Origin of the sequence: Sorangium sp. So ce176, assembly GCF_051519835.1 — a bacterium.
Classification (GTDB): domain Bacteria; phylum Myxococcota_A; class Polyangia; order Polyangiales; family Polyangiaceae; genus Sorangium; species Sorangium cellulosum_G.
On the sequence record NZ_CP150371.1, the window covers coordinates 1610136 to 1725478 of the forward strand.

Consider the following 115343-nt stretch of genomic DNA (forward strand, 5'->3'; position numbering starts at 1 on the left):
CGCGGCCGGGCGCGTCCTCGAACATGACCTCGTTGTAGCCCGACCCGCCGATCGTCTGGCTCCTCCACCCGCTCTGGGTCTTCATCGCGGGGAGCGAGTAAGGCACCTTCTGCAGGTTGGTGTAGACGCGGCCCACGACGACCGGCCTGTCGGGGTCGCCGCCCAGGAAGTCGATGATCACCTCCTGGCCCACGCGCGGGAGGTTCACGTGGCCGAAGCCGCCGCCCGCACCCGTCTGGGAGACGGGGATCCAGCACGAGGAGGCGTCGTCCATCGACCCCTCCAGGTCCCAGTGGAACTGCGCGCGCACGCGCCCGAACTCGTCCACGTGGAGCGTCTCGCCGGGCGGCCCGACGACGGTGGCCGTCTCGACGCCCTGGGTCCTGGGCTTGGGCGTGGAGAGCGGCGGGTAGTACGGCATGTCCGCGCTGACCGCCCTGCAGGCGTGCGACCACTCCCCGCCGTACGTGCCCGAGATCTCCGCCGAGGTGACGAGGAGCCGCTTGCCGGTCGAGACCTCGCTCTTCGGGTGATCGAGGAAGGTGACGATCACGCCCGGCGCGACGTCGAGGCAGTTCGTCTCGAACTGGACGGTCCGCGCCGTCACGCGCTTGGCGTCGAGCCGCCGCTGCGCGAGCTCCGTCCCGATCTTCTCGTCCGTGCGGTATTTCCCCTTGTCGTCGGCGGCCGGCGTATCGTCCCCCTTCGCGCTCTCGAACAGGAACGCGCCGGGCACATAATGGTATCGCTCGAGCCCTTGCTCCGGCGCGGTGCCGCCGGTCCCGGACTGCATCAGACGGTACGTCGACGGTCTGCGGTAATCCTGGTCGCGCAGCGTGTATTTGCCCGGTCGGACCTTGCGGCCGACGCGCACCGCGGTGACGTGCTCCACGTCGCGGCCTCCCGGCGCGTCGATGAACCGGATCGGCCGGCGCGTCTCGTTGCCCTGGGGGGCGTCGCAGAGCACCAGCTTGCTGTCGCCGGAGGCGGCGTCGAAGTAGAAGCTGATGCCCGCGTCCTCGAGCATCCGCGAGATGAAGACGAAATCGCTCTCCCCGTACTGAACGCGGTACTTGCGCTTCCTGTGCTCGAGCGAGGTGCGGCTGTCGAACGGGATGCTCCATTCGTCCAGGAGCTTCTCCACGATCCCGAGCTCGGAGAGGTGCTGGAAGACGCGGTTGCGCCGGCGCTGCGTCAGGAACCAGAGGGACGGCGCGATGTCGATCTGGTAGGTGGAGACGCCGTCCGGCTCGACGGCGACCTGCTGCAGCGACGTGCAGACGCCGGCCCATGTCCGCGAGGCAGGCATCTCCACGCCGAAGTGCGCGGTGAACGACGCGGGATAACCCACGATCGCCTCGAAATCGATGTCCGGGTCGGGGCTGTGCGCGAGGATGGACACCGAGAACAGCCTCGAGATCTGCTCGGTGATCTGGAACTGCCGCACATCGAGCGGGTCGCCGGAGGCGACCTGGACCGACAAGAGGTGTGAAGAGGGGGTGGTCATGACCTCATCTCATCCTGGTTTTCGCCGGGGCCGCCGACGCATGACGGACAGGGGCGCGATGCTACGGGAGCGTGGTTACGGCCGCAAGCGCGCGAGCGCGCGCGGAATGCCCGGACGCGCCCGTGCGCGCGGGCTCCGGCTCACCCCGCTCGCGCTCTCGTCACCGCCTTGCGCACCTCGTCGCCGAGCGCCGCGTCGCGGGCGATCCTGGCGATCCACGTCCGCTGGACGCGAATCGCGCTCTCTTCTGGCAGCGCGACGTCGCGCAGCGCCGCCGCGAGATCGCCGCGCTCCGCGCCCACGGTGATGCGCGCGAGCTCATCGGCGGAGATGGGCCCGCGCTCTCTCTCGAGCTGCGCTACATAGGCCGCGTCGTAGGCGCGGAGCAGCTCGTTCCGGCCTCGCCGCAGCGCGCGCTTGATCTCCGCCGCCCAGGCGGCGCGGAGCCGCGCCCAGGCGGGCTCATCGAGCCGGCCTTCTCTCAGGATGCGATCCTTCTCGTGCGGGCGCAGCGCCAGCGAGGCGTCGAGCGCGGCGCACGCCTCGACGGAGACCTCCTCGATCGTCGGCTCGCGCAGGTCCGCTGGCGGCGCCGGCGCCGGCATCTGCGTGGGGGGCGCGGGCTCCTGCGGCTCCTGCGGCTCCTGCGGCTCCGGGGCCGGAGGCGTGCCGAGCGCTGCCAGCGGGCCGAGCCCGAGCCGCGGCGGCTCGACGAGGGGGGGAGGCGCGCTCGGCGCGCCGGTCTCGGCGCGCGACGGCTCGCGCGGGATGGGCTCCGCCGAGAAGGGGGATGACGGTGCGCGCGGCGCGCCGAGCTCGGGTCGTGGCGGCGAAGGGGGCGGCATCTCCGGGGGCCCCGCGAACGGGAGCACCGCGCGCGACGGCGTGGCGTGCGGCACGGGGGGCACGGGGGTCGGGCTCCCCGTGGTCCCCGCGAACGGGAGCACCTCGCGCGCCGGCGTGGCGTGCGGCGCGAGGGGCGGGATCTCCGTGGTCCCCGCGAACGGCAGCGCCTCGTGCGGTTGCAGCGCGAGCGACGCGGGGAGCGTACCGGCGACGTCGAGCGCGCTGGCCGCCGCGGCGATCACCGGCCCTCGCGGCTCCTCCGCGAGCGTGATCTCCACCCGGCCCGCCTGCTGCGGGTGGTCCAGGAGGACATATCCCCGCCACGTCAGCGAGCAGGTCCCCCGGTCGGTGTCGATGCACAGCGTGTCGCACCGGAGCTTCCTCTCCTGCGCCGCGGCGCCGCCCCGCTCCACGACGGCGCGCGGCGCCACGGCCCGGAGCCTCGTGACCAGCCGCGCGTGCGCGGGGTGCAGGTTCTCCAGCACGATCCGCTCGTCGGGGCAGAGCTCGTCCATCTGCTGATCGGGCGGCGCCGCGTTGAAATAGCCCGCGTCGATGTCATCGGGCAGCGGCTGCTCGCTCCAGCGCGCGTGGCTCCACGTCGCCGCGTGCCAGCCCAGCTTGTGCGCCCTGCCTGGCCAGCTCGGGGCGATCGGCCCGAAGCCCACCGGCTCGATGACGTCGCGGCGGCCGGCGACGTGAGCGCCCGGCACCTCGAGGTTGGGCGCGGGCGTTATTCCCCGCCTGTCGGACGGCACGCCCACGGGGTTCGCGGTGCCGGCCCCGCCGGCGGCGCGCTCCCATCGGAGTGACATCTTCACGAACGGCACGGGCTCGCTCAGCGCGCCATCCTGGGTGAACACGCGATCTCCGAACACAGCGATCGACTTGTCGATCGCGCCCACCGCGAGCCGCGCGAGCAGCGACGTGACCGGGCGCCGGCCGGGGGCGTGGGCGTGCCCCACGACGAGCACGTCGGCGCGCCGCTTGAAAGGGGCCAGATCACTGCCGAGGACCAGGCTGCGGTGGTCGTCGTCCTGCCAGTAGACATCCACGCTGGTGGGCTCGTCCTGCTCCGGCGCGAGCCGCGACTCGCCCGGCGCGAGCGTGTAGGTCGCCTTGCAGACGATCGTGAGCGCCCACGCGCCGGCCCGCGGCTGCCAGAGGCTCGACGCGACGCGGAGAGGACAGGCCGAGACGACATCCATGCAGGGCGAGTCTAGCGTGGGCCCGCCGTCGACCGATGATGAAAGCCGAGCCGCGACGACAGGCGCTCAGCGTGGCGGCCGACTCCGGGTGAGATAGAGGGCGAGGGCGACTCCCGCGATCGCGCCGCCGCCGCCGCCGACAGCGAGGGACCACGTCTCGATCGGATCGCTCGTGCTGAGCAGGCCCAGCGCGACGCCCGCGAGCCCGAAGATCCCGAGGCCGGCGAGCGCGCCGACGGTCATGCCGGCCCACGCCACCGCGATGCGCGTCCCGATCGGCGTCCTTGTGAGCGGCAGCGACGCGAGCTGCTCCTCGACGCCGTGGCGCTCTCGCTCGATCCCGAGGAGCTCCCGCAGCTCGGCGGCCGCGCGCAGGTGCACGGCCTGGCCAGGGAAGGCGGCCTCGGTGAGCGGGCGCGCCGCGCCGGAGCGATCGACGAGGACGATGCGCCCGGCCGGCGAGGGCGCCTCTCCCTTGCCGAGCCACATCTCGCCGAGCGTCCCGCCCTCGACGCGGACGTCGGCGACGCCCTCGAGGGAGACCTCGTGGGACGAGACAGGGATCGCGAGGACGAACCGCCGGGCGCGGAGCGCGGCGCCGCCGCGCGTGATCTCGAGGTGGAACCGCCCGAGGCCCTTGGTGGACGAGTACGCCATCGTGAGCCCCATCGCGAGCATCCCGATCGCGAGCGGGAAGATCCACCACGGTCCGCGCAGCGTGACGTCGATCCGCTGCTCGCCCGCGATGCCCGCGCGGACGATCGCCGCTACCTCGGCGGCCCGCTCGGGGCTCACCTTCTGCAAGGAGAGCTGGTGACCGCCGTCCAGGACGAGGACGACGGCGCCCTGGCTGCCTCCCTTCGACCCCCGCGTGATGTCGACGCGCGCGTCGCGCAGCGCGGACATGGGAAACCCTGTCGTCCTGGAGGGCGTCGCGCGCGTCAGGACGCACCGCGCGCCGGGCGTGCAGGCGAGGTGATCCTTCGAGAGCGCGATGATCGAGACGATGATCGCGCCGAAGAGCAGCAGGAGGGAGAAGAGGAGGCGCGCGGCGCGGATGGGGAACGGGCCGTAGCCGACGCTGCCCGAGGCGCGGTGGAGGGCGGGCTGGCGGAAGACCATCGGGTGAAGTCTACCCCGGCTTCACCGCCGCGCGCCGTCCTGCGCCACGCCGGCATCGTCCCGGACGCGCGCGTAGAGAAGGACGTCGCCCACCCGCCCGTCCTTCACCACGTGGCGCCGCATCCGCCCCTCGAACGTATAACCGGCCTTCTCGAGCACGCGCGCGGACGCGCCGTTCCAGCCGTAGACCCCGGCCTGGATGCGCTCGAGGCCGAGGTGCTCGAAGCCATACAGCGTCATCGCGATCACCGCCTCGGTGGCCAGGCCGCGGCCCCAGTAGGGCGCGCCGAGCCAGTAGCCGATCTCCGCGGTGTTCCTGTGCACGTCGTCGAAGCGCTCGAGGCCGATCCCGCCGGCCACCTCGCCGTCCACCACGACGGCCAGGCCCGCGCCGGGCGGCGCCTGCCCGGCGCAGAACGCGATCCAGCCCTCGGCGTCGGCGCGCGTGTAAGGGTGCGGGAAGCGATCCCGGAGGTTCGCCCAGACGCGGCGATCGTCCGCGTTCTTCACGAGCGCGTCGGCGTCGGCCGGAGCCCAGGGGCGGAGCGTGAGCGAGGGCGTCTCGAGGATCATGGCGTCTCTTTCTCCGGGCGAGCCTCGCCGGCCTGCGGCGTCGATCGATCGTAGAGCTTCACGAGCATCTCGGTCCCGAGGCCGGTCGCGATCATCCGCTCGCGGCGGTTCGAGAGCAGCGCGCCGAGCCACGGCACCGCGCCGCCGTCGCCGAGCGGGAGCTCGAGGCCGTCGTCCCGGCGCACGACGAGCTGGATGAACGGCCCGGCGTAGTAGCCGAGCCCCTGCAGCCGCGCGAGGTCGTGGACGACCTCGACCTCGGGCCGCGCGCGCGCGAGCGGCTCGGCCACCTCGGCGACCCAGCGCTCGGCCCGCGCGACGAGCTCCGGGCCGAGGCCGAGCGACAGCGCCGCGCCCGCGGGATCCGCCGCCGCGCGCGGCAGATCGACAGACGCCTCGCGCAGGGCCGCCTCGGTCGAGCCGGGCTCGTGCGCCTTCGCCCGCAGCGCCATCGCGTCCGCGTCGACGCCGCGCGCGCCGAGGCACGCCCGCACCAGGGCCGTGTCGGAGAGGACCACGCGCAGCCCCGCCGCGCGGAAGCCGGCGCCCGGCAGCGCGCGGACCAGGTCGGCCCAGACGACGAGCTGCTCGAGAAGGGCCCGCCGCTCGCACGCGTCGTCCTCGCCCCGGGCCGGCGAGCGGACGGCCGTCACGAGCGCGAACAGGCGGAAGTGCGGGCTGAAGCCCGGGTGCTTCGTGGGCTGCATGCGCAGCACGCGCTGGCTCGCGCACAGCCGCAGCGGCTCGCCGCGCCCGGCCTCGCGCCGGCGCCGCGCGGCGTGCAGCGCGAGCCCGGTCGTGGGATCCGCGGCGACCTCGGCGAAGCGGACCGTCGCGAGCACGTTGTTCGGCTCGACACCCGCGCACGCGGCGGCGCCGAGCGGCTCGACAGGCGCGAGATCCACCGCCTCGAAGCCCGCCGCCGCGGCGAACGCCGCCGCGTCGAAGGCGTGGATCCGCCGGGCGTCCGCGGCCGATGCGTGCGTCATCGGCGCGCGCTCCGCGTGCTCGAGGACGTCGGCGAAGCTCCTCCGAAGGGCGCGCTGGCGCAGGCAGTGGAGGAGCAGCGTGGTGAGGTCGTTGCCCGGGAGGTCCTCCGCGAGCAGCCGGTCGAGCGGTCGCCCGGCGTGCGCCTCGGCGGCGCGGCGCGCGATGCGCGACGACAGCTCGCCCGTCTTGCCGTCGGAGAACGCCCGCCGCTCCCGGGCGGTGGTCGAGCTCCTGGGATCGTCCGTGGTGGCCATGGCCGTCTCCTCGTCGACACAGTGACCCGGATCTGGCACCCTGGAAAGTGCCACCGCGGCGGGTTTCGATGGTGCCAGCGCGACGCGCCTCCCCGGGCTCCTCCGGCCCTCAGGGGCTCCAGGCCCCCCACGCCTTCCTCCGCCTCGAGCGCGGCGCGCCGGCGACGCTGGCCGCGCAGCTCGTCGAGCAGCTCCGCCGCGCCGTGCTCGAGGGCGTCCTCCAGCCGGATCGCGAGCTCCCGTCGTCCCGCGAGCTCGCGCGGGTGCTCGGCGTGTCGCGCAACACCGCCGTGGCGGCGTACGAGGCGCTGGCCGCCGACGGCACCATCGTGGTCCGCCCCCGCCGGGCGCCGGTCGTCGCCCAGGTGCCGGCGCGCGCCGGGGGGCAGGGCGCCGCCCGCGCCCAGCCCGCCGCGGCCGCGCCGCGCACCTCGAAGAGCGCGCGGCGCGTCGCGGCGGTGGTGCCGGCCGACAAGCTCGACGCGCTGCTCGAGACGCGCGCCCGCTCGCGGCCGTTCGGGGTCGGCCTGCCGGACCTCGAGCTCCTGCCGTGGCGCATCCTCGAAAGGTGCCTCGCGCGCCGCTTCCGCGCGATGTCGGCCGCCGACGCGCTGCTCGACGAGCCGCGGGGCGCGCCGCTGCTCCGGCGCGCCGTGCTCCACCACGTCGCGGTGGCCCGCGGCGTGCGCGCGACGGTCGACCAGGTCTTCATCACGGAGGGCTCCCAGGGCGCGATCGACCTCTGCTGCCGCGCCCTGCTCGACCCGGGCGACGCCGTCTGGATCGAGGACCCGGGGCCGCTCGCCCTCCGCGCGGCCGTGCGCATGGCGGGCGCGCGGCCCGTCCCGATCCCGGTCGACGAGGAGGGGCTCTGCGTCCACGTCGGCGCGCATCGACGTCGGGGCGCGCCGCGCGCGCGGGTCGCGTTCGTGTCGCCGGCCTACGCGTTCCCCTCCGGGGCGCGGCTCACGCTCCCGCGGCGTGTCGAGCTCCTCTCATGGGCCGCCAAGGCGGGGGCCGTCGTCGTCGAGATCGACTACGAGGGCGAGCTGCGGTTCGACGGCTCGCCGCTGCCATCGCTGCTCGCCCTCGACATCGAGGGCGTGAGGGACCGCGTGATCCACGTGGGGACCTTCAGCCGCGCGCTGTTCCCGGGGCTGCGCCTCGGCTTCATGATCGTGCCGCCCGCGCTGGTGCGCCCCATGGCCGCGATGCGCGCGGCGTCGACGCGCTCGCCGCCCCACCTGCTCCAGGCCGCGCTCGCCGATTTCATCGACGAGGGCCACTTCGCGCGCCACCTCCGGAAGCTGAAGCAGGCGACGCGGCGCCGCCGCGACCTCCTGCTCGCGGAGCTCGGGCGCCTCTTGCCGCCCGCGGTGCGGGCGCGCGCCCCGGCGGGGGGCTCGGTGCTGACGCTCGACCTGCCCGCGGGCGCGGACGACGTCGCCGTCGTCCAGGCGCTCGCGGCGCGGGGCGTGGACGCGCTGCCGCTCTCGCGCAGCACCGCGGCGCGCCCACGCTCCGCGCCGCGGGCGCCGGGGCTCATCCTGGGGTTCGGCGCGCACGCGGAGCCCGCGCTCCTGGAGGCGGCGCGGACGCTCGCGGCCGTCGTGGCCGAGGCGATCGGGGCGGACGCGCGGCGATGAGGCGGCGGCGAGGGCGCGGCGCGGCTCAGCGGCCGCCGGCGACGTCCAGGAGGGAGCCGGTGCAGTAGGAGGACTCGCTCGACGCGAGCCACAGGATGGCGCGCGCGACCTCCTCGGGGCTGCCGGCGCGGCCGAGGGGGAGGCCCGCGCCGAGCCGCGCGGCGCGCCCCGGGTCGCCGCCGCTCGCGTGGATGTCCGTGTCGATGATCCCGGGCCGCACGGCGTTGACCCGGATGCCCTCGGCGGCGACCTCCTTCGCGAGGCCGATCGTGAGCGTGTCGACCGCGGCCTTCGAGGCGGCGTAGTCGATGTACTCGCCGGGAGAGCCGAGCTGCGACGCCCTCGACGAGACGTTCACGATGGCGCCTCCCGCGCCGCCGCGGAGCGTCGACATGCGCCGGACCGCCTCGCGCGCGCACAGGAAGCTGCCGAGGACGTTGGTGCCAAGGGTGCGCTGCACGCGCGCCGCGGTCATGTCAGCGAGGCGCGCCTGGCGCTCGAGCGCGCCGGCGTTGTTCACGAGCGCCGCGACCGGGCCCAGGGCGCCGTCGACGGTCTGGAACAGGCGCACGACGTCGTCCTCGACGCTCACGTCGGCCGCGACCGCGACCGCGACGCCGCCGCGCGCGCGGATCGCGTCGACCACCCTCGCCGCGGCGCCCTCGTCGCGCCGGTAGCTCAGCGCGACAGCGTAGCCCCGCTCCGCGGCGAGCGACGCCGTGGCGGCGCCGATCCCGCGGCTGCCGCCCGTGATGATCATGACCTCGGCCATGCCGCTGGAGCATACTCGACGCCTCCATGGTTCCGTCGCCGGCGCGCTAGACTCGCGCCCGGTCGCCGCGCCCGGTGCGCCGCGTCCGCTGTCCCCGATGGCCCAGATCCGCCCGTGCGCCGCCGCCCTCCTCGCCGTCCTCTCGGCCGCGTGCGCCGGCCAGTCCGCGAGCGCGCCTCCTGCCGACTCGGCCGCTCCGCGGGTCGACTCGGCCCCTCCGCCGGCCGGAGCCGCCGCTCCTCCGGAGCGCGCGTCCATGGCAGCGCCCCCGCCGCGCGCCGGCGCCGCCGCGCCGGCGAGCGCCGATCCTGCATGGGTGCCGCCGATCGTGCACAGCCTGGCTGTGTTCACGGTGACGCGCAGCGTGGAAGCGGTGCTGTGGCCCGAGCCGTTCGCCGACTTCCGCCTGGAGCGCTGGGGATACCACTACGGCGAGGCGCTCACGAAGCCACCGCTCTTCGACGCCTCCCAGCCCGCCTTCCGGTGGGATCACGACCCCTGGCCGATCAACGTGATCGGTCACGGCCTGCTCGGGAGCGAGATCTACTTCAGGGCGCGGCGCTGCCGCTTCGGCGTCCCGGCGGCGGTCGCGTTCGCCATCGCCGGCACCCACCTCTGGGAGTACGGCTACGAGGCCAACGGCGTCCGCCCCTCGGCGCTCGATCTCGTCTACACGCCGCTCGCCGGGGCTCTCCTGGGCGAGCTCCGCCACGTCACCTGGCGCGCGGCGGGCGGCATCGAGAGCGCGCCGGCGCGCCTGCTCGTGCGCGCGCTCGTGGACCCGTTCGGCGAGCTCGAGCGGGGCGCCGGGGTGTTCGACTGCTAGGTCCGGCGCGGGAGGCGTCCTCGCCGGGGCTCGCACCTCGGGGCTGGCCTCTTCGAAGCGCGACGTCCTGCCGACAGGCGCTTAGCGCGCCGGGTCTCGGCATCCCGAGCTGCTCGAAGCGCGCGTCCCAGATGCTCCGGAAGCGCTCGATCCACGCGTTGAGCTCTCGCAGCCGCCGCGCGCGCAGCCCGTAGATGCGCTGCTGCGCGCGCGGCTGGACGTCGACGAGGCCGGCGTCCCTCAGCACGCGCAGGTGCTTCGACACCTGAGGCTGCGGCAGGGGAAGACGATCACAGATCTCGCCCACCGGCCGGGGCCCGGCGCGAAGCAGCTCGACGATGCGCAGGCGGGTTGGATCGGCGAGCGCCGCGAACATCTCGACCATCGCGAGTGAATATACCGTACGGGGTATATTCCTGTCAGGGCATATACGACGCGCTGATCCGCGCCGGCCCGTCGCCAGCTCACCCCGCGGCGCTGTCCGGCGCACGAGGACCGGACGCGCCACGAGGCTCATCCCATGCTCTGGCGAGCGCGGCGGTTCGCATCGCGTCGCGCCCGGTCCTCGGTGCGCCGGACAGCGCAGGTTCCGCTCGGCGGTCCTCGCGATGGCGTGACGCGCCGCGATGACGTGACGCGCTGTGGGTAAGATGGATGCCCCTCTTTCCTTCTTCACCCATCGCGTTGGCCCTGCTAACAGCGCGGCGGCCCTGCTTCCTTGATGCCCTTCCTTGACTCCCTTTGCTCGATGCCAGGCGCACCGGGCGAGCGCTTCACTCGGAGAACACGATGAGCCACGACGTGACGACGGGGTTGTTTATCGGGCCGCGATGGACGCGCGGTCTTCTGCATCTCGCGCTGCCGGCCATGATGGTGCTCGGGTGCGAGGGCACCGCGGGGGATTCGGCATCGGGAGGCGGCGACTCGGCGTCGACGACGACGGTGTCCTCCGGGAGCAGCAGCTCGGCGTCGACGACGACGTCGGCCTCCTCGGGCGGCGAGGGCGGCAGCGGCGGCGACGGCGGCGCGGGCGGCAGCGGCGGCGCGGGCGGCGTGGGCGGCAGCGGCGGCGCGGGCGGCGTGGGCGGCAGCGGCGGCGCGGGCGGCGTGGGCGGCAGCGGCGGCGCGGGCGGCGTGGGCGGCAGCGGCGGCGCGGGCGGCGGCGGAGACGCAGCGACGTCGACCGTTGCGGCCACCACGACAGGCGCAGCCGGCAGCGGCGGCGCAGGCGGCGGTGACGCGTCGACGTCGACCGTGGCGTCCACCACGAGCGGCGCGGGCGGCAGCGGCGGCGACGCCTCGACGTCGAGCGTGACGACCACCACGAGCGGCAGCGGCGGCGCAGGCGGCGGCGACGCGTCGACGTCGGCCGTGTCGACGTCGGCCGTGACGACCACAACGACCGGCGTGGGGGGCAGCGGCGGCGCGGGCGGCAGCGGCGGCGCAGGCGGCGGCGACGCGTCGACCTCGAGCGTGACCACCGCCGTGAGCGCCACGAGCTCGACGACGTCGACCGGGACGGGCCCGGTCACGGGCACGCCGGTGGAGCGGCATGGCAGCCTCCAGGTGATGGGCAACCGTGTCGTCGACGCGTACGGGGCAGAGCTCCAGCTCAAGGGCATGAGCCTGTTCTGGAGCGTCTGGGAAGGAGAGAAGTTCTACAACGCCGCCGCCGTCAACACGCTCGTGGACGGCTGGGACGTGAGCGTCGTCCGCGCCGCGATGACGGTCAGCGTGGAGGGGCGGTACGGCTACCTCCACAACCCGGACGCGGAGAAGCGCAAGGTCAAGACGATCGTCGACGCCGCCATCGCCAGGGGCATCTACGTGATCATCGACTGGCACGATCACGACGCGGCCCTGACGAGCCACAAGGACGCAGCGAAGCGCTTCTTCCGGGAGATGGCGACGGAGTACGGCGACGAGCCCGGCGTGATCTTCGAGGTCTACAACGAGCCGGACAACGAGACCTGGGCCCAGGTGAAGTCGTACGCAGAAGAGGTGATCGGCGAGATCCGCGGCGCCGGCTCCGACAACCTCGTCATCGTCGGGACGCCGACCTGGTCGCAGGACGTGGACGTGGCCGCCAGGAGCCCGATCACGCGCTACAGCAACATCGCCTACACGCTGCATTTCTATGCCGCCACGCACAAGGACTACCTGCGCACCAAGGCGAGCAACGCGATGAGCGCGGGCCTCCCGCTGTTCGTGACCGAGTGGGGCACCTGCAGCGCCAGCGGGGACGGCGCGCTCGACCTCGGCGAGTCGCAGACATGGCTCGACTTCCTGCGCACCAACAAGATCAGCTGGCTCAACTGGTCGATCGTCGACAAGGCCGAGGCGTGCGCCGCGCTCCGGTCCGGCGCTGGCGCGAGCGGCCCCTGGTCCGACGGCCAGCTCACCGACTCCGGACGGTGGGTGAAGGCGAAGATCCAGGCGCCCTGACCCGCCCTGCCGCCCTCTCTCCGCGCCGCCGCCCGCCGGCCGTCGCAGGGGAGCGCGCGCGGCGCACGCAGAGAGCGACGGACCCTCTCGACGATCCGGCCCGCGGGGGGCAAGAAGGACGCGTGGGAGGACCGGTGCATGAACGAGCTGCCGACCTGCGTGCATGAGCTCGCCGAGCTCACGGACTCGGTGCTTCAGCGGACAGAGCAGTCGCACGACCCGCTGGCCGTGCTCTTCCGGACCGCCTTGAAGGAACAGAAGGCGGCGCTGGAGCGGCTGACGCCGGAGATGCGCGACGACGATCTCGCGATGGAGGCGATCAAGACCGATCTCAGCATCGTCTACCACGACCATGAGATCGCAGAGGTCAACATCCGCTCCTGGGTCCGCCACCTGGGGTGGGCGGGCGATCCGCGGCTCCAGCTCGCGCGCGAGATGGCGGCGCTCTCCGCGGAGATGAAGAAGCGGCTGGAGCGGATCGCCGCGCTGCTGGAGGAACGGTTCCGTCACGACGAGCTGAAGTACGTGATCCCGTCGTTCTACGACAAAGTCATGCGGTAGGAGGTGGTGCCATGGCCTGGGAGGGGGAGCGGGTCGACAGCAACGTCTATACGCAGGGCGATGTGGATCGGTGGGTGTACAGCACCTGCAACATCTGCTCTGTCGGCTGCGGCTGCTACGTGGCGGTCAAGGACGGCCGGATCGTCGGCGTCAAGGGCAACGCGAAGCACCCGACCAACCGGGGCAGGCTCGGCCCCAAGGGCGAGAACCAGTGGTACGCCAACGGCAGCCCCGACCGGCTGCGCACCCCGCTCATCCGGCGAGGAGACGGCGAGCTCCGCCCGGCGAGCTGGGAAGAGGCGATGGCGCTCGTCGTGGCCCACGCGAAGCGATCGCTGGACGAGCGCGGGCGCAACAGCGTCGCCATCTACTCGACCGGGCAGGCCTTCCTGGAAGACTACTATACAATCGCCAAGATCGGCCGCGCGGGGCTGCAGACCCACCTGCTCGACGCCAACACGCGCCTGTGCACGGCGACGACCGAGTTCTGTCTGCTGCAGTCGTTCGGCGCCGACGGCACGCCGGCGTCGTTCGACGACGTGGACGAGACAGACACGCTGATGCTGTTCGGCCACAACCTGGCGGAGACAGGCACCGTCCTGTTCGAGCGGGTCATGGCGCGGAAACGGCGGACCGGCAAGCCGTACCTCATCGTCGTGGATCCGCGGCGGACCGTGACGGCGGAGGCGGCCGATCTCCACCTCCAGCTCTACCCTGGCACCAACGTGCCCCTCCTCAACGGCATCGTCCGCCATGTGCTGGAGATCGGCGCCACGGACGAGCGCTTCATCCAGGAGCACACCGTGGGGTACGAGAAGATGGCCGCCGCGCTGGAGACGTGGACGCTCGAGCGAACAGCGCAGGTCACCGGCGTCCCCGGAGACGTGATCCGGGAGGCCGCGGAGCGGCTGGGCAGGACAAGCAGCCTCGTGACGACCACGCTTCAGGGCACCTACCAGAGCGCAGACGCCACCACCGCGTGCGTGGCGATCAACAACCTGCACCTCGTCCGGGGGCTGATCGGCAAGCCCGGGTGCGGCCCGCTCCACATGGCAGGGCAGCCCAGCTCCTCGGCGAACCGCACGGCGGGCGGGGTCGGCACGTATCCAGCGCAGCGCAACTCCAACAACCCGAAGCACCTCCAGGAGATGGCGAGGCTGTGGAAGGTGGATGAGCACGCGCTGCCCGCCGGGCCCGAGAAGGGCATCGAGGAGATCCTCGCGATGATCGAGGACGGCAAGATCGGCCTGTTCTGGAACATCGGGACGAATCCGATGGTGTCGCTCCCGAACCGGGGGCGGGCGCGGAAGGCGCTCGAGAGCACGTTCGTCGTCGTCCAGGATCCGTTCCTGACCGAGACCTCGGTCGTCGCCGATGTCGTCCTTCCGGCCGCGCTCTGGGGAGAGAAGGAAGGGACGATGGAGAACGCGGATCGCACGATCAACCTGCTGCGCAAGGCGGTGGAGCCGCCCGAGGGCGTGCGGTCCGATCTCGAGATCTTGCTCGATTTCGCGGCGCGGATGGACTTCCGCGACAGGGAGGGCAATCCGCTCATCGCCTACAGGACACCCGAGGAGTGCTTCGAGGAGTGGAAGGAGATCTCGCGGGGGCGCCCGTGCGACATGACCGGCATCACGTACGCGAAGCTGGAGGAGCACAACGGGCTGCGCTGGCCCGTGAACGACAGGGCGCCGCTCGGGACGCCGCGGCTCTATGCGGATCACGTGTTCCCGACCTCCCCCGGCGTGGCGCAGAGCTACACCAAGGACCAGCTCACCGGCCGGGCGCTCACGCAGGAGGAGTTCGAGGCGATCGGCGCCGGCGGGCGTGCGATCCTCCACCCGACGTGTTACTTGCCGCCCGTGGAGCAGCCGGACGATCGGTATCCGATGTGGCTGACGACGGGCCGCCTTGTGTGGCACTGGCACACGCGCACGAAGACAGCGCGCTCGCCGCATTTGCAGGTCGCCGCGCCGCACGCCTACGTGGAGATCCACGAGGACGACGCGGCCGCGCTGGGCATCCAGCCGGGCGACGTCGTGCGGATCACGTCGCCGCGGGGCTGGATCGAGGTGCCGGCCCGCCCGGGCAGGACCGTCCAGAAAGGGCTCGTGTTCGTGCCTTTCCACTACGGAAGCTGGGAGGGGCACGAGTCCGCCAACGACCTGACGGCCGATTTCACCGATCCGCTGTCCAAGCAGCCGACGTTCAAACAATCGGCCTGCAGGATCGAGAAGACAGGGCGGAGCATCGGGAAAGGTCCCATCGGCAGCCTGCCCCCGGACGCGGCCGGCGCGGTCTCCTCCGAGCACAACGTGCCGCTTCCGCCGGACATGCCGTGATCGGCGACCGATGAGCACCCTCCACCGCGCCATCTGGGGGCGAGGTCACGTGATCGTCCTCGCCGGGACCCAGGGGCACGTGCTGCGCTCGGAGGACGGCGGCCAGCGGTGGAGGCGGACGCAGACGCCCCTTCGCCAGGACCTGAGCGCGCTCGCCGGCGCCGGCCCGGCGCCGGCCCGGCGCTGATCGCCGCCGGACAGCGGGGGACCCTGCTGTCGTCGATCGACGAAGGGCGGCGCTGGTCCGACGTGAGCTGCGGCCCGGGGGCCGACCTGCGCGGCGTCGCCCTGCGGGACGACGGCGAGGCGCTCTGCGCGCGAGGCGGGCTCGTGGCCGTGGGCGACGGCGATGGCCGTGTCCATACGAGCCGGGATGGGGGCGCCTCCTGGGAATCGCACCCCACCGGGAGCGGGAATGCCATCAACGCGCTCTGGCTCGGCGCCGCTGGCCTTGTCATCGCGGCAGGCGACGGCGGCCTCCTCGCGGTCAGCGAGGATGAGGGGCGCACATGGAAGCGCCCTCCGCTCAGGTCGGAACAGCCCCTGTATGGCGTGTGGAGCGATGATCACGGCGCGATCTGGTGCATCGGGAGCGGGCCTGCTTTCCGGTCCACCGATGGCGGCAAGAGCTTCGCCAAGGTGCCAGTGCAGGCAGGGGATGCGCCGCTCGAGGGCCCGTGGGTGAAGGTGCCTGTCCGGGGGAAGTTCCGAGGCCTCTGGGTCGCGGGGCCGGGTCGGGTCGTGCTGGTGGGCGACGGTGGAAGCATCGCGCAGACCCACGATGGCGGCCAGACATGGGCGAGGAGCAACGAGGAGGGCGCCGGCTCGCTGATCGCCGTGTGGGGCAGCGGCGAGAGGATCCTGGTTGTCGGCGGGGGCTCCGCGCAGATCCGGTCGGACGACGGCGGACATCGCTGGATCGAGGTGACCGGCAGGCCCGAGGGGGCCTCGGTGCATGGCGAGGGGGCAAAGAGAGCGTTCGCCATCCTCGATGGCGTTGTCTGCCGCCTCGGCGCGGACGGCCTCCGGTGGATCGAGCTGGGAGCCCCGCGCGAGCCGCGCCTCCGCGCTGTCTGGGCAGGGCCGGGGCAGCTCGCCGTGGCGGTGGGCCGCGGCGGTACCATCGTCCGCACGGTGGACGGCGGCGACGCGTGGGAGGCTGTCGCGAGCGGCTGCGCGCGCGATCTGGAGGCGATCTGGGGCAGGGGGGACGAGCTCTTCGCTGTCGGCGGGCTGGGCCTCAGCGACGTGCTGCGCTCCCGGGACGGCGGCGCGACATGGGAGGTGCTGGCCGAGGTCTCCGGCGGCCTCCGGAGCATCTGGGGAGACGAGGCCGGGGCGCTCTGGGCCTGCGGCCGGGAAGGGGTGCTCCTGCGCTCGACCGACGGCGGCGAGACCTTGGCGGGGCGAGGCGTCGGGCACCTGGGGCACCCTGTTCGACGTGCGCGGGGACGGCGCCGAGATGTGGGCGCTGGGAGAGAGCATCCTGCTGCGCCGGGGGTTGTCCGAGAACACCTGCTGATTCCCGTTCGTCCTGAACCCCTGTCCCGGCCGGCGCTCTCCCCGTCCCGGCGGATCAGCTCGCTATTCCTGGGGGCGCGCCGGGGCCCTCGGCTGCTAGAACCCGGCGCATGAGCCCTCCGCCGCGCGATCGCCTCCGCGAGCTCTTTGCCAAGGTCGACGCGTTCTTCGCGCACGCGAGCGCCCGCCACGGCGCGCGGATGGCCTGCCGCACCGGGTGCAGCGACTGCTGCCGGCGGCGGTTCTCCGTGACGTCGATCGAGGCCGATGCCCTCCGCGAGGCGCTCGCGGCGCTCCCCGAGCCCGACCGGGCGGCGCTCGCGGCGCGCGCGAGGGCGGGCGACCCGGGCGTGTGCCCGGCGCTCGACGGGGAGGGGAGGTGCGCGGTCTACGCGGCGCGGCCGCTCATCTGCCGCACCCACGGCCTGCCGATCCGCTTCGCGCCCGCGCCGGAGACGCGCGCGCTGCCAGTCATCGACGCGTGCCCGAAGAACTTCGTGGGAGAGGACCTCCGCGCCCTCGAGGCGTCGTCGGTCCTGGACCAGGCGACGCTCTCGACGGTGCTGGCCGCCCTCGACATGGCCCACGCCGACGCGGCCGGGCGCCCGCGCGGGGAGCGCGTCGCGATCGCCGCGGTGCTCTCGGGCGAGGGGTGACGCGCGCTCCGGACGCGGAAAGACCCCCTGGCAGGCGGCTCGTGGGCACTGGTTTCGCGCGTCAGAAATCCCGCCAGGAATTCCCGGGCGGAGAGGAGCGGTCGCCGGAAACGGTAGCGATTTCCATCGCGTCCGCCTGCTTTGCCGCCGAGGGCGGCTCCGGCGTGGCCCAACGGGGCGCCCTGCGCCGCCGCATCGCCTGCGGTGAAGGGCCCGCGGCATCACCGATCGGGGTCGGCGACTGGCCTGGCGGCGCAGCGCCGAGGGATTCTCCTTCGCTTCGCCGCCCTGTTGCCGGGCCGTTCGATGCGCTGCCGCCTGTTTCGGGATCGTGCCTGCGTCCCCGCACTCTTCCGGCCCTACGACTGGAGTTATGGGGTGTAGAGCGTCAGTAAAAGTTGCTGTCGGTTGACAACCGTTTCCGCTACCGGCTCACCCTTCGCCGCGCCGCTTTCCTTGGCACCTTCGCCGACTCCTCGCTCTGTCGCCGCTGGCGCGGAGAGCGATGTGTCGCCAAAGATCGCCGAGGGAGTGGAGGTCGGCTTCAACATCATCACGGTTCACCACTGGGATCGGCTCTTCGGTGGGGTGTTGCTCGCGAAGTCAAGGCGCGGATCAGTGGATCGAGCTTTTCCTCCTCCAGATCCGGCCGGAGCCCATCGAAAACCTCGCCGGTTGGACCGAAACCCCCGCCCTTCAGCGGCTCGGCGCGCGGAGCTACGACGGGGAGACGGCGAACGAGACCGACGACCCGCCGCTCACGCGACGCGCGTGGCTCCAGGCGAGCGCGGCGCTCGGCGCCGCCCTGACCGTCCCGGGCTGCGCATCGGGTTGCGGAGCTTCGCGACCGGCCTTCTCTGCAAGGAAATCCAACATGTCATACGACGTCGTCATCGTGGGAGGCGGCCCGGCCGGCCTCTCCGCTGCTCTGGCCCTCGGCCGCGCGCGCAAGCGTGTCCTGCTCTGCGACGCGGGGGCTCGCAGGAACGCGGCCGCGGAGCACATCCACAACTTCGTCACACGGGACGGGACGCCGCCGCAGGAGTTCCGGGAGATCGGCCGCCGGCAGCTCGCGGCGTACCCGAGCGTGGAGGCGCGCGACCTCCGGGTAGAGGCGATCGCGGGGACACGAGGAGCATTCCAGGTCACCTCGGCGGCGGGCACCGTCGAGGCCCGGCGGATCCTCCTCTGCACTGGGCTGATCGACGAGCCGCTCGCCATCCAGGGGTTTCGCGAGCTGTGGGGGCGTTCAATCTACCAATGCCCCTACTGCCACGGATGGGAGGTCCAGGACCGGAGGTGGGGCTACCTGGCGCGAGGGGTGCAATTCCTCGAGTTCCCGCTCCTGCTGCGTGGATGGACTCGAGACGTCGTGGTCTTCACGAGCGGAGCGTTCGACGTCCAAGCGGACATCCGCGCCCGCCTCGGCGCCGCGGGGATCCACGTCGAGGCGCGACCCGTCGCGCGCCTCATCGCGCGCGACGATCGACTGGAGGGCATCCAGCTCTCGGACGGCGCGACGATCCGCTGCGAGGTGCTGTTCGCCCATCCGCCGCAACGCCAGGTGGACCTGGTCCGTACGCTGGGCGTCGCCCTCGACGACGACGGTTTCGTGCAGGTCGACCCGATGCGCCGCGAGACGTCCGTGCCCGGTATTTATGCCGGCGGGGATCTGGTCTCGCGAATGCAAGGGGCGATCCTCGCGGCAGCGTCCGCGATGCAGGCCGCGGCGATGCTCAACCACGAGCTCACGGCTGAGCTGGTCGCCGGCGGCGGGGCCGGAGGACCGGAATGAAGATCTTCCTCACGGGAGCAACGGGGTACATCGGCGGATCCGTCGCCAAGCACCTCTCCGAGCAGGGACACTCGGTTCGGGGCCTGGTCCGGCGCCGCGAACAGATGGCATCGCTCGAGGCGCAGGGCACCAGCGCGGTGCTGGGAGACCTGAGCGATCATGGGCTGCTCGAGGCCGAGGCGCGCCGAGCGGACGCCGTGGTCAACGCCGCAGACAGCCTCCGCGGCGACGTCGTGACCGCTCTTGTGCGCGGACTGGAAGGGTCTGGTAAGGCGCTGATCCACAGCAGCGGCATCGGCCTCGTGTCCGAGGACGCGTGCGGCGACGTCGCCAGCGAGCGACTCTCCAGCGATGACGAGCCGATCGTCGAGGGGGGGCATCCCATGCAGAAGGCCCTGCGTGAGGTGGAGGTCCAGGTCCTCCAGGCAGCACGGGTTGGAGTGCGGGGCATCGTCCTGTCCAACGCTATGGTCTACGGCGTCGGCCTCGGCCTGCGCGCGGAGAGCATCCAGGTCCCGATGCTCGCCAGGACGGCCCGCGAGGTCGGGGCGGTGTGCGTCGTCGGCAAGGGTGCCAATCGATGGTCGAACGTCCACGTACGCGACATGTCGTCGCTCTATGCGCTGGCGCTCCGCAAAGCTCCCGCCGGCGCGTTCTACTTCGTCGAGGCGGGCGAAGCGTCTTTCGAGGAGATCGCACGAGCCATCGCTGCGCGCTTGCGCCTCGGCCGGATCCGGAACTGCAGCCTCCAGGAAGCGACGGCGCTTTGGGGCGAGATCCCGGCGCGTTACCTCTTGGGCTCCAACAGTCGTGTTCAGGCCGTTCGCGCCCGTCGTGAGCTCGGATGGACCCCGCGATGCCCGTCGCTCACGGCGTGGATCGCGGCCGAGCTGGCGGCGTAGGCCTCCCGCGGTCCGGCCCCTCCATGCATCCATCCTCGTGTTGGCCCTCCAGGTGGAGCCGACCTGCGGAGATACACCGACGGTCTACGACCTGCGCTCGTTCATCGAGTCCAGGGAGAAGCTCTTGACGAGCGCGCTCCTGGCGCACGCGCGCGACGAAGCGCGGCGACGCGGGTACCGCGTCCTCGTGATCCAGGGCGATCCGAACGCCGGGCGGTTCTACGAGGCCTGCGGCGCGCGGCGCGTGAGCGAGAACGGCTCTGCCAGCATCCCTGGCCTTTCTCTCCCATCCGGTGCTGGCACCAGGCCGAGCAGCCGACCGATCGCCTCGTGAACGATCCGCGCCGCCTCCTCATCCCCAAGGGCGATGGCGCGGTTCAGGGTGCCGGCGAGCGAGGCAACCACGACAGCCCGAGGCGACGCGTCGGCCGACGCGAGCCTCCCAGGATCGAGGCTCGCCCATTGGGCCCGGGTTGGGCCCACCTCCACCGACGGGCTGCGATCCGTCGTCACGCATCCCTGAAATCCCGGGCACAGCACCGGATCGCGACGGTTCGCCCCCGCGGAACAGTCCCGCCAGGAACACCGGTCGATACCGAGAAGTCGCCTGAAACAGCAGCGATTTCCATGGTTTCCGCCCATCTACCCGCCCAGGGCGGCTCCGATGTGGCCCAGCGGGGCTCCCTCCGTCGCCGCGTCGTCAAAGGGGCCGCGTTCGCTCCACAGTCTGCGGCGGCAGGAACAGGCTGGGCCGCCGGTGCCGGCGCTCGATCAGCGCGCAGCTTCGCTCCGCTCGATGCTCAGCTCAGGATGGTTCGCCTGGATCCATATGAGCGCCTGCTCGATCACCGCAGGTTCGTCCGCGTAGAGGATACAGGGGGACACGCAGAACTCGAGGCAGGCGAGCGTCGACCAGATCACCAGGTCGTCGCTCGTCCAGAACGACTGCGTCCGGTCGCTGAGCTCGGGCGCGCGCGGACGCCAAGGGCCTGCGCCAGCGCCTTGTCCACGTCCTCGGAGAGGCTCGCGCAGTGGCGGGCCGGCCACCCCGGGATCACGTCCGGAGCCTCGTGCCCCAGGGCGAACCGCTCCAGAAAGATGGGCCACGAATCCGCGAAGAAGAAGCGCTCCCCCACGCCGTCGTCGGCGAGGATCGCGCCGTCGGAGGCCATGAAGTACAGGACCCTGGAGAAGGCGCCGATCGGCACCAACCCGTCGCGGGGCAGGACGCCGCCCTCGATCCCGAGCGCGGGGCCCACCCGCGCTCTCAGCGCGTGAAGTTCTGGACGGCCCAGACTTTGCCGCTGCTCGTCGTGTAGAAGCCGCAGGCGACTTGGGTGACCGAGTCGTCGGTCATGTTGATGAAGTGGCCGTACGTTTCGTAGCAGTCGCCGGTGCAGTCTGCGGTGGGTGGCGGGCCTTCGTCCCACATCTGTTGCATGCACAGGCCGATGACTTGCTTGTTGGAGGAGTAGCCAGGGCAGGAGTTTTGCGAGCCGCCGGGCTCACAGATCTTTGCTTGGATGCCGGCGTGAGCCATGTTGTGATCGGCGTCGTATTTCGCCATCTCGTTGGCGCAGGCTTCGCCGTCTTTGCGGCGCTTGAGCGCAGGCAGGCAAGCGCACTGCGTGAGGAACTGGTTGATGCGATCGACGCAGTCTTGCGCGAGGTCGCCGGTGCTCGGCGGTGGGTCCAGCTTGCAGGCGAGGTTCTTGACGCAGGCACCGCCGCCGCCGGTTCCGCCGCTCGCTCCGCCGGCTCCGCCGCTCGTCCCGCCGGCTCCGCCGCTCGCCCCGCCGGCTCCGCCATTCGCTCCGCCAGTTCCTGCCGACGCTCCGCCGCTCGCCGTGCCCGCGCTTTCCGAGGAGCCGCCGGCTGGCTCGCCGCCCGTCGACGCTCCGCCCATCGCGGCTCCTCCTGTCGTTGCGCCGCCATTCGTCGCATTGCCGCCGGGGCTCGTCGCGCCTCCGTTTGGTTGGGTGACGCCGCCGGTGCCGCTCGTGCCCGGGGCGCCCGCGGCGGCGCCCCCTGCGCCTCCCGAGCCGCCGGGCTCGTCTGGCGAGCTGGAGCAGGCGAATGCGAACGCGAGCACGCTGAAGGAAGCGATACGCATACCTGCAACTGTGGAGCTGTTGTGACTAACCGATCAAGTAAAAAGAAGGATGATGCGATGTGTTCGAAAATTCCGCTGCGTTTGGACGAGGTTCGCTTCCAACCGCTCGCTTCGTTACGGACAGCTCTTGATGTCGACGGACGCCGCGTGGATTTCTTTAGCGGCTCCCGCTCCCCGCCAGCAGCGCGCGAGAGTTCGTGAGCGGAGAGTCGGTCCTTTATCTCGGGCGGCAGTTCCGGCTCCGCTTGCTCCCCGAGCAGGACCGGCGCCCGCTGGCCCTCCGCGGCGGATGGCTAGAGCTGCCGCTCTCTCGGGGGCTCGCGCCCGAGCACCACGGCGCGTACGGGCCCGCCTGGGAGAGCTCGGTCTCAGACGACGGCAGAGATCCCTACCGCGACCGAGGCCGGCTCGATCGAGATGGTGCTCGGCCTCCCCGGCGTCGGGCCGCAGCGCGTAGGCAAATCAAGCCGGATCGCCGCGCGAGGTAGTGTAGCGCGGCAGAGCGAAAGGGTGGGACCGCGAGCGTCGTCATGGCTCGGTCCTGGGTCGAAAGAGCGTGGTCCGGGCGGCGCCGCGCGCGCTACGGGGCGCATCGGCGTGCCGTGGGCACACGTGTCCGTCCGGGCGTCGGTCTGCATCGCCGCATCACGTGCCCGTTCCAACATCGGAGCGCGCGAGCGCGCCCGAGCGAGCACTCCCGTTCGAGTCGATGATCTCGCGTCCCGGCTCCGGGACGGCAAACACGCCGCCGGAGGCTGCGCCGGTCCGCGCCGGGACGAGTGATCATCGAGCATTCCGCTGCGCCGAGCGGAGATGCTTCACGGCGCTCAGGGCGTGGTGACGGTTGGCGTGTAGTTTGTGCCGGTCTTGTTCGCGCAGAAGCCGAACGAGGTCGTGGCTCCGGGCGCGAGGTTCGCATTCCAACTCAGCGGAGTGATCTGATACTGACCGGCGGAAGTCGCCTGAAAGCTCCCGCTGTGGCTGCTCGTCAGCGTGGATTGATTCATCGCGAGCGACACGGACCAAGTGGAGATCGCAGTCGTGCCGCCGTTGTGAACCGCGACATCCGCGCAATAGCCCGTGTTCCAGTTGCTGGTCAAGGTGAGCGTCGCGGTCCACGGCGTCGTGCTCGCGCCGCACGGGATCTGGCTCGTCGACCAGGACGTGTTCGGATCGATGAAACACAGGTGCCAAGTCGAAGGCGGGCCGTTGAAGTCCGTCTCGCTCGGCGGCAAAAGGCTCGTCACGCCGTCGTGAACGAGGCTCGTGTCGATGAAGCCGAGCTGCGGGAACGGCTGATCCTCGAGCGGAGAAAAGTTTTCGACGATCGGGCCCCACCAGCCGCAACCGGTCACGCTGCAGTCTTGTTGCGGACCCGTGAACGCGTGCACGTACTCGAGATCCCACTGACTCGTGCAATAATTCCAGAACAAAACGCGGTTCTCCCAGCCGCTCGCGGTGGAGACGGTGGCATTGGCGTAGTACAGCGTCTCGTGGTTCACGCCGGCGCCGTCCGCCATTTGCGTGAGCTGGCAGGTGTTGTCGCTGAATGGTCGCGTCCAGATCCAGGAGGGCACTGTCTGACCGCCCGCGCACGGATCGGTCGCCGAGCACGACCAGTCGAAAATGCCGATGTGATGCACGCTGGCCTCGCGGTACCAGCCGACGACCTCGACGGTTTTCTCCGTGCGATTCGTGGCCGTCGTGAACAAGTCCGCCGGCACGTCGAAGCCGAGACCCTCCGGATACACGATCATGTGTGTGTAGAGCGTCGATGATTCGGTTACGGGCAGCGCGCCGCTCTTGTAACTCACGCCCGCGCCGAGCCCGCCCGGCACGTGGTCGGGGATGCTCACGCGCGAGCGCGCCGCCCGCGCCTCGGCGCGCGGCGGCGCGCCGTCCGCCGTGCCGCGCAACGCCTTGAGATTCGGCGGCAGCCGCTCCGGCCTGCGCGCGGCGGCGCGCTGCGCTTCAGCGCGGCGATCGGCGATCGGCGCGCACTGCTGCGTCTCCGGATTCTGCAGCAAACCGGCTGCGCAATGCCCGCCGCCTGCGAGCGCATGCGCCTCCGAGACGACGTCCGCCTCGCCGGATGCGTCCGCACCGCACGCGAGGAGAACCAGTGGTGCCGCGAGGTACAATGAAGAAGAAAAGGCCGACATCACCGAAACCGTGACTCGTTGCATCGTCGCTCCTACTTCGGTCGACACACACTTTTGGTGAGCTCACGCGCAGTGAGCAGGTCGACCGAACCCGGGTTGTTCGTTTCAGACTCTCAGCGCCATTAGAGTCTCGACGCGTGGGCAAACCAAGCCGGATCGCAGCGCGAGGAAGTGTAGCGCAGCAAGCCGAAAGGGTGGGACCGCGAGCGGCTCGTATGCTAGACATTCATGGATCGACGGAGGGCGTGATTCCAATGAATTGGTATCATAAACCCCATGCAATAGATTCATCTCGCCGTGAGCGACCCGGAACGTGCCGCGGCGGCGCGCCCCCGGCGCGCCAGAGGGGCCGCGTGCCTCCCGGCGCCTCCGGTCAGGCCGGGACGCCGGGGTCGAGGCGGCCCTGCGCGAGCGGCTGGCCGAAGCGCCCTCCTTCGTCGCCTTCGAGGGCTACGACACGGTCGCCGTCCTCTCCGATGTGCTGCGTTCTCACGGCGCGGACCGGGCGCGCACCGCCGAATCCTGGGCGCGCGTCGCAGTCGAAGGCACCCGCGGGCAGATCCAGCTCTACCGCACGCGAGGCATCAGCGTTTGGAATGGGCTTGGCCGCCAGCGCCGCTCACGGTATGGAGACGGAAGCGCAGGTAGCGGCAGGTGACGGGGGCTTCGCCGGGATTGTGGATGATGATCGTGAAATGCCCCCTGAGCGAGCCGTCGGCCTGCTGGCTCACCGAGCCCATGAAGCTGGCATAGCCGCGCACGCCCCATCCGGAGAGCGTCGGCAGCGGTCCGGCCGCCGCAGGGGGAAGGCATCATGGGAACGTGGATGCGCCGTGATAAACCGGCACGGAGGCGGGGTTGCGAGAGACCTACGTCGAAGGGCCCCTCAGTCGATCGCGAAGTTCGACAGGCGGGCGGCTCCACGGAACACGAGGTAGACGTCGTGTCGCCCGTAAGCGCTGTCGAGCTCGGCGGCCACGGTGGTGTATGCGTACACGTCGCCCGTGCTCGGCACGACGGCGGTCCCAACCACCTTGCCGCGGACCGGATCGTCGAGCCGGATCTCGACGAGCGCGTCGCCCGCCTCGGCGCGGGCGAACCCGCCGCTGAAGTGGCTGGCACCGCTGCCCAGCTCCACATCGGAGAAGCGGAGCCAGTCGCCCGCGGTGGCGCCCACGGCGTCGCCCCACTCCATGCTCTCGTCGACCAGCTCGATGCCCGCGTAGTCGTCGAAGTCGAGCGCTCGCGTCTCGCGGGCGAGGTCGCGCGCCGGGATGCGCTCGCCGCGCACGCGCACGACCGCGCTCCGGCGGACGTCGGCCGAGGAGGAGCCGACCATCAGCTCGACGCCAGTCGCCTCGAGGACCCAGCGGCCCCGGGTCACGTCCCAGTGGGCAAGATCGGAGGCGGCGAAAGCGAGCTCGACCGTCCGCTTCTCGCCCGGCGCGAGGTGGATCCGCCGAAACGCCCGCAGCTGCTTGACGGGCTGCGGATCGCGCGACGATGGCTGGCGGCTGTAGAGCTGAACGACCTCGTCGCCGGCCCGCAGGCTCGTGTTCGTGACGTCGACGCGCACCGAGATCTGGTCGCCGGCCTGGACCGACGGGGCGCTCAGCTGGAGGTTGTCGTACCCAAAGGTCGAGTACGACAGCCCGTATCCGAACGGATAGAGCGGATCACCGTCGAAGTAGAGATAGGTCCGCCGGGCCTTGATGATGTCGTACTCGAGGACATCCGGCAGGTCGCCCGCCGAGCGGTACCAGGTCTGGGTCAGTCGCCCGGCAGGATTGTGGTCGCCGAAAAGGACGTCGGAGATGGCATTGCCGGTTTCCTGGCCCGCATGGGTGGTCCACAGGATGGCGGGGACGCGGAGCTTCTCCCACGGGATGGTCATCGGATAGCTCGTCTCGAGCACGAGGATGGTGCGCGGATTGGCGGCGAGCACCGCCCGTACCAGGGCGGACTGCCGCTCGGCCAGCGCCATCGACGTGCGGTCGTGATCCTCCCGCCCGTTGATGAACGGCATACTGCCAACGACGACCACGGCGGCGTCGGCGCCTGTCGCCGCGCGCACGGCCTCGTCGACGCCGCTCCGGACCACGTCGACCGCGAAGTGAGCCGCGTTGGACGCCTCGGTCGCGGTCAGGGCGAGCGCGCCGTCCGCGGCGATGGTCAGGTAGACCTCGGGTCCGGCCCAGTCGAACGCCTTCTCGTAGCCGGCGTAGCGGATGACGTGCGTGCCGTCGCCCTGCGGCTCGAGGGCGAACTGCTGCTGGACGAACCAGCCGTACGGCTGGGCGGCGCTGTTCGCGAAGTTGGCGCCGAAGTTGAAGCGGTCGACCACCTTGCCGTTGGCCGCGCTGCGCAGCGTGACGATGCCCTGCCCCCAGTCGAATACGTCGAACTCCTCGGTGGGACCCGCGCTGGCCGCGCTGACGCGCAGGACGTCCCCGTCCTCGTCCGCGCCGGCGGTCACGTAGCGGCCGCTCGCTACGTCGCGCAGCACGATCCGGTCGACGCCCTCGCTGGAGAGGACGGTGGCGCCGCCGAGCCGCTCGCGGATGCCGGAGAGGGGCGTGACCCGGTACGGGAGCGCCCCGGAATACCAGTCCGTATAGAGCGTGTCCGAGAGCGGCCCGACGACCGCGATCCGCCGCGTGGCCGACGGATTCAGCGGCAGGAGGCGACGCCTGTTCTCGAGCAGCACCACGGCCTCATCGGCGGCCTGGCGGGCAAGCTGGCGGTGCTCCGGGCTGTCGATGACCTCGGGCCCGATGCCGGCATAGGGACCCCCGTCCGGGTCGAAGTCGCCGAGCCGCAGGCGGACGGAGAGGACGTGCTCGACGGAGGCGTCGATGTCCTCCTCGGTGAGGAGCCCTTGCGCGAGCGCCGACTGGAGGATCTCGATGGTGGGCGCGCTGTTGGCGTCGTCGACGGTGAAGCTGTCCACGCCGGCCAGGAGCGTGGCCGCGAAGGCCTCCTCGTTCGTGGCGAAGTACCGCTGCGAGCCGGTCAAATTGTAGGGGGCCCAGGCGTCGGACACGTTGTAGAGCGTCTTCTGCGTCCAGCTCCGCACGACCTCGCCGACATCCGGGTTGACGGTGGCCGGCCTGCCGTTGACCAGGTTGTAAGACGTCATGACGCCGGTCACGGCGTCGGCGGCGATCGGCATCTTGAAGGCCAGCTCGTCATACTCGTGCTTCACGCGGGGGCGCAGGTTCGACGACGTTGTATCGCGGTGGATCTCGTTGTTGTTGGCGAGATAGTGCTTGATGACCGGCGCGGTCTTCAGATAGAGCGGGTCGTCCCCTTCGAGGCCGCGCCCGTAGGCGGTGGCGATCACGCCGGAGAGGAGCGGGTCCTCGGAGTAGCCCTCCTCGTTGCGCCCCCAGCGCGGGTCGCGCAGCAGGTTGACCACGGGCGCCCATACCTGCAGACCCCAGACGCGCGGGGCGAGCGCGTGATAGCCGCGAACCTCGTCTCCGACAGCCTCGCCGACCTGCCGGATGAGATCCGGGTTCCAGGTCGTCGCCAGGCCGATCGCCTGCGGGAACACCGTGCCGGTCGCCGTCACGACGGCGCCGCCGTTGTCGCGATCCGTCGACCAGGCCACCCCGTGCAGCGCCTCGGTGCCGGCCTTGAAGTCCGGAATGCCGAGCCGCGGAATGGGAGGCTGGAACTGGTGCAGGAGCGACAGCTTCTCGTCCAGCGTGAGCCGGCCGAGGAGATCGCTGACGCGGACCTCGATCGGCAGACCGGGATCCTGGAACGGCAGCGTCTCACCCGCGCTCGAGCTCGAGGGGTGAAACACCAGCGCGAGGACGAGCGGAACGGAAGCAGCGATTGAGCGATATCTTTTCATCGGTAGTCTCCTTTGGGGCCGGGCGCCGTGGTCGAGCCCTCCCCCTCCAGCGTGATGACCAGCTCGCCGCCGGTCGCCCTGACCAGCGCTCCCCGCGGGTGCTCCGCGCTCTCCCCGCCTTTGACGGCCGCGACGCGGCGGTTGACGAGGAGAACGCTCCAGGCACCCGGGGCGCCCGCGGCCTCCACCCGCACCACCGGGCCGGTCCGGGACGTGGTGAACGTCGTGACCGCGTCCCCGTCCGCGCCCGGGATCACGGTGGTGACGCGGGCGCCGTCCGCCGGCTCGTACACGCGCAGCGTCACACCGTCCGCGTGGTCGTAATCGGGACGGTCCTCCACCGCGCCCTCGGGGATCACCGCCCCCGGCCGGACGAGCAGCGGCACGCTGTCGAACCCGTGGCGCTCGCGCACCCAGCGGCCGCCCTCGACGCGCTCCCCGGTGAGGTAGTGCGTCCAGACGCCGCGCGGCACATAGTAGGAGAGCTCCCCGTCGGCGGAGAAGACAGGCGCCACGAGCAGGTCGTCGCCCAGCATGTACTGCCGCTCCAGATGCGTGCAGGCCGGGTCGTCCGGGAACTCGACGACCATCGCGCGCATCATCGGCAGGCCCTCGCCGTACGCCTGCCGCGCGGCCCCGGCCAGGTAGGGCATCAGCCGCATCTTCAGCCGGCTGAAGCGCCGCAGGACCTCCACCGACTCCTCATCGAACAGCCATGGCACCCGGTAGGAGCGGCTTCCGTGCAGCCGGCTGTGCGACGATAGCAGCCCGAACGCGATCCATCGTTTGAACAGCGCCGGGTCGGGGGTACCCTCGAATCCGCCGATGTCGTGGCTCCAGAAGCCGAAACCCGACATGCCCAGCGACAGGCCGCCCCGCAGGCTCTCCCCCATGCCCTCGAACGTCGACTCGCAGTCGCCGCCCCAGTGCACCGGGAACTGCTGCCCGCCCGCCGTGGCCGAGCGGGCGAACACGATCGCCTCGCCCTCGCCGCGCCGCTTGCGCAAGAGCTCGAACACCGTCTGGTTGTAGAGGTAGGCGTAGTAGTTGTGCGCGCGTTCCGGGTCGGACCCGTCGTGGTAGACGACGTCGGTGGGGATGCGCTCGCCGAAGTCGGTCTTGAAGCAGTCGACGCCCATGTCGAGCAACGCGTCGAGCTTGGCGGCGTACCACGCGCGGGCCTCGGGGTTGGTGAAGTCGACCACGGCCAGGCCCGGCTGCCACAGGTCCCACTGCCACACATCGCCGTTCGGGCGGCGCAGCAGGTAGCCGCGCGCCCTGCCCTCCTCGAACAGCGGCGAGCGCTGCCCGATGTAGGGGTTGATCCAGACGCAGATGCGCAGGCCGCGCTCCCTGAGCCGGCGCAGCATCCCGGGCGGGTCGGGGAACACGCGCGGATCCCACTCGAAATCGCACCACCGGAACTCGCGCATCCAGAAGCAGTCGAAGTGGAACACGCTGAGCGGCAGGCCCCGCTCGGCCATCCCGTCGATGAACGAGGTGACGGTCGCCTCGTCGTAATCGGTGGTGAACGAGGTGGACAGCCACAGCCCGTACGACCAGCCCGGCACCCGCGCGGGCCGCCCGGTGAGCGCGGTGTACTTGCGCAGGATCTCCCTCGGCGTCGGCCCGTAGATGAGGAAGTAGCGCATCGACTGGCCCTCGACGCTGAACTGCGTCCGCGCCATCGCCTCGGAGGCCACCTCGAACGACGCGCGCCCGGGATGGTCGACGAACACGCCGTAGCCCGCGTTGGTGAGGAAGAACGGCGCGTTCTTGTACGCCTGCTCGCTGGACGTGCCGCCGTCGGCGTTCCAGATGTCCACGGCCTGGCCGTTCTTGACCAGCGGCCCGAACCGCTCGCCGAGCCCGTACACGAAGTGGTCCACGCCGAGGTCGAGCTGCTCGCGCACGTAGTGGCGGCCGTCGTCGGTGTCGATGATCGCCATCGCCTTCTGCGCGCTGCCGGTGAGGCGGCGGCCCCGGGCCAGGAAGTCCAGCCTCCACCCCTCGCCGCGCCCGACCCGCACCGACAGCGCGCCGGAGGTCAGCGTGGCCGCCTCCTCGTCCAACGTCACTTCCCCGGTCGGGTCGGTGGCCAGCTCGAACGCCGGGCCGCGGGGCCGCTCGCCCGCGAAGTGCGTGATGGTGACACCGATGACGTCCGGTATCGGGGACGCGCAGGTGACGGTCACCATCGGGCCCTTGAGCAGGTCGCCGCGGTGCCGTATCCGCTGGACGGGCGCGTGCACGACGAACGACGCCGGCCCGGCGTCGATGTCGAGTACCTCCATCGGGTGGACAGCGCGCACGCCCTTGCGCATCATCCAGTAACCGTCGCTGAACTTCATTCCTTGATCGCTCCTGCTGTGAGTCCGCGCGATAGCGTGCGCTGGAAGATGAGGAAGAAGACGATGGTCGGCAGCAGGCCGAGCAGCGCGGCGGCGCTGGACATGGTGGCGTCCATCAGCCGCTGCCCCTGCAGCACGCCGAGCGCGACCGACACCGTCTGGTTGTCGTTGGAGATGAGGAAGACGAGGGGGATCAGGAACTCGTTCCACGTCCAGATGAAGAAGAAGACGAGCATCACCGCCAGCGTGGGCCGCACGACCGGCACGACCACCCGCCACAGGATCTGCCACCGGCTGGCGCCGTCGATCCGCGCCGCATCCAGCAGCGGCCGGGGGAACGCGGACATCACCGACGACAGCAGGTAGGTGCCGAACGCGCTCTGGACGACGGCGAACACGATGATCACGCTGATCCGGGTGTCGTAGAGCCCGAGTTTGTTGGCCAGGTAGTACAGCGGGTAGACCAGCGACTCCTGCGGCAGCGTGTTGGCCATCAGCAGCAGGACCAGCACCCACATCCGTCCCTTGATCCGGCCGATGCCCAGCGCGTAGGCGTTCAGCACCGACAGCACGACCGCCAGCACGGCCACCGAGCCGCTGATGAGCACGCTGTTGAACAGGACGTGACCGAAGCCGACGCGCTCCCAGAAGACCCTGATCCCATCGAGATGGAATCCCTCCGGCGGGGCGAGCGGGCCGTTGGCGGTGTACTCCTCCGGCGTCTTCAGCGCGTTGAAGACCACCACAGCGAAGGGGATCAGCATGATCCCGGCCAGCGCGGTCAGCGCCGCCAGCACCGCGTAGGCCGACGGACCCCGGCGGCGCCGCCGCGGCCGGCTCCGCGCTGGTGCGCTCACCGGGCTCTCGGCCAGCGTCACGGTCACCGCTCCTCCCCCAGCTCACGGCCCTGCAGCCGCAGGAAGGCGATGGTGAGCGCGATGATGATCAGCGTCAGCACGGTGGCGATCGCGGAGCCGTAGCCGACGTCGGTCTTCTCGAAGAAATTGACGTAGGAGTAGTAGGACGGCACGCTTGTCGCGCCCCCCGGGCCGCCCCTGGTGAGCACGAAGATGTGCGGGAACGCCTTGAGCGCGGCGATCGTCGTCCACAGCAGCACCACGAAGATCTCGGGCCTGATCTGCGGGATCGCGACGTGCCAGAAGCGCTGCGCCCACGAGGCCCCGTCGATCTCGGCCGCCTCGTACAGCGAGGGGTCCACGCGCTGCAGCCCGGACATGAAGATCACGAGGGGGAATCCGATCTGGATCCAGACCATGACCCCCATGACGCTCCACAGCGCGGTGGCGGGATCGCCGAGCCAGTCGTGCGCGAGCGAGCCGAGCCCGATCGCGTCCAGCAGGTCGTTGACCGCGCCGTTCTCGGGGGCGAGCAGCCAGCTCCAGACGATGCCCGCGATGACGATTGGCAGGACCTGCGGCAGGTAGATGCAGGCGCGCAGGGCGCTGGCGGTGCGCGGCCCGAAGTGCCGGTCGATCAGGTCGGTCAGGGCGGAGGCCAGCACGAGCCCGATCATCGTCGGGATGATCGCCATCCCGACGATGACCAGGGCGTTGTGCCGGAACGACGCCCAGAACTCGCCGTCCGTCGCCAGCTCCCGGTAGTTGTCCAGCCCCACCCACGTCGGGGTGCCGACGCCGGCCCACTCGGTGAAGCTGGTCGCGAGGTTCATCAGGAACGGCGCCCCGATGACCCCGGCGAACAGCAGCAGCCCGGGGATCAGGTAGGGCAGGTAGGCGAGCCGATCACGCCCCGTCAAGCTGCGTGTCGTCACTTGGGCAGGCCGCTGTCGTAGGATCTCTGGATTCCGCTGAGCACCGACTGCGGCGAATCGCCGTTCATGAGCTTCTGGGTATGCGAGACCCACTGATCGTAGAAGCCCGCGACCGGCCAGTCCGGGTAGTACGCCAGGCCGCTCGACTGCGCGAGGGTGTTGAAATCGTCGTTGAGCTTCTTGGCCCTGGGCTCGGTGATGGACGAGCTGTCGGCCGCCACCGGCACCGCGCCCGCGTTGCCGAGAATGTTCTGGATCTTCTTCTTCAGCGTGATGTCGATGAAGTCGTAGGCGAGCTGCTTGTTCTTCGATCCTGCCGGCACGACCCACAGATTTCCGCCCGATCCGAGGGTCATCTTGGCGCCGGGCCACACGGAGGTACCCCAGTCGAATTTGGCCTCCTTGGCCACGCGGCCGAACCACCAGCTCCCGGAGAACATCATCGGGAACTTGCCGCTCATGAACGCCACCCCGGCATCCTCGGCCTTGGCGCTGACCGAGTTCTTGGCGATGTAGCCCTTCGTCACCCAGTCGGCGAACGTGGTCGCCCCGTGCGTCCATGCCGGGTCGGTGAAGTCGACCTTGCCGGTGTAGCGCTGGAACGAGCTCACCCACGGCTGGTCGGCCTTGTCCAGCGCGAGCTGGTAGACGTACTGCTGCGCCATGTACTCGGCGCCGGCGTTCGCCAGCGGCGTGACGCCCTTGGCGACGAACGCGTCCATCGCCTTGGTGAATTCGTCGAACGTGGTCGGGACCTTGACGTCGTACTTCTTGAACAGGTCCTTGTTGTAGTAGACCTGTGTGTACTCGGCGTAGTTGGGGACCCCGTACCACTTGCCGCCGCCCATGATGCCCTTTTCGTCGTACCTGGCGACGGCCTGCACGTTCGAGCTGATCAGCTTGTCCCAGCCGCGCTTGGTGACCTCGGGCGTGAGGTCCTCGAGCAGGCCCTGCCTGGACAGCAGCCCGGCGGTCGCGTTGCCCTTGTTGTACTCCATGACGTCGGGGGCGCTCTTGGAGTTCATGATCATGGGCGCGGTCTTCTGGATCTGCTCGAAGCCCTTCTCCTCGAGCTTGACCTTCACGCCCGGATGAGTGGCCTCGAACTCCTTGATGGCCTCGTTCCAGGCCACGCCCATGGCGCTCTCGGGAGCCTCGTAGTGCCAGATGCGCAGCTCCTTGCCGCCGGACTCGCCGTCGTCGCTGCGGCCGCACGCAGCCAGCGTCAGGGACCCTGCGGCGAGCACGGCGAGCAGCGCTGCGCCGGCGACTCTTTTGATCATAATTTTCCTCCGGGGTGAGAAAGGGGCATCGGCCTTCCTTTTCGAAGCGCTTCGAGTGCCGAGATGATAAACCGCATGTGAACGTTCACACAACAGGGAAACCGAACAAAATGCTGGTCATGCGTTCACCGGGGAGAGTGTGGGCGACGTCGCCATCAGGCGCACATGGAGGCAGCGGCCATGCGGCTCGCGTCCATCATGCTCGACAGCGCACAGGGCCCCGCGCCTGGCCGCTTGACTCGGATCCCGATCCTGCTCTTGCCCAGGTATTCGCGGCAGGTTCTTCGGATACGAGGTTCCTGAACAACACCAGCTACCCCAGGAGGTCACTCCGCTGGCTGCGGAGCCCTCCGTGCCCATGTGCCTGAAATGCCGACCCTCACTTCGCGTACTGTCGGAGGGCGAGCCCGGAGCGTTTGTTGAAAGAAGAGCAGCCCTCTCAGCAGACGATCCAGGCGCATTGTGCGCTCCGCGCGCGATTCTCCGTGCGATGCGCAGCCACGCCCGGATCCGGCGGCCGCGCGCACTGGCGTGCGGCGGAGGCAGGCGCCTTCATGAAAGGGGGTTTGCCAGGCGGATCGGTTGTGCCGAAGATGGCATCACGCTGCGCCGTGGGGTGAGGCCCACGTCGCGTCACGACAGCTCTCTCTCTTGCGTTGGAGCAGGTGGATGAACGTACGACTCGTTGCAGGTCTTTTCGTGCTGGCGCTGTCGGCTGCCGCGGGCTGCGGAGACGATGACGGCCAGGGCGGCGCCGGCGGCAATGGCGGCTCCGGCGGCGCTGGCGGTGGCGGCGGCGTCGACGCCACGAGCACCGCAACTGGCACCGGCGGTGGCGGCGGCGCCGAGCCTACCGGCACCGGCGGCGGCGGCGGCGCCGAGCCCACCGGCACCGGCGGCGGCGGCGGCGGCGGCGCCGAGCCAACCGGCGGTGGCGGCGGCGCCGAGCCCACCGGCACCGGCGGCGGCGGCGGCGGCGGCGCCGAGCCAACCGGCGGTGGCGGTGCTGGCGGCACCGAGCCCACCGGCGGAGGCGGCGGCGCCGAGCCCACCGGCACCGGCGGCGGCGGCGGCGGCGGCGCCGAGCCAACCGGCGGTGGCGGTGCTGGCGGCGCCGAGCCCACCGGCGGAGGAGGCGGCGCCGAGCCCACCGGCTCCGGCGGCGGCGGAGGCGGCGGCGGCGCCGAGCCAACCGGCACCGGCGGCGGCGGCGGCGGCGGGCCGGCGGGCGCGCTGTACGAGGCCTGCGCGACGGACGATGAGTGCACCGGGGACATCTGCCTCTCCGAGGAGGAACTTGGATACCCGTCCGGGCTCTGCTCGGACCTGTGTGAGCCCTCGGCCGAGCCAACGCCGGGCGGAGAGTGCGACGGCGGGGTCTGTCTTGATCTCTTCGATGGCGTGGGCGCGTGCCTGGCGCTCTGCAGCGCGTCGTCGGAGTGCCGCGACGGTTATGCCTGCGAGGACATCGGCGGCGGCATCCGGGCCTGCGTCCCGAGGTGCACATCGAACGCGCAGTGCCCCTCGCTCGGCGTGTGCGACGCCCTGAGCGGCGTCTGCACGCCAGGCGAGACGGACTGCGCGAACCACGAGGACGACGACGGGGACAGGTCCTACGACTGCGCGGACACCGACTGCGCCGCGACCTGCGCCCCGATCGCCGAGGCCGCCTGCGCGAGCGCGACACCGATCGTCTCGACGACGATCCACGGCGACACGTCGGGGGGCACGAGCGGGCTGGAAGGGACCTGCTACCTCGGCAACGCGGGGCACGGACCGGAAGAGATCCACCTGTTCACGCCGCCCGCCGGGCAGTCGGGCACGCTCGTGGTCGAGATCGAGTCGCCGACCGATCATGGTGTCTACGCCCGTAGCTCGTGCGCGGACATGCTCTCCGAGATCGACTGCTCCGACGAGAACTATCCTTCCGATGGCTTGCCCGACGAAGAGCGGATCGTGATCTACGTGAGCGACGGCCAGACCGTGCCGATCGTCGTCGACTCCTATGAGCCGGGGGAGGCCGGTCCCTACACGCTGAACGTCAGCTTCACGCCGATCGTCTGCGGCGACGGCACCGTCGGCTCGGCCGAGCAGTGCGACGACGGCAACACCATGAGCGGCGATGGCTGCTCCGCCACGTGCACCTACGAGCCCGACGTGCTGTGCGAGAACGCGGTCGAGCTCGTGATCGGCGAGAACACGGGCAACACGGCGACCGGCACCTCGGCGTTCGAGGGCAGCTGCCTCGGATGGGACGTGCCGGAGACGATCCACAGGTTCACGCCGCCGAGCGACGGCACGCTCACGCTGACGCTGTCCGCCGCGACCGACCTGGGCCTCTACCTGCGCGAGAGCTGCGCGGACTTCGGCTCCGAGCTCGCGTGCGTCGACGACGGAGGCCGCGGTCATGACGAGACGCTCGTGATCGATGTCACCGGCGGCGAGCCCCTGTTCGTCATCGTCGACACCTACACGTCGATCAACAGCGGCCCCTACACGCTCACCGTCGCCTTCACCCCCGCTCCCTGAGGTCGACGCTGCCCTCGCGGGCGCTCACCGTGGGACCCGATCGGCAGGAGTTCAGGCTGCCTTTTCGTGCGGGTGGTGTTCGCGAGCGCGGGGTTCGACGTTCGGCCTGAGCTCGGTCACCCCTCCGGTGCCACCGGCAGCCCGAGCAGCCGACCGATCGCCTCGTGAACGACCCGGGCCGCCGCCTCGTCCCCGAGGGCGACGGCGCGGCTCAGGGGGCTGGCGAGCGAGGCGATCACCCCGGCCCGACGCGACGTCTCGATCACGGCGAGCACGCACGAAGCCGATCGAGGCGACCGCTACGACGACAGATCCCCCGCGCGCTCGGTCGAGAGCGGCAGCTCGACGCAGAAGGTCGAGCCCCGGCCGACCTCGCTCGACACGCGGATCCGGCCGCCGTGCGCCTCGACGATGGTGCGGGCGATGTAGAGGCCGAGCCCGAGTCCCCCGAAATGCCTCGACGAGACGCCGCGGCGAAATCGTTCGAAGAGCTGCGCCTGCACTTCGGCCGGGATCCCGATCCCACGGTCGGTCACCGAGAGCCGCGCGACCCGATCTTCCCGGGTGATGGCGATGTCGATCGGCCGGCGTTCCCCGAACTTGATCGCGTTGGTGAGGAGGTTGGTCACGACCTCCTCCAGGCGGTGCGGGTCCCACCGGCCGATGACCGGCTGCTCCGCGCGCACGGCGACCGCGCTGCCTGACTGCGCGATCTGATGGCCGAGGAGGGCGACGACCTCGTCCACGAGCGCGCGCAGATCGACGGGCGCTGTGTACAGCTCGAGCCTCCCCGCCTGGATCCGGGAGACGTCGAGGAGCATATCGATGAGGTCGGTGAGGCGCTTGACCTGGCGGTCAGAGAGGGCGACCGCGGATCGCACGCGCTCGACGTCCATGCCCCGCGCGAGCCTTTGCCCCAGCGATTGAATGGCGAGCTGCAGGCTGGTGAGCGGGGTGCGGAGCTCGTGCGAGGCGATGGAAAGGAACTCGTCCCGCAGGTGCACGGCCTCCTCCGCTGCCGTGCGCGCCCGCCGCTCGTCCAGGAGGAGCTGATCGCGCTGCTGCTCGGCGCGTACGCGCGCGGTGATGTCGCGGAAGCTCCAGACCCGCCCGACCACGCGCCCGCCGATGCGCTGGGGCTGCGAATAACGCTCGAAGACGCGCCCGTCCGCGAACGGGATGGTATCGAACCTGGACTCCTCGGGCGAGGCATAGAGAGCGCGGATCGATTGCAGGAACGCCTCGGGATCGAGGACCTGATCGCAGACGAACGTACTGAACGTGTCGCCCGACCCGGTGGAGAGGATCTCGTCCGGGATGCGCCACATCGCCGCGAACCTGTGATTTTGACGCACGACGCGCTGCTCGTCGTCGACGACGAGGATGCCGTCCGCCGTCGATTCGAGCGTGGCCTCGAGGAGCGAGTAGGAATGGCGGAGCACCTCCTCGGCGCGCCGTCGCTCCGCGTTCTCCTGCTGCAGATCCGCATAGAGGCGCGCATTCTCGATGGAGCTGGCCGCCTGGGCCGAAAGGAGCCGGATCACCTCGACGCGATCGGGGGTGAAGGCAGAGCGGGTGAGGTCGTTTTCGAGATAGATCACGCCGGCGAGGCGGCCCTTGTAGACGATGGGCGCGGCGAGCGAGGAGCGCGGCGCACCGCCGGCGAAGCAGGGATCGCGCCCGAACGGCCCGTCGCTCGCGAGGTCGCCGAGCAGGACGGTCTCGCGCGTCCGCGCCACGTACGTGACGACGCTGGCCGGCAGGTCCTTGCGGCCCTCGAGGGGCGCCGCGCCGAGCACGTGGACCGACGCATCCCGGATGTGGTGCTCGGCCTCGACGACGAGCCGTCCGTCACGCAGGAGCAGCAGGACGCCGCGTCGCGCGCCGGCGTTCTCGACCATGATGCGCATGAACGCGTCGAGCAGGCGGTCGAGGACGATCTCGCCCGAGATGGCCTGGGAGGCTTTGAGCACCGAGCCGAGGTCGAGCGCGGCGCCGGCCTGCGGGCTCCTCTCGCCGCCGGGGCTCTCGCCCGGGACGAGGTCGGGGTACGCGCGCTCGAGGCGCCGCATCGCCTCCGTCGCGCCCCAGCGGCCGTACGCCCTGTGCGCCTTGGTCAGGTAGGCGCCGGCGATGGTCTCCTTGCCGAGCGCGCGGAAGCAGCGGCCCGCGAGCTCGTTGCCGAGCGCCTCGTCGTGGAGATAGCCGCCGCGCTGCGCGAGCGCGATCGCCTCGTCGTAGCGGTCCCCGGCGGCGCGCGCGTCGCCGCGGGCGCGCTCGAGCTCGGCGAGGAGGAGGGCGCGGCGGTGCGCCAGGTTCTCCGGGCAGAGGTCCGCCCAGCGCGAGAGTTTTTCCGCGAAGACCTCGGCGCGGGCGAGGAAGAGCGCGCGCTCCTCGGGGGAGACGACGTCCGCCGCCTGCGTGAACGCGATGCCTGCGTAGCAATGGAACGCGGGGTTGCCATGCCAGGCCGCCACGGCCGGGATCTCGATGTTCGGCAAGAGCGCAGCGCGCGCCGCTTCCTCGAACGCCCCCTGGAAGACGCAGAGGACGACGATGTAGAAGTGGGCGAAGAAGAACGAGGCCTGGTTGTCGATGCGGCGGGACTCCTCGATCACCTCGTCGATATCGATCCACGCCCCCTTGAGCGTGGCGGGGCGCTCGGTCTCGACCGAGAGCTGGTGCGCGATCTGTCCGACCGCGCCGACCATCCAGGTGATGGCGTTGAACTCGTCGAGCTTGCGCATCGGCTGGTAGCTCTGCGCCTCGGCGAGGAGGTCGGAGAGCGGGATGCCGCGCAGGAGGCTGTTCGTGATGCCATTGACCGTGTTGTAGAACGACCAGATGTACTGGCCCGTTTCGAGCCCGGCGTGCACCCCGGCGACCAGCGACGCCTTGCAGGTGGCGTAGCCCTCTCGCCAATGCTGCACGAAGGCGCCCCACATGTTGCGGAGCATCGCCTCGGACTTCTTGTCCGTGTAGCAGTCCGCGAGGTCGACGGCGGCGCGGCCGAAGCGGTAGCCGAGCGCGATGTCGCCGCGGGCGCAGAGGAGCATCCCGAAGTTCATGCAGCCGAAGATCGAGTTCTTCGAGAGCCCGTGGCGCAGCGTGTTCTCGAGGATCTGTGCGACCGTGATGCCGAGGTTGTTCGTGGCCAGGAAGTAGCAGGGGAGAAAGAGCTCCTGGAGCACGTCCTGCATGGCGAGGATCTCCGGGTCCGCGAGCGGCGGCAGGCCTGGCAGCGCCTCGATCGTCCTCTCCCTGACGAGATCCATCGTCGCCCGCACCTGGGCGTCGAGCATGACGTCGTCCGGGAAGGGAGGCAGGTCGATCCCGAAGGGGCGCAGGGCCTCGAGCCCCTCCGCGAGCGCGGCTGGCAGGTCGTTCTTGAGCACCTGCACGTTCATCTTGAGCCGCAGCACCTCGGTGCGATCGAGCCGGTTCGCGGCCCGCTCCAGGCCATCGGAGAGGATCCCGAGGGCGTCGTCATGCCGGCCGCAGAGCGAGAGCATCAGGGCGGTTCTCTTCGCGTACTCGAGGCGGAGCGGGTACTGTGACGCCCAGGCGTCCTCCGGAAGGCGCAGGAGGCCGAACTGCAGGTAGCGCAGCGCGGCGCCGAAGGCGGCCGAGTCCTCGGCGCGGCATGCGGCCTCGAGGCTCATGCGGGCGAGGTGCAGGCGCTCCGCCGGGTCCGACACGAGGTCGCCTGCGCTGTTCAGGTGGCCGACGACGTCGAAGAGGCTCTGGCTCTCCGAGAGGTCTAGCTTGCCCGCGAGCAGCCGGCCGATCCGGAGGTGGAAGGCGGGGCGGTCCGCCTCCGGGATCATCGCGTAGGCGCCCTCCTGGACCTTGTCATGGGCGAAGCGGTAGCCGCCGCGCCCGGCGATCACGAGCCCCTCGCTCACGGCGAGATCGAGGCGGGCGTACGCGTCTTCCGGCGAGCACTCGCTCACCACGGCGAGCGCGTCGAGGTCGAACCGGTTGCCGATCGCCGCGGCGAGGTTGAGCACCTTCACCGTCGCCGGCGGCAGGCGCGCGATGGTGCGCACCATGAGGTCTGCGACGTTGTCCGTGTACCGGAGCGCGTCGATCGCGGCGAGGTCCCAGCGCCAGCCTGTTCCGGCTGCGTACGCGAGGACGCCGTGGTCGTGCAGCGACCGGACGAACTCCTTGACGAAGAACGGGTTGCCGCCGGTCTTCTTCTGCACCGCATCGGCGAGCGGCCCACAGCCGCTGCGCTTGAGGCTATCCGAGAGCATCTCGATCAGGTGCGGGCGCGCGAGCGGGGCGAGGACGATGTGGCGCACGACGAGCCCGGCTTGCTCGAGTTCCTCGATCGCCAGGACGAACGGGTGCCCGGGCGATACCTCGTTGTCACGGTAAGCGCCGCAGAAAAAGAGCGCATCGAGCGAGTCGTCGGCGAGCAGCGCGCGGAGCAGCACGAGGCTCGCGGGGTCGATCCACTGAAGATCGTCGAGGAACAGGACGAGCGGGTGCGTGCGCCGCGCGCACACCGAGACGAACAGCAAGAAGCACCGGTTCAGGCGGTTTTGCGCCTCGATCGGGCCGAGCGCCGTGACGGGCGGCTGCGGGCCGATCACGTGGGAGAGCGATGGGATGACGTCGCAGACGACCTGCGCGTTCGGCCCGAGCGCCTCGAGGAGCGCGCTCCGAAAGCCGAGGATGCGCGCATCGCTCTCGGCGAGGATCTGCCGCACGAGGCCGTCGAACGCCTGGATCACCGCGCTGTAGGGGGCGCCGCGGTTGTATTGGTCGTATTTGCCGCTCGTGAAATAGCCCTTCTGCCGCGCGAGTGGCTTCAAGATCTCGTGCACGAGCGAGGACTTCCCGATCCCCGAGTAGCCGGAGACGATGACGATCTCACGGCTGCCCTCGAGCGCGCGCTCGAACGCGGCGGTGAGCGCCTCGATGTCATGCTCGCGGCCGTAGAGCTTCTGGTGGAGCCGGAAGAGGTCCTGACGATCGCGCTGGCCCGCGACGAAGGGCTCGATCGTCCCCGTGCCTCGCAGGGCCTTGCGGCAGCGCTCAAGGTCGGCGAGCAGGCCCTCGGCGCTCTGGTAACGCTCCTCGGCGTTCTTCTCGAGCAGCTTGAGCACGACGTTGGAAACGGCTTCGGGGATGGTCGGATCGACGCGGGACGGCGGCGCGGGCGCGAGGGCGAGGTGCGCGTGAATGAGCTCCATCGGGTCCAGGGCCTCGAAGGGGCGCTGACCCGTGAGCATCTGGTACAGGATGACGCCGAGCGCGTAGAGGTCGGTCCGGTAGTCGACGCCGCGGTTCATGCGGCCTGTCTGCTCTGGGGAGACGTAGGGCAGCACCTCGGCGATGACCGCCGGCGCGTAGAGCCGTTCGTGCGCGCGGGTGATCTCGGCGTCGACGCCCAAGCCATTGATCTTGACCGCGCCGCGCGCGCCGACGAGCACGTTCTGTGGGCGCAGATCGCGGTGGACGAGCCCGGCCGCGTGCACCGCGGCGAGGCCTTCTGCGAGCGCGGCCGCGAGATCGAGCGCCTCGCCGACCGGCATCCTGCGTGACGGGCGCGCGGCGAGGATCCGCGCGAGATCGCGGCCCGGGAAGTCCTCGAGGACGACGATCAAGGAGCCGGCGAGCGCCTCGACGCCGCGCAGCGCGACGAGGCGGGGCGAGGCGAGGCGCGCGACGCGCTCGTACTGGTGCTTGAAGCGCGCGATCTCGGCGCCTGTCGACCTATCCGCGCGCAGGATTTTCAGCAAGACCGGGACGCTGTCGCCCTCGCGGCATGCGCGGTACAGGGTGAAATCGGCGGTTTCCTCGATCTTCTCGCGGAGCAGGTAGCCTCTCTCGACGATCATCGCAAACCTTGCTCGCTCGCCCGTTGAGGCGACGCACTGCGGCCAGCTAATTTTATATCTCAAAGGGTGTGACTTGGCACCGGGGGAGTTTGGACCACGCCCAGCTCGTGCGACTCCTCGGTGTGCAGGCGCGTGTGCAGGCGCGTGAGGTCGTCAGGACACTCCGAACGCCGCCCTGGAGTCCGTGCGCTCGGCGCACCCCTCGGCGGCCAGCGAACAGCAACAGGGCGTCGAGGAAGTCGAGGATGAGGTCGCGATCGAAGTCTGTAACCGAGAGCGCGCATGGCTCACGCCTCGTCCGTTCGGCAACGTCGCGCACGAGTAGCCGCAATGCGTCCTGGTAGCTCGTGACGGTCGCAGGACTGGCATTGCGTTGCTCTACGAGTCGGCGCCGGAAGGAAGAAGGACTCCAGGAGCTGCGCGAGCGTCCGCAGGGGGCGCCGTCGCGTCGAGCTTCCTGCGGAAGAACGGCCGGGGCGGGGCTCAGCCGGCCCGGCGGACGCCCATCTCGACCAGGCGGGGCAGGACCTCGTCCCTGAAGTACGGGAGCTCGCCGGCGAAGTCGATGAAGCTGATGGCCAGCCCGCGGACGCCCAGGTCGCGGATGCGCCGGAGCTCCTCGGCGACGTCGCCCGGATCGCCGACGACCGGGTAGTGCCCGTACCCGCTGGCGAACCGGCCCCGGAACGCGGCGTAGAACTCCGGGGTGAAGGAGTGGCAATTCACCCCGAGCTGCCGCATGGCGTTGTCGATCGCGACCTCGTCCGCCATCTCGCGCGACACGTGCTCGTGGTACTCCACGGCTTCCTTGCGGGTCGGACGGCAGACGATGAACGCCCCGGTGTAGACGTCCACGTGGCGATCCGCGTTCCAGGCGGCCTCCTTCACCTTCGCCACCTCGTCCCGGCACGCCTCCGGCGCGGTGAGGATGGTGAACAGCAGATCGCAGTGGCCGATCGCGAAGCTCCGGCCCGCGCGCGAGGCGCCCGCGCTCATCAGGGTGACCTTGCCGCCGCGCGGCTTCGGATCCCCGACCACGCCGCGCAGGTTGAAGAACCTGCCCTCGTGGTGGAACGGCCTGTCCTGGGACCATACCTCGAGCATCACCTCGAGCCACTCCTTCGTGTACTCGTAACGCTCGTCGTGCTCGCGCTGCGCGATGCCGAACATGTCGGCCTCTTCGCGGTGCCAGCCGCTGACGATGTTGAGGCCCACGCGCCCCTCCCCGATCTGGTCCATCGTGGCGAGCTGCTTCGCCGCGACCAGCGGGTGCGTGAAGGGCGTGTGCACCGTGGTGAACAGCTTGATCCGCCTCGTGATCGCGAGCAGGCTCGCGGTCCAGGCGATCGCATCGAAGGTGACGCCCAGGGGGTCGGACTCGCCTCCGTGCCCCCTCCAGCGCGCCAGAGGGATGTGGAAGTCCAGGCCCGCCGCCTCGGCCGCGAGCACCAGATCACGGTTGTTCTCCCAGGTTGGATGCCACCTGCCGGGCACCTTCGACATCGACGTGCCCGTGCTGTTGGCGCCGAATAGACCGAGCTCCAGATGACCGCTTCGACCCGCCGCGCTGGTTGTCTGTTGCATGTCCATCACCTCGGAGACCATGGTCTCACGGTGTGTCATGGCATAAATCAAAACCAGCTCTTCGTTCGCGGGTGTCAGCGATGATGAATAATTCTATCCGGAGGGACCGAGTGCACTGATGTGTGCTTCGCTGGACGGTGTCAGCGATGATGAACAATTCTGCCTGGAGAGGCCGAGCGCGCTGGCCAGCTCCGGAGAGGCGACGTCCTCAGCCTGCAAGATTCCACGACGTCCGCCTCTCGAAGACGACGAGACCCCCGCGCCGCACGAACCCGAGCTCCTCGTTCAGCGCGAGCATCCCCGGGTTGTTCGACTCGACAGCCGTCGCGATCCGCGAATACCCCCGCCGCCGCGCGAGATCGATCGTGGCCAGCTTGAGCGCCCTCGCCACCCCGCGGCCGCGGCTCGCCGCCGCCACCCCGGTGAACAGGTGGTCGAGGCGCGCGGGGTCGTCCTCGCTCCAGTGCAGGATGCAGAGCCCGACGTACCTGTCGCCGTCCCGCGCGACGAAGCACGCCTCGGGCAGCGACGTCGGCGACCGCTCCAGGTACGCCGCGAACGCGTCCGCCGGGAGCTCCGGGTCGAGGTGGTTCGGCAGCGGCACCTCCCGGTTCACGGCGAGGTAGAGCGCGTGCAGCTCCGCGAGCCACCCGGGCCGGCGCGCCCGCTCCTCGGAGAGCGGCGCGATCGCGACGCCCGGCGCCGCGCGTCCCCCGGGGCGCCCCGCGCCCGGCCGCGCGAGGTCGAGCTCGAAATCCCAGCTCCGGAACAGCTCCTGGAAGCCGAGCCGCGCGGCGAGCGCGAGCATCTCCGGCTGCGTCTCGCGCGCCATGGCGCGGAGCTCCCGGGCGCCGAGGCGCGCGAGGTCGCGCTCCATCGCCGCGAACAGCCGCGCGCCGATGCCGCGGCGGCGGTGGCCCGGAGCGCACCGCGCCGCGCACCAGAACCGCGCGGGGTGGTGCTCCCACGGGACGTGGAAGCCGTGCGCATACCCCACGATCTCCCCCGTCGCGACGACCTCGGCCACATGGCGGCAGAGGGCGTGGCCGCGCCGCGCGAGCAGCTCGTCGAGCTCGCGCAGCGCGCCCGCCGAGCGCGGCTCGATGTCGTGCCGCTCCTCGCGCGGGACCGCGGCGTTGATGCGCGCCACCGCCTCCCGGTCAGCGTCGGTCGGCCGGGCCGCGCGGATCTGGACGGCGGGCGTCATCCGTCGAGGATAGCGACCGTCGGCCTCGACAGGAGGGGATTCTGCCGGCCGCGCCGCCGGAGCGAGGCGGCCCTGTCGCCTGCCCGGAACCGCCGGATCACTTGCCCAGCGCGGCGATCCTCTCGTTCACCCAGTCGTCGCCCACGAGCGGGTGCACGCCGGCGCCGTCCTGCGCGAGGTCGATGCCCACCGACAGGGGCCCGCTCGTCACGAGGAACGCGCCCCGGGGGTCCCGTCCGTCGGACTTCGTGAGCCGCCCGCGGATCGCGAGGTTGCCCCCCTGCGCCTCCAGCAGCCTGAAATCGACGTCGCTCGCCTTGCGGCTGACCGTCGCGGACGCCTTGAGCCCCTCCATGGTGAGGAGCCCCGTGGCCCACCCGGGGATGGCGTCCTCCGCGTCGAGCAGCTCCACGGCCGGCCGCGCGTCCTTGCACTCGAGCCGGATCGCCGCCTCCATCAGGCCTCGTCCCACCTTCGCCTTGTCGATGTCGATGCGCGCCCACCAGTCCGGCCACGCCTCGCCCTTGTGCTCGACAGCGAGGTCCTTGATCTCGATACGGCTCTTGCGGAACGTGGCCGCCGGGTTCAGGACGCTGGCCGCGTCGAGCGCGATGCGCGCCTCCGCGTCGCCCTTCACTGTCGTCTCCTTCCACCGCAGCGCCCCCTGCTTCATCAGGAGGCTCAGCACGCCCGACCCGCGCCCCAGCGGGTCGACCTCGAGGCTGCTCCGCATGAACGCGGCGCCGCCCGTGAACCGCGGCGCGTCCGGCGCGGCGCCGTCCGCGTTGAGCCAGCGCAGGTCCGGGATCGCCGCGGCGACGACATCCACCTTCGACGAGAACCCCGGCGGGAGCCTCATGAGGTGGAGCTCCGGCGCGTCGAAGACGGCGCTCGCCCGCTCCACCACGATGGGCGGCAGCCCCTTGCCGGGGCGCTCGAGCGTCGCGCGGGGCACCTGCACCTCGAGGCGCGCCTCGCCGCGCTCGCCGACGCGGAGGTCCACGCCCGCCTCGACGGCCGCGCGCAGCGACGAGGCCGCGGCCACGAGGTGGCTCGTCGCGTACGAGGCGGAGCTGCCCGGCTCGACCTTCCCCCGGTTGATGACGAGGTTCGTCCGGAGCTCTCCGCTCCCGTCCTCCACCCGCGGCTCGGCGTCCTCGCCCGTGAGGAAGCGGATGAAATCGAGCCCGGGGAGGGCGACGTCGAGGCGGACGCGCGCCCAGGTGGTGTCGGAGATGTCGAGCCCTTCGATCTCCCGCGGATCGAAGGTGCTCATGGTCACGTCGAGGTCGCCGTCGACCCGCGCGACAACGCGATCGGCGAGGTGGACGTCGCCCGAGCGGAGCTCCATCGCGAGCGGCCCGACACGGACGGAGCGGAGCGGCTTGTAATAGAATCCTCCCCGGACGCGGCCGCCGCCGGCATAACGAACTTGCTGGATCCAGACCTCCTTGAGCGTCGTGTCCACGCCCTCGAGGTGGACCGTCCAGAGGTTGTACCCCTCGTCCGAGTTCTCGAGATCCCGCTGCGGCGGCAGCGCCGGCTTGAGCGGCGGGTTCGCGAAATTCGGGATGGGGGGCAGCGCCTCGATGTGCGGCGCTTCGAGATCGCGCTCGCTCGTCGGATCCACGAGCAGCCGCATCCGGAACACGAAGCCCTCGGCGCGGATGTCCTCGGCGGTGAACTTCTTCCGGAGCAGATCGGTCAGGTGGATGTCCGCGTCCACCTCGTCGAGCAGCACCGCCCACTGCAGCAAGCTGTCCGACCCGCTGAGCTGGAGATCCTCGACGTGCACGACACCAGGCCAGAGGCTCCAGGCCGACTCGTACTGCAGCGACGCGTCGATCGGGTTGTAGCTGATGAGCCGCGCCATCAGCTTCGTGCTCAGCATGACATTGATGATCACGACGTAGCCGAGCCAGAGCGCGACAGGCAGGATCAACAGCACCTTCAGCGCCTTGCTTGCCCGTGGCCCGAGCCATCCCCTGATGCCGGGCGATGACTTCAGCGCTCTTGCTACGTGCATGATCGCGTGGAACGCACGCGGCGTGCCGCCGAGCTGACCCGTGGCGAGCGCCGCTGTACCGGGGGCCGCCGTAGCGATCTGCCTCGCTTGTGGCGAAGCTCGCCAGGCGCGCGGCGCGCGACACGACGAGGAGCGCGCGGTGCTCCGCGATCTGCCCGGGATCGGGTGGGGGAGCCGCGCCGTCGGGGGCGGCCGCCGCCGCGGCGCCCGGCGGGCACCCCCCTTGCTAACCCTGGCGACCGCTGCGCTGCCGAGCCTGTCGCACAGCAGCCCCCGCTGGATGCTTGTCCCAGCGATCACCCGAGGTCATCCATGAAGCACACTGTCCATCACGACCTGAACGACGAAGAAGCGAAGACGGCAGTCCTGCGGGCGCTGGCGCGGTATCGTGACCGGTACGTGGAGTACTCCCCCTCCATGCTCTGGAGCGACGATCGGAGCGCGGATCTCGGGTTCTCCTTCAAGGGGTACAAGGTGACGGGGCGCCTCGAGCTCCGTCCCAGCGCCGTCGATCTCGACGTCGACGTGCCGCTCGCGCTGCGCATGTTCAAGCGGATGGCGATCGCGGCGATCGACGAGGAGGTGCGGCGGTACCTCGGCGAGGCGCACCGCCAGCGCGCGCTGAGCGCCCCGGCTGCGGTCGCGGAGGACGCCGTCTGAGCTCGTGACGTCATGCAGAGCTCCAGCGCCACAACCCCCCGATCCAGGCGCCGCTCGCGGAGCGCTCCGCGGCGCGAGCGGCGCTCCGCGCCGAGCGGCGTCGTCCGCCGGCGCCGCGTGACCCTGGCGATCGACGCCGTCGAGACGGTCGACTACCCGCGCGCGGTCGACGACCCGCGCGCGGTCGCCGCGGCGGCGCCGCTCACCCCGTCGCCGATCGAGTCGGCCAGGTCGGCGGGCCTCCGGTACGTCAACGACGATGAGCCGGGCATCTCCAGGCGCAAGGCGGGCAAGGGCTTCAAGTACCTCGACGCCGAGGGGCGCCCCGTGAAGGACGAGGAGACGCTCGCGCGCGTCCGCCGCCTCGCGATCCCGCCCGCGTGGACCGAGGTGTGGATCTGCCAGAACGAGCGCGGGCACATCCAGGCCACCGGCCGGGACGCGCGTGGCCGGAAGCAGTACCGGTATCACCCGCGCTGGCGCGAGGTCCGCGACGAGACGAAATACGACCGGATGCTCGCGTTCGGCGCGGCGCTCCCGGCGATCCGCGCGGCGACGGAGCGCGACCTCGCGCTGCCGGGGCTGCCGCGCGAGAAGGTGCTGGCGACCGTGGTGCGCCTGCTCGACGAGACCTCGATCCGCATCGGGAACGACGAGTATGCGCGCGACAACAACTCGTATGGTCTCACAACGCTCCACGACGAGCACGTCGAGATCCAGGGCGATCGCATCAGGTTCCACTTCCGGGGCAAGAGCGGCAAGGAGCACGAGATGACGGTGCGCGACAGGCGGCTCGCGCGCGTCGTGAAGCGCTGCCAGGACGTGCCCGGTCACGAGCTGTTCCAGTACATCGACGACGACGGCTGTCGGCAGCGGATCCACTCCGACGACGTGAACGAGTACCTGCGCGCGATCGCGGGGCAGGAGTTCACGGCGAAGGATTTCCGCACGTGGACCGGCACGGTGCTGTGCGCGTCCTTCTTCTGCGAGATGGAGGTCGCGACAACGGCCCGCCAGATGAAGAAGTGCGTGGCGCAGGTGATCGACATGGTGTCCGCCCGCCTCGGGAACACGCGCGCCGTGTGCCAGCGCTGCTATGTCCACCCCGCTGTGATCCGCGCCTACACCGAGGGCGCCCTGCAGGCCTTGCTCGAGGCGGAGCAGGCCGTCATGGACGAAGCGCTCGCGGCGCTCCGGCCCGAGGAGGCCACGATGCTGCGGATCGTCCGCGGCTTCAGCGAGCGCGACGCGGTGCCGCTCGCGAGCCAGCTCCGCGAGAGCGTGCGGGCCGCCGCCAAGGCGCGGCGCGCCGGCGGTGCGCGGCGCGGCGTGAAGAGCGCCGAGCGGTCCAGCAAAGCGCGGCGCGCCGCGGCCTGAGCCGCCGCGCCGGAATCCCTGCCACACCCTGCGCTCTGGCCGTCCCCGGCGTACGACGCTGCCGTCCCCAGGTCCTGACGAGATCGACGTGTCTCTCCGTCACAGCGCGCCCATGGCGCTGTGGCGTTGTGCCCCGGACGCGGCAGGGCCGTCGTGGGTTCGCGAACAGTTTCGCAGACTTGCGCGAAGGTCGCGCCCGGTACGCTTCGTGTTCTTCGGGATCTCCGAAGAGCGGCGCGAACCCTCAGCCAAGGAGATCTGCATGGCGAGCCAGAGGTTGATCACCGGGATGGTGCGTACACGTGTCGAGGCCGAGGACGCCATCCGGCGGATCCTGGACAGCGGGCACGCGCGCCGAGACATCTGCCTCATCGTGAGCGAGGCGGCCAGGCGCCAGCATTTCTCGCGCTCGCGCGTCCAGGGCGCGGCCGTTCACGGCCAGGCGCTCAGCTCGATCCTTGGCGCGGCGGGCGCTGGTCTCGTGGTCCCCGGCCTGCGGCTCGCGGTGGCGGGCCCCCTCGCCGTGCAGCTCGCGGACGCGAGCTCGGCGAGCACGATGGCCAGCCTGAGCAGCGTGCTCATCGACGCCGGCATCCCCGAGCAGCGCGCCCCGGAGGCCGAGCGCCGCCTCAAGGAGGGCGCGATGCTCATCGGCGTGCTGGCGCGCGACGACGCCGACGCCGCGGCGCTGCAAGCCATCCTGCGCGACGTCGGCAGCGGAGAGTCCTGCGGGACCAGCAAGGGCGCGCGCGTCTTCGCCTCCCTCGTCTAGGACATCGAACAGGTCGAAACCCCGAGAAAATGAACCACAGAGGCGCAGAGGGCAAACACAAGAAAAACTCTGTGCCCTCCATGTCTATATGGTTCAAATTTCTTCATTTCGGGGTGTTTCGAGCTGATCGGCGTCCTGGACCGGCGCGCCGCGCCTCGGACGGAGACGCTACGCTCCTGACGTATCTGAAACGCTGATCGGGCGGAATCTGCTTCGACAGCGCCAGATGAGCCCGCTCGGGATTTACGGAGGTTCCGGATGGGTGGAACGGGGCTTGAATGATATCCATGGAGATCAGCCGAGGCTGACTCGGCGTGTGGCAAGGTTGTACCCCTGAGGCAAGAGGGTCGTGCGATCTCCGCTGTGAGGCGATGGTTGGCGCTTTCGCTCACAGGTTGGCGTGGACGGCCCGCGCGGAGGCCGCTGCTCGGGAGGTAAGGAGGAAGGGAACGGCGTTCACAGACACCTCAGGAGGGTCCCCATGGAACCGATCGCATTCGCAGACGAGAGCGTGGGCCTGGACGGTTTGATCGACGACGATTCGATCGAGCAGCTCAAATCGTTCTGCCGCGGCGAGATCTCCGCGGTCGAGACCTACCGTCACGCCATCGCCGCCGCGGGCGGCGGGTGGGTGGCCGAGCACCTCCGGCTCAACCTGGCGTCGCACGAGGCGCGGGTGAAGCTGCTGCGCCGCCGGATCGAGGAGCTCGGGGGCGATCCGCCGGAGAGCTCGGGCCCGTGGGGCGCGTTCGCCAAGGCGGTCGAGCGGGCTGCGGTGGCGCTCGGCTACAAGACGGCGCTCTCGGTGCTGGCGGAGGGAGAGGGCCATGGCCTCAAGGACTACCGGAACGACATCGAGGAGCTCGACACCGAGTCGCACGTCCTGGTGCGGGACGTGATCCTGCCGCAGCAGGTGTCGACGCTCCGGTGGATGACGAACATCAAGCGGCAGATCCCGTGACGCGGGGTGGTCCAGGCGGATTGTTCCTGCGGGCGCCGCGTGCGATACTACCGGACGTATGGCCAAGGCCGCGCTGGACATCACCCGACTGAGCCGGGACGAGCAGCTCGATCTTCTCGATGAGCTATGGGCGAGCCTCGGGCGCGATCCCGATGCGCTGCCCCTCAGCGACCCGCAAAGGGCCGAGCTCGATCGGCGCCTCGATGAGCTCGAGGCCGAGGGGCCGGTAGGACTCACCTGGGATGAGGTCGTCGCCCAGGCGCGCGCTCGATCCCGGTGAGACGGTATCTCGTTCGGCCCGCTGCCGCGGCCGACATCGCGCGGGCATACGCCTGGTACGAGCGGGAGCGCGAGGGGCTGGGGGAGGAGTTCCTGACGGAGGTTCGCGCCGCAATGCAGGCGGTCGTCGAAGTCCCCACGGCCTATGCCGTCCTGCACCGCCAGACACGCCGGGCGCTCGTCCGTCGCTTTCCCTACGGGCTGTTCTTCCGCCTGATGGATGACATGGTCATCTTCGTCGCGTGCTTTCACACGCGTCGAAGACCCGAGTCATGGAAGGGGAGACGCTGAGGGCAGCGCGGTCGCTGCCCCGCCTCGGATACCCCCGCTCACCCCTTCACATCGTACTCCGCCTGGAGGAGCTTCGCGATCGTCGAGAGCTGCATGTTCGACGTCCCCTCGTAGATCTTCCCGATCTTCGCGTCGCGGTAGAGCTTCTCGACCGGATAATCCCTGGTGAAGCCGACGCCGCCCATGAACTCGATCGACAGCGACGCCGTCCGCTCGGCCACCTCGGACGCGAACAGCTTCGCCATCGCGGCCTCCTTCACGAACGGCTGGCCCGCGTCCTTGAGCCGCGCGGCGTTGTAGACAAGGAGCCGCGCGGCCTCGATCTCCATCGCCACGCGCGCATACTGGAACTGCACGCCCTGGAAGCTCGCGATCGACTGGCCGAACTGCTTCCGCTCGCCCATGTAGCGCATCGCGTGCTCGAACGCGCCGGCCGCCAGGCCGAGCATCTGCGCGCCGATGCCGATCCGACCCTCGTTGAGCGTCTCGATCGCGATCTTGTAGCCCTTGCCGACCTCGCCGAGCACGTTGCCCTCCGGCACCTCGCAGTCCTCCAGGACGAGCTCGCACGTGCTGGAGGCGCGGATCCCGAGCTTGTTCTCCTTCTTGCCCACCGAGAACCCGGGGAAAGAGCGCTCGACAACGAACGCCGTGATGCCCTTGTAGCCCTTCGACGGATCGATGTTCGCGAACACAAGGAACAGCGAGCTCTCGTTCGCGTTCGTGATCCAGAGCTTGCGGCCGTTCAAGACCCAGCGGTCGCCCTTGCGCTCGGCCCGGGCCGCGAGCGCGAACGCGTCCGAGCCGGAGCCCGCCTCGCTCAGCGCATACGAGCCGACCCACTCCCGGCTCAGCCGCGGAAGGTAGCTCTCCTTCTGCGCCTCGCTGCCCCAGCGGAGGAGCGCATTGGCCACCAGGGTGTTCTGCACGTCGATGAGCACGCTGACGCTCGGGTCGACAACGGCGAGCGCCTCGACCGCGAGGATCGCGTTGAAGAAGCTCGCGCCCGAGCCCCCGTACGCCTCCGGGATCTCGATGCCCATCAGGCCGAGATCGAAGAGCGGGGGCAGCAGATCGCGGTCGAGCGCGCCCTGCTCGTCCATCGCCGCCGCGCGCGGCGCGACGCGCTTCCGGGCGAAATCAAGCACCGAGTCGCGGAAGAGGCGCTCCTCGTCGGAGAGCTGGGTGAGCGGAGGCTGGGACACGATGGTTTCTCCTTGTGGGCCCATGGCGCGGCGCGCCGTCGGGGAGCCCCACTATGCACCGCGAGGACCGCAGGCGGAAGGCGTTCAAGCACGCCCGCGCGCCGCGCGCCGCGCGCGGGCCGCCTCAGCCGCCGACGTCGCGCCTGCGGCAGCGGAGCAGCGTGTGGGCGAGGCCGAGGTTGTCGATCTCCGCGTCGATGGTGAGCCCGGCCTCGTCGATGCAGCGCTTGATGTCGGCGGCGCTGTACATGCGGCTGTTCCCGTTCGCGAGGCACGTGAAATACAGGGAAGAGCCGTGCAGGCAGTGGACCGCCACCTCGTTGGCCTGCCGATCCCAGAACGTGTCCAGGATCCAGAGCACCGTCCCGTCCCCCATGGCGGCGCGGGCCCGCCGGAGGATCTGGACGATGTCCGCCTCGGAGAAGCACACGAGGAACTGGCTCATCCAGATGGCGTCGAAGCCCGTCGGGAACGCCCGGCCGTGATCCAGGAAGTCGATCGGCGTGCCCATGATCCGGCCGAGCAGCCCGTGCTGCTCCACGTTGACCCGGGCGTCCTCGAGCTGGCCGGGCAGGTCGAGGAGGGTGACCCGCACGTCGGGGTCGTGCGTACAGCACTGGATCGCCCAGCGCCCCGTGTTGCCGCCGATGTCGAGCAGCGTCCTCGGCCGCCGCTCGAACACCGCGGGCAGCGCCTCGGGGAACGCCGAGTCGGAGTAGAGGTGATCGAAGGCAAACCAGCTCTCCCTCACCTGCGGCGGGAGCGCGGGGAGCGCCTCGTAGACCGTCGGCCACTCGCCAAAGACCTTCAGTCCCGCCGGCTTGCCCTCGTCGATCGCCTCGTCGAGATGGCGCATGCCCTCGTAACAAACGTCATGGATGAAATCCATGTTGATACGGGTCATCCGGTCGTTCTCGACGATGAGCCCGACCCGCGTGATCGTGTAGCGCTCTCCGCGCGCGCCGGCGCACTCCACCAGGCCGAAGCTCAGGCTCGCCTCCAGCAAGGTCTTGGCCGCATACGCGGAGAGGCCCGTGTCCTGGGCCACCTCGGCCGGGGTCCTGCCGCTCCTGCCGGCGCGCTGCAGCGCCTTGAGGACGCCGCGGTTCCGCATGACCCGCGCCACCTGGAACATGACAGGCGCAAACGCGATGCGCTGGGCAGCGAGCATGGCGTCGAGGGTGGGATTCGGGGCGGGATCGTTCTTCATCGAGCTCCGGTCGTCGGGGGGTGTTGTGGAGGCTAGCGAGCGCCCTCGCGCTGGAGGAGCAGGGCGAAGCCGCCCAGGCCCGCGAGCAGCGCGCACTCTGCCCGACCCTCCTCGGCCAGCGAAAGCCCCATCACGCCGCAGAGCAGGCCGAACGCGAGGGTCGCCACGCCGAGCCTGCGCTCGTCGGTCGGCCGGGCGGGCGGGCGGGGCGGTCTCGTGCGGTAGGGGCTCGCCACCGCGGAATCATACCACCGGCGCCGCGATCACAAGGACGCCGCCGCGATCTCGGTGAGCTCGTCGTCGGTGAGCGGCAGCGGGTTCGCCTTCATGCTGCTCGCCGCCCTGGCCTTCGCGACGAGCGCCGGGAGGTCGGCCTCGCTCGCGCCGTAGCGGCGGAGCCCGGGGACCGCGAGGTCGCGGCAGAGCTCGCGCACCCAGGCGATGCCCTCCTCGGGGGCGGCCCCGGCGCGGCCGGTCACGAGTGCGGCGATCTCGTCGAAGCGCGGCAGCGCGGGGTGATCGGGGCCGCGCGCGCGCAGCGCCCGCAGGTTGACCTCGAGGACGGCCGGGAGGAGCGCGGCGCACACGGCGCCGTGGGGCGCGTCGAACATGCCCCCGACAGGCGCGGCGAAGCCGTGGACCGCCCCGAGGCCGGCGTTCGCCAGGCAGAGGCCGCCGAGCAGGCTGGCCGCCGCGAGGTCGTCGCGCGCGGGCGCGTCGGGGCCCTCGAGGACCGCGCGGCGGAGCGAGCGCGCCGAGCGGCGGATGCCCTCGCGCGCGAGGCCGTCGGTGAGCGGGTTGCTCCGGATCGAGAGGAGCGGCTCGATGAGCTGCGAGAGCGCGTCGAGCCCGCTCGAGGCGAGCACCTCGGGCGGCGCGCCAGCGAGCAGGTCGGGGTCGACCACCGCGAGGCGCGGCAGCATGTGCGGGCTGCGCAGGCTCGCCTTCACGCGGGCCTCCTTCGAGGCGAGCACCGCGTTGCGCGTCACCTCCGAGCCGGTGCCCGCTGTCGTGGGGATCGCGACGAACGGCACCGACGGCAGGGAAAGCGCTTTCCCGAGGCCGACCACCTCGAGGTAGTCGAGCGGGTCGCCGCCGTTCGCGAGGAGCGCGGCGATCGCCTTGCCGGCGTCGATCGCGCTGCCGCCCCCGAGGGCCACCACGACGTCGCACCGCTCGGCGGCGCCCCGGGCCGTGCCCTCGCGCGCGAGCTCGACCGTGGGCTCGCCCGCGACGGCGAAGGTCACCGCGCCGACGTCCGCCGCCGCGAGCGCGGCGAGGAGCGGCGCGGCGCGGCCCTGGCGCTGCCCGGTGACGACGAGCGCGCGCGTCCCGCCGAGGCCCTTCACGGCCGCGGGCACCTCGGAGAGCTTGCCGGCGCCGAAGACGATGCGCGTCGCGGTGGCGAACTCGAAGGCGAGCGCGTGGAGCGCGTTGACAGGCGGCGCCACGTCAATACCCCGCGTCGTCGGGGGAGACATTGACGTATTTCCGGCTGGTCCGCGGCTCGGCCATCATGTCTGCGACGGTGTCCCGCCACCGCTTGTAATGCTCCGTTTCCTTGTGCGCGGCCGGCGCCTCCTTGTTCCTGTAGACCTCGACGAGCACGAAGCGCGTGGGGTCGTCGAGGTCCTGGCCGACGTCGAACCGGGCGATTCCGGGCTCCTTGACGCTCTCGCGCGCGTTCTCGATCGTCGCCTGGCGGAACGCGTCGACGCGCTCGGGTTTGACATGCACGTGGACATGCACGATGAGCAGGCTGTTGGGCATGGGCGCAAGCTAGCGCGGTCGCGCGGCGGCCGGAACCCGGGACGTGACCGGCGCCTGTCCGCGCGAGGGCCGGTCGCGCGCCGCGGACGCGCCCTCCGGCGGGGCGCCTCCTCCCCTGCGACGACTCCCGACTTGGCCCGGCCGGCTCCGACGTTACGATCCCCGTGAATCGGCGGGGGGGCTCGGCGGGGGCCGAGTCCATGAGCGCCGGGAGCGAGGAAGGTCGATATGGCGGATCCGACCACGGAGAGCCCGCAGCCCGAAGCTGCGCCCGATGCGGCGCAGTCCATCGCGCTGCATTCCATCGAGTTCAGGTCCGATCACGGTCTCCTGAAGGACTGCAAAGGGGAGAGCGGCTGGAGGAACGCGGGCGACCCGTGCCCGCGGCCCGAGTGGACGTCGAAGGTCGCAGCGCCGGTGTCGATCTCGATGGGCAGGAGCCTCGTCATCCGCGTCGGCCTGGAGTCGAGGGGCGGCGCGTCCAGCGCGGGGCCGACCTCGATCCGCGCCGTCGGGCCGGCGGGGCTCACGTTCGAGAGCCGCAGCCTCGCGCCGGGCGGGGGGCCGCTCGATCTCGTCTCGTCGCGGAAGCTCGCGAGGCGGATCCAGAAGTTCACCCTGAACCTGTCCTGGTCGGCGGGCGGGGGAGCCCCGGTGTCGCCCTCCCGGACATCGAACCTTGTCTATGTCACGATGGGGAGGCCCCAGACCGACAAACAGCACATCTGGCAGGAAGACGGGGTGACCCTGAAGCGGATGGACAGGGCGGTATCGTGGATCGAGCCGCTCAACACGCTGGATCCCCACGAGATCGTGAACGGGCTGCTCGCTAGATTCCCGATCTACACGCTCCAGCCGAGCCCCAGGGTGCCCCGGCAATACCACCACCCGACGTACCTGAACAGCGAGGGAGGGGCCTGGGCGATGACCGATTACGTGCAAGAGACCGGCGAGTGCCAGGCCATCGTCCGGCTCGTCCGCGGCATGCTGCGGCAGCTCGGGATCCCGGGGCGGACGCGCATGATCGTTGTGTGGGGCGATCCGAACGTGGACGGTGGGCGCAGGACGCTCTCGGCCGACCTGGAGCAGCGCCCGTGGGCGGGGCTCGACGTGACGAGGACCGTGGGCGACCGCGTGTGGCGCGCGGCGCTCGTCGACGGTCCGGTCGAGGAGGGGAGGACCTATCCGGCCTCGCACACGCGCCTGCCCGACGGGACGCTCAGCCCGGGGCTCAACCGGTACGAGGCGGCCCTCGAGTTCTCGCACGGCGGCCGGACGCGGTACTACGCGGGGGGCGCCGGGGTGTTCGACAGCGTGGAGCCGATCCTCGGCGTGTTCTGGGGGCTCATCTGGTTCAGCTCGGCGCCGAACGACGGGTACCGCGTCGAGAAGATCGTGACGATCTACAGGCGTTAGGGAGGTGGGTGATGAACGGGAAAGACGCTCTCGGGCAGGACATCGACGCGCGGATCGCGGCGTGGCTCTCGGCCGTGGCGCGCGTGACCCCGGACGGGTTCACGCCCGTCGCGCGGTTCGACGACGTGCCGGACCAGGCGCGCGCCGACTCGTACTACTGGTGCGACTCGATCTTCAGGAGCGAGGTCAACCCGCACAACGAGGCCGTGGGGGCGCGGCACGCGCTCCACGCGGCCACGGACGACACGCCCGACCTGCTCCGCCACGAGCTCGCCGCGGGGGGGCTGGAGCTCACAGTGACCGAGGGGCGCAACTTCGTCCTCGTCCAGGTGGAGCGCTCCTGCCTCGACATCCTCTCGCTGTGCGGGCCGGACCGCGCCGCCGCCGCGCGCCGCGTGGCCGAGGCGATCTTCAACACGGGGATCGCGTCGAACACCGTGGGCGTCCCGTCGCCCTCGGACGCGGTGGTCTGTCCGGTCCCCGACGAGGCGCCGGACCTGGAGGAGGGGACGACTGTCTCGAGCAACCCGGCGGTGGACCCGGACCTCCTCGCCTGCTGGAAAGACCGCACGGAGTGCGGTGTTCGAGGCGGAAGGCTCTACTTCCTCTGCTACAAGAAATCGTCCCAGCGCGCGGGGTTCGCGAACGCCTGCCAGTGGTTCTGAGGAGGGGGGCGGCCCCAGGTTCGACGGCCAGGGCGGTGACCGGAGGACCGGGGTCGGGTGAGCCGGGAGGGTAGGCGAGGGGACGGAGGAGGGGAGGAGAGGGCTGCGCCGGTATTGCGTCTGCGCGCCGCGCGCGGGATGTTGCGCGGGTGGCGGGATCACATCGGCCCAGGATCTTGGTCTTCCCCGGCGGCTCGGCGGACGCTGCGCTGGCGGCCGCCGGGGCGCGCGGCCACGCCGCGGTCCCGGCGCGGGACGTCGAGGCCGGGCTGGACCTCCTGGCGACCCAGCCGTTCGACGTGGCCGTCGTCGGGGCCGACGGGCCGCTCGGCGAGGCGCTGGCGCTGTGCCGGCGGCTGCGCGCGGCCCCGGGGGGCGATCGCGTGGCCGTTGTCGCCATCGCCGGGGACGCGGCCGCGACAGTGGCCCTGCTCGAGGCGGGCGCCACGGTCGTGGCGGCGGCGGACGAGCTGTCGATCGCGATCCAGCTCGACGCGGCGTCGTGGTGGGTGCGGCGGCCGGCCGCGCGCGCGGCCGACAGGGCGCCCGCGGAGCGCGCGCTGCTCGAGCGCGCCGGGCGCTCGTTCCGCGACGGATCCGCGGAGGTGATCGGCCTCTTCGTCTGGGACGTCGCGGGGCGCATCCTCGACGCGAACGACGCGTTCCTCCGCATGGTCGGCCGCGCGCGCGAGGACGTCGAGGCGGGCCGGCTGAACTGGGTTGCGCTGACGCCGCCCGAGCTCCGCGCCGCGGACGAGCGCGCGCTCTCGGAGGTCCGGAAGCACGGCATCTGCCCGCCGTTCGAGAAGGAGTTCCTCCACCACGACGGCCGGCGCCTGCCCGTCCTCATCGCCCCCGCCCTTGTCGAGGGGGCCCGGGATCGCGGCGTCTGCTTCGTCCTCGACTTGACGGCGCGCCGGGCCGCCGAGGGCGCGCTCCGCGCGAGCGAGGAGCGCCTGCGGCTCGTTGTGCGCGCGACGAGCGACGCCTTCTGGGACTGGGATCTCTCGTCGGGGCGCGTCACCGGGAGCGAGCGCATGCGGAGCTTCTACGGCACGGGCGGCGCCGACATCGAGGAGGACGCGGCGTGGTGGTTCGAGCGCGTCCACCCCGAGGACCGCGACCGCGTGATGAACGCGCTGCGGCGCGCGATCGAGGGCAAGGCGAGCACGTTCGAGCTCTGGTACCGGTGCCTGCTCGCGGACGGCAGCTACGCCGACGTCCAGGACCGGGGCATCGTCCTGCGCGACGGGGCCGGCAAGGCGTACCGGATGCTCGGGGCCGTTTCCGACGTCACCGAGCGCCGGCAGATGGAGACGCGGCTCTTGCTCGCCGATCGCATGGCGTCGCTCGGCACGCTCGCCGCCGGGGTGGCGCACGAGATCAACAACCCCCTCGCGTACATGGTCACGAACGTCGATTTCGCGCGCAAGGAGCTCCGCGCCAGGGGCGCCGCCGCGCGCGCCGACGCGCTCATCGCGGCGCTCGACGAGGCAGCGGAGGGCGGGGCGCGGGTCCGGCACATCGTGAGCGGCCTGAAGACGTTCTCGCGCGCGGACGACGGCGCGCTCGGCCCGGTGGAGGTCGACCGCGTGATCCAGCTCGTCCTGCGCATGGCGCAGCAGCAGATCCGCAGCAAGGCGCGGCTCGTCCTGGAGCTCGGCCCGGTGCCGCCCGTCCACGCGAACGAGGCGCAGCTCGGCCAGGTGATCCTGAACCTGCTCGTGAACGCCGCCCAGGCGCTGCCGGACGGGAACGAGGGCGAGAACGAGATCCGGATCACCACCGCCGCCGCGCCGCCCGGCCGCGTGCGCATCGAGGTGCGCGACACAGGGCCGGGGATCGCGCCGGAGCTCCGGCGCCGCATCTTCGACCCGTTCTTCACGACGAAGCCCATCGGCGAGGGGACGGGGCTCGGCCTGGCGATCTGCCACGGCATCGTGGCGAGCTTCGGGGGCGAGATCGGGGTCGAGAGCGAGGTGGGCCGCGGCGCGTGCTTCCGCGTGCTCCTGCCCGTCTGGCGCGAGGGCGCCGGCGCCGCGGACGAGCGCGAGGGAGCGCCGGGCGACCCGCTCGACGAGTACCCCGAGGAGGCCGCGCAGTAGGCGTGGCGCCCGCCTCAGGCGGACAGGCGCGGGCCGGCCGCCCCCTCCGCCGCCGGCGTCCGGGCGGGCCGGCGGATCGGCCGCTTGCGCGCGCGGCTGCGCGCGCCCAAGGTGCCGCACGGGCCCGTGACGCTCGATCGATCAGGGCCGAGAGCGGGGGCAGTTCAGCGGGGCCGCGGATCAGCGGGAGGGAGCGCGCCGCGCGGCGCGGTCGGTCGTGAGGTTCGAGCATGGGTGAGAAAACGGGTCGCATCCTGGTCGTCGAGGACGATCTGGACATCAGGAGCATCCTGTCGCAGCTCCTCGTGTTCGAGGGCTACGATGTCGAGGAGGCGGCGGACGGCGCCGAGGCGCTCGCGCTGCTGCGGCGCGACAAGCCGCCCGCGCTGATCCTGCTCGACCTGATGATGCCGGTCATGGATGGCTGGCAGCTCCGGGCCGAGCTCCAGCGCGATCCGGCGCTCTCGTCGATCCCGGTGGTGATCGTGTCCGCCGACGTGCGGGCCGAGCAGGAGGCGTCGCGGCTCCGCGTCGCGGGCCTGCTGAAGAAGCCGCTCCAGATCGAGCCGCTGCTCGATCTGGTCCACCGAATCTGCGGGGCGCCGGGGCGCTGAGCGCGCGGCGGCGCCGCCCCGTGGGGATGTGACGACAGGCCGGTTTGTCCTGTTGAATCTTCCGAAGAATTTGAGGGATTCCTCGGGCAGCTCACCCCATCAAGGCAACGTACGAGACGGGTCGCTGGCTGACGTGCCGAGCTGGCCGGCGCGCTGGAAGGCCCGCGAGGGGGCCGCGCTGCGGCGACAGGAGCGCGCCTGTGCGCTCCTGGGAGCGCAGGTCGTCGGGGAGCACATCTTCGTACTCAGGGGTCGCTTCATGATCGCGATCCTGCTCACCTCCCGGCCTGGAGGTCGCGACGTGCTCTGCAGGAACAACGGCTCCAGACGGATGCTGGTCGTGTGGCCTGTATTGCATGATGCCATGAACTTTCATCGATGTGCTCCGCTCCGATCCTCGTTGTTTGCTGCCATGCCCTCTTGACGATCGGTCCTCGATGGGATGTCATCCGCGCTGGGATCAAAGATGTCTTGCAGGAGGCCCGCGGCGTCGCATCGCCGCCATCGAAACGGCAGTTGTCCCGCGCATCTCGGGCGGCGCACGGGCTGTAGGGAGGCCGTGTTGCTCGCGGGGCTCGCGTCCCTGCTCTCGACGTCCTGCGCGCAGACAGCGCCCGATCACCCCGAGGACGCCGTCGTCCTCGGGGCCCTCCTGCCGTTCTCTGGCAGCGAGTCGGCCGTCGGCCGCAACCTCGAGCAGGCGATGCTGCTCGCTGTCGACGACCTGAACGCCGCGGGCGGGCTCGACGGGAGGCCGTTCCACCTGCGGAGCCGCGACAGCCACTCGAGCGCGGAGCGCGGGCTCGAACAGCTCATCGAGCTGCTCTACACGGATCGTGTCGCCTACCTGATCGGACCCGAGGAGAACGATATCGCCCGTGGGATCGCGACGGACGTGAAGGGGCTCGACGTGTTTCACATGCTGCCGGGGTACGCCGCGCCCTCGGTCGCGCGCAGCGAGGCGAAGGGGGGCTGGATGCGGCTCGCCCCCTCCTCGTTCGAGGTCGGCTGCGCGCTGGCGAAGATCGCCGTTCGCGAGGAGATCGACACTGCGAACACCCTCGCCGCGCGGGACGACTACAACACGAGCGTCAGCAGCAGCTTCACCACCCAGTTTGCGGCGCTCGGGGGCAGACCCCTGCCCTCCGTGACGTTCATGTCGGGCGAGCACACGTACACGAAGAAGATCACGACGGCCTTCGGTTCACGCGCCGGCCGCACGCTCCTGGCCGCCAACCCGGCCACCGCCTCGACGATCGTGACCGAATGGGCGGTCTCCGGGAGCCCGGGCACCTGGCTCCTCGGCCCCGCGCTGCGCACGGAGGTGCTCCTCGCCAACATCCCGACAGGCTCCCTCGACGGGTACCTCGGGGTCTCGCCCTCGCTCAGCCTGCGGAGCGAGTGCCAGGTCATGGACGAAGCCGAGGAGTCGCTCGGCTGCACGACCGGGAACGCCGCCGCGTTCATCGACCACTTCTCGCGCCGGTGGGGCGGCGAGGCGCCGCTGCCCGCGGCGCACTTCTACTACGACGGTGTCGTCCTGATCGCGATGGGCCTCGCGTACGCCCAGGCGACGAGCGGCACGGTCCCTTCGTCCGGACATGAGCTGCGGAAGATCATCCGCGAGCTCAACCAGCAGGGCAACGAGGCGGCCTCATGGCGAGATCTGAACGCGGCGATGACGAGGCTCCGCGCGGGGATCCGCCTGCGGTATGTCGGGGCAGCCGCCGAATACGAGTTCGATGCGTACGGGGCGAGCGTGCACCATTTCATGCAGAAATGGACGATCGACGGTGACAGGTTCGTCGATGTCGCCCCCGTCGCGGTGACGTGCGAGCCCAGGAAGTGAGCCCGCTGCCAGCATGACTTTCGCGCGGGGGTACCGCGCGTGGCGCGCAGCGCCATGGCTGGAGCTGGAGCTCAGGTGGTCGACGCAGCGATCCGCTCCACCGACGTGCGTCCCCCTTGACGATCGGTCCTCGATGCGATGTCATCGGCTGGAGGGTCAAGCATCGACCTCAGGGGGCCCTGCCGCCTTGCATTGCTTCCATCAAGCCGGCATGTGGCTTACCCACCTCGGACGACACATGCGCCGCATGGAGACCAGGCTGCTCTTGGGGCTCGCGTCCCTGCTCTCGGCGTCCTGCTCGCCGGCAGCGCCAGGCCACCCCGAGGATGCCGTCGTCCTCGGGGCCCTCCTGCCCTTCTCCGGCAGCGAGTCGGCCGTTGGCCGCAACCTCGAGCAGGCGATGTTGCTCGCGATCGAGGATCTGAACGCCGCGGGGGGGCTCGACGGCAGGCCGTTCGACCTCCGGAGCCGCGACAGCCACTCCAGCACGGCGCGTGGGCTCGATCAGCTGCTCCAGCTGCTGTACGCGGACAAGATCGCCTACCTGGTCGGGCCCGAGGAGGACGAGCTCGCCCGTGAGATCGCGACGGACGTGAAGGGGCTCGACGTGTTTCACATGCTGCCGGGGTACGCCGCGCCCTCGGTCGCGCGCAGCGAGACGAGGGGAGGCTGGATGCGGCTCGCCCCGGCCCCGTTCCACGTGGGTTGCGCGCTGGCGATGGTCGCCGTCGGCGAGGGCGTCGGCACCGTGAACAGCCTCGCCGCGCGGGACGACTACAACACCCGCGTCAGGAGCGAGTTCACGACCCAGTTCGTGGCGCTCCGGGGCAGGGTCCTCCCCTCGGTGACGTTCACGTCGGGCGAGCACACGTACACGAAGAAGATCGAGTCCGCCTTCGCGTCGCACGCCGGCCGCACGCTCCTGGCGGCGTACCCCGCCACCGCCTCGACCATCGTGACCGAGTGGACAGTCTCCGGGCGCCCGGGCACCTGGCTCCTCGGTCCCGCGCTGCGCACCGAGGTGCTGCTCGCCAACATCCCGACAGGCTCCCTCGACGAATACATCGGGGTCTCGCCCTCGCTCAGCCTGCGCAGCGAGTGCCCGGTGGTGGACGGATCCGAGGAGATGGCCGGCTGCTCGACAGAGAACGCCGCCGCCTTCATCGACCACTTCTCGCGCCGGTGGGACGGCGAGGCGCCGCTGCCCGCAGCGCACTTCTATTACGACGGCGCCGTCCTCATCGCGATGGGCCTCGTGTACGCCCAGGCGACCGGCAAGGAGCTGCCGCTGTCCGGGTATGAGCTGCAGAAGATCATTCGCGATCTCAACAGCCCGGAGAACGAGCCTGTCAGGTGGTCGGAGCTGAACACGGCGATGGCCAGGCTCCGCGCGGGGACCCGGCTCCGGTACATCGGGGCGGCCGCCGAGTACGAGTTCGACGAATACGGGGCGAGCATCCATCACTTCATGCAGCGATGGAAGATCCAAGGGCACGCCTTCGTCGATCTTCCCCCCGTCGCCGTGGCGTGCTCCGGCGTGAACTAGCCGCGCAGGTCAGCTCGACGCTCACGCTGGGGCCTGCGCGGGACCGAGCCCATCGCGTATCGAGGAGGGTATCTCGCCTCGATACGCGCCGCTCAGTAGCGGTGTCGTAGCTCGAGGAACACCTCGCGCGGGGCCAGCGGGTACTCGAAGCCCGAGAACCCGGGGTCCGGCCCGCTGGCGCCGAGGATGTTCTTGGCGCGCAGCGCCACCGTCGTCTCGTGACCCGGGATGACCCACAGGTTGCGCGCGACCAGGCTGGCGTTCCACCACAGGTACGTGGGCAGGTCGAAGCTGCGGCCGTTCTCCAGGATGCTCGCGTCGGCGGCGCGCCGGGGCCCGACGACGATCGCTTGCGTCGAGAGCTCGAGCGGAACGGCGCTCGGCGACGGCAGCTTCACGTACGCCCCGCCCCGGGCGATCCAGCGCGGGTAGGCGACCATCTCCGGACCGACCAGCTCGGCCTGGTAGCCCACCTGGCCGGATTCCCGGGTGGAGTGCACGGTCTCGAACGACGCGTAGCCGCCATAGGCGTCGCCGCGCCGCAGCTCGGCGCGCGTCGCCCAGATCAGCGACATCTGATTGGCGACGTTCACGGCCGTCTGGTTGATGCCCCGCGGGACGAACTCCGCCTTGTCGTTCAGGAGGCTGTAAGACACCCCCGTGCTCGCCGAGGCCCAGGCGCGCGGCCGCCACGTCACCTCGGCGTCCACCGTGTGGATGGACTGAGGCTTCAGGTCCGCGTTCCCGATCACGTCGCCCGGCACGAGCGGCTGGGCGTACAGCAGGTAGGGCGACGGCGCCTTGAAGGCGCTGCCGTACAGCAGCTTGGCCACGACGCTCTTCCCCAGGTGCGATGTCGCCCCGAAGCGGCCGGTGAGCTGATTCTCGTACCTGCTGTGGTTATCGTAGCGGAAACCCCCCGTCAGCTTCAGCCACGGGTCGAGCACCTTGAGGTTGGCGCTGAGCAGCGCCCCGATGTCGACCAGCTCGGTCGAGAGCTGCTCCCGCTCCGGCGAGCCGAACGCCTGCCCCGTGAGCTTGCTGACCCGACGGAAGGAGGGCAGATCCTCGTTGTCGTAGACCGACTCGAGGTTGAGGATGACGTTGAAGCGGTCCCAGGGGACCCACCGGAGCTCGACGTTCGCGTCGACGCCGCGGTAGGCCATGCGCCGCTCGATGTAGTACCAGCCGCCGGCGACGTCCACGCGGTCTTCCGGCAGGACGCCGCCCTGGAAATACATGCCCTGCACCGCGATGGCGAGCTCCCGGTTGAGCTGGAAGAGCCCATCGACCGCGATGCGGTGTTGCTGCAGGCTGACCACGGTGCCGGCTGGGCTGCCGAACGTGTCCGTTCCGCCGGTGAGCTGCGCCCACTGCGCGAAGTCTCCGCCGCGCCGGAAGCGCGACCAGTAGCCGCTGACCACGAGGTGATGACCGCGCTCCGGATCGCGGAACGCGATGCGCGAGCCGAAGACCGCCGAGAAGCGCTCGAGGTTCTCGGCCTCCGCGCCCCGCGTGTTGTAGGTCGGGATCCGCGGGGCCGGCGACTGGCCAGGCATCATCAGGCCACCGCGATCGTCGAGCTCCCCCGCGGCCGTCAACATCATGTCGAAGCGGTCGGTGGACATCCCCCCCAGCACGTCGAGGCCGCCGCTCAGGTTGCCCCCCGTCACGCCGAAGCGCGCCGTGCCGTCGGCGAAGGGGATGTCCTCCCCCGCGAGGGTGATGATGTTGACGACCCCGAGGAACGCATCGGCGCCGTAGAGCGCCGACGCCGGGCCGCGGACGACCTCGATCTGCTTGATGGCGGACAGCGGGATCAGCTCCGTTCCCAGCCAGTTGCCGCTGGTCGTCCGGAAGGCCACCGATCGCCCGTCGATCATGACCTTGATCCCGCCGCTCTCGGCCCCCAGCCCGCCGGTCATGCCCTGCACGCCCGCGTTCGGCAGGATGTGATCGTCAATCAAGTAGAACCCGACGACGTGCCTGAGCACCTCGCCGACGCTCGTGTACCCCCAGCGGCGGATCTCCTCTGCCGTGATCGCCGTCACGACCGCCGGCGCGTCGTCCAGCGTCTCCAGCGTCTTGGAGGCCGTGGACACCTCGACGTCGAGCAGCCGCAAGAGGTCGACGCCCTCGAGCGCGTCGTTGCGCTGCTCCTTGCCCGCGGCGTTCGGGGCTCCCGGGGCCGTGGCGGCCGTCGGCTGAGCCCATGCGACGCCTGGCGCCGCGGCGATCACCAGGGCAACCATCCACTTGGCTTCGAGCGAGGCAAAGGTCATGCGGGTAGGGTTCGTTCTGAGCCTTGGGCCATGGCAGAGTGGGCGCACTTGCTTGTCACGTCGCCTGGGCTGTCGCGGCGAGCTCTTCCTTCAGGGCGACGCTGACGGAGGCGAACTCCTCACGTATCCGCGCCAGATCGCCCGTCGCCGGCAGCTCGCCCTGGCCGGCCGCGAACTGCATCTTCTCCGCCAGCTCGGCGACGCGCGACGCGCCGATCGAGAGCATGCTGCCCTTCAGCTTGTGGGCGCTCGCCTTCACCTCGGCGACGACCGACGCCCGCAGGGAGGCCTCCAGGCCGTCGAGCTGCTGCGGGACGTTCTTGAGGACGAGCTCGATCAGCTTGCGCGAGCGCGGGACCTCGGGATCGAGCACGAGCAGGGACGCAGGCTCCCTCGCGCCGCTCGTGAGCGCGGGCGCCGTCTCCGGCTCGTCCCGGTGCAGGACAACGTGCCGCCACAGGGTCTTCTGCAGCGACTGGGGCCGCACCGGCTTGGCCAGGTAGTCGTCCATCCCCGCGGCGAGCACCCGATCCCGCTCGCCGACCAGCGCGTGCGCCGTGAGCGCGATGATCACTGTGTGACGATTCTTCTCGCGCTCCCACTCGCGGATCTTCTGCGTGGCGGTGTATCCGTCCATGACCGGCATCTGGCAGTCCATGAGGACGGCGACGTACCGCTTCTGCTTGATGCACTCGAGGGCCTCCAGGCCGTTGCACGCGGTCTCCACGCGCAGGCCGAGCTGCTCCACCTGCTCCATCGCCACGTAGCGGTTGATCTCGTTGTCATCGACGACCAGCACGGGGAGCTTGCTCGCGATCTTGCCCGGCTCCACGCCGGGCTTGCTGACGGGCGCGATCTTGGCGCCGGTGAGCGCGCTCTGCAGCGTGTTGTAGAGCTCGGACACGCGGAGCGGCTTGGGGAGCTGCGTGACAAGGGTGGACTCGAGCCCGGTCAGCGCCACGCTCGACCCCATGTGGTAGAGCGCCACCACGGGCAGCCTCTCCAGCCCCGGCACCGACTGGATGGTGCGGAGGAAGGCCTCGAGGTCGAGATCGTCCATCTGCACGCCGACGACGGCGGCGCTGAACGGCCGCTTCTCGAGCAGCGAGAGCTCCAGCCGGCTGATCGCGTCCCTGCCGGAGGTCGTGGCCTCGGCGTCGAAGCCCCAGGCCACCAAATGCTCCACGACGACATCGCGCCAGCTCTTGCTGATCTCGACCACCAGCGCGCGCCGCCCGCTCGCCCACTCGGCGGAGCGGATCTGCTCGCCCCCGGCCGTGACGCCGACCTTGATCGTGAACCAGAACCGGCTGCCCTGCCCCGGCGTGCTGTCGATGCCGATCTCGCCGCCCATGACCTCCACCAGGTGCTTGCTGATGGCGAGCCCCAGGCCCGTGCCGCCGTGGTTGCGGACCATGGAGCCGTCCACCTGCGTGAAGGCGGCGAAGAGCTTCTTCTGGTCGTCGGCGGCGATGCCGGGGCCGGTGTCCACGACGGCGACCTTGACGAGCGCAGAGCTCTTGTCCTGCTGCGGCGCCGCGACGTCGACAAGCACCTCGCCGCGGTCGGTGAACTTGATCGCGTTGCCGACCAGGTTGGTGAGCACCTGGCGAAACCGGTCGGGGTCGCCCACGACGCCGGTGGGGACGCGGCGCTCCACGCGGTACACGAGCTCGAGCCCCTTCTCGTGCGCCTGGCTCGCCATCAGCTCCGCGACCTCCTGGACGACGAGGCGTAGATCATAGGAGACGTGCTGCGCCACGTACTTGCCGGCCTCGAGCTTCGAGAAGTCGAGGACGTCGTTGATGATCGCCATCAACGTGTTCGCGGAGGCGTCGACGGTCTCCACGTAGCGCCGCATCTTGCCGTCGAGCGGCTGGTTCTGCATGAGCCGGATGACCCCGAGGATCCCGTTCATGGGGGTCCGGATCTCGTGGCTCATGTTGGCGAGGAACTCGCTCTTCAGCCGGGACGCCTCGAGGGCCTGCTCCGTCTTGACGCGCAGCTCGTCGAACGCCTGCTCGTTCGCCTCGACCATGCTGTTGAACGCCTCGCCCAGGAGCTCGAGCTCGTCGCCGCTCTTGATCTGGACGCGCTCCCACTGCTTCGGCTCGATGCCGGTCGTCTGGGACGGCGGCGCGCTCGAGCGGAGCCCGTTGGCGATGGCGCCCGCCGCCGAGCGCAGCGCGAACAGCGGCTCCGTGATGTGGACCGCGACCCGCTTCACGAGGAAATAGCTGGCCGCGACGCTGCCGAGGATCAGCGCCCCGATCAGCCCGAGCGTTGTGACGAGCCGGCTCCTGGCGAGCTCCCGGGCCTGGACCATGCGCTCGACGACGCTCTTCGTGCTGATGCCGTAGATCACCGTCCCGGCGTGGGTCCCCTCCGTGACGACCGGGGCCGCGACCTCCAGGATGTCGCTGCCGCCCATGGGGTTCTGCCGCCGCCTCAGCACCGACCGGGGGTGGTGCTCCGTGCTGATCCCGAGGGCCTGCAGATCCTTCGCCGTGAGGGCGGGCGCGTCCTTGGGGCCGGCCGCCTGGCCGAGTCCGCTCGCCGCCCAGACCCGGTTCTCCGCGTCGAAGAACAGGCCATAGGCGATGTCGTTGTTCTCCGAGACGGTCTGGAAGATGAGCGCCTTGACGTCCCCGAACAGGTTGTCCGCCACCAGGCTGCGCAGCGCCAGCGCCTGGTTGAAGCCGAGCAGGCGGGCCTTCTCCTCGAGGCTGCCGAGGAGCTCCTCCTCGCGCTTGGCCTGGACCTCGCGATCCGTGGAATAGATGAGCGCGCCGCTCGACAGGAGCGTCGCGCCGCCGAGGAGCAGCAGCGCGCCCAGGATCAGGCGCAGCAGCTTGAGGCGGAGCGACCCGTTGGTGTTCGGGGTAACCATGCTTATCGAGGACGCCTCACCGAGGACGGGGGAGCGGGGAGGGACGACGTTGAGGCGTGGGGCGCGACGCTCTTCGCGGCGCGCGCGGCCGCCGCGCGCTCGACGGCCGGCGCCAGGGCGACGTGGAGCTTCGATTTCGAGACGATACCGTCGGCGCCGACCTTCTCGCCGAGCGCGCTCAGCTGCTCGACGTCACAGCCGGAGACGAGGATGATTCCCAGGTTCGAGAGCTGCGCGTTCTCCCGGAGCAGCTTGGCCAGCTTGTCGCCGTTGATGGTCGGCATGTTGATGTCGAGCGCGACCACCGTGATCCCGTCGCGCTTGATGACCGACGTCGCGCCGATGGGCGTGGCCAGCTCGAAGACATAGTAACCAGCCTTGACCAGGATGGCGCACATCGCCTCACGGGCGATGTCGTCGTCATCGATCACGAGCACCCGGATCATGAGCGCTCCCTCCAGGGTAGCGAGCCGCGCAGGCGACGCCCTCGGGGGGGTGGGAGCGTCGAGCCGTCACCCGGGCGCGCCATGGTCCGAGCCCGCCGGTAGCTTCGACACCATGTGTCCGGTTGAGAGAGTAACTGCATGGCTCCTCCATTCCCGCGATGCGCGCTCACCGCCCGATCAGAAAGTCAACCTGCCCGAACTGACTGGAATCAAGGCCGAACCGCCGCGCGAGCCGCACGTCGACCAGGCGCTTCACGGAGATGGGCAGCCGGACGTCCGACGCCCGGAGCTTCCAGTCCTCCTCCGCGAGCTCGTAGAGGAGATCCGCCGCCTGCACGGCGAGCGCCTGGGTGTCGGGGATGGCCGCGAACGTCCCGAACTCCGCGTGCTCGTTGACGAGCGAGCGCACGGCCACGACCACAGGCGCGTCGAGCCGACCCACATAAGGGAGCCAGACGTTCGTCAGGAACTTCGGGCTCAGCAGGCCATTGTCGTTGGGCAGCCAGATCGCGTCAACCTCGGCGCGGTGGAGGTGCACGAGCGCGGCGCGGAGGTCCTGGACGTGCGGCTTGTTCGAGAGCTCCTGCCTCACGAAGGTCAGCTTCTCCACCTGCATGAGGTCTTCCTGCCGGGCGATATGGCGGGCGAAGCCCTGGCGGTACACGACGCCGACGCGACGGACATCGAGGCCCAGCGTGCGCAACCCCACCATGGCCGTGACCGCCGGCACCTCGTAGGAGATCGCCACCGAGTTGGGGACGGTGCGCTGGAGCTCCTCGGCGAAGGACGCCATGAGGATCAGCGCGACCGGCGGCGCCGGCGTGGCGCGCGCCCAGTTGCGGTAGAGGAGCACGGTCGAGTTGTTGACCAGCACCACCGCCCGCGGGCGATCTCGCGCCACGATCCGCCCCACGAGATCGGGGCTCGACTCCTCGACGCGCAGCGGAGAGATGGTGACACGGTAGTCGTCGGACAGCTCGACGCGGAGCGACTCCAGCATGCCGTCGAGCTGGGAGCCCGCGGGAGCGATGATGGAGATGACGGGCTTCCCGTCCGGGGGCGGCGTCTCGGGCGGCGGCGCCGGATCCGCGGCGACCTGCTGCGCCGTGCCCGACGAGCAGCTCAGCGCCAGCATCAGCGCCGCGAGGGCAGAGGCTCGCCACAGCGAGCGCCGGCGGGTCGACCTCATTTCCATTCGTCCACCCCCAGGTCGGCCATCACGTGCTTCGGGAGCCTCCGGATCGCGTGCTCGACGGAGTGACGATCGCTCAGGAACGTGACCGCCACGAGGCCTACCTTGGCTGTCGAAAGGCTCAGGATGGTGAAGCTCATCTTGCTCTTGGACTCGAAATCAGCGCGGAACCGCTCCGGGAGGAGCACCGCGTCGGCCGTCTGGAACTGGAGGAGCTGCAGCAGATCCTCGATCTTCGTGACGCGCTGGACCTCCGGCGCGACGCTCACGCCGAGGAGCCCGGCGACGAACTTAGGGAGCGACTTTCGCTCGACCAGGTCGACGATCCCGTACCTCAGCGACGAGAACATCTCCCTGGTCAACGCCCTCGTCGAGATCAGGAGGTATTGCTCCGCGTCGCTCCCCGCCCTCATGCCCTGGAGGTCGGCGCCTCGGTTGAGCGAAGCCAGGACCGGCCTCGGCGAGAGCGCCGCGTTCGGCGGGCTGGTCTCGAGCGCCGTCTTGAAGTCGCTCAGCTTACCGAACACCGTTACATCGACGCCGGGCATCGAGTCCTCGATCTTCTGCTCGAGCGCTCGAGCGCGGAGCGGCGTCACCGCATAAACATAGAGCGTGACCTCGGGGCCTGCGGTGGTGGGCGGACTGAGCAGCAGCAGGCAACACCCGACGAGCACCGCCGCCGCGAGCAGGAGCGCCGGCGCGCGCTGGGGCCGGAGGATCCGGCGCGGCCCGCGGGGAGCCTCCTCGCGCCGATGGCGCGCGCCGAGGAGGCTGATCAGGGAGCGAAGCGAGCGGGACCGAACCGAAGCCGCCGAATCATTGTCTTGCCGCGCACACGATGACATCCAGCGGTACGCGATCCGCGCTTGACACGCGAGGTGCCCCAGGGCCGCCCCAATCGCTGACCGCCGTGCCCGTGTGGAGCGCCTGCATATCCTTTTCAAGCTCCTCATGTCCTCCCGGTCATCGTGATTGGGTAGCGTACCCGACGGCCAACCCTGCTTGTCAAGCATGCCATCGAAGGGCCACGCGATCCGATCAGCTTGGCGAATGGGGACGTTGGAGAGGGCGACAACACAGGGCGGGCGCCGCCGCGTGGATCAGCGCGCCATCGCGGCCCCGCGGGCGACGAATGGTGAGCGGGGCGCGGTGGCGCGCCGACGATCGGCGGCGCCCCGCCCGGCGGAAGTGGGAGATGACAACCGCAGGTTCCCTCGACGCTGCCTCGTCGACCTACATCCCCCCGAAGCTGCCTCGTTGGCCTACATGTAGAGCGATGGTGGATGGGAGGGTCGACGACTTCCCATGACCACGCACCAGCAGCGGAATTCGTGGGTGAGCGCGCGCTGTCGCCGCGCGCGGCGCTACCTGAGCGGCAGCTCCGCGACGGGCGCGGTCGCGGCCCGCTGCGCGCCGCGCTCCTCGAAGTACTCCTCGAGCCGCCGGTCGGCGTCGTCGCCGAACAGGATCCGGCACGCCTCCCGGAGCCCGGGCGATCGCGCGAGCTCCTCGCGGCGGATCAGGAGCGCGATCTTCGTGCGCCGCCGCAGGAAGTCCTCGAGCTTCGCGACCATCTCGCGCCGCGCGGCATACGCGATCTCGCACCGCACGTCGTCCGCCCCGTCGATCAGCGCGTCGGCCATCCTCCGGTCGCGCCGGATCTCGTCGAGCAGATCGAGCGCGTCGGCCCCGTAGCGGCGCCACAGGCGCGCGCTCAGCTTCTCGGAGGCGCGCGGCGGCGTCAGGGCGTCGAGGTCGAGCTGGAGCGCCCTTTGGAAGAACTCCTGACGAACCGCCTCGTCCGGCTCGCCGTACCAGCGCGCTGCCGGGCGGGGCAGCGCGACGCCGAGCTCCTGCGCGGCGGCGCAGACCTCGTCGCCCACGTTGATGCAGTCGGTGAGCTTGCCGCCGAAGACGCTGACGTGGGCCTGCGCCCGGTCGACCTCGAGGACGTGCTTGCGCGAGAGCTGCAGCCAGTCCGCCGCGCCGCCGCCGTCCTCCACCGCCAGGGGGCGCACCCCGCAGCGCTCGGCGATGATGTCCCCCTCGGTCAGCGGCCGGGGCAGGTCGAGGCGCTTGTTGATGTTGGAGAGCACGAAGCGGCGGTCCTCGGCCGTCACCTCGGTCAGCGGGCGCTCGACGCGGGTGTCGGTCGTGCCGATGCACGTCCGCGAGCCCATCGGGATCACGAAGAACAGCCGGCCGTCGTCCGCGAAGAACGTCAGCACGCGCCGGCTCGGGGTCAGCCGCTCCACGATGAGGTGGATGCCCTTGGAGAAGATGTGGCGGTGGCTCGTCCGCTGCCCCGTGAGCGCGTTGTGCGCGTCCACGAACGGACCGCAGGCGTTCACGAGCACGCGCGACCGCACGGCGAGCTCCCTGCCCGACAGGACGTCGCGGGCCCGCGTGACCCACCCGTCCCCGTCGCGCCGCGCGCCCAGCGACTCGACGTAGTTGGCGGCGCACGCGCCGCGATCGATCGCGGCGCGGACGAACCCCCAGACGAACCGCGCGTCGTTGTCGACGAGGTACGCGTCGGAGTACTCGAATCCTCCGTCGCAGCCGTCCAGGTTGATGATGGGCTCTTCCCGCGCGATCGTCCGGCGGGAGAGCAGGCGGGGGATCTTCGTGAAGAAGTTGCCGATGATCCAGTAGAGCCAGGTGCCGAGGAAGAGCTTGAACAGGCCGTGCCGGAAGCCCCGCTCGTGCGCGGTGTAGAACCGGATCTCCCGCACCGTCGAGGGGTAGCTCCGGAGGAGGAGGTTCCGCGAGACGCAGAGCTTCCGCACCAGCGGAAACTCGAAGTTCTCCATGTACTTGATGCCGCCCCAGGCGAGGTTCGACGACTCCTGGCTGGTGAAGCCCGCGAAGTCGCCCCGATCGATCAGCGCGACCTTCGCGCCCCTCCCGGCGAGGGCGGCGGCCGCGACAGCGCCGTTGATCCCGGCGCCGAGGACGAGGACGTCGAACGTCTCGCGGCTCAAGCTGTCGATGTTCGTGGCCCGCAGCATCGATGGCGATCCGGCGCCAGGCGCGGCGCGCGCTCCCGGACCTCTACCACGTCCGGGGGCGCGCCGGGGCGCCGGGCGGGGCCGAAAAGCGCGGCTTCCGTCCGGCTCAGCCCCTCAGCCCCTCAGCCCCTCAGCCCCTCAGCCCATCAGCCCATCAGCGCGTCGTCGCCGCGGAAGGGCTCCGGGTGGGCGCGGCGCGGGCCGGGCCGGGCCTCGGGGCGCGCGCCGGCGTGGCCTGTGTGGAGGTGCTGCCAGCGCGCCATGGCGGTGTAGACGCCGCCGCGCCGCAGGAGGTCCGCGTGCGCGCCGTGCTCGACGATGCGGCCGCGCTCCATCACGAAGATCTTGTCGCAGCCTACGACCGTGCTCAGGCGGTGGCTCATGAGGATGATCGTGCGCTGGCCCTTCAGCGCGCGCAGCGCCTCGACGAGGGTCCGCTCGTGCTCGGCGTCGATCCCGTCGGTCGGCTCGTCGATCATGAGGATGGGCGCGCCCGACAGGAGCGCGCGCGCGATCGCGATGCGCTGCCGCTGGCCGGCGGACAGGTTCAGCCCGCCGTCGGCGATCTGCGTCCCGTAGCCGTCCGGCAGCGCCTCGACGAAGCCCGCCGCCCCCGCCATCTCGGCCGCCTTCCGGATCTCCGCGCCGGTCGCGGACGGGCGGCCGTAGGCGATGTTCTCGGCGATCGTCGCCGGCAAGAGGATGCAGTCCTGGAGGACGATCGCCATGTGCCGGCGCAGGTCGGCCACCCGGACCGCGCGCGTGTCGATGCCGTCGAGCCGCAGCGCCCCGTGCGTCGGGTTGTGGAAGCGCGGCAGCAGGCTGAACAGCGTCGTCTTGCCGGCGCCGGCCGAGCCCACGAACGCGACCATCTCCCCCGGTCGGATCGTCGCGTCGACCCCGCGCAGCACCGGGTGCCCGGGGCGGTACTCGAACCCGACGTTCTCGAGCGAGAGCGTGCGCGGCTCGGGCGGCAGCGCGGCCGCGTCGTGGACGTCGGTCACCGCCTGGTCGCGGTCGAGCACCTCGAAGACGCGCTGCGCGCCCGCCACGCCGCCCTGCACCGCGGCGCCGGCGCCTGTCAGCTTGCACAGCGGGTCGTAGAGCATCCCGAGGTAGCCGAGGAACGCCGTGAGCGCGCCCAGCGTCATGCCGGCGTCGCCGGCGCCCGCGCGGGCCTCGACAACGAGGTGGCCGCCATAGCCGAGCACGAGCGCGCCGCCGAGCCCGAGGATCGAGCCGACGGTGAGCGTGTGGCGGAGCTCGTCGTGGTGGAGCCTGAGCCAGGCCTTCACGCTGTGGCCCAGCGTCGCGTGGAAGCGCGCCTCCTCGTCCGCCTCGCGCCCGCACGCCTGGACGAGCCCGATCGACGCCATCGAGCGCTGCACGGACGTCGTGAGCTGGCTCTCGACCTCCTTCGCCTCGGTGCACTTCCGGTGCAGCGCGCGGCCGAACTTGACGTTCGTCAGGAGCAGCGGCGGCACCACGGCGAGCGCGAGCAGCGTGAGCCCCGGGCTGCGCGCGGCCATGATGCAGAGCATGACCGCGAGCGTCAGCGCGCTCCCCAGCACCGAGACGGCCACGTTGAGGATCCCGTGGAACCCGGTGGCGTCCTGGTTGAGGCGGTAGAGGGCGTCGCCCTGCGGCTGCGCGCGGTGGTAGCCGATGTGGAGCGCCTGGAGCTTCCGGTACACGTCGCACCGCACGCGCATGAGCCCGCCGTAGCCGATGCGGAAGTTGAGCAGGGCGCGGCCCATGCCCACGAACTCCTGCGCCACGCGGAGCACGAGCGTCATCGCCGCGAGCCCGAGGACGCGGCCGAGCAGGCTGTCCGGGAGCGGCGCGAGCAGCAGGCGGTGGACGAGGTCCCCCTCGCGCGGCCCGCTCGAGATGAGGTCCACGATCACGGCGACCGGCCACACCTGGAGCAGGCTGATCGCGATGGAGACGCAGACCAGCAGCGAGAGCGCCCCGATGCGCGCCCACTCGCCCTTGAAATAGGCGCCCACCCGGAGGAAGAACCGGAGCCGCTCCGCGCCCGCCGAACGGCTGGGCGCGGCGAGCCGCTGCGCGGTGCTCCTCAGGGAGAGCCTCGATATCCTTCCCTCGCGCCGCGGCGGCGAAGGGCGATAGGTCTTGCGCTGAGCCTGTGCGCTCATTGGATGGTTGAGCTTTCTTCCTGTCTACGGCTGAGGTGAGCGCCGGCGACCCCTTAGGGCCATCCCTGGCAGTCCATCGGTTCCGACCAGTAGCGAGGTACCGAGGTGTAACAGCCCATCGCGGGCGCGCTCTTCCCGTGCGACGCAAAGCGAGGCGAGCTCCTGCTGATTTGCTGCGCCCTTGTCCGGGACTCCAGGGCTCCAGGCGACGGCGCGGTCACGGCACAGGCCGACGGATCGGCCGGGTCTCCGCGCCTATCCGTGAATCCGATTCCCGAGCAGCGCGAGCCGGCGGCCCAGGGCGCGCGCCGGGGCGAGATCGAGCCCCGGCGCCTCCTCGAGGTTCGTCCCGGGCGCGCCGCGACGCGCCGCCGCGCTCGTCGTTTCCACCGGATCCATCTGCGCGCGGGCCGGGGCCTGGACGATGACCCCGTGGCGGAGGAGCGAGGCTATCATTGCGTGGAGCGCAGCGCGCTGGGCGCCCTGGATCGGAGACGGAGAGCAGAACACACAGGCCACCTTGCCGGCGAGGTCTCCCGCGAGCTGCCCCGATCCGTCGAGGAAGCGGCGGAGCTCCGCGCTCATCGCGCCGTAGCGCGCGGGCGAGCCGAGGGCGATTGCGTCCGCCCAGAACAGGTCTGCGTGCCGCGCGAGAGGGACGGACGCGAGTCGCTCCCGCGTGGCACGGATCCGCTCACTCGAGCTCCACCTGTCCTGCGGCGGCGCGAGGCCTTCGATCTGCCGGAGCCGCACGGTCGCCCCGGCCTGCTCGGCGCCCTGCGCGACGGCGGCAGCCAGCGCGGCCGTATCGCCGTGGAGAGAATAGAAGATCACGGCGACGTTCATGCCGTGCGCGCTCATGCCTTGCGCGCATGCAGACCTCGTACCGCGGTCCTCGCGACAGGGGCGCGCCTCGCCGACGCGGAAGAGCCCGCCTCGCGTACCGTCATGAGCGCATCCAGGGTCGCTCCGCCGGCGCGTGCCACGACCCGCGCGGCGCGAATCGAATTGCGGGCTGCGGAGGAAAGGCTTATGGGGTCGTTCGATGGACTCGAACGGAGCGCGCGGGGGAGACAGCGCGGATGTCTCACGCGGACATGAGCTGGGGAGTGGCCCCTCGCGAGCGGGCATGATCTTCGTCGTCGAGGACGATCGAGGCGTCAGCGAGGCGCTCGTCGAGGTCCTGCTGGACGAGGGCTATCAGGTGATGACGGCCGGGAACGGCGCCGAGGCGCTGGCCCGGCTCCGCGAGGCGCCGACTCCGGCGCTCATCGTGCTCGATCTGATGATGCCAGTCATGGATGGATACGCGTTCCGCGCAGAGCAGCTCCGCACGCCCGCGATCGCCGATGTCCCCGTGATCGTGCTCACGGCGGGGGCGGCGCCGCGCGCGACCGAGCTCGGACATGTCGATATCCTGAAGAAGCCCATCGATCTCATCGCGCTGCTCGACGCGGTCGGGCGCTACGTCTGACGAGCTCGCTCGCCGGCGCGCGCTCGCGCGCTGGCCGCGCTCTGCCGGGCGAAGGGCTGGGGCGCGACGCCGCTCGGCCCTGTCGAGCGCTTGTCGCAGAGCCTGGAGACAGCGGTCCGCATCGTCCTCGGCTCGAGCTTCCCGAGGATCGTGCTCCGGGGGCCGGAGCTCGTGGAAATTTACAATGACGGTCGCCGGCTGCTCATGGGCGGCGAGCACCCGGCGGGGCTCGGGCAGGGCCGAGCAGCGCCGGGGAGCGCCGAGATCACCTCGTCACGCAGCGTGTCATGCGGCGCGAGCACGGCAATTATTGCGGGTACGGCGTCCTTCTTCTGCCCTGGACAGGGTGGTAAGCTCGACGCGCATCATGTCGAGCGAGAACACAAAGCTTCCTCTCTGTCTCTTGCTTGTGGCCGCCGCGGCGGGCTGCGCAGGGGAGCCGCCGTCTCAGCCCGAGGGGTGGGATCGCGCGGTGGCGCTGCGCTCGGCGCTGGATCTCGATGCCAGGGCCGATGTCGTCGAGGTCGATCTGACGGCGCGCGTCGAGGAGCTGGAGATCGTCCCCGGCCTGCGGACGCCGGCCTGGACCTACGATGGCGGGATCCCTGGCCCGATGATCCGCGCCCGGGTCGGCGATCGGGTGATCGTGAATTTCCGCAACGAGCTCCCGGCGCCCACGACGATTCACTGGCACGGCATCCGGCTCTCGGCGCAGATGGACGGCGCGCCCGGGCACAGCCAGCCCGAGACAGCGTCGGGCGGCAGCTTCACCTACGACTTCGTCGTCCCCGACGCGGGTCTCTACTGGTATCACCCGCACGTCGACTCGGCCGCGCAGGCGGGCAATGGCCTGTACGGCGCGTTGCTCGTCGAGGATCCGGCCGAGCCCGCGGCGCTCGGGGACGAGCTCGTCCTCGTGCTGAGCGACATGGGCGTGGAGGACGACGGCTCGCTTGTGTCGCCGAACACGGGCGGAAACTTCGGCACGCTGTTCGGGCGCGAGGGTGACCTCCTGCTCGTCAACGGCCGCGTCAACCCGGTCATCGAGGCGCGCGCCGGGCTGCGGCAGCGGTGGCGGCTCGTCAACGCGGCCAGGTCACGTTATTACCAGCTCGCGATCGAGGGTCACCGCTTCACCCGCATCGGCGGCGACGGCGGGCTGCTGGAGTACCCGGTCGAGACGGACCGCATCGTGCTCACCCCCGGCGAGCGCGCCGACGTGCTGATCGAGCCGCGCGGCGCGCCCGGCGCGACGCTCCCCGTGCGCTGGGTGCCTTATGATCGCGGCTATGGCGCCACCTTCGGGCGGCCCGAGGTCGAGGCCTTCAGGCTCCGCCTCGCGGACGAGCCCGCGGCCGAGGACGAGCCGCTCCCCGCGGTGGCGCGGGCCATCGAGCCGCTCGACACGGGGGCGGCGAGGCGCGTCGATCTGCAGCTCACGCAGCAGGATGGCCCGGGCGAGCTCGTGCTGGGCATCAACGGCGTCCCCTCGTGGGAGGCGGAGCCGCTCGTGGCGGCGGTGGGCGAGACCGCTGTGTGGACGGTCGAGAACACGATGGTCTTCGACCATCCTTTTCATCTGCACGGCTTCTTCTTCCAGGTGCTCGGCGCCGACGGTCGGCCGGCCAGGCCGCTGGAGTGGAAGGACACGGTGAACGTGCCTGTCGACGGCGCGGCGAGCTTCGTCGTGCGCTACGACAACCGGCCCGGCATGTGGATGTTCCATTGCCACATCCTCGACCACGCCGACGCTGGCATGATGGGGATGCTGCACGTCGTGCGGTGACGGCGCCTGGGCCGAACACCGCGTCTCGGCTCCCTCGTCCGGAAGGATGAGCCGGCTGGCTCCCTGACGCCGCGTGCCTGAGAGCCGCCGGTCCGGCGACGCCGTGGCCACGGCGTCGCGCCGGTCCATTTCGTGTATGCTCCCGGCCCCGCTCCGCTGCGCGCTCGGTGCGCGGCGAGGGTGAGGAGCGAACGAGACGGGAGATAATGAATGGAGTACCGAAAGCTCTGGATAGCCCTCGCGGTCGTCCTGTTGGCCTCCTTTGCTGTGCTCGGGGGCGTCGGGTACCGGGCTGTCCTCGCGGGGCCGCCCATCCCGGCGCGCGTGGTCACGACCGAGGGCCGCACGCTCTTCGAGGGGCGCACCATCCAGGACGGGCAGAACGTCTGGCAGTCGATCGGCGGCCAGGAGATCGGCTCGATCTGGGGGCACGGCGCCTACGTGGCGCCGGACTGGACCGCCGACTGGCTCCATCGCGAGGCCGTCTTCGTCCTCGACCGGTGGGCGCGGGAGCAGGGCGCTTCCTCGTTCGCCGCGCTCGACGTCGAGCGGCAGGCGGCCCTCCAGGCGCGGCTGCAGGAGCGCATGCGCCGGAACACCTACGACCCCGCGCAGGGCACGATCGCGATCGATCCCGCGCGCGCCGAGGCGTTCGAGGCGCTCGCCGCGCACTACGCGAGCGTCTTCGGCGACGGCCGGGACGAGTACGCGATCCCGCGGGGCGCGCTCGTCGATGCCGAGAAGCAGCGCGCCATGGCGGCCTTCTTCTGGTGGACGGCCTGGGCGTCCGCCGCGGAGCGCCCCGGCGAGACCGTCTCGTACACGCAGAACTGGCCGCACGAGCCGCTCGTCGGCAACCGGCCGACCGGCGGGGCGGTGGTCTGGAGCGTGGTGAGCTTCGTCCTGCTCCTCGCCGGGGTCGGCGGGATGGTGTGGTATTTTGCCTCGAGGGAGCACGAGCCTGAGACAGCGGCGCCGCCCGGGCGCGATCCGCTGCTGGGCCTGAGCCCGACGCCCTCGCAGCGGGCGACGGCGAAGTACTTCTTCGTCGTCGCGGCGCTCTGGGTCGTCCAGGTGGCGCTCGGCGCGATCACGGCGCACTACGGCGTGGAGGGGTCGGGCTTTTACGGCATCCCGCTCGATCGCTGGCTGCCGTACTCCGTGGCGCGGACATGGCATGTCCAGATAGGCATCTTCTGGATCGCGACGTCGTGGCTCGCGACCGGGCTCTACGTCGCGCCCGCGGTGGGCGGCGTCGAGCCGAGGGGGCAGCGGGTCTATGTCAACGTGCTCTTCGGCGCGCTGCTCTTCGTGGTGGTGGGCTCGCTCGCGGGCGAGTGGCTTGGCATCCAGCAGCGGCTCGGCGACTACTGGTTCTGGTTCGGCGCGCAGGGCTACGAGTACGTCGATCTCGGCCGCTTCTGGCAGATCCTGCTCTTCGGCGGGCTGGTCTTCTGGTTCTGGCTGATGATGCGGGCGCTCCGCCCGGCGCTCGCCCGCCGCGACGAGAGCCGCCCGCTCTTGCTCCTGTTCGCGCTGGCGAGCCTCGCGATCCCGCTCTTCTACGCGGCCGGCCTGATGTACGGGCAGCGCAGCCCGCTCGTCACGGCCGAGTACTGGCGCTGGTGGGTCGTTCACCTCTGGGTCGAGGGGTTCTTCGAGGTGTTCGCCACGGTCGTGATCGCGTTCCTCTTCGCGCGTCTCCGGCTGATCCGGGTGGCGCCGGCGACGCGCGCGGTGCTGTTCTCGACGGTGATATTCCTCGCCGGGGGCATCATCGGCACGTTCCACCACCTCTATTTCACGGGGGTGCCGAGCGAGGTGCTCGCGCTCGGCGCCATGTTCAGCGCGCTCGAGGTCGTCCCGCTCGTCCTCATCGGCTTCGAGGCGTGGGGGAACATCCGTATCGCGCGCGGGACCGAGCGGGCGGCGTGGATAAGCGCTTACCGGTGGCCCATCTACTTCTTCGTGGCGGTGGCGTTCTGGAACCTCGTGGGCGCGGGGCTGTTCGGGTTCTTCATCAACCCGCCGATCGCGCTCTATTACATGCAGGGGCTCAACACGACGCCCGTGCACGGCCACACGGCCCTGTTCGGCGTGTACGGGATGCTGGGCCTCGGGCTGATGCTCTTCTGTCTGCGCGCGCTCCGGCCCGGGCTCGCGTGGAAGGAGCGCGGGGTCGCCGCCGCGTTCTGGCTGATCAACGGCGGCCTCGCCGCGATGGTGCTCCTGAGCCTCTTGCCGATCGGTCTGCTGCAGGCGTGGGCGGCTGTCGAGCACGGGACCTGGTATGCGCGGTCGGCGGAGTTCCTGCAGACGGGGTTGATGGACACGCTGCGCTGGATGCGGGTGCTCGGCGACACCGCGTTCGCGCTGGGCGCGCTCTTGCTCGGCTGGTTCGTCCTCGGGCTCTGGACGGGGCGGTCGTTCGATCCCGCGAAGGGGAGGGTGGAGGCGGGGGAGCCGGGGATCCAGCCCGGTCCGACGTCGCGGCCGTCGTCCGCCGAGTGAGGTGGGGCGGGCGAGGGGGGCGCGGGCGGGAGCCTGCCTATCCGCGTGCGGGTTGCTTCTCCCGCGGCGCGCCCTCGTGCCCGCCGTCGGCCGCGCCCGCGAAGACCTGGAGCGCGCCGGCGAGGTCCGGGAAGACGACAACGTCGCGCGCGGGGTCGCCGGGGCCATAGCGGAGCCAGAGCAGCGGCCACGCGTAGGCGCGCACCGCCTGCGCCACGACGCGGCCGCCGGTGGCGAGCGCGGCGAGGGCGGCCGCCGCGAACTCGATGGTGCCGGCAAATCGGTGCTTGTGAAATTCCGGTTCGACCACCCGGTCGCCGCCGCCCCTGTAGGCCGTCTGCACCGTGCGGGGGCGGAGGTCGAGGCAGCGCAGGGGCTCGGGGGGATCGGCGGCGCCCAGGGAGCGCTTCAGGGTGCCCTCGAACGGGAACAGGGCGGGCACGAAGGACATCTCGGGCGGGGCGTACAGCTCGCGCACCTCGATGAGGCGGTCGTGCACGTGGCGGAGGCGCACCCGCCGGATGCGGCCGCCTCCGTCGCAGGACGCGCAGCGGGCGGGCGCTGTGCCGGCGGCCCGCGCTTCCGCGAGCCCCATGGCGGCGCCGAGGCACGCGGGGCAGGGCCGGGAGCCGAGGTCCTCGGCCAGCCGCCGGTGGACGCGGGCGTCGAAGGCGTCGGGGAGCGGCGGCTCTCCCCGCTCGAGCTGCTGCGCGGCCTCCGGGCTGAGGTCGACGACCTCGGCCCAGCCCTCGCGGCGCACGATCGACGCGAGCACCACCAGCGCGGCCACGCGGCGCTCCTCGGCCGGGTCGCCAGGCGGCAGCGCGAGGCCCTCCGCGCGGGCGCGCCCGAGGGTCGGAAGGTACCGGGCCACGGGGTCGGATGGATCCACGATGGGGAGGCTATCGTACGTCGCTACGTCGCCGCCCGGGTTCATCAGCGGGATCGCGCGCCTGCGGGGCGCCCGGGTGTGCCCGATGCCAGGGGCTGGCGAGCTCGGGGGGTTGGAGGAACGGTGATGCTGGCGGCCTTGAGGGGCCGCGCGCACCACCGCGCGATCGCGGCGTCGATTGTCACGACCAGCAGCCGGACAGCGGCAGGCATCTCCCCCGATTTCCTCACCGCTGCTGGCACGCTATCGAGGAGCCCCCATGACGAACGAGATCTCCCCCTCGCCCATCGACGCGCCCTACGCGCGCGACCTTGCCGTCTCGCTGCAGCCCGGCGAGGCCGCCGTCGTCCTCGCCCTGCCGTTCGAGGAGCGCAACACGATGTTCGGTCACCTCCACGGCGGCGCCCTGGCGTCGCTGGTTCCGATCTCGACGTTCTCGGCGATTCGCGTGCGCGGTGCGGCCCCCGCGGAGCTCAGCACCGTATCGCTGCACGTCGACTACGTCCGCGCGGCCCGCAAACCGGTGGTGGCAGAGACCCGCTCGGTGCGCCGCGCGCGCGAGCTCGAGTTCTTCGAGACGCGGATCACCGACGCCGACGGCAATGCGATCGCCCTCGCGTCCTCGATCGTCCGTCAAGGCACCTCGCCGGGTCCGGCAGAGATCGCAGGACCCTCGGAACGCCCGCTGGACAGCGCGTCGCCCGAGGTCGTCAGCGCGATCCAGGAGGCGATCGCGGCGAGCCCGTTTCTATCGCGCCGGCGCGTGAGCCTCGCAGGCGCGGCGCGCGGCGCCGTCGCGCTCTCCCTGAGCGCGGCGCCGGTGAACCTCGACCGCGCCGGCGGCGTGCACGAGGGCGCGGTCCTGTCGCTCCTCGACGCGGCGGGAGCCACATGTCCATGGACGGTCGTCCCGGCGACGGCCGGGGCAGGCGGAGCCACCATCGCGTTGCACGCCCAGATCCTGGGGCCTCTGCCGGCGGCGGATCTTGTCGCGCGCGCCGCCGTCCGCGCGCACAAGGACCGCGTGCACTGGATCGACGTCACCGTCACGAGCCCGGCGACGGGCGACGTGCACGCCCTGGGGACGGTGGTCTATCGCTTCAACGAGGCGAGAGCCATGTGATCCACCCGAGGCATCCCCTCGAATTCTTCGGAAAATAATCACAGGGAGGCGAGGAGGCGGGGAGGGAATCTTGAAGATACTCCCCGTCTCCCCGCCTCCCTGTTCAATTTTCCTCTGAAAATGGCTGCACAACGAGGGAATCCCTCATGTGATCCACCCGTGGCCACGGCGACCCTCCCTCTCCCCACGCGGAGAGGAGGGTCGCCGCGCTCTCGCGCTCCCTCTCAGGGCGAGACCTCGAACAGGCACCGCGTGATCGGGATGCCGACGTCGGCCCACACATAAAGGTAGTATTTCGTCCCCGGGACGAGCTCCTCGGGGCTCCCCTGGGCGGGATAGCCCTGCTTCGTGTTCGGCAGGACCTCGCCGTAGGTGATACCGCTCTTCACGGGCTCGGCCTTCCAGGGCACGTCGAGCCGCCAGATCGTCCCCTCGGGCAGGTCGAGGTTGGGCGGAGCGCCCGGGTTCGCGGCGTCCGCCGACAGGACGTAGACATAGCGGGCGTCGCCGCCGACCCAGGTGATCTTGCCGGCGGCGTCCACGCCTTCCCCTGCCGCGCAATCGCTCGGCTCGTACAGGCTCTGCTCGTGGATGGGCCCGCCGAACGGGGTCATGTCCGCGAAATCCTCTTTCGTGTATCCGCGGCGCTCGAGCTCGCCCTCGAAGAACGCGATCATGCGCGCCGGGTCCGTGGTGGGCAGGCCGGCTGTGTCGCGGGAGAAGCCGTTGTTCTGGTCGGCCGGATACGCGCCGAGCGCCGCCGAGGAGACCCAGCCGGCGGCCAGCGCGAGGCCCGTCGGATAGAAGCTGTCGGTCCAGACCGGCCCGGCCTCGATGTACCAGTTCGACGTCCCCGTGGCCGGCGCGGCCTTCTCCGAGTGGCAGCACACGCACCCGCACGCCTCGGTCTGCTCCGTGACCCACGCGAGCTCGCCGAGCCACTCCGGGTCGGACAGGCGCGGATCGTCGCTCGGGGTCTTGAAATCGGAGGGAGGCGCGGGCCAGTACGGGCGCTGCGTGAGGACCGGCTCGCACGACGCATAGTCGGTGAACAGGCGGCCGGGCTCGGTGCAGGCCGAGATCGTGCCGAACGTGCAGACCTTGCCGTCGCTCTGCCCGGCCGGCTCGCCCTCCTTCGGATCGACGCAGACCTGCTCGGGCCATTGAAAGACGGCGCCGCCCGTGCCGATGCCGCTGCCGCCTGTCTCCCCGGTCACGCCCTTGCAGGCGTCGGGCTCGAACTGGCCGCCGCCGAAGGTCTCGCAGCCGCGCTGGGTCGCGGCGCACTGGCTCGTGTCGTCGCCGGGCAGGACGATGCTGTATTCGTCCTCGGTCCCGCCGCCGAGCACGCACCGGCCGAGCGCCTGCGGATACGCGCAGAGCTCGCCCGCTGCGAAGGTGCCGCCCTGGAGCGCCTGGCAGTCGGCCTCCGCAGCCTCCGCGGTCCAGCCTGTGCCGGTGTAGTCGCGGCACTCCTCGGCCTGCGTGATGGGGCTCGTATAGACGCAACGACCCGGCGCCACGAACGCCTCCGGGGCGGCCTCGTCCCCGTCTCCTTGACAGGCGCCCAGCCCTCCGAGGGCCGAAACGACGAGCGCAGCGCCCAGCAGCACATGCGGTGAACGGAGGAGATCTTGCTTCACGGTCGAACCTCCAGAACGTCGCCTTCGGCGACGGTCGAATGTTGTTTGCCTCACTTATCTTCCCAGTGAGCGTTCTGGGTAATATCGTTTGTTCATGATTGTGCAAGCTTCGTTCATTCTTTGGCGTGCTGGAAAATAATGCTCGACGCGGACGCGGTCGTGACGCGACGCGCAGTCGTCCGCTGAGCCCGCGGGGCGAGGATCTCCTGGAGCCCGTTCAGCCGAGCGCGGCCGGGCCACGCAGAACTCGTTCAGCCGAGCGCGGCCGAGCCACGCAGCCGAGCGCGCGCGAGCCACGCGGTACCGGCCGCCGCGACCCGACCCGGCGGGCCCGGGTGGCAGGTGCTGCCCCGGCGCGAGCGACGCCCCGGCCTGTCGAGCTCCCCGAGCCGCCGGGGCCCGAGCCCGCTTGGCGCTCTGGCTAGGCTCGCGCTCTCGCCGCCGCCGTCGCATACGGCGGCTCGCGGCCGGCGCGCACGGCGGCGAGGTCGGCGCGCATCGTCCTCGCGTCGGGGTAGCGCTCCTGCTTGAGGAAGGCGAGGGCGCGGTCGACGACGGCGCACAGGCCGGGGGGCGCCGTGGGGGCGTGCTGCGCGAGCGGCGGCGCCTTCTCCGTGGCGACGGCGATGAGCAGGCGCGCGTCCTCCAGCTTGCCGTGGATCGTGCGGCCCGCGAGCAGGCGGAACATCGTCGCGCCGAGGCCGAACAGATCGGTGCGGCCGTCGATCTCGCGGATGAGGCCCAGGCCCTGCTCGGGCGCCATGTAATCGTCGGTGCCGATCGACACGCCCGTGCTGGTCTTCGTCATCTCCGGCACGCCCGCGACGTCCTCGAGCAGCGGGTCGAGGACGCGCGCGAGGCCGAAATCGAGCACCCGCACGCGCCCGTCGTCGCCGATGTGCAGGTTCTCGGGCTTGAGATCGCGGTGAACGATGCCGTGGTCGTGCGCCACGATCAGCACGTCGAGGACCCGCTCGGCGAGCGCGATCACCTGGCCGACGGGGAGCGTCCCGTGCCGGACCATGCGGTCGAACACCGTCTCTCCCTCGAGCACCTCCATGGCCATGTAGACAACGCCGTCGTCCGTGGCCCCCGACTCCAGCACCTGGGGCAGCCCCTCGCAGAGCGGCGCCACCGCGGCCAGCGCGTTGCCGATCGGCCCCTCGCGCAGGAACCGCTTTCGCACCTCGTCGATGCCGGCGAGCTCGCTGTGCAGGACCTTGACCGCCGCCGCGCACCCGTCCGCGCGGAGGCCATAGAAGACGCTGGCCATGCCGCCGACCCCGAGGACGCGCACCAAGGTCCATGGGCCGATGCGCGCGCCGACGCGCTGCTTTGCCAGCTCCTCTTCGGTCATGCGGCGATGCTATCACCGGCGCCGCCCGGCCGATCTCGTCTTCGGTCGGCGGCCACGGCCCGCTCCGCCGCACCCGCGCGCGCTCCTCGGCGCGGGGGCCGCCTCCCTCGCCGCAACGGAGGATACTCGACGCGATGCCTGCCACGCCCCTGTGCTCCCTCCCGCCTGCCCACCGCCCCCTCGCGGACGCCCTCGCGCTCGGCCCCGCCTTGCTCGAGCGCGCCCGCTCGGCGGCCGCCCCGTGGCTCGCCGCCAGCCTCGTCGAGGGCCCCGCCGTGGTGCTCGGCGCGGCCCAGCGCGCCGGGCGCGTCGTCGACCTGGCGGCCTGCGCGGCGCGCGGCGCGGCTGTCCTGCGGCGCTCCACGACGGGCACGGCCGCGTTCCTCGGCGGGCGCGGCGTCGTCTGGACGCTCGCGCTGCCGCACGTCGCCGCGCTCGCGGCCGACGCCACGGCGCGCACGCTCCTGAACCGCAACGTGCGCGGCTTCCTCCGGGGCTTCACCCGCGCGGGCGCGACCGCGCACTACGCCGGGCGCGAGTGGATCTCGCTGCAGCACCGCCCCGCCGCGCTGCTCGGCGTCGACGCCGCGCCGGACGGCGCGGTCCTCATCGAGGTCCTCGCGGGCCACGACGCGCCGCTCGCGATCCCGGCCGAGCTCGCGGCGCCGGACGAGCGCGCGCTCGACCGCTGGCTGGGCAAGGCGCCGGCGGCGCTCGCCGAGGTCCTCCCGGCGCGCCGCTCGATCGAGGAGCTCGCGGCCGTCGTGATCGAGGCCGTCGCCGTCCGCGCGGGGCTCCCGCTGACCGACGGCGGCGGAGCGCCGGAGCTCGCGGTCGAGCGCTTCCGGCCGATCGTCGCGCCCGACGACCCGGCGCCGCCGGGCGCCGGCCCCGCGGTTGTCGCGCGGGTGCCCATCGGCTGGATCGAGGCCGCCGCGCTCGGCGAGCCGTCGCCGCCGCGCGCGTGGCTCGGCGGCGATGTCCTCACGGCGCGCTGGCTCCTCGACGCGCTAGGCCAGGGCGCGTCCCCCGCGTCCCTGGGCGCCGAGGCCTCGCCGCTCGAGGGGGCCAGCCTCGCCGACCTGCACGCGCTCGCGCAGCGCGCGCTGCGGCTCACGGTCTCCGAGTAGAGCGCCGCTCGGAGGAAGAAGCGCTGAATCGCCGGCCGCGCCGCTCGACGCAGCGGCCGGAGCCGCGGCGCCGGCGAGCGCCTCGGGCGCCGGCTGGAGCGCGGCCGAGGGATCCGGCGCGCGGTCGCGGCACCCGGACGCGGCGAGGACCAGAACGAGCGGCAGTGAACGACGCACGCGCATCGGCCGCCCAGGATAACCGGAGACCACACGCCAGGGCCGGACCGCAGACCGGATCCGCGCGCCAGGCCTGCTCTGGCGTCGGCGGGTGGCTTATCGCGCGCTTCCGCGGGGAATGCCGAGGCGGTCTTCGTAGGCGCTCAGGACCTTCACGAACGCGGGCCGCTCTTCGCAGCGACGACGGTGGTCCTCGATGTTCGGATACCTGGCGAGGATCTCCGTCTTGCGAAGCTCGCGCAGCACGCCCGTGAGAACAATGTCCGCAACCGTGAAGTCGGCCCCCGTGATGAACGGTTGCGCCTGCAGCATCTTGTCGATCGTCGGCAAGAAGCGATCGAGTATCTCGACATGCCAGGGGCGCAGGGCCTTCAAATGGGGGTTCGAGTCGCCTTGAAGATCGGCAAACAGAATCGGCAGCGCGAAAGGCTCGATGTTGTTCAACGACGTGAGCGTCCAGCGATAGACCTGCGCGCGCCCCTTCAGGTCAGGAGGAATCAATTTTCCGGATTTCTCCGCAAGATAGAGCAGGATCGCGCCCGACTCCGTCAAGATGTACCCGTCGTCATCGATCGCCGGGACCTGCTTGAACGGCGATACAACTCCGAACTCGACTTCGTCCTGGAGACCTTTCGGCCCGCAATCGAGCCCGACGGCCTCGTAGGCGATCCCGCACTCTTCCAGCGCCCACATCGCGCGAAGGTCGCGCGTGTAACCCCAGAGAAACGGCGGCAACGATTTGAAGACGTATACCTTCATGGATCTGACCTCATCCAATCATCGAGTGACTGCACTGGTTCAGAGATAGCACGGGGTGAGGTGAAGACGCAGCTCGTCGAGGACCGCCGCGCGCGATCCGCCCCGCCCCGGCATGGCCTCGCGGGCCTTCAGCCCGCTTTCGTCCCTGGGTGACGAGGCACTACCTTGATGCGTCGTAGTTGAGGTTCGAGCCGAGCCAGCGCTCGACCTCCGCGACCGTCATCCCCTTGCGCGCGTGGTAGTCGACCACCTGGTCACGATCGATCTTCCCAAGGCTGAAGTACCGGGCCTGCGGGTGCGCGAAGTACAGGCCGCTCACGCTCGAGCCGGGCCACATCGCGAACGACTCGGTGATCCGGATGCCGGTGCTCTTCTCGACGTCGAGCAGCCGCCAGAGCGTGCCTTTCTCTGTGTGATCCGGGCACGCTGGGTACCCCGCCGCCGGCCTGATGCCGCGATATTTCTCCTCGATGAGCTCGCTCTTGGTCAGGTCCTCCTGCCGGCCATAGCCCCACTCGTCGCGCACCCGCTTGTGCAGGCACTCGGCGAACGCCTCGGCCAGGCGATCCGCGATCGCCTCGGCCATGATCGCGTTGTAGTCGTCGTAGCTCGCCCTGAAGCGCTCGCACAGCTCCTTCAGGCCGATGCCGGCGGTCACCGCGAAGCCGGCGATGTGGTCCGGGAGGCCGGTCTCCCGGGGCGCGATGAAATCAGCGAGCGACCGGTTCGGCTCGCCGTTCTCCTTCGCCGTCTGCTGGCGCAGGAAGTGAAGCCGATCGAGCACCTCCTTGCGCGTCGCGTCCGTGTAAACCTCCACGTCGTCACCCACGGCGCTCGCGGGGAAGAAGCCATACACGCCGCGCGCCGTCAGCAGCCTCTTCTCGATGATCGTGTCGAGCAGCGCGTTCGCCTCGGAGTAGAGCTGGCGCGCTTGCTCGCCGTATTTCTCGTGCTCCAGGATCCGCGGATAGACGCCCTTCAGCTCCCACGTGTGGAAGAACGGCGTCCAGTCGATGTACTCGCGCAAGGTGGCGAGCGGGAAGTCCTCGAGAACGCGCGCGCCGATGAACTCGGGCACCGGCAGATCCTCGGCGCGCCACTCGATCCGCGTCCGGTTCGCGCGCGCGGCCTCGATGGAGACGAGCTTGTGCTTCGGCGCCGAGTGCATCCGCCGGAGCTTCTCGTACTCGGCGCGGTGCTGGGCGACGAACGCCGGCTTGCCCTCCTCGCTCAGGAGGCTCGTCGTGACGGGCACGGCGCGGCTCGCGTCGACCACATGCACGACCGGCTCGCTGTAATGCGGGGCCACCTTCACGGCTGTGTGCGCCTTGCTTGTCGTCGCCCCGCCGATCAAGAGCGGCAGCTTGAAGTTCTGCCGCTCCATCTCGCGGGCGACGTGGATCATCTCGTCGAGCGACGGCGTGATCAGCCCGCTCAGGCCGATCAGATCCGCCTTCTCCTGCCTGGCGCGCTCGAGGATCTTCTCGCACGGGACCATGACGCCCATGTCGATCACCTCGTAGTTGTTGCACGCGAGCACGACGCCCACGATGTTCTTGCCGATGTCATGGACATCGCCCTTCACCGTGGCGAGGACGATCTTCCCCTGCGTCTTCACGGCCTGTCCAGCGGCGGCCATCGCCGCTTTCTCCGCCTCCATGAACGGCGTGAGGTACGCGACGGCCTTCTTCATCACGCGCGCCGATTTCACCACCTGCGGAAGGAACATCTTGCCGGCGCCGAAGAGATCTCCGACGATGCCCATTCCATCCATCAGCGGGCCCTCGATCACCGAGAGCGGACGGCCGAGCTTGGCGCGCGCCTCCTCGGTGTCGACGTCGATGTGCGTATCGATGCCCTTGACCAGCGCGTACGACAGCCGCTCCTCGACGGTGCCTTTGCGCCACTCCTCTTCTTTCTTCTCGGCCTCGGCGGCGCCGGCGTTCTTGGCCTTCAGCGCTTCGCCGAAATCGACGAGCCGCTCCGTGGCGTCCGGGCGCCGGTTGAGCAGGACGTCCTCGACGAGCTCGCGGAGCTCCGGCTCGATCTCCTCGTACACCTCGAGCATGCCCGCGTTGACGATGCCCATGTCCATGCCGGCCTGGATGGCATGATAGAGGAATGCCGAGTGCATGGCCTCGCGCACCCGGTTGTTCCCGCGAAAGCTGAACGAGATGTTCGACACGCCGCCGCTCACCTTGGCGTGCGGCAGGTTTGCCTTGATCCAGCGGGTGGCCTCGATGAAGTCGACGGCGTAGTTGTTGTGCTCCTCCATGCCGGTGGCGACCGTGAGGATGTTCGGATCGAAGATGATGTCCTCGGGAGGAAACCCCACCTCGTCGACGAGGATGTCATACGCGCGCTTGCAGATCCGGATCTTGTCCTGGTAGGTGGCGGCCTGCCCTTGCTCGTCGAACGCCATGACCACGACGGCGGCGCCGTACTTGAGGATGGTCTTCGCGTTCTCGCGGAACTTCGCCTCTCCCTCCTTGAGGGAGATCGAGTTCACGATGCCCTTGCCTTGCATGCACCTGAGGCCTGCCTCGATGACCTCCCATTTCGACGAGTCCACCATGAACGGGACCTTCGCCACCTCGGGCTCGCTGGCCAGGAGCAGCAAGAAGCGCGTCATCGCGGAGACGCCGTCGATCATGCCCTCGTCCATGCAGATGTCGACGACGTTGGCGCCGTTCTCGACCTGCTGGCGCGCCACGCTCACCGCTTCTTCGAACTTCCCTTCCTTGATGAGCTTCGCGAACTTCGGCGACCCGGAGACGTTGGTGCGCTCGCCCAGGATCATGTAAACGCCGGGCTGCTGCGTGAACGGCTGCGAGCCGGACAGGCGCAGGGGGACCGGCGGGCCTGACGAGGGCGCGCCGCCGGGCGGGGCGTCAGCGGAAGGCTTCGGGTCGAGGGCGCGCGGGGGCTTGCCGGCGACCGCCTTGGCGATGGCCGCGATGTGCTCTGGCGTGTTGCCGCAGCAGCCGCCGGCGATGTTGAGGAGGCCTGCCTCCACGAAGCCGCCGATGTGGCGCGCCATGTCCGCCGGCTCCAGATCGAAGCCCGTGGGCGAGAGCGGGTTGGGAAGGCCGGCGTTCGGGTAGCAGGATATCGCGGCGCTGGACTTCTCCGAGAGGTCGGCCAGGAACGGATACATCAGGTCCGGGCCGAGCGAGCAGTTCAGCCCGACGGCGAGCGGGCTCACGTGCTTCACCGCGTTCCAGAATGCCTCGACGGTCTGCGCGGAGATCATCGTCTCTCCGCCGCGCCCGACCGCCGCCGAGATCATCACCGGCAGAGTTTTGCCGTCCTCGTCGAACACCTCTCGAATGGCGACGAGCGCGGCCTTCGCGTTGAGCGAGTCGAAGATTGTCTCGACCAGCAGCACGTCGGAGCCGCCGGCGATCAGGGCGCGGACCTGGTGGAGGTACGCTTGTTTCACCTGATCGAACGTCACGACGCGGAAGCCGGGGTCGTCGGCGTCCGGGGAGTTGGACAGGGAGACGGTGAGCGGGCCGATGGCGCCCGCGACGAACCGCTGCCGCCCGTCGACGTTCGCCACGCGATCCGCCCATTCGCGGCACTGCCGCGCGGACTGTTCGTTGATCTCCCAGGCGAGGTCGTTGAGGAACGGGTCGTCGATGATCCCTTGATAGAAGGCTGGATCCTTCCGCCCGCCGTGCTCCCGCGGATCGTCCACGAAGAACTCGCTCTGGGTGATGCTTGTCGCGCCGAAGGTGTTTGTCTCGATGATGTCCGCGCCGGCTTCGAGGAACCGCCGGTGGATATCGCAGATCATCTCCGGCTGCGTCAGCGTGAACAGATCGCCGTTGTTCAGCAGGTCTTTCTTCGAGTCCGCGAACCGCTTGCCCCGGATGTCCGCTTCCTTCATCCCGTAGGTGCGGATGGTCGTCCCCATCGCCCCGTCGATGATGGCGATGCGGCTCTGGAGCAGCTTCTGGAGTGGATGAAGGGGAGGCGCGGGGTTGTTGGATGGCATGTTCAGACTCGCTTGGCGCTCTTGGAGGGACCCGGGGTCGGCTTGTCGGCGATGGCGAGCACGACCTGAAAATGTGGCTTTTTCGACTCGCGGCAGGCGACGTCGGACGCGACGACATCGAGGCTCACGCGGGTGAGCATGGCGCGGATGTCGGAGGGCGAGAAGCCGGGGTGGCGCTCGCCGTAGGGCGCTGTGACCTCCCGGTGCTGGTGCGCGTCGAGCGACAGGATCACCAGCCGTCCGCCCGGGCGGAGCACGCGGGCGCACTCTTCCAGCGCCCGCGGCGGGCGCTCGGCATAGGTCAGCGTGTGAAACACGAGGACCGCGTCGAAGGAGGCGTCTCGGAACGGCAGGTCGTGGACATCGGCGACCTGGGCGCGGACGTGGGGCTGGGTCGAGAATCGCTCTTTCGCGGACTCGATCATCCGGCTGCTCGAGTCGATGCACGTGAGCGAGCGGCAGTAAGGCGCGAGCGAGGCGGCCGCCGCGCCGTCGCCCGATCCGACGTCGAGGACGTCGCCGAGGCGCAGCAACGCGGCGATGCCGGCCGCGAGCGACTGCCAGGTGCGGCCCGGGGAGTACCGCCTCTCCATCTCGCCGGCGAAGGACTCCGGGAGGCCGCCGCGCCGCTCGGCGTCGAGCTCCAGGAGGCGCCGCTGGTCGCCTTCCAGGGTCGGGTCAGCCGATCGCGTGGCGTCATCGAGGAGAGCCTTCGCGGTCCCGGACAGGGTATCGACAGCGAGCGTGTAGAACGACTGCGGTCCCTGGCGTCGATCCCGAACGAACCCTGCCTCGCGGAGCCGCCCGAGGTGCGTCGAGACGCGCGACTGCGCGATGCCCGTCACGCGGACCAGATCCGTCACCCGCAGCTCGCGCTCGCGGAGGAGCACGCAGAGCCGTATCCGGCTCTCGTCCCCGAGGAGGTTCAGCGTCTCGATGTACTCGGAAAGACCCATGTATCCATATATCTCGATGCACGAATGCAATAGGCCTCCCGACCTCCGGCGTCAAGGGCGCCGGCGCTCGAGGCGCACCGGGCGCTGGCCGCCGAGCCGCGGCGCGGAAGGGGCTGCGCGGCTGGCCACGAGCGAGCGGGCGGCGGCGCCCTGATCGGCTGTTGCGGTATCTTTTTGATGCCAGCGCTACACGGCCACGTGGAGCGGCTGGACCACCGCGGCGAAGGCCGGGAGCGCCTCGCAGCGGGCCGCGATCGCGGCCAGCGCCGGCCGCCGCGCGGCGTCGGTGAGGGTCGGGTGCGCCTCGCCGAGGAAGCGCAGCGCGCAGGCGACGGCGATGTCGGCGTGGCTGAAGGCGCCCAGCCACCAGTCGTCGCCGCGCCGGGCGGCGCGCTCGCGCTCCAGCAGATCGAGCGTCTCGCCGATCTGCGTGACGCAGCGGCTCACCCACACCGGGCTCCGGCGATCGCCGGAGCGCAGCACGTGCTCGTAGAGAAGGCTCACCGCCTTGTCCGCGAGCCCCGTGGCGAGCGCGCAGACCCGCAGCCCGGCGCGGCGCGCCTCGCCCGAGGGCGGCAGGAGCGCCCGCTCGGGCCCCACCATGCCGTCGAGGGCGTCGAGGATCGCCGCGCTCTCCACGAGCGACTCCCCGTCGTCCGTGACGAGCACCGGCACGCGCCGGAGCGGGTTGTACTTCGCGATGGACTCCGCGTCGGCCCACACCGACCACGGGCGATGCTCGTACGCGAGCCCATGATGCTGGAGCGCCACGGCGACGCGGCGCACGAACGGCGAGTCGTACTGGCCAATCAGGATCATGGCCCTGCCTGTAACCGAGGACGCCGCGCGCGGCAATGCGCGGCCCCGCGCGCTACCATACAGCGCACTGCCGGGTCGGCCGCATCGGCGTGCCGGGCGCGCACTTGAAGGCCTCGCCGAACTCCGGGAGGTTCGCGAGCGGCCCGTTCACGCGGAAGCGCGGCGGGGAGTGCGGGTTCACCTGCACCATCAGCCGCAGCGACTCGTCGCGCAGCTTGCCGCACCATGCCTGCCCGTGCGCGAGGAAGAACTGCTGATCTTCGGTGAGCCCGCTCGCCACCGTCTGCTCCGCCGCGCCCTTGCGCATCTCCCTGTACGCCATGAACGCGAGCTTCACGCCCCCGAGGTCCGCGATGTTCTCGCCGAGCGTCAGCTTGCCGTTCAGCTTGACCCCCGGCAGCGCCTCGTAGGCCGAATACTGCGCCTCGACACAGCCGGTCTTCTCCCTGAACGCCGCACCGACGTCCTTCGACCACCAGTCCTCCAGGTTGCCCTTGGCGTCGAACTGCGACCCCTCGTCGTCGAACCCGTGCGTGAGCTCGTGCCCGACCACCATGCCGATGCCGCCGAGGTTCACCGCCACGCCCGACTTCACGCTGTAGAACGGCGGCTGAAGGATGCCGGCGGGGAACACCATGTGGTTCCGCTGCGGGTCGTAATAGGCGTTCACCGCGGGCGGGCTCATCTGCCACTCGTTGCGGTCGACCGGCTTGTCGATCTTCCCGAGGTGCCAGCGGACGTCGAAGGCGCGCGACGCGAGCTCGTTCTTCGCGTACTCCTTCGGATCGACCTCGAAGTCGTACGTCCTCCACTTGTCGGGATAGCCGATGAGGTTCGCCATCGCGCCGAGCTTCGCGAGCGCGCGCTGCTTCGTCCCCTCATCCATCCAGTCGAGCGACCGGACCTCGCGCGCGAACGCGCCGCTGATCTCGCGCACCATCGCCTCGGCCGCCGGCTTGCTCTCGCCGGGGAAGCTCGTCTTGACGAACGGCTGCGCGAGCAGCTCGCCGAGCGCGGCGTCGGTCGCGCTCACGCACCGCTTCCAGCGCGGCCGCTCCTCCTGCTGCCCCGTGAGCGCCGCGCGCAGCGTGAAGCTCTCGTCGACGAACGCCCTGGGCAGCGCGGGCGCCATCGAGCGCACAACGTGCCACGCCAGGTAATTCTGCCACGCGGCGGGCTTCGCCGTCTTGAGCAGCCGCGAGAGCCCCTCGAAGAAGCGCACGGAGGTCACGTTGACCTCCTTGACGTCGGGGCGGCCGAGCCCCTGGAAGTACGCGTCCCACGGGAAATCCGGCGACGCCTTCGCGAGCGCCGCCCGGTCCAGCTTGTTGTAAAGCCCCTTCGGATCCCGCCGCTCGACCCGCGTCTTCGAGATCTTCGCGAGCTCGGTCTCGATCTGCATCACGTCGGCCGCCGCCTTCTTCGCCGCGGCCTCCTGCGCTCCGGCGAGCCGCATCATCCGCGCGACGTGCTCTTCATACGTCCTGCGGAGCGCCTTCGATTTGTCGTCCTCGTTGAGGTAGTAGTCGCGGTCCGGCAGGCCGAGCCCGCTCTGGTCGAGCTGGGCGATGACGCGCGTCGCGTCCTTCATGTCCTGCGCGGCGGCGATGTCGAACAGCGCCCAGATGCCGCGGCCATGGAGCTCGGTGACGAGCGCCCCGACGCCCTTCGCGTCGCGCACCCGCCGCGCCTTCGCGAGGAGGTCCGCGATCGGCTTCACGCCGGCGGCCTCGACCGCGGCCTCGTCCATGCACGCCCCGTAGTAGGCCCCGATCTTCTTGCTCACCGGATCCCGGTCGCCGGCCTGCGTGGCCTCCTCGAGGATGCGCCGCAGCTCCGCCTCGTTGCGCTTCTCGATCTCGTTGAAGCTCCGCATCCAGATGGGCTCGTCCCCCGGGATCTCCGCCTTCGCCAGCCACCCGCCGCAGGCGAACTGGTAGAAGTCCTCGCAGGGGTTCGCCGAGCGGTCGAGCGCGGACTCGTCGAGCCCGACGCTCTCGAGCCGCGTCTCGACGACAGGCAGGCCCTGCGGCGCGGGCGGCGCGGGCGTCGCCTTCGCGCCGCCCGCGGGGAGCGGCGGCGGGCTCGCGGCGGGGCCGCAGGCCGGCAGCGCAGAGAGGGCCAGGGTGATCGCGAGGAGAGCTCCAGGCTGTCGTTGCGTGCGCATGCGGCGCTTTACCACGATCTGCGCGATGCGCGGTCGCGCATCACGCGGGCACGATCTGCGCGATGCGCGGTCGCGCATCACGCGGGCACGATCTGCGCGATGCGCGGTCCGCGACAGCACGTACGTCCGTCCGGGAGCGCGGTCTACCTCACTCCCTGTCGAGCTTTCCCATCAGGCTCAGGGTGAAGTAAGCCCCCATGTACTTGAGGTGCGGGCGCACCTCGAGGTGCACCCGGTACCAGCCCGCGCTCCCCTCGACCTCGCTCACCGCGGTCCGCGCCTTGCGGAGCGGCCTGCGTGAGCGCACGGCGGGCGACACGACATCCATGTCCGCGACGTACTGGCTCAGCCAGCCGTTCAGCTCGCGCTCGAGATCGGCGCGCTCCTTCCATGTGCCGATCTGCTCCCGCTGCATCACCTTGAGGTAGTGCGCGAGCCGGCTGACGAGGAAGATGTACGGTAGCTGCGTGCCGAGCCGGTAGTTGACCTCCGCGGCGCGCCCCTCCTCGCTCTGGCCAAAGTACTTGGGCTTCTGCACGGAGTTCGCGGAGAAGAAGCAGGCGTTGTCGGTGTCCTTCCGGAACGTGAGCCCGATGAAACCCTCCTCGCTGAGCTCGAACTCGCGCCGCTCGGTCAGCATGATCTCGGTCGGGATCTTCGTCTGGATCGCGCCCAGCGCCTCGTACTCGTGGAGCGTGAGCCCCTCGACCGTGCCGCCCGACTGCGGCCCGATGATGTGCAGACACCAGCGGTGGCGCGCGAAGCTCTCGGCGAGCCGGGTCGCCATCGCGTACGTCGGGGCGCCCCAGCAGTAGGCCGCGTGGTCGCCGACGACGTCCTCCTCGTACGAGAACGCCTTGACCGGGACGGTGCTCGCGCCGTACGGCAGGCGCAGGAGGAAGCGCGGGAGGAGCAGGCCCACGTAGCGCGCGTCCTCGGACTCGCGGAACGCGGTGTATTTCACGTACTGCGGCCCCTCGAAGAGCGCCTTGACGTCGCCGAGGTGCGGCACCTTCCGGTAGTCCGTGAGCCCGAAGAACTGCGGGCCAGCGACGGCCAGGAACGGCGCGTGCGCCATCGTCGCCACCGCCGCGCATTTCTGGAGCAGCGCGACGTCCTGCGGCCCGGGGCCAAACTCGTAGTTCGAGATGACGGCCGCGAACGGCTTGCCGCCGAAGGAGCCGAACTCCGAGGAATAGACGATCTTGTAAAGTCCGCTCCTCACCACCTCGGACGAGTCCTCGAAATCCGCGAGCAGATCGTCCTTCGAGCAGTTGAGGACCTCGACCCGGATGTTCTCGCGGAAGTCGATGTGATCGATCGCGAACTTGAGCCCGCGCCACGCGGCCTCCAGGCGCTGGAACACCGGGTGGTGCAGGATCTCGTCGATCTGGCGCGCCAGCCGCAGGTCGATCTCGGCGATCCACAGGTCGACCAGGGCGTTGTCGATCCCCGCGCCGTCCTCCGGCCGGCGGACCGCCTTGCCCAGCGCGACCTCCACGCCCCGCTTGACGCCCTCGTACGCGTCGCTGGCCGGCGCGACCCCCGTCTCCGCCAGGAGCGCCGCGATCAGAGAGCCGCCGCCCTCGTCCGCGGGCTCTTCGTGCTGCCCCGCTTGCATGTCCGAAAATTTACCACGGTCGCTCGCCGGCTGGAAGCGACGGACAACCCGGCGCCCGGGCGTCCCGCTGCGCCCCGCGCCCGACCAGCGCGGACTCGCGCCCAAGCGAGGCGGCCGACATGGCCCACGTGGCGGCGCGCCTCGCCCCGGAGGTCCGGACAGAACGCTCCGCCAGCACGCGAGTCAGGTGTCGAGTGGACATGAAATGTACGTGGCGATCGAGCGACTAGGGTGTTACAAATTCCTGTGGGTGCTCTCACGGAAGTCGCGGAAGGATGGGTGTTTGCTCGAAGGCGGCCTCTCATGATCCCGGATCCGGCGCGGTCGCCCGCGCGGCGGCGCCCGTCCGGGTCGTGGCCGCGCAGCGCCCGCGCGGCGCGGCCCTGTCGCCCCGCGCGGCTCGGACTCCAGCGTACCCGCCGCGCGGAGGCGCAAAGAGCGAGCTTCTTCTTCTGACTCTCTCCCTCTGTGCGCTCTGTGACTCTGTGGTTCAAATACTCTGTCCGTCATGATTCCGTGATTCCGCGGCGCGCGCCTGTCGGCGCCGCCGTTCGTGTAATTCGAGGAGAGGAGGGGAGATGGAACGCCTCGGGCTTGGCATCATCATCGGTGTTGGTCTCGCCAGCTTGACGAGGATCACCCGCCCGACCGTCAAGCGGGCCATGCGGCTCGGCTTCGTCGCGTTCGAGTCGGTCAAGAGCGCGCTCGGCGAGGGCAGGGAGCGGCTCGCCGACCTCGTCGCCGAGGTGAGGGACGAGATGGCGCGGCAGCAGCAGAGCGCCGACGCCGCGTCCGCGGGGGTGCGCGTCGAGATGGATCCGCCCGCGCGCTGAGGAGAGGGCTGTCCTGGGTGACCCGGCCTCCGCCGGCCGGGAGGTGTGCCATGTCGAGCGATCGAGGGGTCTTCATCATTCACTGCATTCCAGGGCGCGTGCGCCTCGGCGTCCCCGCCCTCCGCCGGGACCGGGCGCGGGCGGCGGAGATCGCGGAGCTGGCGCGCGCGTGCCCGAGCGTCGTCGACGCGCGGGAGAACGCGTGGGCCGCGAGCCTCACGGTCGAGCACGAGCCGGATGTCCCGCTCGAGGCCGTCCTCTCCGAGCTCGCGCACATCCCCGAGCTCTCCGGCTGCGGCTGCGGCTCGCTCGACGAGCTCGCGCCCCCGCCGCCGCGCTGCGCCGGGCTTGTCGAGCCGCCGAGCCCGGGGCGGACGGCGCGCCTCGTGGTCAAGGCCGTGGACCGGCTGAACGCGGCGTCGCTGGTCGTCCCGCCGCCGCAGGTCGATCTCAAGCTCGTGATCCCCGGGCTCCTCGTCGGCTCCGGGCTGGTCCAGGTGCTCCTGCGGCGCACCCCGGGCGCGCCTCACTGGATCACGCTGGTCAAGTACGGGTTCGACGCGTTCCTTGTGCTGAACCACGGCCGCATCCAGGGCTTCGTCGCGAGCGCGGGGGCGCCCTCCGGCGGCGAGGCGGGGTGATGATGGCCGCGCTACCGTCGAGCGGGGCCGGGCCGCTCTCCGTCGTGGCCTCCGTCGTGGACCGCGCGGGCGGCGTCGACGTCGTCCACGCGATTCCGGGCAGGGTCCGCCTGCGGCTCCCGCGCCTCCGCCGGGACGCGGCCTTCGGCCCGCTGCTCGAGGCGGGGCTCATCGCCGTGCCGGGGGTCCTGTCCGTGCGCCTCGCCGAGGGCGCGGCGAGCGCCGTCGTCGAGCACGACCCGCGGCAGGCGGACCTCGCCGCCATCGTGCGCGCCGCCGCCCAGGCCTCCGTCGCGCCGGCCCCGCGCGGGGCGCTGCGCGTCGCGCGCCGCGCCCGGGAGGCGCGCCGCGCGTCCGCCGTCGCGCGGCGCCCGCTCTACCTCTCGAGCGCCGGGATGCTCCTCTCGCTCGGCTTCGTCTCGCCGCTGCTCGCGTACCCGCTCATCGCCGCGACGTGCGCGCCCATCTTCACGCGGGCGTGGGACTCGGTGGTGCGGCAGCGCAAGCTCAACGTCGACCTGCTCGACAGCCTCGCGATCGCGTCGGCCGTGGCGACAGGAGACGCCATCAACGCCGCCGGGATCATCTGGCTTGTCACGCTCGGCGACCACATCCGCGACCTGACGCAGGCCCGCGCTCGGCGCGCGATCCGCGGCCTGCTCGGGTACCAGCAGGACCTCGCGTGGGTGGTCCGCGGCGACGCCAAGGTGCAGGTCCCGGTGGCCGAGCTCGTCGTGGGCGACGTCCTCGTCGTCTACACAGGCTCGGTGATCCCGGTCGACGGGACGGTCACGGACGGGGAGGGGCTCGTCGACCAGCAGTCGCTGACCGGCGAGTCGATGCCGGTGCTCAAGGGCCCCGGCGACCGCTGCTTCGCGGCGACCGCCATCAAGGACGGCAAGCTGTACATCCGCGCCGAGCGCGTCGGCGGCGACACGACCGCCGCGAGCACGGCGCGGCTCATCGAGAGCGCGCCCGCGCTGGAGACGCGCGCGCAGAACTACGCCGAGGTCGTGGCGAACCGCCTCGTCCCGCCGGCGCTCGCGTGCTCGGCCGTCGTGCTCGCGGCCACGCGCGACCTCGGCCGCGTGTCCGCGATCCTGACGATCGACTTCGGCACCGGCCCGCGCGTCTCGGCGCCGACAACGGTGCTCGCCTCGATGAACGCCGCGGCGCGCCGCGGGATCCTCATCAAGGGCGGCGCCTACATCGAGAAGCTCGCGAGGGTGTCGACCGTGGTCTTCGACAAGACGGGCACGCTGACGTCCGGCGTCCCCGAGGTCACGGACTTCCTCGTCCACGACGCCCTGTCCGAGCGCGAGGCGGCGACGCTCGCGGCCGCGGTGTCCGCGCGGCAGACCCACCCCGTCTCGCAGGCGGTGCTGCGGCTCGCCGACGCGTGGCGGCTGTCGATCCCGGACCGGGAGGAGTCGCGCTACCTCGTCGGCCGGGGGGTGCAGGCGAGGGTCCTCGGCAGGGTCGTGCAGCTCGGCAGCCCGCGCTTCATCGAGGAGCTCGGCATCGCCTGCCGCACCGAGGCCGGCGCCAGGCAGGCGCTCGAGTCGACGGCGAAATCGCTCCTCTTCCTCGCCGTCGACGGGCGGCACGTCGCCACGCTCGCCTACCGCGACGCGATCCGGGCCGAGAGCCGCGCGACGATCCGCAGCCTGCGCGAGCGCGGGATCGACGACATCGTCATGCTGACGGGCGACGGCCGCGAGGTGGCCCGGCAGGTCTCCCTCGAGCTCGGGATCACGCGGTTCTTCGCGGAGATGCTGCCCGAGGACAAGGCGGAGATCACGCGGCGGCTCACGCAGGAGGGCCGCACGGTCGCGGTCGTCGGGGACGGCATCAACGACTCGCCGGCGCTCTCGTACGCCGACATCGGCATCTCCGTCTCCGCGGGCGCGGAGATCGCCCGGGAGACGGCGGGCGTCGTCCTCGTGGAGGACGACCTGTCGAAGCTCGTCGAGGCGATCGACATCTCGCGCGCCGCGATGCGCATCATCCACCAGAATTTCTCGATGATCCTCGGGGTGAACGCGGCCGCGTACGCGCTGTCGATCCCCGGGCTGCTGAACCCGGTCATGGCGACGCTCATGAACAACGGCTCCGCGGTCCTCGCCTGCGTGAACGGCCTCCGGCCGCTCATGGCGGCGCCGCGCCGGCGGTCCCGCGCCGCCCGCGGCTCATGAACGCGCCGCGCGAGACGCTGTCGACGTTTGCGGCGTAGGATTCACCGCGCGTCCGACGCTGGCGGACGCGTTCCGCCGCGCGCCGCGCTGCGGTCCGGCACGCTCGCTGCACTGCGGATGGAATGGCTGGCATGGGGAGCGCAATGCGAACTGACGTGACCTCCTCCTCCGCGCGGGCGCGCGCGGCGCGCTGGGCTGTGCGCGGGCTGCCGGGCGCGGCGCTGGCGGCGATGATCGGGTGTGCGGCCTTCGCCCAGCCCGAGAGCTCGCCGTACGTGAAAGCGTCCAGCCCGGAGGAGGCCGGCCGGTACCTGATCCTCGTGGGCGGGTGCAACGATTGCCACACGCCAGGCTGGGATCGCTCGAGCGGCAGGCTCCCGGCCTCGGAGTGGCTCACGGGCAACGACGTCGGCTACCGGGGTCCGTGGGGGACGAGCTACGCGGCGAACCTCCGGATCACCGCCCAGAACCTCGGCGAGGAGGCCTGGGTGCAGATGTTCCGCGCGGCCGCCGGCCGCCCGCCGATGCCCTGGCTGAACTACGTGACCATGCACGAGGCCGATCTCGTGGCGATGTACCGCTTCATCCGGAGCCTCGGTGAGAAGGGCGCCCCCGCGCCGCTGGCGGTGCCGCCGGGCGAGGAGCCGAAGACGCCGTACATCCTGATGGTCCCGCAGCAGCCGGCGCGCACGCCGTAGCGCCTCCCCCGGGGCAGCTCGCCTCGGGCAGCAGGCCGCCGAGCGCCGCCGGCGAGGTCGCCGGCATGTCGCAGGGAAGCTCGACAGTGATCCGCGCCCCCTCGCCCGGGCGGCTGTCCGCGCGCGCCGCCCCGCCGAGCGCCTCCACGATGCTCTTCACCACGTGGAGCCCGAGGCCGAGCCCCCCGAAATGGCGGCTCGACACGGCCCGCTCGAACCGCTCGAACACGTGCGGGAGCCGCTCGGCGGGGATCCCGATGCCGTGGTCCTGCACCACGAGCTCTGCCGTGCCGTTCCTGCGCGCGACAGCGATCTCGATCGGCGCGCCCGCGCCGAACTTGAGGGCGTTGTCGAGCAGGTTCGAGATCACCTGCTCCAGCCTGCTCCTGTCCCACGATCCCACGATCGACGGCTCCGCGCGCACGCTCACGGTCGAGCCCGACTGCGCGATGCGCGCGCCGAGCCGCTCCACGACGTCGCCCACGGCGTCGGCGAGGTCGACAGGCTCCACGTGCAGCTCCAGCCGGCCGGTGTGGAGCTGCGAGACGTCCAGGAGATCGTCGATCAGCCGGACGAGCCGCTGCACCTGCCGGTCCATCCTGTACAGGGCGCGCGTGAGGTGCTCCTCGGGCGCGAGGTCGTTGCGGCGGAGCATCGACTGCAGGCCGAGGCGCAGGGAGGTGACGGGCGTCCTCAGCTCGTGCGACGCGACGCTGAGGAAGTCGTCGCGGACGCGGATCGCGCGCTGCGCCTCGCGGTAGAGCCGGGCGTTCTCGAGGGCGATCGCGATCTGGTCGGACAGGAGCTCCAGCACGTGGACGCGGTCGCGCGTGAACGCGCGCGTGGCGAGCTTGTTCTCGAGGTAGACGACCCCGAGCCGGGCCTCGTTCCGGCGGATCGGCAGGACCAGGACCGACCTCGAGCCGCCCTCGGCGAAGTAGGGGTCGCCGGCGAGGGCCGGATCGCCGGCCGCGTCGTCGCTCACGACGATCTCCTGCGTCCCGTGCGCGCGCTCGATGACGTTCGCCGGGACCTCGCGCGACCCGGCGAGCGGCGTGCGCTCGATCGAGACAGGCGCCGCGGCGCGGCCAACGGCCTGCACGAAGAGCTCCCCCTCCTCCTCGAACACGAGCGCGCCGCGCTGCGCGCCGGCGGCCTCCAGGCAGACGCCGAGGAGCTTCTCGAGCAGCCGATCGAGCATGATCTCGCCCGAGAGGGTCTCGGCGGCCTTGAGCAGGCTGAGCGCGTCGAGGGCGGCCGCGGGCAAGCGCTCCTCGGCGAGCTCGGGCTCCTCGCCGCGCGCGCCGAGGCTGAACTCGTCCGCGAGCGCGCGCGCCTTCTCCGTGGCCCCCCAGCGGTCGAACCCCTGCCGCGCGGCGCGCAGGTACATGGCCGCGATCCGCGCCCGGCCGAGCCCGTGATAGAAGCGCCCGGCCAGCTCGTTGCCGAACGCCGCCCCGTGGAGGAACCCCGCGCGCGTCGCCGCCTCGATGGCCTCGTCGTACAGCGCGGCGGCGGCCTCGAACCGGCGCTCGACGCGGGCGATCTCCGCGTCGACCAGCAGGCGCCTCGAGCGGAAGTTCTCGGCGCAGCCGCGCTCCCACCCCTGGAGAGCGCGCCGCAGCTCGGCCACGCGCGCGAGCAGCGCGGCCCTCTCCTGCTCGTCGGCCCCGTCGCACCGCCAGAGCAGCGTGAGCGCGGTGAAGAACGCGTGCTGGCACTCGGGGATGTAGCCGCCGATGAAGTGCATGTACGGGATCGCCGCGTCGGCGTGCGCGACGGCCTGCGCCCGATCCCGGAACGCGTACGAGGTCGCGAGGCGCAGGATGTGGTACACGCAGCTCGCCGGCGGCTCCCGCTGCGCCTCCGCGAGGAAGGCCCGCTCGTCGAACTCGTCGTCGTCGACCACGTTGCGGCCCCGCGTGAGCCCCTTGAGGCACCGGAAGGTCTGCCGGTAGGCGAGCTGGTAGAGGAGCGTGGATCGGTTGCCTGTCTGCCGGCTGAACGCGAGCGCGTCGTCCAGATCGACGAGCACCCGATCGAGCTCCACCCCCGCGGCGAACGAGTGCTCGACGATCCCCGTGTGCGCGTAGGAGGCGAAGCGGAGCTCGCCGCACGACACGCCCCGGGCGACGACCTCGCGGCTCTGCGCCGCGCACGACGCGATCGGCGCGACCCACGGGCGTACGAAGTCATTGTACATGTACAGCGCTATCGTTTCCTGGGCGCAATCCTGGAACCGCCGCGCGAGCTCCACGGCGAGCCGGCCAAAGCCCTCGGCGCTCTGGAGCGCGCCCTCGGCCGCCAGGAACATCGCGTGCGCTGCGTAGGGGAGGATCGCCTCGCTCGAGTTGCCGTGCTCCAGCGCGAAGCGGACGCCGAGCAGGGTGAGGAGCAGGAGCCGCTTCCTGTCCGCGAACCAGGCGGGCGCCAGCATCCCGGCGAGGACCTTCATGTACGCCCGCCCCTCGGGGCTGGTCAGGCGCGGGAGGTCGACGAGCGACTCGGGCGAGCGCGCCCCGAGGCGCGCGCCGATCGCCCGCCGCTGCGCCGCGATCTCCTCGTCGAGCCCCGCCGTGGGCAGCTCGACCCCGAAGCCGGCGCGCATCGCCTCGCGCCCCCACCCGAGCGCCAGCGCGTGCTCGCCGGTGATCGTCGCGCTCATGAGGCGGATCGCCTCGAGCTCGGCCCGCTCGGCGGAGGACGTCGCGCGGCGGAGCCCCTCCTCGACGAGCGCGCGGGCCATGGCGTGCCGATCGGTCAGCGCGGCGCACTCCGCGGCGTCGCGGCGGAGGGCGAGCCAGAGCTCGCGCCGCGCGCCCTCCGGCAGCAGCCGGATGCCGCTGCGGAAGTACTCGAGCGCCGGGCCGAACGCCGCGGCGCGGCGCGCCTTGACGCCGGCGCGGTGGTTGAGCCGCGCGAGGTGGTCGCGCTGGTCGTCGTCGAGGCGCGCGGCGCCGAGGGTGAGCTGGTCCACGGCGTCGAACAGCGCGCCGTCCGCCCCGCCGTCGCACGAGGCCTCGAGGAAGCGGCCGATCGCCAGGTGCAGCGCCTGCCGCCGCTCCGCCGGCGCGAGCTCGTAGGCGGCCTGCTGGACGCGATCGTGGGCGAACCGGACCGCGAGCTCCTCCTCGCGCTCGCGCGCGCTGTCGGGCACGAGGAGCCCCTCGCGGAGCGGCTGGCCGAGCGCCGCTGTCGCCTCGTCGATCGATCGGCCCGACACAGCCGCGACGGTCCTGATCTCCGCACGCTTGCCGATGCACGCGGCGACCTGCAGGAGCTCCTGCGCCTGCTCGGGCAGCTTGCGGACGGACGCCGTCATGAGCTGGACCACGTTGTCGGTGACCCCGACCCGCTCGATCCGGCCGAGCTCCCAGGTCCACGTCGAGCGGTCCGCGTCGAACACGAGCAGCCCTTGCTCCTGGAGCGATCGGACGATCTGGCGGATGAAGAAGGGGTTGCCCGCGGTCTTGGCGAGGATGAGCTCGGCGAGCGGCCGCGCCCGCTCGGGCGCGCAGCGGAGCGCCTCGGCGAGCAGCGCGACGACCGCCTCGACGTCGAGCGGCCCGAGCGAGAGGCGGAGGATCGGGGCGACCTGCGCCTGCCGGAGATCCGCGAGGGTCGCGTGGAGCGGGTGCATGAGGCCCAGCGCCAGCGGCCGGTACGCGGCGAGCAGGAGCACGCGCTCGCTGCTCGGGTCCGCGGCGAGGGCGCGGAGGACGCGGAGCGACGCCGCGTCGGTCCACTGGAGGTCGTCGAGGAAGATCGCGAGCGGCGGCCGCTGGCTGGCCACGGCGCGCACGAACGCCTGGACCGCGCGCAGGAAGCGGCGCTCGGCGCGCATCGGATCCACGGCGGGCAGCTCGGGGAGCTCCCCGAAGAGCTCGGCCAGCGCCGGGCAGAGCTCGCCGAGCGCGCCGCGCGGCTCGCCCACCGCGTCCCTGAGCGCCGCGCGGCGCTCCTCCGGCTCGTCGCGGAGCGCGTCCGCGAGGCCGCAGAGCGCCTCGACAACGGACGAGTAGGGCACGTTCGCGGCGCGCAGATCGAACTTGCCCGCGATGAACCGGCCGCCCCGCTCGGCGATGGTGTCCCGCAGCGCCTCGACGAGGGCGGTCTTCCCGATGCCCGCCTCCCCGGTCACCAGCGCGAGCTCCGTCCTGCCGCGCGACGCGCGGTCGAGCGCGCCGCGCAGCGCGGCGAGCTCGCGCTCGCGCCCGAACAGGCGCTCGGGCAGCGGGAGCCGCCGCGCGAGGTCGATGCGGCCGAGCTCGAAGGGCGCGATGGCGCCCTCGTTCGACCATCGCCGCTGCGCCTCGCGCAGGTCGTGGGCGAGGCTCTCGGCGCTCTGGTACCGCAGCTCCGGCGTCTTCGCGAGCAGCCGCTGCACGATGCCGGAGAGCGCCGCCGGGACGTGGGGGCTCACCACGTGCGGGGGCACGGGGCTCCTCGCCATGTGGGCGTGGACGAGCGCGAGCGGATCGCGGTCGCGGAAGGGCGGCGCGCCGGTGAGCATGGCGTGGAACGTCGCGCCCAGCGCGTACAGGTCGGAGCGCCAGTCCACGAACCGGTTCATCCGCCCGAGCTGCTCGGGGGACATGAAGGGCAGCGCCCTGAGCTTCTCGATCTCGACGGCGCCGGGCACGCTCGTGAGCTCGGCCGCGTCGGCGAAGTGGACGAGGGTGACCTGCCCTTCCTCGCCGAGGACCACGCGGCCAGGGGCGATCGCGCGGTGGACCACGCCGCCGCCGTGGACGCGCGCGCAGGTCTCGGCGAGCGCGATGGCGACGTGGAAGAACGCGTCCAGCGCGAGCGGCCCCCGGGCGAGCCGTCGCTCCAGGTCCTCGGGGCCTGCGTCCTCGAGGACGAGCACGGGCGCGGCCTCCGTGCCCTCCAGCGCGAGCGGCCGCGCGACCCCCGGCGCGTCGAGGCGGCGCAGGAAGGCGTGCTCTCGGCGCAGGAGGGCCGCCGCGCCCGCGGCCGGAGGGCTCCCCCGGACGGTCTTCAGCACCGCCGTCCTCCCAGCGATCGTCTGCCTGCGGAGCAGGAAGCGACCGCAGCGGTGGATCTCAGCCGCTTCCACCCGAGTCATACGCGTTCCCCCTCGCGCGACTCGGGGCAATGTAAAGCACGAGGCGCGGGCGTGCGAGCTGGGAAGTCCGCGCTTTCGCGTCAGGCCGGGAGCGCGCGCGTGCGCCGCGCGCTCTCCAGGAGGGACGTTTCATCGAGACGTCTTCGGCGATCGCGCATCGCGATGCGCGCTGGGCGGGCGACCCCGCGTCGTGCGGGCGAGCAGGCCTGTCGGACGGCTTGCTACGGAGAGCGGGCGGCGCTGCTCGTTCGCCTGCGGCGCGAGGCGAGGAGCAGCCCCAGGCCGGAGGTGCGCCGGGCCGGGCGACATTCACGCGCTCTCGTGCTCGTCGCCCGGGCCTCTCCGTCCGGCCGTCCTCGACCGGCGCCCACAATTCAGGGAACCGATGTGCTAGGGTGAACCTACGCATGTCCGGGGGGGCGGCTGCGCCTGAGCCGGTGCGCGTGATTCGGGGAGCCTTGATGAACGCACCTGTGATCGCAGGGGACGTGATCGCGGAGCAGTACCGGGTCGACCGGGTCCTTGGCGGGGGCGGGACCGAGATGGTGGTCGCCGCCAGCCACCTCGCACGCGGGCAGCGGGTCGCGATAAGGCTCCTGCCTGGCGACTGCACCCCGGCGCGCGCCGAGCGGTTCCTCCGGGAGGCGCGCGCGGCGATGCAGCTCAAGGGCGAGCACGTCGCGCGGGTGCTCGACGTCGGCCAGCTCGGCTCGGGCGTGCCCTACGCGGTCACCGAGTACCTCGATGGACGAGGCCTCTCCGATCTGCTCCGCGAGACGAGCCAGCTCGACGTCCCGGAGGCCCTCGACTGCGTGCTGCAGGCCTGCGTGGCGATCGCCGAGGCGCACGCCGCGGGGATCGTGCACCGCGCGCTCGAGCCGGCGAGCCTGCTCCTGACGACGACGCCCGAGGGCGCGACGCTGGTGAAGGTGCTCGACCTCGGCATCGCGAAGGAGCTGCCCGGCGCGCGCGAGGGCGACGGCGGCGACCCGGCGCAGCCCCGGGAGGCGCTCGGCGCTGCCCTCTACATGGCGCCGGAGCAGGTGCGGTCGTCGCAGCCTGTCGACGCCCGCGCCGACATCTATTCGCTCGGCGCGATCCTCTACCAGCTCCTCACCGGGCAGCCGCCGTTCGAGGCGAGCTCGCTCGCCGATCTCGCGCTGCGCGTCGAGAGCGCGGAGCCGGCGCTCCCGAGCGCGCTGGAGCCCGACATCCCCCCCGCCGTCGAGCGCGCCCTCCTCGGCTGCCTCGCGAAGGATCCGGCGCGGCGGCCCGCGAACGTGGCCGAGCTGGCGCTCGCGCTCGCCCCCCACGCCTCGGCGACCGGCCAGGAGCGCGCGCAGCGCGCCGCGCGGATGCTCGGCGCGACGCTCCCCCCGCGCCCCCGCGCCTCGCTCCCCACCATCGGCCTCGGGCTCGGGTCCGGCGCGCGGCTGCGCGCCGCGCCGGCGCGCCCCTCGCGGGAGGGCGCCGTGCAGATCGCGCCGGCGTCCTCGAGGGCCTCGCAGCGGGGCGCGGCGGACCGGGCGAGCAGCGCGGCGCGCCTCGCGGTGATCGCGGCGATCGCGTCGCTCATCGCGCTCCTCGGCGTGGCCGCGGCGCGCTCCGGGGCGCCCGGCGCTCCGCCGACGGAGCGCCCGGAGGGGGCCGCGCCGCCACCGACGACCGCCGGCCCTCGCTGAAGCGCCGCCGCCGCGCGCCCTCGCCGCGCGGGCATGGAGAAGCCGGACAGCGGTGCGCTGCCCGCGGGCGCGGGCGCGGGCGAAGACGCGCGTGGAGGCCGCGCGGCGGCGCCGCGAAAACGTCGCGTCGGCCCGGACGGGCTGGCGTAGTATCCGCCGCATGGCGCCCACTCTCCCGCATTCCGGGGGCGGTTCCGCTCCGCCCGCGCGCATCGGCAAGGTCGCATTCCTCGGGTATGGCCGCTTCGGCGCGGCGCTCGGATCGCTGCTGCGCGACGCCGGGATCGCGGTGCGCGCGCTCGATCCTCGCGCCGACATCCAGGACGCCGCGCGAGCCTCCTCGATCCCGGAGCTCGTGGACGGCGCGGACCTCGTCCTCGTCGCCGTCCCCGTGCCGGCGATGCGCGAGGCGCTCGTGTCGCTGCGACCGCACCTCGCGCCGGGCCAGGTGGTGGCCGACGTGGGCAGCGTGAAGACCGTGCCGGCGGCCGCCATGGCCGAGGTGATCGGCGCCCACCGGCCGTGGGTCGCGACGCACCCGCTGTTCGGCCCGGCGAGCCTCGCCCGCGGCGAGCGCCCGCTGCGCGCCGTCGTGTGCCCGAACCCGGCGCACCCGGACGCCGTGCGCCGCGTCGTCGCGCTGTTCGAGCGGATCGGCTGCCAGGTGCTGGAGCAGGCCCCGGACGAGCACGATCGCGTGATGGCCTTCACGCACGCGCTCGCGTTCTTCATCGCGAAGGGCATGCTGGACGCGGGCGTGCCCGCGGGCGCCCCGTACGCGCCGCCCTCGTTCCAGGGCATCGCGCACACGATCGAGACGGTGCGCGTCGACGCCGGCCACCTGTTCGCGGCGCTGCACCGCGAGAACCCGTTCGCGGGCGAGGCGCGCCGCCGCCTCATCAACGCGCTCCTCTCCATCGACCGCACCCTCGACGTCCCGACCGAGGACGCCGCGCCCGAGGACATCGCCGCGCTCGCGATCCCCGACCTCGGCTCGCTCTCCCCCGAGCTCCGCGAGACGCGTGAGCTCATCGACGAGCTGGATCAGGAGCTCGTCGGCCTGCTCGCGCGCCGCTCCGAGCTCGTCCAGCGCGCCGCGCGCGCCAAGGCCACGATCGGCGCGGCGGTCCGGGATCCCGTGCGCGAGGCGCGGCTCATGGAGGCGCGCCGCCGCTGCGCCGTCGAGCTCGGCCTCGACCCCGACGGCGTCGCCGATGTCTTCGAGGTGATCCTCCGGCACTCGCGCTCCCTCCAGGAGCGGCGCTCTTCGTCCTAGCCGCCGCGCGACGCCCGACGCAGGCGAGAGACTCCTCACTCCGGAAACATGAAGGACACAGAGGCACTCTGCGAAGCGCCTCGCCCTCTGCGCCTCTCGCGCTGTCCCGTCAGGGGCCCGATCCTCGTCGCCGAGTCGCGATCTTCCTCACGGCACCTCCGAGAAGCGTCATTCCCCGGATGTGGCGCCGAATTCCTCTTTCCACGCGAGCGCGCTTCGGTGTAGGGTTTCACTGCGGGGATCATGGAGAAGCATCGGGAGCCCCCCCATTGGCACTGCAGGTCAGCCCTGGGTCGCCGGTAAGACCGCGACGCGATTACGATACGGGCTCGTCAGTGCATGCAGGGAGGGCTGGAATGATCGATGGGAGCGGCCTTGCCGAGAGGTCCGAGCGTTCCGGGGGCGGGAGCGGCAGGGCCGAGGGACGCGCGCAGGCGCACCGGGCCCGTGCCGGGAGGTCTCCTGGCGCGCGGGGGGTGACGCCGGCCTTCGTGCTGGCGGGATGCGGACGCCGTTTCGCGGTCTGCCGCGGGCACGCGCGGCGCCGGTCAGGCGACATCGTCTCCCTGTGTCTCCTCGGGCGGCGTCTTCGCGAAAGTGCGTCAGATCCAGCCTGGAACCGGTGGACAGAAGCGACTTACTGACGATGCTGCGAGGCGGGCGACGGCGCTGACGTCGGGGCGGGGGCAAGGAGACGCGGGATGCGGCCAGAAGCAGGCAGAGTCAACATCCTCGTCGTTGACGACAGGCCCGAGCAGCTCCTCTCCCTGGAGGCTGTCCTCGCGCCCCTCGGCGAGAACATCGTCAAGGCGGCGTCCGGCACGGAGGCGCTCCGCTGCCTCCTTCAGGAGGAGTTCGCGGTCGTCCTGCTCGACATCAACATGCCGGAGATAGATGGGTTCGAGACTGCGACCCTCGTCCGCCAGCGGCGGAGCACGCGTCACACGCCGATCATCTTCCTGACGGCGCACACAGAGCACCTCTATGTCGAGCGCAGCTATTCGCTCGGGGCCGTCGATTACATCATGACGCCGTTTGCCCCCGAGGTCGTGCGCACCAAGGTGTCTGTCTTCGTCGATCTCTTCAAGAAGACGCAGCAGATCCGGCTCCAGGCGGAGTCGCTGCGCGCCCACGCCGAGCAGCTCCAGCGGCTCAACCGCGCCGCGCTCACCATCAACTCTGCCCTGTCGCTCGACGCCGTGGTCGCGGCGATCACGGAGGCGGCGCGCGACGTCGCCTGTGCCCATCAGGCCATGACGCTCGTGAAGCTGGAGAAGCCCGGCGAGCGGGCGCGGACCGCTGTGTCGCTCTCGGAGCGGTACGCGACGTTCCAGCAGGAGGCGCCGCCCCCCATCGCCGGCAGGCTGTGCGCGTTCGTGTGCGGCAGGAACCGGCCGCTCCGGATGACGCAGCGCGAGCTCGCGCAGCACCCGGAGTGGCTGGACGAGGGCGGGAGCACGCCGCCGCCGCGGGGGCACCTCGCGGTGCCGCTCACCGCGGCGGACGGACAGAACATCGGGTGCATCCAGCTCTCGGACCGGCGCGACGGCGAGTTCTCGGACGACGACGAGACCGTCCTCGTGCAGCTCGCGCAGCTCGCGTCGTTCGCCATCCAGAACTGCGTCCACGCCGAGGCGCGCGAGGCGAACCGCCTGAAGGACGAGTTCCTCGCCACGCTCTCGCACGAGCTGCGCAGCCCCCTCAACGCGATCCTCGGCTGGACGCACCTCCTTCGCAGCGAGCCGTTCGACGAGCAGCGGGTGTCCCACGGCCTCGAGGTGATCGAGCGCAACGTGGCCGCCCAGACGAAGCTCATCGAGGATCTCCTCGACGTCTCCCGGGTGGCGACGGGCAAGCTGCGCATCAACGCGGCGCCGATGGCGCTCGCGTCCGTCGTCGAGGTCGCCGTCGACGCGATCCGCCCGGCCGCCGAGGCGAAGCAGCTCACGATCGACGTCTCGCTCGACCCCGCGATCGAGGTGAACGGCGACGCGGACCGGCTGCAGCAGGTCGTCTCGAACCTGACGGCGAACGCGCTCAAGTTCACGCGCCCCGGCGATCACATCCTCGTCGCCCTGCGGCGGGTCGGCGCCTACGTGGAGCTCACGGTGCGCGATACAGGGGAGGGGATCGCGCCGGACTTCCTGCCCTTCGTCTTCGAGCGTTTCCGCCAGGCGGACAGCACGAGCCGGAGGGCGCACGCCGGGCTCGGCATCGGCCTGTCCCTCGTCCGCCACATCGTCGAGGCCCACGGCGGCTCGGTCATGGCCGAGAGCCCGGGGCTCCAGAAGGGGTCGACGTTCGTGGTCCGCCTGCCGCTGCTCGGGATCGGGCGCACCCTGCTGGCCGGGTCGCCGCGGGAGGCGCGCGCGCGCGCGCACGCCGCTCTCTCGTGTTCCGAGGCCTCGTCCGATCTCGGCGGGCTCCACGTCCTGCTCGTCGAGGACGACGCGGACGCGAGGGAGCTCCTCCGGGAGGTGCTGTCGCAGCACCGCGCCGAGGTGACCGCCGTCGCGTCGGCGCGCGAGGCGCTCGCGGCGTTCGTCGCGGCCTGCCCGCACGTGCTCGTGAGCGACATCGCGATGCCGGGCGAGGACGGCTACGAGCTCATCCGCACCATCCGGCAGCGCCCGCCGCACGCCGGCGGCGATCTGCCCGCGCTGGCGCTGACGGCCTATGCCCGCAAGGAGGATCAGAAGCGCGCGCTCGACGCCGGCTTCCACATGCACGCAACGAAGCCGATCGAGCCCGCCGCCCTCGTGGCCGCCGTGGCCAGCCTCGCGGCGAGGGCCCGCGCCGGCGAGCTCTCCTCCGCCCGGGAGCACGGCGCCAACGAGGAGATCAACCCCTGACGGCCGAGGGGAGGCCGCGGGGTACGGCGCCTCACGCGCTCTCTACCCGAGGCTCTTCGGGGAACGTGCGAAGGGTCGTCGGGTCACGGAGCATCCTTTGAAGGGATCTCCTTGGGCCCGCTCGTGATCGCTCACCGCACCTGATCTCTCCCGGGGGCGCTCGAGGACGATAGCGCGCCTCGGGAGTCCTGCGCTCACCGGAACGGACAACGGCGCTCCTCGAGGACGCGGCGGCGAGCGCAGCGCTGGGCGCCGAGCCCGGCGGGCTTCAGGCCTGGGACTTGCAGCTCACGTGACGTCTCATGAACAGACCGGATCCAACCCCACACGGGGGGCCAGACGAAGCGCGCCCGCGGCGCTGCGCGGCTCTGTTCGCGCTGCGCACGCTGGCGGAGCTCGGCCAGCTCGAGCGAGCAGGGCTCCGGCTCAGGAGACTTCACCTCAGGAGGTGTATCCGTTATAGCGGACATCATGTCAACCGTCGCTCACTGCGCACGATGCACTTCGATATGTGCCCGGGCGTGTCAGCAAATGTGCTTGACGGGCGGGCGCTCGCGGTGCGCTGCGCACATGCAACGATGATGCAGTGAGACAAAAAGCTTGCGTAATCCAGTATGGTGGCCTATCATCCACAATAACGGAATTGTCGTGAGATTGACAACAAGCCACGGCATGTGAGCGTTCGGAGAGCTCGCTAGCGCACATTTCATGCATTCCCGCATGAGCGGCCTGCACGGGGGTGGGGGCGCGCAGTGGTCGGCGCGAGGCTGTACCGAGCCATTCTTTGGGGGGGAACAACCCAACGGAGAGAACGTACATGAAAGCTTCGAAGAGCATCTTTGCAAGCGCGCTGCTGCTTGGCGCAACCATGATGATGATCGGCGCGGGATGCGGCGATGACGCCGAGGATCCGCCCGCGACCGGCCCGACCTCCACGTCCAGCTCCAGCTCGGGCGGTGGTGACGGCGGCAACGGCGGCGACGACGGTGACGGCGGCGACGACGGTGACGGCGGCAGCGGCGAGGGCGGCGCCGGCGAGGGCGGCGCCGGTGGCGCTGGCGAGGGCGGCGCCGGTGGCGCTGGCGAGGGCGGCGCCGGTGGCGCTGGCGAGGGCGGCGCCGGTGGCGCTGGCGAGGGCGGCGCGGGCGGCGGCGCCTGAGCCCAGCTCGTCTGTAGCGCTCTTCCCTCGCCGGGCCCGCAACGCGGGTGGCGGGGGAAGAGCCCCTTCCTGACCCGGAAGGGGGTCCCGGGAGGGCCGGGGGCGGAGATGCTGTGCCTCCCCTCGTTCCCGTGAGATCCCGAGCACTTTCACCTCAGCACATCGGCCCGCGGTGCCGGTTCAATCCGGTCTGGAGGGCGGCGTTGCGTCCGAGGATGCGCCCGCGCAGCCCGCTGCCACGCCCCTTTCGCGCAGGGCCGCGGCTCTTTTGCATTGCGGCACACGGCTTTCGCAGCGCGGCGCGCCGGCCCACATCGCTCCATCGATGGGCTCGGTCGCGTCGGGCACATGGCCCCACATCAAGCAGATCGGCGGGAGGACCCTTGGCGGATGGCGGCGCGTTGGCGGTTCAAGCCCTCATCGTGTACCGCGAAATCAATGTCATCCCCGCGTCGAACCGCGACACCGGTGTCATGCCCGCGTCGAGATGGGCCCGAGGGGCCGCGCGGTGCACGAGCGCCGCTCTCCAGGACGGCAGGTCCCCACCAGGACGAGCGCCTGTCGACGCCGCCCCGGAGCGACAAGCGGGTTGAAGCGGAATGAAAGCACAGAATTTCTCGCCGCCAGGGCGCCAGGAACGGAGAAGCATCCTGGCGTCCTCGGTGTCTTGGCGGTTCGTTTCTCGCTTGCTCGACGTGATCGGTGTCCCGGGGGCTCTACCCCTCGCGGTCACCCGCCTGGCGGAGCTCCTCGGTGAGCCGCTCGACCTCCGCCGCCAGCGCCTCGTTGGCGCGCCGTAGCTCGCTCGACGCGTTCTGCGCCTCGCGGTAGCGCAGCGCATTGCGCACAGCGACCGCCGCGTGCGACGCGAGCAGCCCGCAGAGCTCGACCTGCCCGGCGCGGAAGTACCCGGCGGTCGCGTCGTTCTCCATGTAGATCACGCCCGCGAGGCGACCCTGGTGCGTCATGGCAAGGCACAGGATCGACCTCCCGCCGGCCTCGAGCACGTACGGGTCCTCCGCGAACCGCTCGTCCGTCGCCGCGCTTCCGAGGACGACCGGCTGCTGCGTCTCCGC

General features: G+C 71.2%; 83 protein-coding genes and 1 pseudogene (2 of these 84 cut by a window edge). 38 read left to right on the top strand and 46 right to left on the bottom strand.

All coding sequences use genetic code 11. From position 1 onward, the window contains the following. The 5 genes from WMF42_RS06100 to WMF42_RS06120 form a co-directional block, all read right to left on the bottom strand. A protein-coding gene (locus WMF42_RS06100; RefSeq protein ID WP_437690798.1) for a type VI secretion system Vgr family protein crosses the window boundary here: on the bottom strand, positions 1 to 1507 show its 5' portion. The gene continues 824 nt to the left of window position 1, outside the view; the window shows 1507 of its 2331 coding nt (coding positions 1-1507); the start codon lies at positions 1505 to 1507; its stop codon lies beyond the left edge, outside the window. 140 nt (positions 1508 to 1647) lie between these two features. Next, positions 1648 to 3561, bottom strand: a complete 1914-nt coding sequence (locus WMF42_RS06105; protein ID WP_437690800.1) for a DUF2169 domain-containing protein — start codon at positions 3559 to 3561, stop codon at positions 1648 to 1650. A 66-nt stretch (positions 3562 to 3627) separates the two neighbouring features. Beyond that, a complete protein-coding gene (locus WMF42_RS06110) occupies positions 3628 to 4683 on the bottom strand; it encodes a hypothetical protein (RefSeq protein WP_437690801.1) in 1056 nt (351 codons plus the stop codon). 21 nt (positions 4684 to 4704) lie between these two features. Next, the gene (locus WMF42_RS06115; protein WP_061608022.1) at positions 4705 to 5256 is read right to left on the bottom strand and encodes a GNAT family N-acetyltransferase; all 552 of its coding nucleotides are present in this window, start codon (positions 5254 to 5256) and stop codon (positions 4705 to 4707) included. Beyond that, positions 5253 to 6500, bottom strand: coding sequence for a hypothetical protein (locus tag WMF42_RS06120; RefSeq protein WP_437690804.1), 1248 nt, complete (start codon positions 6498 to 6500; stop codon positions 5253 to 5255). The genes WMF42_RS06115 and WMF42_RS06120 overlap by 4 nt, the downstream gene beginning before the upstream one ends. A gap of 68 nt (positions 6501 to 6568) precedes the next feature. Here WMF42_RS06120 and WMF42_RS06125 point away from each other — a divergent pair, with 68 nt between their 5' ends. Further along, positions 6569 to 8146 (top strand): PLP-dependent aminotransferase family protein, encoded by a 1578-nt coding sequence (locus WMF42_RS06125; RefSeq protein ID WP_437690806.1) that lies wholly within the window; start codon positions 6569 to 6571, stop codon positions 8144 to 8146. 25 nt (positions 8147 to 8171) lie between these two features. Here the strand turns inward: WMF42_RS06125 and WMF42_RS06130 are convergent, their stop codons facing one another. Beyond that, positions 8172 to 8918, bottom strand: coding sequence for an SDR family oxidoreductase (locus WMF42_RS06130; protein WP_437690808.1), 747 nt, complete (start codon positions 8916 to 8918; stop codon positions 8172 to 8174). A gap of 97 nt (positions 8919 to 9015) precedes the next feature. Here WMF42_RS06130 and WMF42_RS06135 point away from each other — a divergent pair, with 97 nt between their 5' ends. Next, positions 9016 to 9744 (top strand): DUF3943 domain-containing protein, encoded by a 729-nt coding sequence (locus WMF42_RS06135; protein WP_061605415.1) that lies wholly within the window; start codon positions 9016 to 9018, stop codon positions 9742 to 9744. Here the strand turns inward: WMF42_RS06135 and WMF42_RS06140 are convergent. Continuing rightward, complete coding sequence (locus WMF42_RS06140) at positions 9632 to 10261, bottom strand: ArsR/SmtB family transcription factor (RefSeq protein WP_437690810.1); 630 nt, start codon at positions 10259 to 10261, stop codon at positions 9632 to 9634. The two genes, WMF42_RS06135 and WMF42_RS06140, sit on opposite strands and share 113 nt — an antisense overlap. A 256-nt stretch (positions 10262 to 10517) precedes the next feature. Next, a complete protein-coding gene (locus tag WMF42_RS06145; RefSeq protein ID WP_437690812.1) occupies positions 10518 to 11276 on the bottom strand; it encodes a hypothetical protein in 759 nt (252 codons plus the stop codon). Here WMF42_RS06145 and WMF42_RS06150 point away from each other — a divergent pair. The 9 genes from WMF42_RS06150 (at position 11230) to WMF42_RS06190 (ending at position 20300) form a co-directional block, all read left to right on the top strand. Continuing rightward, entirely contained in the window at positions 11230 to 12189 is a 960-nt protein-coding gene (locus WMF42_RS06150) for a glycoside hydrolase family 5 protein (RefSeq protein ID WP_437690814.1), read from the top strand. The genes WMF42_RS06145 and WMF42_RS06150 overlap by 47 nt on opposite strands. A 138-nt stretch (positions 12190 to 12327) precedes the next feature. Further along, positions 12328 to 12750, top strand: coding sequence for a hypothetical protein (locus WMF42_RS06155; RefSeq protein WP_437690815.1), 423 nt, complete (start codon positions 12328 to 12330; stop codon positions 12748 to 12750). An 11-nt stretch (positions 12751 to 12761) separates the two neighbouring features. Continuing rightward, positions 12762 to 15092, top strand: coding sequence for a molybdopterin oxidoreductase family protein (locus WMF42_RS06160; RefSeq protein ID WP_437690817.1), 2331 nt, complete (start codon positions 12762 to 12764; stop codon positions 15090 to 15092). 10 nt (positions 15093 to 15102) lie between these two features. Further along, the gene (locus WMF42_RS06165; RefSeq protein WP_437690819.1) at positions 15103 to 15279 is read left to right on the top strand and encodes a hypothetical protein; all 177 of its coding nucleotides are present in this window, start codon (positions 15103 to 15105) and stop codon (positions 15277 to 15279) included. Positions 15280 to 15341: 62 nt separating this feature from the next. Next, the gene (locus WMF42_RS06170) at positions 15342 to 16727 is read left to right on the top strand and encodes a WD40/YVTN/BNR-like repeat-containing protein (RefSeq protein ID WP_437690821.1); all 1386 of its coding nucleotides are present in this window, start codon (positions 15342 to 15344) and stop codon (positions 16725 to 16727) included. Then, entirely contained in the window at positions 16724 to 17269 is a 546-nt protein-coding gene (locus WMF42_RS06175) for a YkgJ family cysteine cluster protein (RefSeq protein ID WP_437690823.1), read from the top strand. Before WMF42_RS06170 ends, WMF42_RS06175 begins: the two co-directional genes overlap by 4 nt. Before the next feature lie 874 nt (positions 17270 to 18143). After that, positions 18144 to 19064 (top strand): NAD(P)/FAD-dependent oxidoreductase, encoded by a 921-nt coding sequence (locus WMF42_RS06180; protein ID WP_437690824.1) that lies wholly within the window; start codon positions 18144 to 18146, stop codon positions 19062 to 19064. Further along, the gene (locus tag WMF42_RS06185; protein ID WP_437690826.1) at positions 19061 to 19966 is read left to right on the top strand and encodes an NAD-dependent epimerase/dehydratase family protein; all 906 of its coding nucleotides are present in this window, start codon (positions 19061 to 19063) and stop codon (positions 19964 to 19966) included. The genes WMF42_RS06180 and WMF42_RS06185 overlap by 4 nt, the downstream gene beginning before the upstream one ends. 37 nt (positions 19967 to 20003) lie before the next feature. Further along, entirely contained in the window at positions 20004 to 20300 is a 297-nt protein-coding gene (locus WMF42_RS06190; RefSeq protein ID WP_437690828.1) for a hypothetical protein, read from the top strand. A gap of 437 nt (positions 20301 to 20737) precedes the next feature. On the opposite strand, the gene WMF42_RS06195 is transcribed toward WMF42_RS06190, so the two are convergent. The 4 genes from WMF42_RS06195 to WMF42_RS06210 all read right to left on the bottom strand — a co-directional run bounded on the left by WMF42_RS06195 (position 20738) and on the right by WMF42_RS06210 (position 24265). Further along, positions 20738 to 20887 (bottom strand): hypothetical protein, encoded by a 150-nt coding sequence (locus WMF42_RS06195; protein ID WP_437690830.1) that lies wholly within the window; start codon positions 20885 to 20887, stop codon positions 20738 to 20740. Beyond that, positions 20884 to 21225 (bottom strand): hypothetical protein, encoded by a 342-nt coding sequence (locus WMF42_RS06200; RefSeq protein WP_437690832.1) that lies wholly within the window; start codon positions 21223 to 21225, stop codon positions 20884 to 20886. Before WMF42_RS06200 ends, WMF42_RS06195 begins: the two co-directional genes overlap by 4 nt. Before the next feature lie 8 nt (positions 21226 to 21233). Then, positions 21234 to 22079, bottom strand: a complete 846-nt coding sequence (locus tag WMF42_RS06205) for a CAP domain-containing protein (RefSeq protein WP_437690833.1) — start codon at positions 22077 to 22079, stop codon at positions 21234 to 21236. Positions 22080 to 22906: 827 nt separating this feature from the next. Further along, a complete protein-coding gene (locus WMF42_RS06210) occupies positions 22907 to 24265 on the bottom strand; it encodes a cellulose binding domain-containing protein (RefSeq protein WP_437690835.1) in 1359 nt (452 codons plus the stop codon). 361 nt (positions 24266 to 24626) lie between these two features. On the opposite strand from WMF42_RS06210, the pseudogene WMF42_RS06215 reads away from it, so the two are divergent. Next, positions 24627 to 24889: pseudogene (locus WMF42_RS06215) on the top strand (ABC transporter substrate-binding protein); the annotation flags it as partial. A 238-nt stretch (positions 24890 to 25127) separates the two neighbouring features. Here the strand turns inward: WMF42_RS06215 and WMF42_RS06220 are convergent. From WMF42_RS06220 to WMF42_RS06240, 5 genes are all read right to left on the bottom strand, one after another. Then, positions 25128 to 28103, bottom strand: coding sequence for a glycoside hydrolase family 3 C-terminal domain-containing protein (locus WMF42_RS06220; RefSeq protein ID WP_437690837.1), 2976 nt, complete (start codon positions 28101 to 28103; stop codon positions 25128 to 25130). Beyond that, positions 28100 to 30454, bottom strand: coding sequence for an alpha-xylosidase (yicI, locus tag WMF42_RS06225; protein ID WP_437690839.1), 2355 nt, complete (start codon positions 30452 to 30454; stop codon positions 28100 to 28102). The genes WMF42_RS06220 and yicI overlap by 4 nt, the downstream gene beginning before the upstream one ends. Beyond that, positions 30451 to 31218: a carbohydrate ABC transporter permease gene (locus WMF42_RS06230; protein WP_437694214.1), complete on the bottom strand. Its 768-nt coding sequence runs from the start codon at positions 31216 to 31218 to the stop codon at positions 30451 to 30453. Before WMF42_RS06230 ends, yicI begins: the two co-directional genes overlap by 4 nt. A gap of 116 nt (positions 31219 to 31334) precedes the next feature. After that, positions 31335 to 32231, bottom strand: coding sequence for a carbohydrate ABC transporter permease (locus tag WMF42_RS06235; RefSeq protein ID WP_434045986.1), 897 nt, complete (start codon positions 32229 to 32231; stop codon positions 31335 to 31337). Positions 32232 to 32242: 11 nt separating this feature from the next. Next, positions 32243 to 33529 carry an ABC transporter substrate-binding protein gene (locus WMF42_RS06240; RefSeq protein ID WP_437690842.1) on the bottom strand — a complete coding sequence of 429 codons (1287 nt, stop codon included), beginning with the start codon at positions 33527 to 33529 and terminating at the stop codon, positions 32243 to 32245. A gap of 669 nt (positions 33530 to 34198) precedes the next feature. Between WMF42_RS06240 and WMF42_RS06245 the strand changes: the two genes are divergently transcribed. After that, positions 34199 to 36058 (top strand): DUF4215 domain-containing protein, encoded by a 1860-nt coding sequence (locus tag WMF42_RS06245; protein ID WP_437690844.1) that lies wholly within the window; start codon positions 34199 to 34201, stop codon positions 36056 to 36058. 116 nt (positions 36059 to 36174) lie between these two features. Here WMF42_RS06245 and WMF42_RS06250 read toward each other — a convergent pair whose 3' ends face one another. The 5 genes from WMF42_RS06250 to WMF42_RS06270 form a co-directional block, all read right to left on the bottom strand. Next, positions 36175 to 36333, bottom strand: a complete 159-nt coding sequence (locus WMF42_RS06250; RefSeq protein ID WP_155797966.1) for a hypothetical protein — start codon at positions 36331 to 36333, stop codon at positions 36175 to 36177. Between the two features lie 24 nt (positions 36334 to 36357). Next, positions 36358 to 41910 carry an AAA family ATPase gene (locus tag WMF42_RS06255; RefSeq protein WP_437690846.1) on the bottom strand — a complete coding sequence of 1851 codons (5553 nt, stop codon included), beginning with the start codon at positions 41908 to 41910 and terminating at the stop codon, positions 36358 to 36360. 483 nt (positions 41911 to 42393) lie between these two features. Further along, a complete protein-coding gene (locus WMF42_RS06260) occupies positions 42394 to 43494 on the bottom strand; it encodes an LLM class flavin-dependent oxidoreductase (protein ID WP_437690848.1) in 1101 nt (366 codons plus the stop codon). A 208-nt stretch (positions 43495 to 43702) separates the two neighbouring features. After that, positions 43703 to 44701: an N-acetyltransferase family protein gene (locus tag WMF42_RS06265; RefSeq protein ID WP_437690850.1), complete on the bottom strand. Its 999-nt coding sequence runs from the start codon at positions 44699 to 44701 to the stop codon at positions 43703 to 43705. A 97-nt stretch (positions 44702 to 44798) separates the two neighbouring features. Continuing rightward, complete coding sequence (locus WMF42_RS06270) at positions 44799 to 46649, bottom strand: hypothetical protein (protein WP_437690852.1); 1851 nt, start codon at positions 46647 to 46649, stop codon at positions 44799 to 44801. A 390-nt stretch (positions 46650 to 47039) separates the two neighbouring features. Here WMF42_RS06270 and WMF42_RS06275 point away from each other — a divergent pair, with 390 nt between their 5' ends. The 6 genes from WMF42_RS06275 (at position 47040) to WMF42_RS06300 (ending at position 51067) form a co-directional block, all read left to right on the top strand. Beyond that, the gene (locus WMF42_RS06275; RefSeq protein ID WP_061605582.1) at positions 47040 to 47387 is read left to right on the top strand and encodes a polyhydroxyalkanoic acid system family protein; all 348 of its coding nucleotides are present in this window, start codon (positions 47040 to 47042) and stop codon (positions 47385 to 47387) included. 12 nt (positions 47388 to 47399) lie between these two features. Then, positions 47400 to 48764 (top strand): DNA topoisomerase IB, encoded by a 1365-nt coding sequence (locus tag WMF42_RS06280; RefSeq protein WP_437690854.1) that lies wholly within the window; start codon positions 47400 to 47402, stop codon positions 48762 to 48764. 289 nt (positions 48765 to 49053) lie between these two features. After that, the gene (locus WMF42_RS06285) at positions 49054 to 49536 is read left to right on the top strand and encodes a hypothetical protein (RefSeq protein WP_437690856.1); all 483 of its coding nucleotides are present in this window, start codon (positions 49054 to 49056) and stop codon (positions 49534 to 49536) included. A gap of 481 nt (positions 49537 to 50017) precedes the next feature. Then, positions 50018 to 50497, top strand: a complete 480-nt coding sequence (locus tag WMF42_RS06290; RefSeq protein WP_061605581.1) for a DUF2383 domain-containing protein — start codon at positions 50018 to 50020, stop codon at positions 50495 to 50497. A 58-nt stretch (positions 50498 to 50555) separates the two neighbouring features. Beyond that, positions 50556 to 50777 (top strand): addiction module protein, encoded by a 222-nt coding sequence (locus WMF42_RS06295; protein WP_437690858.1) that lies wholly within the window; start codon positions 50556 to 50558, stop codon positions 50775 to 50777. Then, a complete protein-coding gene (locus WMF42_RS06300; RefSeq protein ID WP_437690860.1) occupies positions 50774 to 51067 on the top strand; it encodes a type II toxin-antitoxin system RelE/ParE family toxin in 294 nt (97 codons plus the stop codon). Before WMF42_RS06295 ends, WMF42_RS06300 begins: the two co-directional genes overlap by 4 nt. 38 nt (positions 51068 to 51105) lie before the next feature. Here WMF42_RS06300 and WMF42_RS06305 read toward each other — a convergent pair whose 3' ends face one another. The 5 genes from WMF42_RS06305 to WMF42_RS06325 all read right to left on the bottom strand — a co-directional run bounded on the left by WMF42_RS06305 (position 51106) and on the right by WMF42_RS06325 (position 55252). Further along, on the bottom strand, positions 51106 to 52272 hold the full coding sequence (locus WMF42_RS06305) for an acyl-CoA dehydrogenase (RefSeq protein WP_081426085.1): 1167 nt from the start codon (positions 52270 to 52272) through the stop codon (positions 51106 to 51108). A 124-nt stretch (positions 52273 to 52396) separates the two neighbouring features. Beyond that, the gene (locus WMF42_RS06310; RefSeq protein ID WP_437690863.1) at positions 52397 to 53482 is read right to left on the bottom strand and encodes a class I SAM-dependent methyltransferase; all 1086 of its coding nucleotides are present in this window, start codon (positions 53480 to 53482) and stop codon (positions 52397 to 52399) included. A 32-nt stretch (positions 53483 to 53514) separates the two neighbouring features. After that, entirely contained in the window at positions 53515 to 53718 is a 204-nt protein-coding gene (locus tag WMF42_RS06315; RefSeq protein WP_061605578.1) for a hypothetical protein, read from the bottom strand. A 27-nt stretch (positions 53719 to 53745) separates the two neighbouring features. Beyond that, positions 53746 to 54933, bottom strand: a complete 1188-nt coding sequence (locus WMF42_RS06320; RefSeq protein ID WP_155797965.1) for an iron-containing alcohol dehydrogenase — start codon at positions 54931 to 54933, stop codon at positions 53746 to 53748. A gap of 1 nt (position 54934) precedes the next feature. Next, positions 54935 to 55252: a putative quinol monooxygenase gene (locus WMF42_RS06325; RefSeq protein WP_061605576.1), complete on the bottom strand. Its 318-nt coding sequence runs from the start codon at positions 55250 to 55252 to the stop codon at positions 54935 to 54937. 228 nt (positions 55253 to 55480) lie between these two features. On the opposite strand from WMF42_RS06325, the gene WMF42_RS06330 reads away from it, so the two are divergent. The 6 genes from WMF42_RS06330 (at position 55481) to WMF42_RS06355 (ending at position 63447) form a co-directional block, all read left to right on the top strand. Continuing rightward, complete coding sequence (locus WMF42_RS06330) at positions 55481 to 56668, top strand: hypothetical protein (RefSeq protein WP_061605575.1); 1188 nt, start codon at positions 55481 to 55483, stop codon at positions 56666 to 56668. Positions 56669 to 56679: 11 nt separating this feature from the next. After that, a complete protein-coding gene (locus WMF42_RS06335) occupies positions 56680 to 57333 on the top strand; it encodes a hypothetical protein (RefSeq protein WP_437690866.1) in 654 nt (217 codons plus the stop codon). Between the two features lie 149 nt (positions 57334 to 57482). Further along, entirely contained in the window at positions 57483 to 59438 is a 1956-nt protein-coding gene (locus WMF42_RS06340; RefSeq protein WP_437690868.1) for an ATP-binding protein, read from the top strand. A gap of 230 nt (positions 59439 to 59668) precedes the next feature. After that, a complete protein-coding gene (locus WMF42_RS06345) occupies positions 59669 to 60052 on the top strand; it encodes a response regulator (RefSeq protein ID WP_061605572.1) in 384 nt (127 codons plus the stop codon). 559 nt (positions 60053 to 60611) lie between these two features. Continuing rightward, on the top strand, positions 60612 to 61901 hold the full coding sequence (locus WMF42_RS06350) for an ABC transporter substrate-binding protein (protein WP_061605571.1): 1290 nt from the start codon (positions 60612 to 60614) through the stop codon (positions 61899 to 61901). Between the two features lie 238 nt (positions 61902 to 62139). Then, positions 62140 to 63447, top strand: a complete 1308-nt coding sequence (locus tag WMF42_RS06355; protein WP_437690871.1) for an ABC transporter substrate-binding protein — start codon at positions 62140 to 62142, stop codon at positions 63445 to 63447. Positions 63448 to 63539: 92 nt separating this feature from the next. Here WMF42_RS06355 and WMF42_RS06360 read toward each other — a convergent pair whose 3' ends face one another. The 8 genes from WMF42_RS06360 to WMF42_RS06395 all read right to left on the bottom strand — a co-directional run bounded on the left by WMF42_RS06360 (position 63540) and on the right by WMF42_RS06395 (position 76288). After that, entirely contained in the window at positions 63540 to 65729 is a 2190-nt protein-coding gene (locus tag WMF42_RS06360; protein ID WP_437690873.1) for a TonB-dependent receptor plug domain-containing protein, read from the bottom strand. Between the two features lie 55 nt (positions 65730 to 65784). Then, the gene (locus WMF42_RS06365) at positions 65785 to 68619 is read right to left on the bottom strand and encodes a hybrid sensor histidine kinase/response regulator (RefSeq protein ID WP_061605568.1); all 2835 of its coding nucleotides are present in this window, start codon (positions 68617 to 68619) and stop codon (positions 65785 to 65787) included. A 2-nt stretch (positions 68620 to 68621) separates the two neighbouring features. Next, a complete protein-coding gene (locus WMF42_RS06370; RefSeq protein WP_061605567.1) occupies positions 68622 to 69065 on the bottom strand; it encodes a response regulator in 444 nt (147 codons plus the stop codon). A 166-nt stretch (positions 69066 to 69231) separates the two neighbouring features. Then, positions 69232 to 70260 (bottom strand): hypothetical protein, encoded by a 1029-nt coding sequence (locus WMF42_RS06375; RefSeq protein ID WP_437690876.1) that lies wholly within the window; start codon positions 70258 to 70260, stop codon positions 69232 to 69234. Next, positions 70251 to 70931, bottom strand: a complete 681-nt coding sequence (locus WMF42_RS06380) for a hypothetical protein (protein ID WP_233560982.1) — start codon at positions 70929 to 70931, stop codon at positions 70251 to 70253. Before WMF42_RS06380 ends, WMF42_RS06375 begins: the two co-directional genes overlap by 10 nt. A gap of 690 nt (positions 70932 to 71621) precedes the next feature. Further along, a complete protein-coding gene (locus WMF42_RS06385) occupies positions 71622 to 73268 on the bottom strand; it encodes a glycerol-3-phosphate dehydrogenase/oxidase (protein WP_437690878.1) in 1647 nt (548 codons plus the stop codon). A gap of 146 nt (positions 73269 to 73414) precedes the next feature. Further along, positions 73415 to 75427 carry an ABC transporter ATP-binding protein gene (locus WMF42_RS06390; protein ID WP_437690880.1) on the bottom strand — a complete coding sequence of 671 codons (2013 nt, stop codon included), beginning with the start codon at positions 75425 to 75427 and terminating at the stop codon, positions 73415 to 73417. A gap of 255 nt (positions 75428 to 75682) precedes the next feature. After that, positions 75683 to 76288, bottom strand: coding sequence for an NAD(P)H-dependent oxidoreductase (locus WMF42_RS06395; protein WP_233560981.1), 606 nt, complete (start codon positions 76286 to 76288; stop codon positions 75683 to 75685). Between the two features lie 268 nt (positions 76289 to 76556). Here WMF42_RS06395 and WMF42_RS06400 point away from each other — a divergent pair, with 268 nt between their 5' ends. From WMF42_RS06400 to WMF42_RS06410, 3 genes are all read left to right on the top strand, one after another. Further along, complete coding sequence (locus tag WMF42_RS06400; RefSeq protein WP_061605563.1) at positions 76557 to 76901, top strand: response regulator; 345 nt, start codon at positions 76557 to 76559, stop codon at positions 76899 to 76901. A gap of 367 nt (positions 76902 to 77268) precedes the next feature. Further along, positions 77269 to 78687: a multicopper oxidase family protein gene (locus WMF42_RS06405; protein WP_233560980.1), complete on the top strand. Its 1419-nt coding sequence runs from the start codon at positions 77269 to 77271 to the stop codon at positions 78685 to 78687. Between the two features lie 210 nt (positions 78688 to 78897). Further along, positions 78898 to 81198 (top strand): nitric-oxide reductase large subunit, encoded by a 2301-nt coding sequence (locus WMF42_RS06410; RefSeq protein ID WP_437690883.1) that lies wholly within the window; start codon positions 78898 to 78900, stop codon positions 81196 to 81198. Between the two features lie 37 nt (positions 81199 to 81235). Here the strand turns inward: WMF42_RS06410 and WMF42_RS06415 are convergent, their stop codons facing one another. Continuing rightward, positions 81236 to 82090, bottom strand: coding sequence for a hypothetical protein (locus WMF42_RS06415; protein WP_437690885.1), 855 nt, complete (start codon positions 82088 to 82090; stop codon positions 81236 to 81238). Between the two features lie 259 nt (positions 82091 to 82349). On the opposite strand from WMF42_RS06415, the gene WMF42_RS06420 reads away from it, so the two are divergent. After that, a complete protein-coding gene (locus WMF42_RS06420; RefSeq protein WP_437690887.1) occupies positions 82350 to 83213 on the top strand; it encodes a hotdog fold thioesterase in 864 nt (287 codons plus the stop codon). A gap of 224 nt (positions 83214 to 83437) precedes the next feature. Here WMF42_RS06420 and WMF42_RS06425 read toward each other — a convergent pair whose 3' ends face one another. Next, positions 83438 to 84856, bottom strand: coding sequence for a proteinase inhibitor (locus WMF42_RS06425; protein WP_437690889.1), 1419 nt, complete (start codon positions 84854 to 84856; stop codon positions 83438 to 83440). A gap of 421 nt (positions 84857 to 85277) precedes the next feature. Further along, a complete protein-coding gene (locus WMF42_RS06430; protein WP_061605557.1) occupies positions 85278 to 86213 on the bottom strand; it encodes a serine/threonine-protein kinase in 936 nt (311 codons plus the stop codon). 134 nt (positions 86214 to 86347) lie between these two features. Between WMF42_RS06430 and WMF42_RS06435 the strand changes: the two genes are divergently transcribed. After that, entirely contained in the window at positions 86348 to 87343 is a 996-nt protein-coding gene (locus tag WMF42_RS06435) for a lipoyl protein ligase domain-containing protein (protein ID WP_437690892.1), read from the top strand. A 273-nt stretch (positions 87344 to 87616) separates the two neighbouring features. Here the strand turns inward: WMF42_RS06435 and WMF42_RS06440 are convergent, their stop codons facing one another. The 6 genes from WMF42_RS06440 to tssC form a co-directional block, all read right to left on the bottom strand. Next, a complete protein-coding gene (locus WMF42_RS06440) occupies positions 87617 to 88279 on the bottom strand; it encodes a glutathione S-transferase family protein (RefSeq protein WP_437690894.1) in 663 nt (220 codons plus the stop codon). 160 nt (positions 88280 to 88439) lie between these two features. Then, on the bottom strand, positions 88440 to 92279 hold the full coding sequence (gene metH / locus WMF42_RS06445) for a methionine synthase (protein ID WP_437690896.1): 3840 nt from the start codon (positions 92277 to 92279) through the stop codon (positions 88440 to 88442). A 2-nt stretch (positions 92280 to 92281) separates the two neighbouring features. Next, the gene (locus WMF42_RS06450; protein WP_437690898.1) at positions 92282 to 93235 is read right to left on the bottom strand and encodes a metalloregulator ArsR/SmtB family transcription factor; all 954 of its coding nucleotides are present in this window, start codon (positions 93233 to 93235) and stop codon (positions 92282 to 92284) included. A gap of 186 nt (positions 93236 to 93421) precedes the next feature. Next, complete coding sequence (locus WMF42_RS06455; protein WP_061605552.1) at positions 93422 to 94054, bottom strand: glutathione S-transferase family protein; 633 nt, start codon at positions 94052 to 94054, stop codon at positions 93422 to 93424. Between the two features lie 52 nt (positions 94055 to 94106). After that, positions 94107 to 96221, bottom strand: coding sequence for a M13 family metallopeptidase (locus tag WMF42_RS06460; RefSeq protein WP_437690901.1), 2115 nt, complete (start codon positions 96219 to 96221; stop codon positions 94107 to 94109). Between the two features lie 148 nt (positions 96222 to 96369). Further along, a complete protein-coding gene (gene tssC / locus WMF42_RS06465) occupies positions 96370 to 97842 on the bottom strand; it encodes a type VI secretion system contractile sheath large subunit (protein ID WP_437690903.1) in 1473 nt (490 codons plus the stop codon). A gap of 578 nt (positions 97843 to 98420) precedes the next feature. On the opposite strand from tssC, the gene WMF42_RS06470 reads away from it, so the two are divergent. The 4 genes from WMF42_RS06470 (at position 98421) to WMF42_RS06485 (ending at position 102209) form a co-directional block, all read left to right on the top strand. Beyond that, a complete protein-coding gene (locus WMF42_RS06470) occupies positions 98421 to 98675 on the top strand; it encodes a hypothetical protein (RefSeq protein ID WP_061605549.1) in 255 nt (84 codons plus the stop codon). A gap of 50 nt (positions 98676 to 98725) precedes the next feature. Beyond that, entirely contained in the window at positions 98726 to 99316 is a 591-nt protein-coding gene (locus tag WMF42_RS06475) for a hypothetical protein (RefSeq protein WP_437690905.1), read from the top strand. Continuing rightward, on the top strand, positions 99316 to 101511 hold the full coding sequence (locus tag WMF42_RS06480; RefSeq protein WP_437690907.1) for a heavy metal translocating P-type ATPase: 2196 nt from the start codon (positions 99316 to 99318) through the stop codon (positions 101509 to 101511). Before WMF42_RS06475 ends, WMF42_RS06480 begins: the two co-directional genes overlap by 1 nt. A gap of 155 nt (positions 101512 to 101666) precedes the next feature. Further along, the gene (locus tag WMF42_RS06485) at positions 101667 to 102209 is read left to right on the top strand and encodes a cytochrome C (protein ID WP_437690909.1); all 543 of its coding nucleotides are present in this window, start codon (positions 101667 to 101669) and stop codon (positions 102207 to 102209) included. Here WMF42_RS06485 and WMF42_RS06490 read toward each other — a convergent pair. After that, positions 102094 to 107298, bottom strand: coding sequence for a sensor histidine kinase (locus WMF42_RS06490; RefSeq protein WP_437690911.1), 5205 nt, complete (start codon positions 107296 to 107298; stop codon positions 102094 to 102096). The genes WMF42_RS06485 and WMF42_RS06490 overlap by 116 nt on opposite strands. Before the next feature lie 461 nt (positions 107299 to 107759). Here WMF42_RS06490 and WMF42_RS06495 point away from each other — a divergent pair, with 461 nt between their 5' ends. From WMF42_RS06495 to WMF42_RS06510, 4 genes are all read left to right on the top strand, one after another. Beyond that, complete coding sequence (locus WMF42_RS06495) at positions 107760 to 108980, top strand: protein kinase domain-containing protein (protein ID WP_437690912.1); 1221 nt, start codon at positions 107760 to 107762, stop codon at positions 108978 to 108980. 160 nt (positions 108981 to 109140) lie between these two features. After that, positions 109141 to 110256 carry a prephenate dehydrogenase/arogenate dehydrogenase family protein gene (locus WMF42_RS06500; protein WP_061613329.1) on the top strand — a complete coding sequence of 372 codons (1116 nt, stop codon included), beginning with the start codon at positions 109141 to 109143 and terminating at the stop codon, positions 110254 to 110256. Positions 110257 to 110957: 701 nt separating this feature from the next. Continuing rightward, positions 110958 to 113108: a response regulator gene (locus WMF42_RS06505; protein ID WP_437690915.1), complete on the top strand. Its 2151-nt coding sequence runs from the start codon at positions 110958 to 110960 to the stop codon at positions 113106 to 113108. 817 nt (positions 113109 to 113925) lie between these two features. Then, complete coding sequence (locus tag WMF42_RS06510) at positions 113926 to 114267, top strand: hypothetical protein (protein WP_437690916.1); 342 nt, start codon at positions 113926 to 113928, stop codon at positions 114265 to 114267. 716 nt (positions 114268 to 114983) lie between these two features. On the opposite strand, the gene WMF42_RS06515 is transcribed toward WMF42_RS06510, so the two are convergent. Then, positions 114984 to 115343 carry the end of a GAF domain-containing protein gene (locus WMF42_RS06515; RefSeq protein WP_437690918.1) on the bottom strand. It continues 2556 nt past the right edge of the window, so 360 of the gene's 2916 nt are visible here — the last part of the coding sequence; the start codon falls outside the window, past its right edge — the gene reads right to left on this strand; its stop codon occupies positions 114984 to 114986.

Bases quoted from the DNA above. Each gene is read 5' to 3' on its own strand.
- WMF42_RS06105 (WP_437690800.1), bottom strand. From the start codon at position 3,561: ATGGATGTCGTCTCGGCCTGTCCTCTCCGCGTCGCGTCGAGCCTCTGG.
- WMF42_RS06110 (WP_437690801.1), bottom strand. From the start codon at position 4,683: ATGGTCTTCCGCCAGCCCGCCCTCCACCGCGCCTCGGGCAGCGTCGGC.
- WMF42_RS06115 (WP_061608022.1), bottom strand. From the start codon at position 5,256: ATGATCCTCGAGACGCCCTCGCTCACGCTCCGCCCCTGGGCTCCGGCC.
- WMF42_RS06120 (WP_437690804.1), bottom strand. From the start codon at position 6,500: ATGGCCACCACGGACGATCCCAGGAGCTCGACCACCGCCCGGGAGCGG.
- WMF42_RS06125 (WP_437690806.1), top strand. From the start codon at position 6,569: ATGGTGCCAGCGCGACGCGCCTCCCCGGGCTCCTCCGGCCCTCAGGGG.
- WMF42_RS06130 (WP_437690808.1), bottom strand. From the start codon at position 8,918: ATGGCCGAGGTCATGATCATCACGGGCGGCAGCCGCGGGATCGGCGCC.
- WMF42_RS06135 (WP_061605415.1), top strand. From the start codon at position 9,016: ATGGCCCAGATCCGCCCGTGCGCCGCCGCCCTCCTCGCCGTCCTCTCG.
- WMF42_RS06140 (WP_437690810.1), bottom strand. From the start codon at position 10,261: ATGAGCCTCGTGGCGCGTCCGGTCCTCGTGCGCCGGACAGCGCCGCGG.
- WMF42_RS06155 (WP_437690815.1), top strand. From the start codon at position 12,328: ATGAACGAGCTGCCGACCTGCGTGCATGAGCTCGCCGAGCTCACGGAC.
- WMF42_RS06160 (WP_437690817.1), top strand. From the start codon at position 12,762: ATGGCCTGGGAGGGGGAGCGGGTCGACAGCAACGTCTATACGCAGGGC.
- WMF42_RS06165 (WP_437690819.1), top strand. From the start codon at position 15,103: ATGAGCACCCTCCACCGCGCCATCTGGGGGCGAGGTCACGTGATCGTC.
- WMF42_RS06175 (WP_437690823.1), top strand. From the start codon at position 16,724: ATGAGCCCTCCGCCGCGCGATCGCCTCCGCGAGCTCTTTGCCAAGGTC.
- WMF42_RS06180 (WP_437690824.1), top strand. From the start codon at position 18,144: ATGTCATACGACGTCGTCATCGTGGGAGGCGGCCCGGCCGGCCTCTCC.
- WMF42_RS06185 (WP_437690826.1), top strand. From the start codon at position 19,061: ATGAAGATCTTCCTCACGGGAGCAACGGGGTACATCGGCGGATCCGTC.
- WMF42_RS06205 (WP_437690833.1), bottom strand. From the start codon at position 22,079: ATGCGTATCGCTTCCTTCAGCGTGCTCGCGTTCGCATTCGCCTGCTCC.
- WMF42_RS06210 (WP_437690835.1), bottom strand. From the start codon at position 24,265: ATGCAACGAGTCACGGTTTCGGTGATGTCGGCCTTTTCTTCTTCATTG.
- WMF42_RS06220 (WP_437690837.1), bottom strand. From the start codon at position 28,103: ATGAAAAGATATCGCTCAATCGCTGCTTCCGTTCCGCTCGTCCTCGCG.
- yicI (WP_437690839.1), bottom strand. From the start codon at position 30,454: ATGAAGTTCAGCGACGGTTACTGGATGATGCGCAAGGGCGTGCGCGCT.
- WMF42_RS06230 (WP_437694214.1), bottom strand. From the start codon at position 31,218: ATGCTGATCCCCTTCGCTGTGGTGGTCTTCAACGCGCTGAAGACGCCG.
- WMF42_RS06240 (WP_437690842.1), bottom strand. From the start codon at position 33,529: ATGATCAAAAGAGTCGCCGGCGCAGCGCTGCTCGCCGTGCTCGCCGCA.
- WMF42_RS06245 (WP_437690844.1), top strand. From the start codon at position 34,199: ATGAACGTACGACTCGTTGCAGGTCTTTTCGTGCTGGCGCTGTCGGCT.
- WMF42_RS06255 (WP_437690846.1), bottom strand. From the start codon at position 41,910: ATGATCGTCGAGAGAGGCTACCTGCTCCGCGAGAAGATCGAGGAAACC.
- WMF42_RS06260 (WP_437690848.1), bottom strand. From the start codon at position 43,494: ATGCAACAGACAACCAGCGCGGCGGGTCGAAGCGGTCATCTGGAGCTC.
- WMF42_RS06265 (WP_437690850.1), bottom strand. From the start codon at position 44,701: ATGACGCCCGCCGTCCAGATCCGCGCGGCCCGGCCGACCGACGCTGAC.
- WMF42_RS06275 (WP_061605582.1), top strand. From the start codon at position 47,040: ATGAAGCACACTGTCCATCACGACCTGAACGACGAAGAAGCGAAGACG.
- WMF42_RS06280 (WP_437690854.1), top strand. From the start codon at position 47,400: ATGCAGAGCTCCAGCGCCACAACCCCCCGATCCAGGCGCCGCTCGCGG.
- WMF42_RS06285 (WP_437690856.1), top strand. From the start codon at position 49,054: ATGGTGCGTACACGTGTCGAGGCCGAGGACGCCATCCGGCGGATCCTG.
- WMF42_RS06290 (WP_061605581.1), top strand. From the start codon at position 50,018: ATGGAACCGATCGCATTCGCAGACGAGAGCGTGGGCCTGGACGGTTTG.
- WMF42_RS06295 (WP_437690858.1), top strand. From the start codon at position 50,556: ATGGCCAAGGCCGCGCTGGACATCACCCGACTGAGCCGGGACGAGCAG.
- WMF42_RS06310 (WP_437690863.1), bottom strand. From the start codon at position 53,482: ATGAAGAACGATCCCGCCCCGAATCCCACCCTCGACGCCATGCTCGCT.
- WMF42_RS06325 (WP_061605576.1), bottom strand. From the start codon at position 55,252: ATGCCCAACAGCCTGCTCATCGTGCATGTCCACGTGCATGTCAAACCC.
- WMF42_RS06330 (WP_061605575.1), top strand. From the start codon at position 55,481: ATGGCGGATCCGACCACGGAGAGCCCGCAGCCCGAAGCTGCGCCCGAT.
- WMF42_RS06335 (WP_437690866.1), top strand. From the start codon at position 56,680: ATGAACGGGAAAGACGCTCTCGGGCAGGACATCGACGCGCGGATCGCG.
- WMF42_RS06345 (WP_061605572.1), top strand. From the start codon at position 59,669: ATGGGTGAGAAAACGGGTCGCATCCTGGTCGTCGAGGACGATCTGGAC.
- WMF42_RS06355 (WP_437690871.1), top strand. From the start codon at position 62,140: ATGCGCCGCATGGAGACCAGGCTGCTCTTGGGGCTCGCGTCCCTGCTC.
- WMF42_RS06360 (WP_437690873.1), bottom strand. From the start codon at position 65,729: ATGACCTTTGCCTCGCTCGAAGCCAAGTGGATGGTTGCCCTGGTGATC.
- WMF42_RS06365 (WP_061605568.1), bottom strand. From the start codon at position 68,619: ATGGTTACCCCGAACACCAACGGGTCGCTCCGCCTCAAGCTGCTGCGC.
- WMF42_RS06370 (WP_061605567.1), bottom strand. From the start codon at position 69,065: ATGATCCGGGTGCTCGTGATCGATGACGACGACATCGCCCGTGAGGCG.
- WMF42_RS06375 (WP_437690876.1), bottom strand. From the start codon at position 70,260: ATGGAAATGAGGTCGACCCGCCGGCGCTCGCTGTGGCGAGCCTCTGCC.
- WMF42_RS06385 (WP_437690878.1), bottom strand. From the start codon at position 73,268: ATGCTGCGGGCCACGAACATCGACAGCTTGAGCCGCGAGACGTTCGAC.
- WMF42_RS06390 (WP_437690880.1), bottom strand. From the start codon at position 75,427: ATGAGCGCACAGGCTCAGCGCAAGACCTATCGCCCTTCGCCGCCGCGG.
- WMF42_RS06395 (WP_233560981.1), bottom strand. From the start codon at position 76,288: ATGAGCGCGCACGGCATGAACGTCGCCGTGATCTTCTATTCTCTCCAC.
- WMF42_RS06400 (WP_061605563.1), top strand. From the start codon at position 76,557: ATGATCTTCGTCGTCGAGGACGATCGAGGCGTCAGCGAGGCGCTCGTC.
- WMF42_RS06405 (WP_233560980.1), top strand. From the start codon at position 77,269: ATGTCGAGCGAGAACACAAAGCTTCCTCTCTGTCTCTTGCTTGTGGCC.
- WMF42_RS06410 (WP_437690883.1), top strand. From the start codon at position 78,898: ATGGAGTACCGAAAGCTCTGGATAGCCCTCGCGGTCGTCCTGTTGGCC.
- WMF42_RS06420 (WP_437690887.1), top strand. From the start codon at position 82,350: ATGACGAACGAGATCTCCCCCTCGCCCATCGACGCGCCCTACGCGCGC.
- WMF42_RS06430 (WP_061605557.1), bottom strand. From the start codon at position 86,213: ATGACCGAAGAGGAGCTGGCAAAGCAGCGCGTCGGCGCGCGCATCGGC.
- WMF42_RS06435 (WP_437690892.1), top strand. From the start codon at position 86,348: ATGCCTGCCACGCCCCTGTGCTCCCTCCCGCCTGCCCACCGCCCCCTC.
- WMF42_RS06440 (WP_437690894.1), bottom strand. From the start codon at position 88,279: ATGAAGGTATACGTCTTCAAATCGTTGCCGCCGTTTCTCTGGGGTTAC.
- metH (WP_437690896.1), bottom strand. From the start codon at position 92,279: ATGCCATCCAACAACCCCGCGCCTCCCCTTCATCCACTCCAGAAGCTG.
- WMF42_RS06450 (WP_437690898.1), bottom strand. From the start codon at position 93,235: ATGGGTCTTTCCGAGTACATCGAGACGCTGAACCTCCTCGGGGACGAG.
- WMF42_RS06455 (WP_061605552.1), bottom strand. From the start codon at position 94,054: ATGATCCTGATTGGCCAGTACGACTCGCCGTTCGTGCGCCGCGTCGCC.
- WMF42_RS06460 (WP_437690901.1), bottom strand. From the start codon at position 96,221: ATGCGCACGCAACGACAGCCTGGAGCTCTCCTCGCGATCACCCTGGCC.
- tssC (WP_437690903.1), bottom strand. From the start codon at position 97,842: ATGCAAGCGGGGCAGCACGAAGAGCCCGCGGACGAGGGCGGCGGCTCT.
- WMF42_RS06470 (WP_061605549.1), top strand. From the start codon at position 98,421: ATGGAACGCCTCGGGCTTGGCATCATCATCGGTGTTGGTCTCGCCAGC.
- WMF42_RS06475 (WP_437690905.1), top strand. From the start codon at position 98,726: ATGTCGAGCGATCGAGGGGTCTTCATCATTCACTGCATTCCAGGGCGC.
- WMF42_RS06480 (WP_437690907.1), top strand. From the start codon at position 99,316: ATGATGGCCGCGCTACCGTCGAGCGGGGCCGGGCCGCTCTCCGTCGTG.
- WMF42_RS06490 (WP_437690911.1), bottom strand. From the start codon at position 107,298: ATGACTCGGGTGGAAGCGGCTGAGATCCACCGCTGCGGTCGCTTCCTG.
- WMF42_RS06495 (WP_437690912.1), top strand. From the start codon at position 107,760: ATGAACGCACCTGTGATCGCAGGGGACGTGATCGCGGAGCAGTACCGG.
- WMF42_RS06500 (WP_061613329.1), top strand. From the start codon at position 109,141: ATGGCGCCCACTCTCCCGCATTCCGGGGGCGGTTCCGCTCCGCCCGCG.
- WMF42_RS06505 (WP_437690915.1), top strand. From the start codon at position 110,958: ATGCGGCCAGAAGCAGGCAGAGTCAACATCCTCGTCGTTGACGACAGG.
- WMF42_RS06510 (WP_437690916.1), top strand. From the start codon at position 113,926: ATGAAAGCTTCGAAGAGCATCTTTGCAAGCGCGCTGCTGCTTGGCGCA.